The organism is Kitasatospora sp. NPDC042419 (genome assembly GCF_056437345.1).
Genome location: NZ_JBWKAW010000006.1, coordinates 114887 through 227608, shown reverse-complemented (window position 1 = coordinate 227608; position 112722 = coordinate 114887). Strand labels below are relative to the sequence as shown.

The 112722-nt window shown below is 74.6% G+C and carries 102 protein-coding genes, 1 pseudogene and 1 riboswitch (2 of these 104 only partly in view); of the genes and pseudogenes, 52 read left to right on the top strand and 51 right to left on the bottom strand.

Going from position 1 to position 112722, the window contains the following annotated elements:
• Together AC067J_RS15395 and AC067J_RS15390 are read right to left on the bottom strand one after the other, a co-directional pair.
• Positions 1–388, bottom strand: the 5' portion of a protein-coding gene (locus AC067J_RS15395; protein ID WP_478299316.1) for an MFS transporter. It extends 998 nt beyond the left edge of the window; only the first 388 of its 1386 coding nucleotides appear in the window; the start codon lies at positions 386–388; its stop codon lies off the left edge, out of view.
• On the bottom strand, positions 385–993 hold the full coding sequence (locus tag AC067J_RS15390) for an ArsR/SmtB family transcription factor (protein ID WP_478299315.1): 609 nt from the start codon (positions 991–993) through the stop codon (positions 385–387). The genes AC067J_RS15395 and AC067J_RS15390 overlap by 4 nt, the downstream gene beginning before the upstream one ends.
• Before the next feature lie 179 nt (positions 994–1172).
• Between AC067J_RS15390 and AC067J_RS15385 the strand changes: the two genes are divergently transcribed.
• The 5 genes from AC067J_RS15385 to AC067J_RS15365 all read left to right on the top strand — a co-directional run bounded on the left by AC067J_RS15385 (position 1173) and on the right by AC067J_RS15365 (position 7507).
• Positions 1173–1454 (top strand): DUF6158 family protein, encoded by a 282-nt coding sequence (locus AC067J_RS15385; RefSeq protein WP_327674876.1) that lies wholly within the window; start codon positions 1173–1175, stop codon positions 1452–1454.
• Positions 1455–1605: 151 nt separating this feature from the next.
• Positions 1606–2994 carry an NADP-dependent succinic semialdehyde dehydrogenase gene (locus tag AC067J_RS15380; protein ID WP_478299313.1) on the top strand — a complete coding sequence of 463 codons (1389 nt, stop codon included), beginning with the start codon at positions 1606–1608 and terminating at the stop codon, positions 2992–2994.
• Positions 2995–3455: 461 nt separating this feature from the next.
• Positions 3456–3914, top strand: coding sequence for an RICIN domain-containing protein (locus AC067J_RS15375; RefSeq protein ID WP_478299312.1), 459 nt, complete (start codon positions 3456–3458; stop codon positions 3912–3914).
• Between the two features lie 360 nt (positions 3915–4274).
• A complete protein-coding gene (locus tag AC067J_RS15370) occupies positions 4275–5627 on the top strand; it encodes a DUF2079 domain-containing protein (RefSeq protein WP_478299311.1) in 1353 nt (450 codons plus the stop codon).
• A 134-nt stretch (positions 5628–5761) separates the two neighbouring features.
• Entirely contained in the window at positions 5762–7507 is a 1746-nt protein-coding gene (locus AC067J_RS15365) for a DUF2079 domain-containing protein (protein WP_478299309.1), read from the top strand.
• 202 nt (positions 7508–7709) lie between these two features.
• Here AC067J_RS15365 and AC067J_RS15360 read toward each other — a convergent pair whose 3' ends face one another.
• Both AC067J_RS15360 and ku read right to left on the bottom strand, forming a co-directional pair.
• The gene (locus AC067J_RS15360) at positions 7710–7991 is read right to left on the bottom strand and encodes a hypothetical protein (RefSeq protein ID WP_478299308.1); all 282 of its coding nucleotides are present in this window, start codon (positions 7989–7991) and stop codon (positions 7710–7712) included.
• A gap of 28 nt (positions 7992–8019) precedes the next feature.
• On the bottom strand, positions 8020–9072 hold the full coding sequence (gene ku, locus AC067J_RS15355; RefSeq protein WP_478299306.1) for a non-homologous end joining protein Ku: 1053 nt from the start codon (positions 9070–9072) through the stop codon (positions 8020–8022).
• Positions 9073–9263: 191 nt separating this feature from the next.
• On the opposite strand from ku, the gene AC067J_RS15350 reads away from it, so the two are divergent.
• Entirely contained in the window at positions 9264–9476 is a 213-nt protein-coding gene (locus AC067J_RS15350; RefSeq protein WP_478299304.1) for a hypothetical protein, read from the top strand.
• Positions 9477–9624: 148 nt separating this feature from the next.
• On the top strand, positions 9625–11859 hold the full coding sequence (locus AC067J_RS15345; RefSeq protein WP_478299302.1) for an MMPL family transporter: 2235 nt from the start codon (positions 9625–9627) through the stop codon (positions 11857–11859).
• 83 nt (positions 11860–11942) lie between these two features.
• Here AC067J_RS15345 and AC067J_RS15340 read toward each other — a convergent pair whose 3' ends face one another.
• Positions 11943–13292, bottom strand: a complete 1350-nt coding sequence (locus AC067J_RS15340) for a metallophosphoesterase (RefSeq protein WP_478299546.1) — start codon at positions 13290–13292, stop codon at positions 11943–11945.
• Between the two features lie 287 nt (positions 13293–13579).
• Here AC067J_RS15340 and AC067J_RS15335 point away from each other — a divergent pair, with 287 nt between their 5' ends.
• The 4 genes from AC067J_RS15335 to AC067J_RS15320 all read left to right on the top strand — a co-directional run bounded on the left by AC067J_RS15335 (position 13580) and on the right by AC067J_RS15320 (position 18104).
• The gene (locus AC067J_RS15335; protein ID WP_478299301.1) at positions 13580–15037 is read left to right on the top strand and encodes an amino acid permease; all 1458 of its coding nucleotides are present in this window, start codon (positions 13580–13582) and stop codon (positions 15035–15037) included.
• 281 nt (positions 15038–15318) lie between these two features.
• Complete coding sequence (locus AC067J_RS15330) at positions 15319–16218, top strand: EI24 domain-containing protein (protein WP_478299299.1); 900 nt, start codon at positions 15319–15321, stop codon at positions 16216–16218.
• 712 nt (positions 16219–16930) lie between these two features.
• The gene (locus AC067J_RS15325; protein WP_478299297.1) at positions 16931–17629 is read left to right on the top strand and encodes an aggregation-promoting factor C-terminal-like domain-containing protein; all 699 of its coding nucleotides are present in this window, start codon (positions 16931–16933) and stop codon (positions 17627–17629) included.
• 232 nt (positions 17630–17861) lie between these two features.
• Entirely contained in the window at positions 17862–18104 is a 243-nt protein-coding gene (locus AC067J_RS15320; RefSeq protein WP_478299295.1) for a GntR family transcriptional regulator, read from the top strand.
• A 170-nt stretch (positions 18105–18274) separates the two neighbouring features.
• Here AC067J_RS15320 and AC067J_RS15315 read toward each other — a convergent pair whose 3' ends face one another.
• Positions 18275–18913 carry a TetR/AcrR family transcriptional regulator gene (locus AC067J_RS15315; RefSeq protein WP_478299293.1) on the bottom strand — a complete coding sequence of 213 codons (639 nt, stop codon included), beginning with the start codon at positions 18911–18913 and terminating at the stop codon, positions 18275–18277.
• Between the two features lie 97 nt (positions 18914–19010).
• Here AC067J_RS15315 and AC067J_RS15310 point away from each other — a divergent pair, with 97 nt between their 5' ends.
• The 3 genes from AC067J_RS15310 (at position 19011) to AC067J_RS15300 (ending at position 22356) form a co-directional block, all read left to right on the top strand.
• On the top strand, positions 19011–20522 hold the full coding sequence (locus AC067J_RS15310; RefSeq protein ID WP_478299291.1) for an MFS transporter: 1512 nt from the start codon (positions 19011–19013) through the stop codon (positions 20520–20522).
• A gap of 131 nt (positions 20523–20653) precedes the next feature.
• Positions 20654–21184, top strand: a complete 531-nt coding sequence (locus AC067J_RS15305; protein WP_478299290.1) for a GNAT family N-acetyltransferase — start codon at positions 20654–20656, stop codon at positions 21182–21184.
• A 158-nt stretch (positions 21185–21342) separates the two neighbouring features.
• Positions 21343–22356, top strand: coding sequence for a glycosyltransferase family 2 protein (locus tag AC067J_RS15300; protein ID WP_478299288.1), 1014 nt, complete (start codon positions 21343–21345; stop codon positions 22354–22356).
• Between the two features lie 72 nt (positions 22357–22428).
• On the opposite strand, the gene AC067J_RS15295 is transcribed toward AC067J_RS15300, so the two are convergent.
• Positions 22429–22848 (bottom strand): type II toxin-antitoxin system VapC family toxin, encoded by a 420-nt coding sequence (locus AC067J_RS15295; RefSeq protein ID WP_478299286.1) that lies wholly within the window; start codon positions 22846–22848, stop codon positions 22429–22431.
• Positions 22845–23573, bottom strand: a complete 729-nt coding sequence (locus AC067J_RS15290; protein ID WP_478299284.1) for a hypothetical protein — start codon at positions 23571–23573, stop codon at positions 22845–22847. The genes AC067J_RS15295 and AC067J_RS15290 overlap by 4 nt, the downstream gene beginning before the upstream one ends.
• A gap of 257 nt (positions 23574–23830) precedes the next feature.
• On the opposite strand from AC067J_RS15290, the gene AC067J_RS15285 reads away from it, so the two are divergent.
• On the top strand, positions 23831–26719 hold the full coding sequence (locus AC067J_RS15285; RefSeq protein WP_478299283.1) for an FAD-binding and (Fe-S)-binding domain-containing protein: 2889 nt from the start codon (positions 23831–23833) through the stop codon (positions 26717–26719).
• Positions 26720–26970: 251 nt separating this feature from the next.
• Positions 26971–27381 carry a PaaI family thioesterase gene (locus AC067J_RS15280; RefSeq protein WP_478299281.1) on the top strand — a complete coding sequence of 137 codons (411 nt, stop codon included), beginning with the start codon at positions 26971–26973 and terminating at the stop codon, positions 27379–27381.
• A gap of 5 nt (positions 27382–27386) precedes the next feature.
• Here the strand turns inward: AC067J_RS15280 and AC067J_RS15275 are convergent, their stop codons facing one another.
• The 3 genes from AC067J_RS15275 to AC067J_RS15265 all read right to left on the bottom strand — a co-directional run bounded on the left by AC067J_RS15275 (position 27387) and on the right by AC067J_RS15265 (position 30052).
• The gene (locus AC067J_RS15275) at positions 27387–28388 is read right to left on the bottom strand and encodes an MBL fold metallo-hydrolase (RefSeq protein ID WP_478299279.1); all 1002 of its coding nucleotides are present in this window, start codon (positions 28386–28388) and stop codon (positions 27387–27389) included.
• 160 nt (positions 28389–28548) lie between these two features.
• On the bottom strand, positions 28549–29019 hold the full coding sequence (locus AC067J_RS15270; RefSeq protein WP_478299277.1) for a CBS domain-containing protein: 471 nt from the start codon (positions 29017–29019) through the stop codon (positions 28549–28551).
• Positions 29020–29119: 100 nt separating this feature from the next.
• A complete protein-coding gene (locus tag AC067J_RS15265; protein ID WP_478299275.1) occupies positions 29120–30052 on the bottom strand; it encodes a slipin family protein in 933 nt (310 codons plus the stop codon).
• A 349-nt stretch (positions 30053–30401) separates the two neighbouring features.
• On the opposite strand from AC067J_RS15265, the gene AC067J_RS15260 reads away from it, so the two are divergent.
• A complete protein-coding gene (locus tag AC067J_RS15260; RefSeq protein ID WP_478299544.1) occupies positions 30402–31109 on the top strand; it encodes a uracil-DNA glycosylase in 708 nt (235 codons plus the stop codon).
• A gap of 90 nt (positions 31110–31199) precedes the next feature.
• Here the strand turns inward: AC067J_RS15260 and AC067J_RS15255 are convergent, their stop codons facing one another.
• The 4 genes from AC067J_RS15255 to AC067J_RS15240 form a co-directional block, all read right to left on the bottom strand.
• Complete coding sequence (locus AC067J_RS15255) at positions 31200–32093, bottom strand: CHAD domain-containing protein (protein ID WP_478299273.1); 894 nt, start codon at positions 32091–32093, stop codon at positions 31200–31202.
• A 501-nt stretch (positions 32094–32594) separates the two neighbouring features.
• Positions 32595–33371 (bottom strand): MerR family transcriptional regulator, encoded by a 777-nt coding sequence (locus AC067J_RS15250; RefSeq protein WP_478299272.1) that lies wholly within the window; start codon positions 33369–33371, stop codon positions 32595–32597.
• A 163-nt stretch (positions 33372–33534) separates the two neighbouring features.
• Positions 33535–34656, bottom strand: a complete 1122-nt coding sequence (locus AC067J_RS15245; RefSeq protein WP_478299270.1) for a serine hydrolase domain-containing protein — start codon at positions 34654–34656, stop codon at positions 33535–33537.
• A gap of 321 nt (positions 34657–34977) precedes the next feature.
• Positions 34978–35364 (bottom strand): hypothetical protein, encoded by a 387-nt coding sequence (locus tag AC067J_RS15240; protein WP_478299268.1) that lies wholly within the window; start codon positions 35362–35364, stop codon positions 34978–34980.
• A 66-nt stretch (positions 35365–35430) separates the two neighbouring features.
• On the opposite strand from AC067J_RS15240, the gene AC067J_RS15235 reads away from it, so the two are divergent.
• The 6 genes from AC067J_RS15235 (at position 35431) to AC067J_RS15210 (ending at position 40424) form a co-directional block, all read left to right on the top strand.
• Positions 35431–36087: a hypothetical protein gene (locus tag AC067J_RS15235; protein ID WP_478299266.1), complete on the top strand. Its 657-nt coding sequence runs from the start codon at positions 35431–35433 to the stop codon at positions 36085–36087.
• A 213-nt stretch (positions 36088–36300) separates the two neighbouring features.
• Positions 36301–36978, top strand: a complete 678-nt coding sequence (locus tag AC067J_RS15230) for a hypothetical protein (protein ID WP_478299264.1) — start codon at positions 36301–36303, stop codon at positions 36976–36978.
• 291 nt (positions 36979–37269) lie between these two features.
• Complete coding sequence (locus tag AC067J_RS15225; RefSeq protein ID WP_478299262.1) at positions 37270–38112, top strand: DsbA family protein; 843 nt, start codon at positions 37270–37272, stop codon at positions 38110–38112.
• Between the two features lie 64 nt (positions 38113–38176).
• Positions 38177–38848 (top strand): vitamin K epoxide reductase family protein, encoded by a 672-nt coding sequence (locus tag AC067J_RS15220; protein ID WP_478299260.1) that lies wholly within the window; start codon positions 38177–38179, stop codon positions 38846–38848.
• 320 nt (positions 38849–39168) lie between these two features.
• Positions 39169–39372 carry a hypothetical protein gene (locus AC067J_RS15215; RefSeq protein WP_478299258.1) on the top strand — a complete coding sequence of 68 codons (204 nt, stop codon included), beginning with the start codon at positions 39169–39171 and terminating at the stop codon, positions 39370–39372.
• Positions 39369–40424: a radical SAM protein gene (locus tag AC067J_RS15210; protein ID WP_478299256.1), complete on the top strand. Its 1056-nt coding sequence runs from the start codon at positions 39369–39371 to the stop codon at positions 40422–40424. Before AC067J_RS15215 ends, AC067J_RS15210 begins: the two co-directional genes overlap by 4 nt.
• Before the next feature lie 66 nt (positions 40425–40490).
• Here the strand turns inward: AC067J_RS15210 and AC067J_RS15205 are convergent, their stop codons facing one another.
• The 3 genes from AC067J_RS15205 to AC067J_RS15195 all read right to left on the bottom strand — a co-directional run bounded on the left by AC067J_RS15205 (position 40491) and on the right by AC067J_RS15195 (position 42576).
• Positions 40491–41561 (bottom strand): serine hydrolase domain-containing protein, encoded by a 1071-nt coding sequence (locus tag AC067J_RS15205; protein WP_478299254.1) that lies wholly within the window; start codon positions 41559–41561, stop codon positions 40491–40493.
• 61 nt (positions 41562–41622) lie between these two features.
• Positions 41623–42159, bottom strand: coding sequence for a GNAT family N-acetyltransferase (locus AC067J_RS15200; RefSeq protein ID WP_478299252.1), 537 nt, complete (start codon positions 42157–42159; stop codon positions 41623–41625).
• A gap of 24 nt (positions 42160–42183) precedes the next feature.
• A complete protein-coding gene (locus tag AC067J_RS15195; RefSeq protein WP_478299250.1) occupies positions 42184–42576 on the bottom strand; it encodes an ankyrin repeat domain-containing protein in 393 nt (130 codons plus the stop codon).
• A gap of 400 nt (positions 42577–42976) precedes the next feature.
• Here AC067J_RS15195 and AC067J_RS15190 point away from each other — a divergent pair, with 400 nt between their 5' ends.
• The 3 genes from AC067J_RS15190 (at position 42977) to AC067J_RS15180 (ending at position 45607) form a co-directional block, all read left to right on the top strand.
• Positions 42977–43171, top strand: coding sequence for a hypothetical protein (locus AC067J_RS15190; protein ID WP_327674940.1), 195 nt, complete (start codon positions 42977–42979; stop codon positions 43169–43171).
• A 117-nt stretch (positions 43172–43288) separates the two neighbouring features.
• Positions 43289–44914, top strand: coding sequence for a hypothetical protein (locus AC067J_RS15185; RefSeq protein WP_478299248.1), 1626 nt, complete (start codon positions 43289–43291; stop codon positions 44912–44914).
• Positions 44915–45232: 318 nt separating this feature from the next.
• Complete coding sequence (locus AC067J_RS15180) at positions 45233–45607, top strand: RNA polymerase-binding protein RbpA (protein ID WP_030396357.1); 375 nt, start codon at positions 45233–45235, stop codon at positions 45605–45607.
• A 219-nt stretch (positions 45608–45826) separates the two neighbouring features.
• On the opposite strand, the gene fxsA is transcribed toward AC067J_RS15180, so the two are convergent.
• From fxsA to AC067J_RS15155, 5 genes are all read right to left on the bottom strand, one after another.
• Entirely contained in the window at positions 45827–46405 is a 579-nt protein-coding gene (gene fxsA, locus AC067J_RS15175) for an FxsA family membrane protein (protein ID WP_478299246.1), read from the bottom strand.
• A 79-nt stretch (positions 46406–46484) separates the two neighbouring features.
• Positions 46485–48134 (bottom strand): apolipoprotein N-acyltransferase, encoded by a 1650-nt coding sequence (gene lnt / locus AC067J_RS15170; RefSeq protein WP_478299244.1) that lies wholly within the window; start codon positions 48132–48134, stop codon positions 46485–46487.
• 126 nt (positions 48135–48260) lie between these two features.
• Complete coding sequence (locus AC067J_RS15165; RefSeq protein ID WP_478299242.1) at positions 48261–48734, bottom strand: N-acetyltransferase; 474 nt, start codon at positions 48732–48734, stop codon at positions 48261–48263.
• Positions 48735–48778: 44 nt separating this feature from the next.
• Positions 48779–50431, bottom strand: coding sequence for an amidohydrolase (locus AC067J_RS15160; protein WP_478299240.1), 1653 nt, complete (start codon positions 50429–50431; stop codon positions 48779–48781).
• Positions 50432–50462: 31 nt separating this feature from the next.
• On the bottom strand, positions 50463–50903 hold the full coding sequence (locus tag AC067J_RS15155; RefSeq protein ID WP_355365574.1) for an Lrp/AsnC family transcriptional regulator: 441 nt from the start codon (positions 50901–50903) through the stop codon (positions 50463–50465).
• A 229-nt stretch (positions 50904–51132) separates the two neighbouring features.
• Here AC067J_RS15155 and AC067J_RS15150 point away from each other — a divergent pair, with 229 nt between their 5' ends.
• Positions 51133–51585, top strand: coding sequence for a hypothetical protein (locus tag AC067J_RS15150; protein ID WP_478299238.1), 453 nt, complete (start codon positions 51133–51135; stop codon positions 51583–51585).
• Positions 51586–51773: 188 nt separating this feature from the next.
• On the opposite strand, the gene AC067J_RS15145 is transcribed toward AC067J_RS15150, so the two are convergent.
• On the bottom strand, positions 51774–52937 hold the full coding sequence (locus tag AC067J_RS15145) for an acyl-CoA dehydrogenase family protein (protein ID WP_478299236.1): 1164 nt from the start codon (positions 52935–52937) through the stop codon (positions 51774–51776).
• Between the two features lie 211 nt (positions 52938–53148).
• Here AC067J_RS15145 and AC067J_RS15140 point away from each other — a divergent pair, with 211 nt between their 5' ends.
• Both AC067J_RS15140 and AC067J_RS15135 read left to right on the top strand, forming a co-directional pair.
• Complete coding sequence (locus tag AC067J_RS15140) at positions 53149–53787, top strand: uridine kinase family protein (RefSeq protein WP_478299234.1); 639 nt, start codon at positions 53149–53151, stop codon at positions 53785–53787.
• Between the two features lie 320 nt (positions 53788–54107).
• Positions 54108–56372 (top strand): AAA family ATPase, encoded by a 2265-nt coding sequence (locus AC067J_RS15135; RefSeq protein WP_478299232.1) that lies wholly within the window; start codon positions 54108–54110, stop codon positions 56370–56372.
• Positions 56373–56480: 108 nt separating this feature from the next.
• On the opposite strand, the gene AC067J_RS15130 is transcribed toward AC067J_RS15135, so the two are convergent.
• The 10 genes from AC067J_RS15130 to AC067J_RS15085 all read right to left on the bottom strand — a co-directional run bounded on the left by AC067J_RS15130 (position 56481) and on the right by AC067J_RS15085 (position 65437).
• A complete protein-coding gene (locus AC067J_RS15130; RefSeq protein ID WP_478299231.1) occupies positions 56481–57470 on the bottom strand; it encodes an NAD-dependent epimerase/dehydratase family protein in 990 nt (329 codons plus the stop codon).
• Between the two features lie 162 nt (positions 57471–57632).
• Positions 57633–58679, bottom strand: a complete 1047-nt coding sequence (locus AC067J_RS15125) for a hemolysin family protein (RefSeq protein WP_478299230.1) — start codon at positions 58677–58679, stop codon at positions 57633–57635.
• Positions 58676–60019, bottom strand: a complete 1344-nt coding sequence (locus AC067J_RS15120; protein ID WP_478299228.1) for a hemolysin family protein — start codon at positions 60017–60019, stop codon at positions 58676–58678. The genes AC067J_RS15125 and AC067J_RS15120 overlap by 4 nt, the downstream gene beginning before the upstream one ends.
• A gap of 246 nt (positions 60020–60265) precedes the next feature.
• On the bottom strand, positions 60266–60700 hold the full coding sequence (locus tag AC067J_RS15115; protein ID WP_478299226.1) for a PH domain-containing protein: 435 nt from the start codon (positions 60698–60700) through the stop codon (positions 60266–60268).
• Positions 60701–60813: 113 nt separating this feature from the next.
• Positions 60814–61662, bottom strand: coding sequence for an ATP phosphoribosyltransferase (gene hisG / locus AC067J_RS15110; RefSeq protein WP_478299224.1), 849 nt, complete (start codon positions 61660–61662; stop codon positions 60814–60816).
• A gap of 57 nt (positions 61663–61719) precedes the next feature.
• Positions 61720–61992 (bottom strand): phosphoribosyl-ATP diphosphatase, encoded by a 273-nt coding sequence (locus AC067J_RS15105; RefSeq protein ID WP_030306151.1) that lies wholly within the window; start codon positions 61990–61992, stop codon positions 61720–61722.
• Between the two features lie 142 nt (positions 61993–62134).
• Positions 62135–62605 (bottom strand): 6,7-dimethyl-8-ribityllumazine synthase, encoded by a 471-nt coding sequence (gene ribH / locus AC067J_RS15100; protein WP_327674970.1) that lies wholly within the window; start codon positions 62603–62605, stop codon positions 62135–62137.
• A 131-nt stretch (positions 62606–62736) separates the two neighbouring features.
• Complete coding sequence (locus AC067J_RS15095) at positions 62737–64080, bottom strand: bifunctional 3,4-dihydroxy-2-butanone-4-phosphate synthase/GTP cyclohydrolase II (RefSeq protein WP_478299222.1); 1344 nt, start codon at positions 64078–64080, stop codon at positions 62737–62739.
• Positions 64077–64721, bottom strand: coding sequence for a nicotinamide mononucleotide transporter family protein (locus AC067J_RS15090; RefSeq protein WP_478299220.1), 645 nt, complete (start codon positions 64719–64721; stop codon positions 64077–64079). Before AC067J_RS15090 ends, AC067J_RS15095 begins: the two co-directional genes overlap by 4 nt.
• Positions 64718–65437, bottom strand: coding sequence for a riboflavin synthase (locus tag AC067J_RS15085; RefSeq protein ID WP_478299218.1), 720 nt, complete (start codon positions 65435–65437; stop codon positions 64718–64720). Before AC067J_RS15085 ends, AC067J_RS15090 begins: the two co-directional genes overlap by 4 nt.
• A gap of 208 nt (positions 65438–65645) precedes the next feature.
• A riboswitch (FMN riboswitch) is annotated at positions 65646–65773 on the bottom strand.
• Positions 65774–66027: 254 nt separating this feature from the next.
• Between AC067J_RS15085 and AC067J_RS15080 the strand changes: the two genes are divergently transcribed.
• Complete coding sequence (locus tag AC067J_RS15080) at positions 66028–66276, top strand: SCO4226 family nickel-binding protein (RefSeq protein WP_478299216.1); 249 nt, start codon at positions 66028–66030, stop codon at positions 66274–66276.
• 202 nt (positions 66277–66478) lie between these two features.
• Here the strand turns inward: AC067J_RS15080 and AC067J_RS15075 are convergent, their stop codons facing one another.
• Positions 66479–66784, bottom strand: a complete 306-nt coding sequence (locus tag AC067J_RS15075) for an antibiotic biosynthesis monooxygenase family protein (protein WP_478299214.1) — start codon at positions 66782–66784, stop codon at positions 66479–66481.
• A 128-nt stretch (positions 66785–66912) separates the two neighbouring features.
• On the opposite strand from AC067J_RS15075, the gene AC067J_RS15070 reads away from it, so the two are divergent.
• Positions 66913–67617 carry an MSMEG_1061 family FMN-dependent PPOX-type flavoprotein gene (locus tag AC067J_RS15070; RefSeq protein ID WP_478299212.1) on the top strand — a complete coding sequence of 235 codons (705 nt, stop codon included), beginning with the start codon at positions 66913–66915 and terminating at the stop codon, positions 67615–67617.
• A gap of 132 nt (positions 67618–67749) precedes the next feature.
• Here AC067J_RS15070 and AC067J_RS15065 read toward each other — a convergent pair whose 3' ends face one another.
• A complete protein-coding gene (locus AC067J_RS15065) occupies positions 67750–67941 on the bottom strand; it encodes a YegP family protein (protein ID WP_478299210.1) in 192 nt (63 codons plus the stop codon).
• A gap of 150 nt (positions 67942–68091) precedes the next feature.
• Between AC067J_RS15065 and AC067J_RS15060 the strand changes: the two are divergent.
• Positions 68092–68496, top strand: a pseudogene (locus AC067J_RS15060) (HIT family protein); the annotation flags it as partial.
• A 183-nt stretch (positions 68497–68679) separates the two neighbouring features.
• On the opposite strand, the gene AC067J_RS15055 reads toward AC067J_RS15060, so the two are convergent.
• Positions 68680–70272, bottom strand: a complete 1593-nt coding sequence (locus AC067J_RS15055) for an alkaline phosphatase family protein (RefSeq protein WP_478299208.1) — start codon at positions 70270–70272, stop codon at positions 68680–68682.
• 247 nt (positions 70273–70519) lie between these two features.
• Entirely contained in the window at positions 70520–71293 is a 774-nt protein-coding gene (locus AC067J_RS15050) for a GntR family transcriptional regulator (RefSeq protein WP_478299206.1), read from the bottom strand.
• A gap of 367 nt (positions 71294–71660) precedes the next feature.
• On the opposite strand from AC067J_RS15050, the gene AC067J_RS15045 reads away from it, so the two are divergent.
• From AC067J_RS15045 to AC067J_RS15020, 6 genes are all read left to right on the top strand, one after another.
• Positions 71661–72767: a glycoside hydrolase family 19 protein gene (locus tag AC067J_RS15045; RefSeq protein ID WP_478299204.1), complete on the top strand. Its 1107-nt coding sequence runs from the start codon at positions 71661–71663 to the stop codon at positions 72765–72767.
• Positions 72768–72980: 213 nt separating this feature from the next.
• A complete protein-coding gene (locus tag AC067J_RS15040) occupies positions 72981–74060 on the top strand; it encodes a serine hydrolase domain-containing protein (protein WP_478299202.1) in 1080 nt (359 codons plus the stop codon).
• Positions 74061–74237: 177 nt separating this feature from the next.
• Positions 74238–74708 carry a hypothetical protein gene (locus tag AC067J_RS15035; protein WP_478299201.1) on the top strand — a complete coding sequence of 157 codons (471 nt, stop codon included), beginning with the start codon at positions 74238–74240 and terminating at the stop codon, positions 74706–74708.
• Between the two features lie 275 nt (positions 74709–74983).
• The gene (locus tag AC067J_RS15030) at positions 74984–76168 is read left to right on the top strand and encodes a thiolase family protein (protein ID WP_478299200.1); all 1185 of its coding nucleotides are present in this window, start codon (positions 74984–74986) and stop codon (positions 76166–76168) included.
• 94 nt (positions 76169–76262) lie between these two features.
• Positions 76263–76916 (top strand): class I SAM-dependent methyltransferase, encoded by a 654-nt coding sequence (locus tag AC067J_RS15025; RefSeq protein ID WP_478299198.1) that lies wholly within the window; start codon positions 76263–76265, stop codon positions 76914–76916.
• Between the two features lie 141 nt (positions 76917–77057).
• Complete coding sequence (locus AC067J_RS15020; RefSeq protein ID WP_478299196.1) at positions 77058–80786, top strand: SpoIIE family protein phosphatase; 3729 nt, start codon at positions 77058–77060, stop codon at positions 80784–80786.
• 137 nt (positions 80787–80923) lie between these two features.
• On the opposite strand, the gene AC067J_RS15015 is transcribed toward AC067J_RS15020, so the two are convergent.
• The 4 genes from AC067J_RS15015 to AC067J_RS15000 all read right to left on the bottom strand — a co-directional run bounded on the left by AC067J_RS15015 (position 80924) and on the right by AC067J_RS15000 (position 84699).
• Positions 80924–82000, bottom strand: a complete 1077-nt coding sequence (locus AC067J_RS15015; protein WP_478299195.1) for an S-adenosylmethionine:tRNA ribosyltransferase-isomerase — start codon at positions 81998–82000, stop codon at positions 80924–80926.
• Positions 81997–82929 (bottom strand): SDR family NAD(P)-dependent oxidoreductase, encoded by a 933-nt coding sequence (locus tag AC067J_RS15010; RefSeq protein ID WP_478299193.1) that lies wholly within the window; start codon positions 82927–82929, stop codon positions 81997–81999. Before AC067J_RS15010 ends, AC067J_RS15015 begins: the two co-directional genes overlap by 4 nt.
• A 258-nt stretch (positions 82930–83187) precedes the next feature.
• Positions 83188–84144, bottom strand: a complete 957-nt coding sequence (locus AC067J_RS15005; protein WP_478299192.1) for a pseudouridine synthase — start codon at positions 84142–84144, stop codon at positions 83188–83190.
• A gap of 159 nt (positions 84145–84303) precedes the next feature.
• On the bottom strand, positions 84304–84699 hold the full coding sequence (locus AC067J_RS15000; protein WP_478299190.1) for a hypothetical protein: 396 nt from the start codon (positions 84697–84699) through the stop codon (positions 84304–84306).
• Positions 84700–84920: 221 nt separating this feature from the next.
• Here AC067J_RS15000 and AC067J_RS14995 point away from each other — a divergent pair, with 221 nt between their 5' ends.
• The 3 genes from AC067J_RS14995 to AC067J_RS14985 all read left to right on the top strand — a co-directional run bounded on the left by AC067J_RS14995 (position 84921) and on the right by AC067J_RS14985 (position 87509).
• Positions 84921–86021: a PP2C family protein-serine/threonine phosphatase gene (locus AC067J_RS14995; RefSeq protein WP_478299189.1), complete on the top strand. Its 1101-nt coding sequence runs from the start codon at positions 84921–84923 to the stop codon at positions 86019–86021.
• Positions 86022–86112: 91 nt separating this feature from the next.
• Positions 86113–86508, top strand: coding sequence for a DUF3224 domain-containing protein (locus tag AC067J_RS14990; RefSeq protein WP_478299187.1), 396 nt, complete (start codon positions 86113–86115; stop codon positions 86506–86508).
• Positions 86509–86711: 203 nt separating this feature from the next.
• Positions 86712–87509 (top strand): DUF5995 family protein, encoded by a 798-nt coding sequence (locus AC067J_RS14985; RefSeq protein WP_478299185.1) that lies wholly within the window; start codon positions 86712–86714, stop codon positions 87507–87509.
• Positions 87510–87594: 85 nt separating this feature from the next.
• On the opposite strand, the gene AC067J_RS14980 is transcribed toward AC067J_RS14985, so the two are convergent.
• Positions 87595–89034 (bottom strand): GuaB1 family IMP dehydrogenase-related protein, encoded by a 1440-nt coding sequence (locus AC067J_RS14980; RefSeq protein ID WP_478299183.1) that lies wholly within the window; start codon positions 89032–89034, stop codon positions 87595–87597.
• 301 nt (positions 89035–89335) lie between these two features.
• Here AC067J_RS14980 and AC067J_RS14975 point away from each other — a divergent pair, with 301 nt between their 5' ends.
• Both AC067J_RS14975 and AC067J_RS14970 read left to right on the top strand, forming a co-directional pair.
• Positions 89336–90841: an SDR family NAD(P)-dependent oxidoreductase gene (locus AC067J_RS14975; protein WP_478299181.1), complete on the top strand. Its 1506-nt coding sequence runs from the start codon at positions 89336–89338 to the stop codon at positions 90839–90841.
• A 65-nt stretch (positions 90842–90906) separates the two neighbouring features.
• Entirely contained in the window at positions 90907–91371 is a 465-nt protein-coding gene (locus AC067J_RS14970) for a nucleotide triphosphate diphosphatase NUDT15 (protein WP_478299179.1), read from the top strand.
• A gap of 126 nt (positions 91372–91497) precedes the next feature.
• Here AC067J_RS14970 and AC067J_RS14965 read toward each other — a convergent pair whose 3' ends face one another.
• The 3 genes from AC067J_RS14965 to AC067J_RS14955 are packed head-to-tail and all read right to left on the bottom strand — an operon-like array spanning position 91498 to position 94954.
• The gene (locus tag AC067J_RS14965; protein WP_478299177.1) at positions 91498–93729 is read right to left on the bottom strand and encodes an ABC transporter permease; all 2232 of its coding nucleotides are present in this window, start codon (positions 93727–93729) and stop codon (positions 91498–91500) included.
• A complete protein-coding gene (locus AC067J_RS14960) occupies positions 93726–94433 on the bottom strand; it encodes an ABC transporter ATP-binding protein (protein ID WP_478299176.1) in 708 nt (235 codons plus the stop codon). The genes AC067J_RS14965 and AC067J_RS14960 overlap by 4 nt, the downstream gene beginning before the upstream one ends.
• A complete protein-coding gene (locus tag AC067J_RS14955) occupies positions 94430–94954 on the bottom strand; it encodes a PadR family transcriptional regulator (protein ID WP_478299174.1) in 525 nt (174 codons plus the stop codon). Before AC067J_RS14955 ends, AC067J_RS14960 begins: the two co-directional genes overlap by 4 nt.
• A gap of 630 nt (positions 94955–95584) precedes the next feature.
• Between AC067J_RS14955 and AC067J_RS14950 the strand changes: the two genes are divergently transcribed.
• Genes AC067J_RS14950 through AC067J_RS14940 form a run of 3 tightly spaced genes read left to right on the top strand, consistent with a single transcriptional unit; the run spans position 95585 to position 97052 of the window.
• Positions 95585–96256 carry an Rv1733c family protein gene (locus AC067J_RS14950; RefSeq protein WP_478299173.1) on the top strand — a complete coding sequence of 224 codons (672 nt, stop codon included), beginning with the start codon at positions 95585–95587 and terminating at the stop codon, positions 96254–96256.
• Positions 96257–96264: 8 nt separating this feature from the next.
• Positions 96265–96789 carry a GNAT family N-acetyltransferase gene (locus tag AC067J_RS14945; protein WP_478299171.1) on the top strand — a complete coding sequence of 175 codons (525 nt, stop codon included), beginning with the start codon at positions 96265–96267 and terminating at the stop codon, positions 96787–96789.
• On the top strand, positions 96786–97052 hold the full coding sequence (locus tag AC067J_RS14940) for a hypothetical protein (protein ID WP_478299169.1): 267 nt from the start codon (positions 96786–96788) through the stop codon (positions 97050–97052). The genes AC067J_RS14945 and AC067J_RS14940 overlap by 4 nt, the downstream gene beginning before the upstream one ends.
• A gap of 7 nt (positions 97053–97059) precedes the next feature.
• Here AC067J_RS14940 and AC067J_RS14935 read toward each other — a convergent pair whose 3' ends face one another.
• The 3 genes from AC067J_RS14935 to AC067J_RS14925 all read right to left on the bottom strand — a co-directional run bounded on the left by AC067J_RS14935 (position 97060) and on the right by AC067J_RS14925 (position 100948).
• Positions 97060–97737: a YoaK family protein gene (locus AC067J_RS14935; RefSeq protein WP_478299167.1), complete on the bottom strand. Its 678-nt coding sequence runs from the start codon at positions 97735–97737 to the stop codon at positions 97060–97062.
• Between the two features lie 298 nt (positions 97738–98035).
• Positions 98036–99868, bottom strand: coding sequence for an asparagine synthase (glutamine-hydrolyzing) (asnB, locus tag AC067J_RS14930; protein ID WP_478299165.1), 1833 nt, complete (start codon positions 99866–99868; stop codon positions 98036–98038).
• Between the two features lie 282 nt (positions 99869–100150).
• Positions 100151–100948, bottom strand: coding sequence for a DUF2785 domain-containing protein (locus AC067J_RS14925; RefSeq protein WP_478299163.1), 798 nt, complete (start codon positions 100946–100948; stop codon positions 100151–100153).
• Between the two features lie 324 nt (positions 100949–101272).
• Between AC067J_RS14925 and AC067J_RS14920 the strand changes: the two genes are divergently transcribed.
• The gene (locus tag AC067J_RS14920; RefSeq protein WP_478299161.1) at positions 101273–102211 is read left to right on the top strand and encodes a TIGR01777 family oxidoreductase; all 939 of its coding nucleotides are present in this window, start codon (positions 101273–101275) and stop codon (positions 102209–102211) included.
• A gap of 89 nt (positions 102212–102300) precedes the next feature.
• On the opposite strand, the gene AC067J_RS14915 is transcribed toward AC067J_RS14920, so the two are convergent.
• Complete coding sequence (locus tag AC067J_RS14915) at positions 102301–102885, bottom strand: helix-turn-helix domain-containing protein (protein WP_327675044.1); 585 nt, start codon at positions 102883–102885, stop codon at positions 102301–102303.
• 212 nt (positions 102886–103097) lie between these two features.
• On the opposite strand from AC067J_RS14915, the gene AC067J_RS14910 reads away from it, so the two are divergent.
• The 4 genes from AC067J_RS14910 to meaB all read left to right on the top strand — a co-directional run bounded on the left by AC067J_RS14910 (position 103098) and on the right by meaB (position 110079).
• On the top strand, positions 103098–104579 hold the full coding sequence (locus AC067J_RS14910; RefSeq protein ID WP_478299159.1) for an MFS transporter: 1482 nt from the start codon (positions 103098–103100) through the stop codon (positions 104577–104579).
• 357 nt (positions 104580–104936) lie between these two features.
• A complete protein-coding gene (locus tag AC067J_RS14905) occupies positions 104937–106868 on the top strand; it encodes a methylmalonyl-CoA mutase subunit beta (RefSeq protein WP_478299157.1) in 1932 nt (643 codons plus the stop codon).
• Positions 106865–109069, top strand: a complete 2205-nt coding sequence (scpA, locus tag AC067J_RS14900) for a methylmalonyl-CoA mutase (RefSeq protein ID WP_478299155.1) — start codon at positions 106865–106867, stop codon at positions 109067–109069. The genes AC067J_RS14905 and scpA overlap by 4 nt, the downstream gene beginning before the upstream one ends.
• A gap of 11 nt (positions 109070–109080) precedes the next feature.
• Positions 109081–110079, top strand: coding sequence for a methylmalonyl Co-A mutase-associated GTPase MeaB (meaB, locus tag AC067J_RS14895; protein ID WP_478299153.1), 999 nt, complete (start codon positions 109081–109083; stop codon positions 110077–110079).
• A 217-nt stretch (positions 110080–110296) separates the two neighbouring features.
• On the opposite strand, the gene AC067J_RS14890 is transcribed toward meaB, so the two are convergent.
• Positions 110297–110899, bottom strand: a complete 603-nt coding sequence (locus tag AC067J_RS14890; protein ID WP_478299152.1) for a superoxide dismutase — start codon at positions 110897–110899, stop codon at positions 110297–110299.
• A gap of 434 nt (positions 110900–111333) precedes the next feature.
• Between AC067J_RS14890 and AC067J_RS14885 the strand changes: the two genes are divergently transcribed.
• Positions 111334–112722: the 5' portion of a M9 family metallopeptidase gene (locus tag AC067J_RS14885; RefSeq protein WP_478299150.1), read on the top strand. It continues 933 nt past the right edge of the window; only the first 1389 of its 2322 coding nucleotides appear in the window; its start codon is at positions 111334–111336; its stop codon lies beyond the right edge, outside the window.

Sequence of the window (112722 nt, the reverse complement as noted above, 5' to 3'; positions counted from 1 at the left end):
AGGCCAGGTCGCACCGGACCAGCACCGCCCGCCGGGACCACCGGCCGACCCAGACCCCGGCCGGCAGGCCGAACACCAGCCAGGGCAGCCAGACGGCCGCGCTCAGCAGGCCGGCGGCGAGCGGCCCGGCGTCCAGCGAGACCACCGCGACCAGCGGCAGCGCGACCGCGGTGACGCTGGAGCCGAGCCGGCTGACACTCTCCCCGGCCCAGAGCAGCCGGAAGTCGCGCCGTGCGAGCAGGCCCCACCGGGAGCCGGACGCGGCCCGCGGCCCGGCGGCCGGCGCCACGGCCGGCGCTGCCGTGGCCGCCGTGGCCGACGGAACCCCGTCGGCCGGTGCGGCCGCCTCCACGACGGCCTCCGCCGCCGTCCCCCCGGCGGCCGTCACGGCCGGGCCGGAACGCTGTGGGCGAAGGCGAAGACCGACTCCCGGGCCCGCCCGTCCTCCGGCACCGGCCGGGCGGCCCACTTCTCCAGGACCGCCACCAGGTCGGCCGCCAGCTCGCGGGCCTCCTCGGGGGTGAGCCGCAGCCAGGCGTCCGTGCCGACGGCGCAGCCCTCGCGCCACTCCGGCGGGTAGTCCGGCCGGGCGGTGAGCCAGCCGCGCACCAGCGCCGCCTGGCGCTCCAGCTGGAGCGAGCCGGCCGCGTCGGCGACCGCCGCGTCCACGGGGTCGGACTCGAAGTCGGCGCGGCTCCACCGCGGGGTGCCGGAGGTGGGCCGCCACCACCGCTCGCGGCGGTCGCGGGCCAGCTCGGGCACCTCCTCGACCAGGCCGGCACCGGCCAGCACCTTGAGGTGGTGGCTGATGCTGCCGACGGCCTGGCCGGTGCGTTCGGCCAGCAGGCCGACGGTGGCGGGGCCGTCCACCGCGAGGACGTCGAGCAGGCGGCGGCGGACGGGGTGGGTGAGGGCGGCGAGGACGCGGGAGTCGGAGATCTGCCGGACCTCGCCACGGGCGGCGCCGGTCGGGGTGTCCGGTTGCTCGGTCATGCGGCGAGCATATCCACAAGAACTCTTGTGCAATACCCTTTGTACGAGACTTCTTGTACATCTGCCGCGACCCCGCCGCCGCTGCGACCCCGCGACCACCCGCCGCCTCGAACGGGTGTACCGGTGCCGCCTGCGGGGCAACGGGTACTCGGGGGGCTTCCGTGGAGGAGGTAGACCACATGCAGCACCCCGACGCCCCGCACCCCAGGCCGGAGGGCATCTCTCCGCACGCCCTGGGCAACGACACGCTGCTGCACGAGCTGGAACAGCTGCACCGGACCCGCCACGAGACCTTCCTGTACGGCTCGGAGGACGCGCTGAAGCGGCACACGCTGCGGATGGGGCAGCTGGAGGCGGAGTACCTGCACCGCTTCCCGAACCGCCTGATCACCGCCGGCCGGACCAGGGCCGGCGCCCGCGCCCGGGAGGCGGCGGCCCGCGTGGAGTCGCTGCCGGACTGAGTGCGTCGACCGGCGCGGCGGCCACCGCGCACGACCGCCCGGCGGGACACGCCGGGCGGTCATGGCGTGCCCCGGAGCGGGGCGTCGGCCAGGGTGAGGGGCAGACCCCGGAACCACCCCACCCGCCCACGCACCCCTGGGAGCGCACCCCATGCCCATCGCAAGCGTGAACCCCGCGACCGGCGAGACCCTGGAGACCTTCGACGCCCTGGACGCCGACGGCATCGAGGTCCGGCTGGCCCGCGCCGACGCGGCGTTCCGCACCTACCGCACCACCTCCTTCCCGTACCGGGCCGGTCTGCTCCGACGCGCCGCCGACCTGCTGGACGGGGAGCTCGAAGCGGTGGCCCGGACCATGACGGAGGAGATGGGCAAGCCGCTGACCGCCGCCCGCGCCGAGGCCGCCAAGTGCGCCAAGGCGATGCGCTGGTACGCCGAGCACGCCGAGGCCCTGCTCGCCGACGAGCACCCGGACCCGTCCGACGTGGCCGACTCGGGTGCCGCCCGCGCCTACGTCCGGTACCGGCCGATGGGCGCGGTCCTGGCGGTGATGCCGTGGAACTTCCCGTTCTGGCAGGTGGTCCGGTTCGCCGCCCCGGCCCTGATGGCGGGCAACGTCGGACTGCTCAAGCACGCGTCCAACGTGCCGCGCACGGCGGTCGCCCTGGAGGAGCTGTTCCTCAGGGCCGGGTTCCCGGAGGGCTGCTTCCAGACCCTGCTGATCGGCTCGGGCGCGGTGGAGGGCGTGGTCCGCGACCCCCGGGTGGCGGCGGTGACGCTCACCGGCAGCGAGCCGGCCGGGCGGGCGGTCGCGGCCGCCGCGGCCGACGAGGTGAAGAAGGCGGTGCTGGAACTGGGCGGCAGCGACCCGTTCGTGGTGTTGCCGAGCGCCGACGTGGCGGCGGCCGCCGCCACCGCCGTCCGGGCCCGGGCCCAGAACAACGGCCAGTCCTGCATCGCCGCCAAGCGCTTCATCGTGCACGCCGACGCCTACGAGCGGTTCACCACCGCGTTCACCGAGGGCATGCGGGCCCTGCGGGTCGGCGACCCGATGGACGAGGCGACCGAGGTCGGACCGCTGGCCAGCCGGCAGGGCCGCGACGAGCTCGCCGAACTCGTCGAGGACGCGCGGGCGCACGGTGCCCGGGTGGAGTGCGGCGGGCGCCGGCCCGAGGGCCTGGACGCGGGCTGGTTCTACGAGCCGACGGTGCTGACCGGCATCACCCCGGCGATGCGGATCCACCAGGAGGAGACCTTCGGCCCGGTCGCCACCGTCTACCGGGCCGCCGACCTGGACGAGGCGGTGGCACTGGCCAACGACACGCCGTTCGGGCTGAGCTCCAACGTCTGGACCGAGGACCCGGCCGAGCAGGAGCGGTTCGTCCGGGACATCCAGGCCGGCGGGGTGTTCTTCAACGGGATGACGGCCTCGCACCCCGCGCTGCCGTTCGGCGGGGTGAAGCGCTCGGGCTTCGGCCGGGAGCTGTCCGGCCACGGCATCCGGGAGTTCTGCAACATCACGACGGTCTGGGTCGCCTGACAGTCCGGGTCGCCCGACGGCCCGAGACACCTGACGGCCCGGGTCGCCCGACGGTCTGGGTCGCCTGACGGCCCGGGTCGCCCGACGGCCTCGGTCACCTGACGGTCCGGCGCGTCCGGCCGGGCCCGCCCTGGTCCGACGCGCCGGATCCGGCCAAGTTCCCCGGCGGCGGCCCGGGCCACCCGGGTGCCGGATTCACGGCTTTCCTCCCATTTGCTTGACATCGCCATGACATTGCCCTTTGGCGCACTCCGTCCAGCACGTTCGCGCCGAATACCGGGCTCCGCTCGGACACAAACCGGCCGGAATTGTTCCGTTCACATCCAGGAAATCCGGACCACCCAATTCCAGGTGGCCGAACCCGGGCATATCAGGAGATCCGGAAAACCGTCATCGGGAAATCTTTGGATAAGTTCGGTGACGACCGGCCGGGGGGTCGGTCACCACCGGAAGGAAATGCGATGAAGCTCATCAAGCGCACCGCTGCCCTGGTCGCCTCGACGGCGGTTCTCGCCGGCGGGATGACGGTCCTGGTCGCGGGCGAGGCAAGCGCCGCCTCCGGCTACGTCACGCTCACGAACCTCGCCACCAGCCGCGTCCTGGACAGCAACGGCAACGGCAACGTCTACACCCTGGCCGCCAACGGCGGTTCCTACCAGGTCTGGTACGCCAACGACCTGGGCGGCTCGACCTACACCCTGCGGAACCTGGCCACCGGCCTCTGCCTCGACAGCAACGGCGCCGGCAACGCCTACACCCTCGGCTGCAACGGCGGCAACTACCAGAAGTGGGTCAAGAGCTGGGCCGGCAACGGCTACGCCTACCAGAACGTCGCCACCGGGCTGTACCTGGACAGCAACGTCAACGGGAACGTCTACACCCTGGGTGGCAACGGCGGCTCGTTCCAGAAGTGGAACTGACCACCGTTCAGCCGCCATACCGGCTGACCAGCAGGGCGGTCTGACGACCGGTCACCGATGAAACGCCCTCCCCGGCGTCTCAATCGCCGGGGAGGGCTCGTCCATGTTACGGTGCCCGCCCGGGGGCCGACACGCCCGGCGGCGTTCGCTCACGGCTGAAGCCGCCCGCCACCTCGAACAGCTGGCAAGAATCGGCTGCACAGACCACTCGACCCGGAACGACGGGGATGTTCAGTGACAATCAGTACACTCACATCGGCACTTCACCGCAGGACGGAGGGTGACGAACCGTCCGTCGCGTCATCCCCCGCCGATCGGCGGGTGCGATTCATCCCTTGGGCGGTCGCCCTCACACTATTCGTGGTCTATTCATTCTTCACCATCCGCCGTCACGAACTGCTCCTCACCAGTGGATACGACCTGGGCATCTTCGAACAGGGCGTCCGCGGCTACGCCGAGGGACGCGGGCCGATCGTCGAACTGAAGGGCCCCGGGTTCAACCTGCTCGGTGACCACTTCTCGCCGGTCCTCGCCGCCCTCGCCCCGTTCTACTGGCTCTGGCCCTCCGCCAAGGTGCTGCTGCTCGGCCAGTCCGCGCTGCTCGCGGTCGCCGCCGTGCCGATCAGCCGCTGGGCGCTGCGCAGCATCGGGCCCGCCGCCGCACTGATCACCGGCTTCGGCTACGGCCTCTCCTGGGGACTGGCCTCCGCGCTCGGCTTCGACTTCCACGAGATCAGCTTCGCCGTACCGCTGGTCGCCTTCTCGGTGGCGGCGCTCGGCGAGCGGCGGTGGGCGGCGGCGTTCGCCTGGGCCGCACCGCTGGTCCTGGTCAAGGAGGACCTCGGCGTCACCGTCGCCGCCGTCGGCGCCTACATCCTCTGGCGCGGCAACCGCCGGATCGGTGCGGCCGCCGTCGCCTTCGGCGTGGCCGCCTCACTGCTCGAACTGCTGGTGCTGCTCCCGGCCATGAGCCCGGGCGGCAGCTTCGCCTACTGGGACAACCTGAGCGGCGGCTCGGGCGGCCGCAACCTGCTCACCCTGCCGCTCGACCTCGTCACCCCGGGCGAGAAGGTCCGCACCGTCCTGCTGCTGCTCGCCCCGACCATGCTGCTGGCCGTCCGCTCCCCGCTGATGCTGGTCGCACTGCCCACCCTCGGCTGGCGGCTGCTCTCCAACAACCCCGCCTACTGGGGCACCAACTACCACTACAGCGCGGTCCTGATGCCGATCGTGTTCGCCGCCTTCGTGGACGTCCTGGTGAGGGCCCGGGCCAAACCCGGCGTCCTGCACCGGCGCGCCGCCCGGGCCGCGCTGCCGGTCAGCCTCGCCGTCACGGTCGCGCTGCTGCCCGGTTTCGCGTTCAGCCAGCTGTTCACCCCCGACCTCTGGCGGACCCCGGCCCGAGTCGAGGCCGCCCGGTCGGTCCTCGCCGCCGTCCCGGACGACGCCCGGGTCTCCGCCTCCAACCGGCTGGTGCCCCAACTCACCAACCGCTGCGAGGTGATCGTGTTCGGCTGGCCGCAGGCCTGGTCGACCGCCGAGTGGATCGTGGTGGACGAGGGCCAACCGATGGGCTGGCCGCTGACGCCCGACCGCGAGCGCCAGGAACTCGCCGTCGCCAAACAGAGCGGCTACCGCGTGGTCCGCAGCGACCACGGCATCACCCTGCTCCAGCGGGCCGCCCCCGCCGAGCACGCCGGGACCACCGGCTGACCGGCCGTCGGACCGGGCCGCCGCCCGCGCCCCGGTCCGACGCCGCAGGCCGGCCCGGCCCCGGGCCGGTCCCACCGGGCAGGCCCGGCCGGACCAGGCCGCCCGCCTCCGACTCCGACCAGTTCAGGGATCACGTGCCAGTCGAAACCGGGCTCGACCCGTCCACCCGTACCATCCGGCCGCTGCTGGCGCGCTCCGCCCGCCCGGGCACGCCCGGGAGCACCGCGCTCTCCGGGCGGCGGACCGCCGTCCTGACGCTGCTCTGCTTCGCCGTCACGGCGGCCTGCGGACTGCAGCAGTGGTCGGCGGTCCAACTGGGCGGCTTCGACCTCGGGATCTTCCACCAGGGCGTCGCGGGTTACGCGCACTTCGGCCTGCCCGTCTCCCCGGTCAAGAGCTACCACCACGAGTTCCCACCCGAGTTCTCGCTGCTGGGTGACCACTTCTCGCCGATCCTGGCGGCGCTCGCCCCGCTCTACTGGATCTGGGAGGACCCGCGCACCCTGATCCTCGGTCAGGCGCTCCTCCTCGCCGCCGGCGTCCCGCTGATCCGCCGCATCGCCGTGCACTGCTTCCGGCTCCCGGCCTCCGCACCGGCTTCCGTACCCACCCCCGCACGGGCCGCCGACGCCGGGGGCCCGGCCGGGACGCCCGGGGGCGCGGACCCCGACCCCGGCCGGACCCGCGCCGTCCGGGTGGCCGCCGACCTGGCCGGCCTGGTGTACGGACTGGGCTGGCCGCTGCTGGCCGCCGGCCGGGGCGGCTTCCACGAGGTCGCCTTCGCCGTCCCGCTCACCCTGCTGATGTTCGAGCGCGGCCTCGCCCGCCGCTACGGCACCGCCGCCCTCGCCGCCGCGCTGCTCTGCGCCACCAAGGAGGACCTCGGCCTGCTGGTCGGCGTCTACGGCCTGGTCCTGCTCTGGCGCCACCGGCCGCGCGGCGACCGGCAGGGCGAGCGGGCCGGCGACCGGCGCGGCCTGGCCTACGGCGCCGGCCTGCTGGTCGGCGGCCCGCTGGCCTCGGCGCTCGCCATCGTGTGGCTGATCCCCGGGATGGGCGGACAGCCCGACTACTACTGGGTCTACGGCCCGATCGGCCCGGACGCCAAGAGCGCGCTGACCAACGTGCTCGGCGATCCGCTGCTCCTCCTCCGGGTCGCCACCAACGCCGACCTCAAGCCGCTGCTGGTGCTCTGGCTGTTCGGCACCCTGCTGCTGCTCCCGCTCCGCTCCGCGACCACGCTCTGCCTGCTGCCGCTGCTCGCCGAACGGGTCCTCTCCGACAACGCCAACCACTGGTCGATCGCCCACCACTACGACGCCTTCCTCTGGCCGGTGCTGCTCACCGCCACCCTGGAGGCGCTCGGCCGGCTGCACGCCAGGGGCGGCCCGCACCGGCGCGCCGGGTACGGCCTGGGCGCCGCGGTGGTGGCGGTCTCGCTGGCGAGCACCGTCGTGCTCGGCGGGATCAGCCTGCTGACACCGGCCGGCTGGCGGCCCTCGGCGAGCAGCGCGGCGCTGGTCCGGGGAGCCGCGCAGATCCCCGACGGCGCCCGGGTGGAGGCCGACAACCAGGTGGTGCCCCGGCTGGTCGGCCGGACCGACACCGTCCTGGTCGACGGCGTGCCGCGCGGCCGCGAGTACGTGCTGATCCGCTCCGACACCCGGACCTTCCCGTTCCAGTCGGACAAGGAGCAGGCCGAGCGGATCGAGCTGCTGCTCGCGCACGGCTACCGGCAGGTCTGGGCCGAGCAGGGCGTGGTGCTGCTGCACCGCGAGAGCGACGAGCCCGTCCCCGGCGCCCGGGTGCCCGACGGGAGCAGTACGCCGGTGAAGGAGATCGTCCCCTCGGACGTCGGCCACAACCTGTTCAAGGGATGACCCGCGGACTGACCCGCGCTCCCCGGCGGCCGACCGGCCCGCCCGCTCGCGCGCGCCGGTCCCCCCTCCCGTGGGCGGGGGACCGGCGCGGCGGACGGCCGTCCGGTCAGGTGGCCGTCCCGTCGGGTGGCTGTACGTTCGGGCGGCTGTACGTTCGGGTGACTGTCCGGTCAGGTGACTGTCCGGTGAGGCGACCGCCCGTTCAGGTGGCCATCCGGTGCCGGCCCCGTCCGGGCGTCCTCCACCGGGCCACCACGCCGATCAGGGCGATCACGGTCACGCCCCAGATGACGCTGAAGACGATCAGCCACGGCAGTGACGTCAACTGGGAGCCGACGGCGCCGAGGCCGAGGGAGAGGCCGACCAGGAAGACCACGGCCGTCGGGCTGAGGCCGAGCAGGCCGTGCCAGGCACGGTGCGCGAGGCTCGGGTGGGCCGGCGCGTCGGGGCCGGTGTCGAGTGCCTTGTAGGTGAGCAGGTCCATCGGGGATCACCTCCGGGGTGGCGGGAGGTCACGAGGCCTTCCGAGGGGTGGCGGACTTCCGGGTCGCGGTGTTCTTCGCGGCGGTCTTCTTCGCGGTGCTCTTCTTCGCCGCGGCGGCGCTCTTCTTCGGCGCCGCGGCGGTGGACTTCGGGGGAGCCGCCTTCCCCGTACCGGCGGCGGCGCGCTTGCGCGGGGCCGGCTTCCCCGCACCGGACCCGGCGGACCCGGCGGACCCGTCGGACCCGCCCGGCTCGCCGGACCCGTCGGACTCCGCCGGTTCCTCCCCCGCCGGGCGGCCCGGATGGGCCCCCTTGGCCTGCCGGAGACTGCTCCGCAGCGCCTCCATCAGGTCGATCACGTTGTCCGGCGCCTCCCCCGGCTCCTCCTCGTGCGGCACCTCGACACCCTGCAGCCTGGCCTCGATGACCTGCTGGAGCGCCTGCTGGTAGTCGTCGTGGAGCTGGGCGAGGTCGAAGTCCTCGGAGAGGGTCTCCATCAGCGAGCGCGCCATCTTCAGTTCCTGCGGCCGGACGGAGACGTCCTCCTCCGGCGCGATGCCCGCGGCCGGGCGGACCTCGTCCGGCCAGATGCAGGTCTGGAGCACCAGCGTGCCGTCGTGCACCCGCAGCACGGCCGGGGACTCCCTGGTGCGCAGCGCGATCTTGGTGACGGCGATCTGCCCGGACTCGACCAGCGCGTCGCGGAGCAGCGCGTACGGCTTGGCGGCGGCCTTGTCGGCGACGCCGACGTAGTACGCCTTGGAGAACATCAGCGGGTCGATCTCGGCCGCGTCCACGAAGGCCAGCACGTCGATGATCTTCTTGCTGGGCAGCGGGAGGTCCGCGAGGTCCTCGTCCGTGAGGGTGACGGTCCGGCCGTCCGGGGACTCGTAGCCCTTGGCGATCTCCGCGTACGGGACCTCCTTGGCCTCCTGCTCGCAGTACCGCTTCATCCGCACCCGGCCGCCGTCCTTGGCGTGCACCTGGTGCAGCGGGACGTCGTGCTCCTGGGTCGCGGAGTACAGGTGGACGGGGATGGAGACCAGGCCGAAGCTGATCGTCCCCTTCCAGGTGGTCTGCATGGGGTCGCTCCTTCCCGGAGCCGTCCCGGCGGGGTTCCCGCTGCCCGGAGCGTCCCGCCCCGGAACCTCCACTCTGCCCGGGTTCGCCCCGATCGGCCACAGGATCCCGTCCGGCCCGCCCGGCGCGCGGTCCGGGCGGCCCGCACCGCCGGTCCGGGCGGACAATGGCGGCGGGACGGAGGTGGTGCCCGATGCGGAGCACCGGAGCGGCCCCGCCGCCCGCCGCGACCACGTACCGGGTGGCCTACGCGGTGGCCGGCACGGACGGCGTACGGCGGGCGGAGGTCACCGTCGTGCCCGGGTACTCCCAGGAGAGCGACATCCCGGCGCTCCTCGCCGTCCGCCTCACCGGGGACCGGGCCGACGCCCGGCTGATCACCGTACTCGCGCTGTCGGCCGACTGACCCGTACCGCCGAAGGGAGCAGCGGCGCGCCTCCCCACCGGGCAGGCGGGGTTCCGACGACGGACCCTGAGGTTTGTCGCATCCGGCGCGCCCCGCTGCCGCTCCCCCGCGGCCGCCCCGCGCGGCGGACCCATCCCCGGGAGAGCCCATGACGCCGCCCCACCGGGCCGCCGCCCCCAGCGCACCCGCCGAGGCCCACCGCGGCCTGCTCCGCCGGACCGGCGAGTGGTGCGCCCGGCACGCCGTCCTCGTGATCGTCCTCTGGCTGGCGGTCCTCGCCTGCGTCCAGATCGCCAACCGGACCGTCGGGGGCACCTACTCCGACGACTTCACGCTGCCCGGCAGCCAGTCCCAGCAGGGCCGGGACGTCCTCCAGGCGCACGAGCCCGCGGTCGGCGGCACCGCCGCCCAGATCGTCCTGAACGACGCCCAGCCGCTGACCGGCTTCGAGCCGCAGCTCACCCAGTCGATCACCGCGCTGCAGCAGCTGCCGCACGTGCTGTCCGTGCAGAGCCCGCTTCCGCCGGCCGGACAGCCCGCGCCGCCGGGCGGGCCGCTGTCGGCGAACGGCCTCACGGGGTACATCACCGTCCGTTTCGACGCCAACCCCACGACGCTCGGCGACTCCTACCTGGACGAGGTGGACGCCGCCGTCGCGCCGCTGCGGGCCGCCGGGGTGGACGTGGAGTACGGCGGTCCGCTCGGCGAGCTGGCCCGGCCGGCCCCGGACGACCGGACCAGCGAGGCGATCGGCTTCGCGGTCGCGGTCGTGGTGCTGCTGATCGGCTTCGGCAGCGTCATCGCGGCCGGGGTCCCGCTCGTCACCGCGCTGATCGGCGCGGTGGTGGGCCTGGGCCTGCTCGGTCTGCTGGCGGCCCTGTCCACCTTCGCGACCGTCGCGCCGACGCTGGCCACGATGATCGGGCTGGGCGTCGGCATCGACTACGCGCTGTTCCTGCTCACCCGGCACCGGCAGAACCTGATGGACGGTCACGACCCGGTGGCCTCCGCCGGGCAGGCGGTCGCCACCAGCGGGCGCGCGGTCCTGGTCTCCGGCTGCACGGTGGTCATCGCCCTGACCGGTCTGTCGGTCTCCGGGATCACCTTCATCGCCAAGCTGGGCGTCGCGGCGGCGGTGACCGTGGTCTCGGCCGTGCTGGGCGCCCTCACCCTGCTGCCCGCCCTGATGGGGCTGATCGGGCGGCGGATGGACCGCTACCACGTGCGGCGGCCGATCGCGGAGACCGGGTCCGCGCCGGGCGAGGAGGTCACCGGGAGCTGGCACCGCTACGCCCAGCGGGTGGAACGGCGGCCGTGGTGGTTCCTGGCCGGCGGCCTGGTCGCGATCGCCGTCCTGGCGATCCCGGTGTTCTCGATCCGGCTGGGGCACATCGACGACGGCGCCGACCCGACCACGTTCACCGACCGGCGGGCCTTCGACCTGATGTCGGCGGCCTTCGGGCCCGGCTCCAACGGCCCGCTCACCGTGGTGGTGGACCAGAGCCCGGTGCCGACCGGGGACCGGCCCGGGTTGCAGAGCGCCGTCCAGCAGGCGCTGACCGGGCTGCCGGGAGCGGCCAGCGTCAGCCCGCTCCAGCCCAGCCAGGACGGCGCGATCCTGGTGTCCACCGTGATCCCGGCGCAGCGGCCGCAGGACGAGAGCACCACCGACCTGGTCAACCGGCTCACCGAAACCGTGCTCCCGCAGTCCGTGGCGGGGACGGGCGCCAAGACGTACGTCACCGGGAACACCGCCGCGCAGGTGGACTTCCTGGACATCGTGTCCAGCCGGCTGCCGTGGATCATCGCGGTGGTGGTGGGGCTCGCCTTCCTGATCATCCTGGTGGTGTTCCGGGGCCTGCTGGTCGCGGTGAAGGCCGCCGTCCTCAACCTGATCTCGATCGCCGCGTCCTACGGCGTCCTGGTGGCGGTCTTCCAGTGGGGCTGGGGCGGTCCGGCGCTCGGTGTCTCGGGCACCGTGCCGATCGAGAGCTACGTGCCGATGATGATGTTCGCGATCGTCTTCGGGCTGAGCATGGACTACGAGATCTTCCTGCTCTCCCGGGTGCACGAGGCCTGGCTGCGCACCGGCGACAGCCGGGCGGGCGTGGCGCACGCGCTGGAGATCACGGCGCGGGTGATCAGCTGCGCGGCGCTGATCATGGTCAGCGTGTTCGCCGCGTTCATCGTCAGCGACAACATCGTGATCAAGATGATGGGCCTGGGCCTCGCGGTGAGCGTCCTGGTCGACGCCACCATCGTCCGGCTGCTGCTGGTGCCGGCGGTCATGACGCTGCTCGGCCCGGCCGCGTGGTGGACGCCCCGGTTCCTCGACCGGATCCTCCCGCACATCGACACCGAGGGTGAGGGCGAGCAGGTCTGACCCGGCCCGGTCTCCCGGATGCCCGGGCGTCCGCGTGGCCGTCCGGGCATCCGTCCGTCCGGGGGGTCCGTCCGGGGGCGGGCTCAGGCCCGGAGCGAGGCGAGCGTGACGATGGTGATGTCGGACGGCGCGCCCACCCGGACCGGCGGCCCCCAGGCACCCGCGCCCCGCGTCACGTAGAGCTGGGTGTCGCCGTACCGCTCCAGCCCCGCGACGGTGGGGTTGGCCAGCTCGGCGATGAAGTTGCCCGGCCAGAGCTGGCCGCCGTGGGTGTGGCCGGAGAGCTGGAGGTCGACGCCGTGCCGGACGGCGTCGTGGATGGTGACCGGCTGGTGGGACAGCAGGACGGAGGCGCGGGCCCGGTCGCGGTCGCCGAGCGCCCTGCCGAAGTCCGGGCCGTCCCCGTCCTTGTCGCCGGCGATGTCGTTGACCCCGGCCAGGTCGAAGCCGCCCAGCTCGACCCGGGCGTTCTGCAGCGGGTGGACGCCCAGCTCGCGGACGAAGTCCACCCAGGGTGCGGCGCCGGAGAAGTACTCGTGGTTGCCGGTGACGAAGAACGCCCCGTCGCGGGCCCGCAGCTGCGCCAACGGCTCGGCGTCCCGTCCGAGTTCGGCCACGCTGCCGTCCACCAGGTCGCCGACGATCGCGATCAGGTCGGGCTGGGCGCCGTTGATGGTGTCGACGATCCGCTGGGTGTGGGCGCGGCCGAGGATCGGGCCGAGGTGGATGTCGCTGACCACGGCGATCCGGTAGCCGTGCGCCCGGGCGGGCAGCTTGGCGAGCGGCACGGTCACCTGCTTGAGCCGCGGTCCGCGCAGGACGCCGTAGGCGCCGGTGCCGACCACGGCGGCCGCCGCGCCCGAGGCGCCGAGCGCGACCGCCCGGGCCACGAAGAGCCGCCGCTCGGGCGAGGGCGCCGAGGGTGCCGAAGGTGTCGAGGGTGCCGAGGGCTTCGGCAGCACGTCGACCGCCGCCGCCGGAGCGTCCGGGGCCGATCCGGACCGGGGCACGGACCGGGGTTCGGACCGGGGTTCGGATCCGGACTCCGTCCCGGGTTCGGACCCGAGCTCCGGCTCGGACCCCGCCCCCGGTTCCGGGCCCGCCGCGGGCGCCTTCCGGCGCGTCGGCAGGCGGAGCAGCAGCGGCCGGACGGCCTCGCCGACGCCGAGCGCCAGCAGCAGGTACAGCAGCACCGCCAGCCAGAGGTACCCCGGCCAGGCCAGCCACCGTTGCACGGACATCGGGAACGCCCGCCCACCGACGAGCGCGCCGACGGCGAGCAGCGGCAGGACGACGGCGAGCACCGTACCGGTCCGGCGCCACCACCCTCCCGGCGCGGAGACGTCGCGCACCAGGCGGCGCCAGAGGTACCGGTGGGCGAGGGCCAGGACGGCCAGGGCGAAGAGGATGCCGAACACCACGAGCACGATCATCACGCGGCCAGTATGGACGGCCGCCCGACGCACCCGGCGGGCGGGCCGCCGGCTGCCCCCTCACACCCCCGGTGACCTGGTGCTGCGTCAGATTTGAGCTTTCAGCGCCACCTCTTCACCCACTCTGACCTGGCCTTTCATGTCCGCTGAGCGAACAGTTATCGGAGCGTTGTTCCGATACCCGGAGGTAGAAGTTAGGTTGCACCGCAATGCGCGGATCCGTCCCCCACCCTCAGGCGTACGAGCCGAGGGTCAGGCCGCGCTGGAAAGGCAAAGGGCACCCTCAGATGAGTGCGGAAACCACCACCTCGGCCGGATCGCCCCCGGTCGACGCCTCCGCGAACGGCAGCACCCCGCAGCAGCCCGGTCACGGTGGCGACGGCCACCTGAAGGCCGGTCTCAAGAACCGCCACCTGTCGATGATCGCCATCGGCGGCGTCATCGGCGCCGGCCTGTTCGTCGGCTCGGGCGCGGGCATCGCCTCGACCGGCCCCGGCATCCTGCTCTCCTACGCGCTGGCCGGCGTCCTGGTCGTGCTGGTCATGCGGATGCTCGGCGAGATGGCCGCGGCCGACCCGCAGAGCGGCTCCTTCTCGGCGTACGCGGACCGGGCGCTCGGCCGCTGGGCCGGGTTCTCGATCGGCTGGCTCTACTGGTTCTTCTGGGTCGTGGTGCTGGCCGTCGAGGCCACCGCCGGCGCGAAGATCCTCAACAGCTGGATGCCCGGCGTGCCCCAGTGGGCGTTCGCCCTGATCGTGATGGCCGTGCTCACCGCGACCAACCTGGGCTCGGTCGCCTCCTACGGCGAGTTCGAGTTCTGGTTCGCCGGGATCAAGGTGGTGGCGATCGCCGCCTTCCTGGTGATCGGCACGCTGGCCGTGTTCGGCCTGCTGCCCGGCACCCACGCCGTCGGCACTGAGAACCTGACCGGCCACGGAGGCTTCCTGCCACACGGCGTGGGCGCGGTCTTCACCGGCATGCTCACCGTCGTCTTCGCCTTCATGGGCAGCGAGATCGTCACCCTGGCCGCCGGCGAGTCCGAGGACCCGGAGAAGGCGGTCAGCAAGGCCACCAACAGCGTGATCTGGCGGATCGGCGTCTTCTACCTGGGCTCGATCCTGCTCGTCGTGACCCTGCTCCCGTGGGACTCCGCCGCGGTCAAGGGCAGCCCGTACGTCGCGGTGCTGGAGCACATCGGCATCCCGGGCGCCGGCCGGGTGATGGACGTGATCGTGCTGACCGCCGTGCTCTCCTGCCTGAACTCGGGCATGTACACCGCCTCCCGGATGGCCTTCTCGCTCGGACAGCGCGGCGACGCGCCGAAGGCCTTCGCCTCGGTGACCAAGCGCGGCGTACCGCGGGTGGCGATCCTGTCCTCGGTGGTGTTCGGCTTCGTCGCCGTCTTCTTCAACTACACCTCCCCCGACACGGTCTTCTCCTTCCTGCTCAACTCCTCCGGCGCGGTGGCGCTCTTCGTCTGGCTGGTGATCTGCTTCTCCCAGCTGCGGATGCGCCGGATCATCGAGCGCGAGATGCCGGAGCGGCTGACCGTCCGGATGTGGCTGTACCCGTACCTCACCTGGACCGCGATCGGCATGATCGGCTTCGTGATGGCGTACATGTTCACCGACGCCGACGGGCGGAAGCAGATGTACCTGTCGCTGGTCGCCGCGGCCATCGTGCTGACGGCGTCGGCCGTGGTGGGCCGCCGGCGGCGGGCCGCGGCGGTGTCCTCGGCCTCCTGAGCCGGGGCGCGCCGCCCGCGAACCACCGGGCCCGGGAGCCGTTGCGGAGGCTCCCGGGCCCGGTGCCGTTCTCCCGCACCCGGCTTCCCTCGCCCGGCTTCCCGCGCCCGCTCGCCGCACCGGCTTTCCGCACCCCGCTTCCCGCGGCCCCGCCGGCGGGGTCCGTCGACGAGCCCCTCCGCCCCCCCCGGCCCCGTCCGACCTCGTCCGACCTCGTTCCGTTCCGTTCCGTGACAGGACGGATATGACCCGCTGACGCACCACCGCCTACCCTTCCCCTCATGCGAGATCTTGCAGCGGGGATGGGGTACCTGGCCAAGGGCCAGAAGTGGGTGGGGCGGCACGGCCGCTGGTGGGCGTTCGGGATGATCCCGGCGCTGATCACCCTGGTCGGTTACGCGGTGGCGCTGTTCTTCCTGAGCGGCTGGGCGGGCGACATCGCGGACTGGGCGACCCCGTTCGCCGACGACTGGGGCTCGCCGTGGCAGGGCCTGCTCCGCACCGCGCTGGCCGCGATCGTCTTCGTCGGCGGCCTGATGATCTCCGTCCTCACCTTCACGGCGGTCACGCTGCTGGTCGGCCAGCCCTTCTACGAGGAGCTCTGCGAGAAGGTCGACGAGACCGAGGGCGGCGCGCCGACCCCGCCGGACACGCCGCTCTGGCGCGAGCTGCTGGTCTCGGCCCGGGACAGCCTCTACGTACTGGTCCGCGCGGCCGGGTTCGGCGTCCTGTTGTTCGCCGGCGGGTTCATCCCGGTGATCGGGCAGACGGTGGTCCCCGTGCTGGGCTTCCTGGTCTCCGGCTTCTTCCTCACGGTCGAGCTGACGTCGGTCGCCCTGCAGCGGCGCGGGGTGCCGCAGCCCGAGCGGATCCGACTGCTGCGCTCCCGGCTCGGCCTGGCGTTCGGCTTCGGGGTGCCGCTGGTGCTGGCCTTCCTGGTCCCGCTCGTCACGGTGGTCGCCATGCCGGGCGCGGTCGCCGGGGCCACGCTGCTGGCCCGCGACCTGGTGCCGGTCGAGGAGCAGCCGGACGGTGAGGACGGCGACGAGGACGACACCGCCTCCGCCGCCGAATCCGTCCCCGACCTGCCCGGGTACGACGCGCAGGGGCCCGTGCCGGGCAACCCGTACGCGAGTGCCCCGCCGCGGCCCGCCGAGCAGAACCCGTACCGGAGCTCCTGACCCGGCGGCCTGCGGGATCCGCCCGGCCCGGGCCCGGCGGCCGGACGCTCGGCCGGGCGGACCGGCCGGGCACCCCGGCGGCCCCGGCGACCCGGGTGACCCCGGTGCCCCGGGTGAGCGTTCCGTCACCCTGCGTCCAACACCGCCCCGTCCGGGTGTGAGGCCGCCCACAGGGGTTTACGGATCTACTGCCGCCGATAGTGGACGACCCCCGGGCGGCCGGGTCCGCCGACCGTTCGGCACGCCGCCCCGACCGGACCGGCGGACACCGACCAACCACGCCCGGCCGGAAGAACACAGGCGGCAGGCGCGTTCGAGCCTTTCGTTCGTCGACGATCCGGTCGATCCGCCCCGGCAATTCACCAAAACGGACAAATCACCATGAAGCGCCCGCCATCGGCCGGGCGCTTCGCCGTTTCGCGCCCCGCGCCCACTACCGCCCGTAGTACCCCGCGCCTTTGCCGCCCGTGCCGGGCTCTGCCAAGAATGGCCCGTCGCCAGGCAGCGCGGATCGGTCCCCCGCCGCGCATCCCGCCCGCCCCGCACCGCCACCGGGGCATCAGGCCCTCCGGTACTCCACCGCGGGCCGCTCACCCGAGCAGGCCCCGTGCGACGCCCGGCAACCGTGCCACCGCCCGACCGGCGAACCGGCACGCCCCGACGGCCACCGACGGCCCTGACGGCTCCCCGACGGAAAAGGATTGTCCGCTCCATGCAGCTCAGCCATGCCCGCCGCAACTCGCTGATCACCGGCATCGCCACCCTCGTGGTGGCGAGCGCGGCCACCGCCGCCCTCGCCATCCCGGAGAGCGGCACCGCCGTCGCCGAGGCCGTCGCCCCGGTGGCCGCCGTCTCGGCGGACGGTCAGCCGGTCGCCGACCAGGCGCAGGCCGACGCTGCCGCCGCCCAGGCCGCGGCGGACGCCCAGGCGCAGGCCCAGGCCCAGGCGCAGGCGCAGGCACAGGCGCAGGCGCAGGCACAGGCCGAGGCCGACGCCGCTGCTGCCGCCGCTCAGGCGCAGGCTCAGGCCGAGGCGAAGGCCCAGGCGGATGCCAAGGCCAAGGCCGACGCCGCCGCCTCCCGCTCGCAGGAGCGCTCGGCGCTGAACAGCAAGCCGGTCTACTCCGGCAGCCCGCGTGAGATCGCCGCCCAGATCGTCCCGGCCGGCCAGCTCCAGTGCTTCAGCAACATCGTGTCCCGCGAGAGCAGCTGGAACGTCACCGCCACCAACGCGTCCTCCGGCGCGTACGGCCTGGTCCAGGCCCTGCCCGCCTCCAAGATGGCCTCGGCCGGCTCAGACTGGCGCACCAACCCGGCCACCCAGATCAAGTGGGGCCTCAACTACATGAACTCCCGCTACGGCAGCCCGTGCGGCGCCTGGGCCTTCTGGCAGTCGCACCACTGGTACTGAGCCGGCCCCGGTACCCCCGGCCCCGGCGCCCCCGGTACGCCCCGAGCCCGCAGGCACCCGCCTGCGGGCTCGGCCGCGTCTCCCGTCCCCCGGCACCGCCCCCGGGCGTACGCCCCGTCCGGGCTCCGGGGCGACGGAGCGGCGCCCCCGCCCGCGCGGCCGCGGCGTGTGCGGCACCGGCCCCGCGCCCGGGGTCTGTGCCGCGGCCGCTGTCGGGCCTACGCTGGTCGCCATGCCCTCCTACGGTGAGCAACTCTCGGAGCAGGTGGCAGCCGAACTGCGCGAGCGGATCCACTCCGGCGCGTACCCTCCCGGAATGCGGCTACCGGGCCGCGGCCTCCTGGCCCGCCACTTCGACGTCGCCGACGAGGTCGTGGAGGACGGGCTCCGGATCCTGCGGGAGGAAGGACTCGTCGCCGACCGCGCGACCAGCCAGTTCGTGACCGGTCGCGGAGCGCCGCCGCCGGCGGCATGACCCGCAACCCGCGGCGGCGCCCCCGTCCGCGGCAGACCCCACGGCACTGTCACCCGGGCACGGCGGGCGCAGGCGGCCGGTAGCCACCTCGGGGCCGCCGCCCACCGCCGCCCGCCGTCCCCGCCGCACCGTCCCCTTCCGGCCGGTGGCGACCCGGCGGCCCCGCGGGCTCAGCCCCGACCGCCGCCGCCCCGGCCCGCCACCGGCCGCCCCCACAGGGCATGGCGCAGCAGCGGCAGATGCGTGCGCGCGATTTCATCGGCGGACAGGGAGGCGAGCGGCTGGAGGCTCAGGACGTACCGGGCCATGATCAGTCCCGCCAGCTGGGTGCCGAAGACACAGGCGCGCCGCCGGGCGTCCGCACCGCCGATCCGGGCCGCGATCCGGTCCACCATCTCGCGCTGGAGCACCTCGGTGACCAGCAGCGCGACCTGCGGGTCCTGCGCGGCGCCGCCGATCATGGCCCGCAGCGGTCCGGCGCTCTCGGGTGCGTCCCAGACCCCGAGCAGCAGCCGCAGCGCCCGCTCGGGGAAGGTCTCCAGCTCCCCCTCCAGCGCCTCCGCGAGCAGCACCGCCGGGTTGCCGGCCAGCGCGAGCGCGTCCCCGAACAGGCCCTTCTTGGAGCCGAAGTAGTAGCTGACCAGGGCGAGGTCCACGCCCGCCTCGGCGGCGACCGACCGGAGGGTGACGGCGTGGTACCCCTCCGCCAGGAACCGCCGGCGGGCGACGGCCAGGATCTGCGCGCGGGTGTCGGGGCTGCCGGTCCGCCGGCCCCGCCTCGCAGGCTGGTCCACCGCTTTATTCATCATGGTTGAAATGCTAGCCGCGGCGAGCCCACGCTGGCCCCCGGTACGCACCCGCGTGCCAGGGCCAGACGGGCCCAGGGCCACAGGAAGAAGAAGCGCCATGACCACCGCCGCGCCCCCGGACCGGGCCGCCGCCACCGGACCGGCCGTCCGCCACCGCGCCGTCCTGCTCGTCACCTGCCTCGCGCTGGCCACCGTGGTCGCCGCCATGGCCTCGCTCAACGTGGCACTGCCGGACATCGCGCGGGCGACCCACGGCAGCCAGACCCAGCTGTCCTGGATCATCGACGCCTACAGCCTGGTGTTCGCCGCCCTGCTGCTGCCGGCCGGCGCGTTCGGGGACCGCTTCGGCCGTCGGCGGGCGCTGCTGGTCGGCCTGACGCTGTTCGGCGGCGCCTCCGGACTCGCCGCGCTGAGCACCGACCCGAACGCGCTGATCGTGCTGCGCGGCGTCCTCGGCGTCGGAGCGGCGCTGGTCATGCCGGCCACCCTGTCGACCATCACCGGTACCTTCCCGCCCGCCGAGCGGGCCCGGGGCGTCGCCGCCTGGGCGGCCGTCGCCGGTGCGGCGGCGGTGCTCGGGCTGTTCGCCTCCGGGACGCTGCTGGAGCTGTGGCCCTGGCCGTCGGTGTTCGTGCTCAACGTGGTGCTGGCGGTGCTCGCCCTCGCGGGCACCCTGCTGTTCGTCCCGGAGTCCGCCGACCCGGACGCGCCCCGGCTGGACGCGGGCGGGGCGCTGCTGGCCGTGACCGGTCTGGGCACCCTGGTGTACGCGGTGATCGAGGCCCCGACCCGGGGCTGGGGGGACCCGCTGACCCTCGGCGGGGTGGCCGCCGGGCTGGCGGTGCTGGGCGGGTTCGTGCGCTGGGAGCTGCGCCGGCGCCACCCGCTGCTGGATCCCAGGCTGTTCCGCGAGCGCCGGTTCGCGGCCGGCACGCTGTCGATCACCTGCCAGTTCTTCGCCTTCTTCGGCTTCCTCTTCGTGATCATGCAGTACTTCCAGCTGGTCCGGGGCCGGAGCGCCCTGATGGCGGCCGTCGGCCTGGTGCCGATGGCGCTGGGGATGATGCCGGCGGCCCGGCTCAGCCCGCGGCTGACCGTCCGGTTCGGCGCCCGTGGTCCGTGGGTGGCGGGTCTGCTGCTGATCTCCGCGTCGTTGGCGGCGCTCGGGCTGCTGGGCACCGGCAGCCCGGCGTGGCAGCTCGCGGCGGTCCTGTTCCCGCTCGGCCTGGGCGCCGGTCTGGCCATGACGCCCGCGACCACGGCCATCACCGACGCCCTCCCGCCGTCCCTGCAGAACGTCGGCTCGGCGATGAACGACCTGTCCCGCGAGCTGGGCGGCGCGCTCGGCATCGCCGTCCTCGGCAGCGTGCTCGGCGCCGCGTACCGGAGCCGGGTGGACGTCACCGGGCTGCCCCCGCAGCTCGCCGACGCGGCCCGGTCCTCGCTGGCCGCCGCCTCCCGGCTCGGCGGCCCGGTCGCCGACCAGGCGCGCACGGCGTTCGTCGAGGCCATGCGGCTCACCCTGCTGACCGGGGCGGGCGTGGTCGCCCTGGCCGCCGTCGCGGTGGCACTGCTGCTGCGCCGGCGGCCGGCCGGCCCCGCGTCCTGACGCCGGTTCCGCCCCCGCCGGGGCGCGCTCCACGGCAGGGCGCGCTCCCGGGCGGGGCCGGGTGCGCCGCCCGCCCAGGACTGTCCGAAATTCGCTGGCCGAGCGCGGCCGGAGCCCGGAAGAGTGGCCGCATGGACCATGTGACGCTCTCGGACGGCGTCGTCACCCTGTCGCCCTTCCGGGCGGACGACATCGACGCGCATCTCGCCGGGGAGGACGAGCAGCTGGTGCGCTGGCTCAGCGGCGCACCGAGCACCCGGGCCGCCACCGAGGCCTACGTGCGGCGGTGCGACGTGCAGTGGGCGACCGGCGGGCCGGCCCGGGTCTTCGGGATCCGCACCGGCCCCGGGCCGTCCCTCGCCGGCACGATCGACCTGCGCTTCGCGCTCCCCGGCCTCGGCCCCGGACAGGTCAACATCGCCTACGGCCTCTATCCGGACTGGCGCGGCCGCGGCCTGGCGACCCGCGCCGTCCACCTGGTCTGCGCGTACGCGTCGGGCGAGGGGGCGGCGCAGGGCGTGATCCGGGTGGCACCTGGGAACCGCGCCTCGGCCGCCGTCGCCCGGCGGGCGGGGTTCCGGTTCACGGAGCCGGTGGCCGAACCCGACGGCAGCCTCCTGGACCGGTACCTCCGTGACCTGGTGCCCGCCGCCGTGCGCTGACTCCGCCCTGCGCTGACCCCGCCGCGTCCTGACGTGGACGCGCCCGGAGCAGCCGGTGAAGATATGGCGCACGCCCGTACGATTTGACGGGTAATGGTCAGAATTACGGGCCGTCAGGGCTTTGCCACCGTTCGCAGACGCTCCTACGCTCCGGCCTCATGCCCTCACCCCTGATCAGCGTCGTGCTCCCCGCCCACGACCAGCAGAAACAGTTGGCGGACTGTCTGGACTCACTGCTCGCCCAGTCCTTCCGCGACTTCGAGGTCGTGGTGGTCGCGGACCGCTCCCCCGAGTCCCCCGCCGCGCTCGCCGACACCTACGCGGCCCGGTACCCCCAGGTCTCCGTGCTCCACCTCGACGCCGCGGTCGGCGTCGGGGTCGCCCGCAACGCCGGCGCCGCCCGCGCCCACGGCGAGTACCTGCTCTTCCTGGACGCCGACCACCTGCTCCCCCCGGACTCCTTCCGGTCCCTGGCCGACCGCCTCGACCGGACCGGACCGGTGGACGTGCTGCTGTTCGGGCACACCCGGCGGCACGCGGGCCGGGACTGGCCGGGCGGCGCCGAGGCACTGCTGACCGGCGCCGGCCCCGAGGCCCTCGGCCCGCTGGACCGCCCGGAGCTGCTGGGCGCACCCGCCCTGGCCTGGGACCGGCTGCTGCGCCGCGGGCACTGGCGGGAGCAGGACCTCGCCTTCCCCGACGGCATGTACGAGGAGATCCCGCTGGTCCACCGGGCGATGCTGACCGCCGCGCGGATCGCGGTGCTGCCGCAGGTCTGCGTGCAGCTGCGCCGCCGGGAGACCGTCCACCCGGCCGGCTCGCCGGGCAGCAGCCGGTTCGACCTCTTCGACCAGTACGAGCGCTCCTTCGCCGAGCTGGACGAGCTGCCGGCCGGGCCCGGGGCGGACGCCGTCCGGGACGCCGTGTTCACCAGGATGGTCCGGCACTACCTGTTCGTCTTCGACCTGGCCGGCTGCGTCTCCCGGGCCGAGCGGCCGCAGTTCTTCCACCGGGCGGCCGAGCACCACCGCCGGTTCCAGCCGCCCGGCCACCGGCGGCCCGCGGGCCGGGAGGGCGTCAAGTTCTCCCTGCTGGCCGGCGGCGCCTACCCGGCGTTCGAGATGGCCAAGCTGTCGCACATCGCCCGCGGCACCCTCACCGGCCGGCGGTAGCCGGAACCCCCGGAGCCCCGTGCGGGCCGCACCCCCCGGGGGCCGCGGCCCGCACCCTCGCGGGGCGCGCCGTCAGATCGGCTGGACCTCCACGCCGTGCGGCTTCGCCAGGTCACCGAGGATCATCACCAGGTCCTCCGGATCGGAGGTCAGGATCCGCACCGGCCCGGGGAGTGAGAGGGCCGTGGCGGCCACGATCGCGTCGATGGCGTACTTGTGCCCGTGCGCGTCGGAGAGCTCGGCGAGCAGGTCCGAGGCCCTGACCGAGATGTCCTTGGTGACGGGCTCGACGACCACCGTACTGACCGCGTGATCGAACCGCGCCCTGTGCTTCGTCCTCGGATTGCGCGCCTCGACCAGGGTCACCGCACTGACCACCACCTGGGTGCCCTGGTCCGCCGCCACCTTGATCATTGCGGCCGTCGCGCGGTCCTGGACGATCAGCTTGTGGAAGCCCTGGCAGTCCAGGAGAAGGGTCCGCGTCCGGGTCACTCGCCCGGCTCCCTGGCGGGCACGGTCCGGACAGGACCGTTCAGCAGGGCTTCGGCGGCGGCCAGTTCCCCTTCGGTGAAGTCACCGAACTCCTGCTCGTGGGCCGCGGCGTAGGCGAGCAGGTTCTCGCGCTCGATCTCACGCTGCACGGCGCGTTCGAGGAAGGAGGAGAAGCCCCGCTTGCCCACCCTCGCGCGGACCGCGTCGATGGTCCCCTGGTGCAGGGAGGCACTGACCGTCGCCGTCGGGCCGGCGCCCGGGTCCAGCGCCGGCAGATGCGCCTGCCCGACCCTGAGGTTCCGGAAGACCCGGGTGGGGTCCGGGTGCGGAGTGCCCGGGCCCGTCGGAAGGGACAGTCCTGCCAACGCTCTGGAGAGGTCCCCGGCAGACGCCCTGGACAGGTCGTCGAGCCGGGAACGAGCCTCCGCACTCATCCCGGCCAGCCGATCGGCGATGAGCGCCCGGAGGGCGTCCAGGACCTCCGGGTTCCGGGCCGGAGCGGCTACCGGCACCGCTCGGCACACCATCGCGACCATCCGGTCCACCTCCGCGTCACCGGAGGTGAACCGTGGCGGGTGGGAGTCCCGCAGCCGGTCGGCACTCTCGATCAGGCCCTCGGCGTCGCCGGCGGCGGCGAGGGCCAGGTACTGGGACTCGGCGAGGAACGCGTACACCGCGGCGGTGTCCAGGACGATCCCGCCCGCGGGTTCAGCCGTCTCTGTCATGGAACCGACTCTAATAGAACTTCTATGAGTGGGGGCGTGAAGCCCCGGTTCCGGGGGCGTACGGGTCGGACGTGCGCCGTGCCGCCGTCGGCGGCGAAGGCGGCACCACCGCCCCGGCCGTTCCACCGGCCGTTCCATCGGCCGTCACATCGGCCGGTCCACCGGCATGGGCGGTACCGCGCGGCCGGGCCCTGCTGCGATGATCGGCGGGTAGCCCCCGTCGCCGCCGTCGCCCCCGTCACCGCCCGGGAGGACCCGTGAGCCGCCCCTCCACCGCACCCGGTGCCGACCTCGCCCGCGAACTGGCCGCCGTCCTGCGCGGCGAGGTCCGCTTCGGTGCCGCCGAGCGGACCGTCTACAGCCACGACGCCTCCAACTACCGCCACCTGCCGCTCGGCGTGGTCAAACCGGCCGACCTCGACGACGTGCGCACGGCGCTCGCGCTCTGCCGCGCGTACGGGGTGCCGGTCGTGCCGCGCGGGGCGGGCACGAGCATCGGCGGACAGGCGATCGGCCCGGGCGCGGTGGTGTTCGACTTCCGCCGCCACCTCGGCGCCGTCCACGCCGTGGACCCGGAGCGCCGCACCGCCCGGGTGGAGCCGGGGGCGGTGCTGGACGACCTCCAGCGCGCCGCCCGCCCGTACGGGCTGCGGTTCGGGCCGGACCCGTCCACGCACAGCCGGTGCACGCTCGGCGGCATGATCGGCAACGACTCCTGCGGCGCGCACTCGGTGGTCTGGGGCCGGACCTCCGACAACGTCGAGTCACTGGACGTCCTGCTCGCCGACGGCACCGAACTCACCGTCGGCGGCGGCCTCGGCGCCGCCGAACGCGCCGCGCTCCGCGCCCTTCCCGGCCCGGTCGGCCGTCTCCACACCCGGCTCCAGGAGTTCACCGAACGCCACCTGGCCACCATCCGCCAGGGCATGCCCGACCTGCCGCGCCGCACCTCCGGCTACCCGTTGGACGCCCTGCTGCCCGAGCGCGGCCACCACCTCGCCCGCGCGCTGACCGGCACCGAGGGCACCTGCGCGCTGCTGCTCGGAGCCACCGTCAAGCTGGTCGAGGAGCCGAGGGCCCGCGCCCTGGTGGTGGCCGGCTACCCCGACGAGACCGCCGCCGCCGACGCCGTCCCGGCCCTGCTGCCGCTCGGCCCGCTCACCGTCGAGGGCATGGCCGCCGACCTGATCGCCGCGCTGCTCGCGGCCGGCCCCCGCCCGCCGGCCCTCGACCGGCTGCCGGACGGCGCCTGCTGGCTCTTCCTGGAGACCGGCGGCGCGACGCCCGCCGAGGCACTGGACGCCGCCCGCCGGCTCGCCGACGCGGTGCGGCGCGAACGCACCGCGGCCGTCTCCGTGGTCACCGACCCGGCCGAACAGAAGCAGCTGTGGGGCGTGCGCGAGGCGGGCGCCGGCATCGTCACCCGGCTGCCCGGAGGGGGTGAGGCCTGGCCCGGCTGGGAGGACTCGGCCGTCCCGCCGGAGCGGCTCGGCGACTACCTGCGCGACCTGCGCGCGCTGCTGCGCCGGCACAGCCTGCGCGGCGTCCCGTACGGTCACTTCGGCGAGGGCTGCGTCCACCTGCGGATCGACTTCCCGCTCACCGAGCCCCAAGGGGTGCTGGTCTTCCGGGAGTTCATGGAGCAGGCGGCCGATCTCGCGGTCTCGTACGGCGGTTCGCTGTCCGGCGAGCACGGCGACGGGCAGGCCCGCTCCGAGCTGCTGCCCCGGATGTACCCGCCCGGGATCATCGCCCTGTTCGGGGAGTTCAAGCGGATCTGGGACCCGGAGAACCTGCTCAACCCGGGCGCCCTGGTCGACCCGCGCCCGCTCGACGCCGACCTCCGGTTCGGCGGCCCGCTGCGCGAACTGCCGCTCGCCCTCCCGTACGAGCAGGACGACGGCAGCCTGGCCAAGGCGGTGCACCGGTGCGTCGGCGTCGCCAAGTGCGTGGACCCGACCACCGGGGTGATGTGCCCGAGCTACATGGCCACCGGCGAGGAACGGCACTCGACCCGCGGCCGGGCCCGGCTGCTCGCCGAGATGCTGCGCGGCGAGGCCGTCCCGGACGGCTGGCGGTCGGCGGAGGTACGCGAGGCGCTGGACCTCTGCCTGGGCTGCAAGGGCTGCGCCAGCGACTGCCCGGTGCACGTCGACATGGCCACCTACCGGACGGAGTTCCTCCACCAGCACTACCGGAACCGGCTGCGGCCCGCCTCGCACTACGCGATGGGCCGGCTGCCGCTCTGGCTGCGCGCCGCCTCCTCGGCCCCCGGCCTGGCCAACCTGGTCGCCCGCTCCCCCGCCGCCGGCCTGCTCAAGCGGCTCGGCGGCATCGACCGGCGCCGGGTGCTCCCCGTCCTCCCGCCGGAGACCTTCACCCGCTGGTACCGCCGGCACCGGGCCGAACACCCCGCCCGGGCCGGCGCACGACCCGTCCTGCTCTGGCCGGACACCTTCTCCGACCACCTCCAGCCGAACGTGCTTCGCGCCGCCGTCGAGGTGCTGGAGCACCTGGGCTTCGACGTCCGACTGCCGGCCGGTCCGGTCTGCTGCGGCCTGACCTGGTACTCCACCGGCCAACTCCCCGCCGCCCGGCGGGTGATGAGGCGCAGCCTGGCCGCGCTGGACGCCACCGGACTGCCCGCCGGCACCCCCGTGGTCGGGATGGACCCGAGCTGCACCGCGACACTGCGCGAGGACGTGCCGCGCCTGCTCGGCGCCGACGGCCGCCCGCTGGCCGAACGGACCCGCACCTTCGCCGAGTTCGTCGACGAGTACGCCCCGGACGCGCCGCTGCCGCAGCTGCCGGTGGCGGCCGTCACGCAGACCCACTGCCACCAGCACGCGGTGCTCGGCAGCGCGGCGGACCGCCGGGTCGAGGCCCGGATGGGCGTCGCCAACCGGGTGCTGGACTCGGGCTGCTGCGGGCTGGCGGGCAACTTCGGCTTCGAGCGCGGCCACTTCGAGATCTCGGTGGCGATCGCCGAACGGGTGCTGCTGCCGGAGGTGCGGGCGGCCTCGCCGGAGACGGTGGTGCTGGCCGACGGCTTCAGCTGCCGCACCCAGATCTCCCAACTCGCCCAGGGGCGCCGGGCCCTGCACCTGGCGGAGCTGATGCAGCGGGCCCTGCGCGAACAGGGCTGACCCCTGCCCCGGCCGGGCGCTCCCCGCCCGGCCGTCCGGGGACGCGCCGCTCGGGCGCGCACGGCGGGCCGGTGAGCCGCCCGCGCGCGCCGGCCACCCCGGCCTCAGCGGGGAAGCCCGCGCCGGTGGGGAAGCCCGCGCCGGCGGGGAGCCGGACCGGCCGCGCCCCGGGGAGCGCGCCGGCGGAGCACGCTCCGCACCACCGCGCACAGCCCGCTGACAGCGCGGCCGGCGCCCGCGACAATGGCGGGATGACGATCACCACCGCCGAGGCGGACGGCATCCTCGCCGACAACTTCGCGCCCTGGGTGCAGGACCTCGGCCTCTCGGTGGCCGCCGCCGGCGAACGCCACGCCGTGCTCCGGCTGCCCTGGTCCGACCGGCTCGCCCGGGAGGGCGGCGCGCTGTCCGGCCAGGCACTGATGGCCGCCGCCGACACCGCCTGCGTGATCGCGGTGTCGGCGGCCCGGGGCGGCTTCGCTCCGGTGACGACCGTCCAGCAGTCCACCAGCTTCCAGCGCGCGGTGATCGGGCGGGACGTCCTGGTGCACGCCCGGATCACCAAGCTGGGCCGCCGGATCGCCTTCCTCGACATCACCCTGACAGCCGACGGCGAGGAGGAGCCGGCCGCCCACGCCACCGCCGTGTACGCGCTGGGCTGACCGCGTCAGCGGAAGGTGCGCGGCGTGAGGTAGTCCGGCACCACCACCCGGCTGCGGGGCGAGGCCTTCCGGACCTCGGCGAGGAACGCGCCCAGATCGGCGTCCGGCTGGACGGGGTTGACCAGCTCGGTCTCGAACCGGTCCCAGTGCACCGGCACCACCGTGCGCGGCTGCCCCAGCGCCTCCAGCAGCCGGGGCACGTACCGGTGGGTGGAGGCGCTGCTCGGCACCGCCACCATCGCGATGTCCGGACGCAGCCCCGCCACCTCCCGCTCGGCGAAGTCGCTGGCCCCCATCAGGAAGGCCGACGGTCCGCCGGCGAAGGAGAGCCGGAAGGCCAGCGTGTCGCCCTCCACCAGGTCTCCGATGGTGGCGGGCGGCCGGTCCGGCACGGAGTGCAGCGTGCCCGGCGCGAAGTACTGCCTCCGGCCGTTGCGGCTGTGCCGGCTGGAGACCGCCTCCACCACCAGGCCGTCGCCGAAGTCCAGCACCTCGCCGCCCCGCACCACCACCAGCTGCCCGGCCGGTACGCCCCAGGCGCGCAGCAGGTGGTAGGTGGTCTCGGTGCCGACCACCGTCGCGCCGGTGGTGCGGGCGATGTGCGGGACGTCGTTGATGTGGTCCCAGTGGCTGTGGCTGACCAGCACCAGCTCCGGCCGCCCGGCGTGCTCGTCCACCAGCCGGGTGTTCACCGTGAGCGCGGTCCGTTCGCTGAACGTCCCGTCGTACAGGCCGGTGTGGAAGCGGGTCAGGTACGGGTCGAAGAGCACGGTGCGGCGGCCGTGGTCGATCCGCCAGCCGGCCGTGCCGAGCCACCGGTACACGGTGTCGGTGGCGGTGGCGGCGTCCGCCGGGGAGGCCGGGGAGGCCGGGGAAACCGGCGAGGCCGGGAACGGCCGGCCGTCGGAGGCGGCGGCCGGTCCGGCGGCGGCCACGGTGGCCAGACCGGCACCGGCCGCGGCGGCCGTGCCCAGGAACGTGCGCCGGTCGAGTCCGGGGTGCTGCATGCGGGGGGAGTCCTCTCCACGGGTACCGCGCGGCCTCGGGCCACGGGTACGGACGGCGAACCGGGCGGCACGCGTACGCCGCGTGCCACCCGTACGATCACCACGCCCCGGACCGGGGGTTCCGGACCGCCGTCGTGAGGATTCCTCGAAGCGCCTCTCCTCAGACGCCCTGCGGCGTCTCCAGCACCTCCTTCGAGTGTGCCGAGTCGTCGTCGGCGCAGACCGCCGTCACGAACTCGGCCACCCTCGCCTGCGGCATCCCGCGCGCGATGTCCGCCTCGCTGATCATCCCGACCAGCTCGTGCTCCGGGTGGTTGATCACCGGCAGCCGGCGCACCCGGTACTGCTCCATCACCCGCAGCACCTGTTCGACGTCCTCGTCCGCCTCCACGGTCATCGGCCGCCCCTCGGCCAGCTCTCCCGCCGTCACCGCCGCCGGGTCGAGGCCCTCCGCGACGCACTTGAGCACGATGTCCCGGTCGGTCACGATGCCCAGCAGCTTCTGCCGCTCCCCGCAGATGGGCAGCGCCCCGACGCCGCGTTCCTTCATGATCCGGGCCGCGGTGGCGAGGGTCTCGTGCTCGCGCACACACTCGGCCCCCTGGTGCATGATGTCGCCCGCGCTGGTCATGATCGGCCTCCTGACGTGCCTGGCACTCCCACCACTCCATCGTGGTCCGGCCCCGGTGCCCCCGCCACCGGACCCGCACCGGACCCCGTCACCGGACCCGCTACCGCGTCCCGGCCGCGCCGTTCCGGTGCTCCGGCGGATCCAGCGGCGAGTGCTCCAGCAGCTCCTCCAGCGGCGGCAGTTCGAGCTGCTCCACACCGCGCACCTGCTCCGGCGCCGCCACACCGTCCGTGACGGGCTCCGGTCCCGGTGCCTCGGCCCGGGCGGCCGCCCGGTGCGTCTCGGTCGCGCTGTCCAGGAACCGCAGCAGCTCCACCGGGAACGGCAGCACCAGCGTCGAGTTCTTCTCCGCCGCGACCTCCACCACCGTCTGCAGCAGACGGAGTTGCAGCGCCGCCGGGGTCGCGCTCATCACCGCCGCGGCCTCCGAGAGCCGCGCCGACGCCTGGAACTCGCCGTCCGCCGTGATGATCCGCGCCCGCCGCTCCCGTTCGGCCTCCGCCTGCCGGGACATCGAGCGCTTCATCGACTCGGGCAGGGCGACGTCCTTGATCTCCACCCGGTCGATCTCGATGCCCCAGCCGAGCGCCGGACTGTCGATCATCAACTCCAAGCCCTGGTTGATCGGTTCACGGTTGGCCAGCAGGTCGTCCAGCTCGCTCTTGCCGATGATCGACCGCAGCGAGGTCTGCGCCACCTGGGAGATCGCGAAGTTGTAGTCCTGCACGTTCACGGTCGCCTTCACCGGGTCCTCCACCCGGAAGTAGACGACCGCGTCGACCCGGACGGTCACGTTGTCCCGGGTGATGCCCTCCTGCGCCGGGATCGGCAGGGTCACGATCTGGACGTTCACCTTCCGCAGCCGGTCCGCCACCGGCAGCAGCGCCACCAGGCCCGGCTGCCGGACCTCGTCGCGCACCCGGCCGAAGCGGAACACCACGCCCCGCTGGAACTGCTGCACGACCCGGACGCTCAGGGCCGCCCAGAGACCCAGCAGCACGACGACCGCCACCACCGCTTCGACTACCAGCATCGCGGCCTCCTCGCGCGCACCAGCGCGTCCCGGCGGTCGCCGGCCCCGGCCGGGCCGGGGCACCGCCGGAGCGGCTGACTCCCACGCTACGCCTGCCGGACGACCGCCGGAACGCCCCGCCCGGCGCCCTACGATCGTCCCCATGCCCCAGTCCCCCGGCGCCGACCCGGCCGCCACCGGCTCGGCCCCCGCACCGGCCCGCACACCGGCCACGGCCGCCGCAGCCACCCCGGCCGCCGGCCGGGACACCCGTCCGGAGACCTGGCCGGAGACCCGTCCGGCCACCGACCCGGCCACCGACCCGGACCACCCGCGCCATCCCGCCGAGGCCGCCGCCCGCGCCGACGGGCTGACCGCCCTCGACCTCGTCGTCACGAGCTGCCGGGCCTGCCCCCGCCTGGTCGAGTGGCGCGAGGAGACCGCCCGCACCAAGCGCCGCGCCTACCAGGACTGGGACTACTGGGCCCGCCCGATCCCCGGCTTCGGCCCGCCCGACGCCCCGCTCCTGCTGGTCGGCCTCGCCCCCGCCGCGCACGGCGCCAACCGCACCGGCCGCATCTTCACCGGCGACCCCTCCGGCGACCTCCTCTACGCCGCCCTCCACCGCCTCGGCCTCGCCAACCGCGCCGAATCCGTCCGCCACGGCGACGGCCTCCACCTGCGCGGCGTCCGGATCACCGATCCGGTCCGCTGCGCACCGCCCGACAACAAGCCCACCACCGCCGAACGCGACACCTGCCGCCCCTGGATCACCCGCGAACTGGAACTCCTCCGGCCCACGGTGCGCACCGTCGTCGCACTCGGCGGCTTCGCCTGGCAGGCCCTGCTGCCCGCCCTCACCGCCGCCGGCTGGAACGTCCCGCGCCCGCGGCCGGCCTTCGGCCACGGCGCCCACGTGACCCTCCCGGCCCGCGACGGCGGCCCGCCGCTGGAGCTGTACGGGTGCTACCACGTCAGCCCGCGCAACACGAACACCGGCCGACTCACCACCCCCATGCTCCGCGAGCTGCTCCGCACCGCCGCCCGCACGGCCGGACTCCACCCCGCCGAGGAGTGATCACGGCGGCCCGGGCCACCACCGCCCGCGCCGAACAGACGGCCGGGGCCGGGGCAGGCGACCGGGGCCGGGGGCTGGGGGCCAGCACCCTCAGACGAAGCGGGCCAGCTTCGGCCGCGCCGCCCGCGCCCACACCTCCGGCAGCTCACGCCGGGCCCGCTCCTCCGCCGCCAGCTGCTGCCCGTACAGCACGCCGCAGCCGAACGGCTCGCCCGACTCGCCCGCGTGCCCGTGCAGCGCGGCCGCCGCCACCACCGCGTCCTGGTGCTCCCCCAGCACCTCCTGGACGGCCTTCATCCGCTTGACGTACCGCTCCGCCCGCTTCCCGACCGCCGGCACCGCCGTCTCGCCCGCGTACCGGGCCCGCTTGGCCGCCTTCCGCGCCTCGTGCAGCGCCCGGTCCCGGTCCTCCGCCGCGTCCGGCCCGTCGCCGTGGGCCAGCGCCGACCGCACCCGCTCCGCCGTCCGGCGCTGCTCCCGCGCGGCGACCCGGGCCAGCTCCGGCCCGGCCGCCCGGCCGGCCCGCCCACGCAGCGGCGGATCGGCGAGCAGCGCCGCCAGGCCGTCCGCCAGGGCCCTGCGCCGCGGACTGTCCAGCGCGGCGACCACCTCGGGCCGGACCCGCCGGTACTCGGCCAGCCCCCACCGTTCCAGCTCCGCCGCGACCCGCTCCGGCCCGCACTCGGGCGGCAGCTCGCGCGCCAGCGCGGCCAGTCGCTCGCTCAGCACCTCGCGGTCCCGGGCCCGGCCCAGCGCCGCCGCCAGCCAGCGCAGCTCGGCGACCAGCTCGTCGGTGGCACCCGGCGCGAGCAGTCCGCGGTACGTCCGGAACGCGCTGCGCAGCCGCCGGCACGCGACCCTCATCCGGTGCACCGCGTCCGGCTCGTCCGCCCGGACGGCCTCGTCCAACCCGGCCAGGACGGCGGCCTGCGCCCCGATCCGCCCGAGCAGTACCTCTCCCACGGTGGCCTCGGCATCGGCCATCCGCCCTCACCCCCTCCTGGGGCGCGTCTGACGGCTCCCGCCGGGCGCTCGAACGCCGGACCACACCCTCGGGGCCTCCGGAACGCCTTCCAGGCTAGCCCGACCACCCCGCCCCCGGCAGACCGCGATCCCGCCGTCCCGGCCGGGGCCCGGGGCCGCTTTCCCACCCGGCAAAGGGGTCGGAGGTCAGGGCGTGCCGTTCCCCCGCCCCGTACCTCCGTCCGCAGCCGCAGCCGCAGCCGCGACACGCGAGGAGTACGTGTCGGAGCCGGCCTGCTCACGCCCGGCGACAGCGGGCGCCGAAGGCTTCGCCGCGGGCCGGCGCGCGGTTTCGGCGCGGCTCGACAGGCCGCCGGGTGCCGACGCCCGTCTGGTGGCCGTCGCGCCCGTGCCCGTGCCCGCGCCCGTGCCCGGCCGGCAGCGTGCAGTACCGGGGGCGTTGACGGAGCAGCGGGCGCCGCGGATCCGCACCGGCGGCACCGACGTGCCGCCGGGCTTCCGTCATTGGCGCGGGATGGGTACGCCTGCGGAGCGGAGTCTGGCCTCGGTGAGCGCGGTCAGGCGGGCTGAGACCGGGGCCTGGTCCCCCCGGTGGTTGTTGATCAGCCGGTACTGGGTGGAGGCCTTGTTCCAGGCCCGCTGGCTGGTGGGGCTTCCCAGCAGCGCGGGGTTGGCGAGGTAGTGGTCGGCCATGGCGGTCGCGAGTTCCTCGATCCTCGGGTCGTCCGGTTCCCAGGTCCCGGCCTCCTGGCCGCGCTTGGCCAGGTCGACGTACTCGGGGTCCTCCAGCCGGTGTTCGAGCTGGGACAGGAGGCCGTCGAAGCCCTCCGGCACCAGCACCCTGGCCAGCACCAGGGCCTCGCGCTGCGCGGCCACGTAGTCGGGGCCGAATCCGAGGCCGGGCATCCGGTCCAGGACCGCGCAGGCGCGCTCGGGCAGCAGGGCCCGGTCGCCTTCGGCGAGCCGGTGCAGCATGCCGAGGCGCGCGGTCAGGTCCGCGATCCGTTCGGTGAGCTGTTGCGCGACGTCGGTGAGGGCGTCGGCGAACCGGACGGCGTCGGCGTCGAGCAGCGGCCCGACCTCGGCCAGCGGCACCCCGGCGGCGGCCAGGGTCCGGACCTGCACCAGCCGCAGCAGCTCCTGCGACCCGTACCGCCGGTAGCCGGAGGCGTCGCGCTGCGGCTCGTCGACCAGCCCGTTCCGGTGGTAGTGCCGCACCGTCTTCACCGTGACGCCGACGAACGCCGCCGCCTGTCCGATCGTGACCCCGCTCGTCATCCGCTCAGCCTGCCTCGTGCTCGGGCTCGGCCACGACGGACAGCGTGGCCGAGCAGGGGAAGGGGCCGCGCCGGGCCCGGCGGGCCCGGCGCGGCCCCGGTTCGCGTGCTGTCTGACGCACGACCGGAAAGGGCCGGCCCTCGAAGCCTACGGGCCCGGGCGTTCAGCCCGTCGGCCGCGCCGGATCGGCCTGTCCGCCGCCGAACACCTCGCCGACGAGCCGCTGTTGGGCGGTCTGGAAGGCCGGTGCCACGGACATGTCGGCGTCGTCCACGTAGGTCAGCCCGGCGGTCATGGTCGTACGGCCGTCGGGCGAGCTGTACATCAGCGCCGCCGAGCCGATGGTGGCGCCGTTGTGGTGGAAGACGGTGCCGCCGTCCGACCCCAGGTCCTGGGCGAACACCCCCAGGCCGTAGCCGATCGTGGCCTCCGGGGTACGCATCTCGGCCAGCAGTCCGGCCGGCAGGAGCCTGCCGCCCATCAGCGCGGAGAAGTACGTGTGCAGGTCCTCGGTGGTCGAGATCATGTCGCCGCCGGCCGCGACCCAGGACGGGTTGTGGCGCGTGACGTCGACCGTCCGCTGCTGCCCGGCGTCCTCGTAGCGGTAGTAGCCGTGGTTGTGCGGCTCGGGGATCTCCGGCGATGCGCCCGGCGCCACGGTGCCGGTCATCCCCAGCGGCCCCAGGATCAGCCGCTGCAGCTCCTCGGCGAACGACCGGCCGGTGACGCTCTCGATCACCAGCCGGGCCAGCACGTAGTTGGTGTTGGAGTAGCTCCAGCCCGACCCCGGCGCGAACCGCGCCGGCTTGGACAGCGACAGCCGCACCAGCTCCTCGGGCAGGTAGGTGTGGAATCGCCTGTCCACCCACTCCTTGCCCCGCCAGGGCACCCCGAGCACGACGGTTCCGTCCTCGTAGAGCTCGCCGGTGTGGCTGAAGATCCCGCTGGTGTGCTGCAGCAGCATCCGCACCGTGATCCGCCGGTCCAGCCCGAACCCGGGCAGATGGTCACCGGCCGGGGCGTCCAGGTCGATCCTGCCCTCGGCCACCAGCAGGAGCACCGAGGCCGCGACGAAGTTCTTGGTGCTGCTGCCGATGCGGAAGTGCCCGTCGGTCAGCGCCTGGGCGCTCCGGCCGAGTTCGCGCGCCCCGGCACTGCCGACCCACTCGCCCTGCTCGTCGTTCACCCGCAGCTGCACCCCGAGAACGCCGGACTCGACGATCTCTTCGATCGCCTTCCGCAGCTCCGGGCGATCCTGCTCCTGACCGGCAAGGGTGATGGACATGTTGCTCCTTCGGATCCGCTGTGCCCGCTTCGGCGGCGGGCCGTTGCGACGAGCTTCCGGCCTGACCCAGGGTCAACCTCAACCGTGTTCCAGCTCACAGCGTGACGACGGCCGCGAAGGTGCCTCCCCCTTTGCTCTGCGGTGTCCGGATCGCGCAGCCCCGTCCCGCCCACGGAGCCGGGGAGCCACGGAGCCACGGAGCCGGGGAGCCGGGGAGCCGGGGAGCCGCCCGGGAACGGATCCCCGCCGGCACCCTCCCGGCGGGACGGCCCGGAGCCGCCGTGCACCCATCCGCGCCGTGCACCCATCCGGCCCCGCGTCCTACGGCCGGAGCTGGATCGCCAGCGACGTCGTGTAGCCGACCAGGGCCGCGAAGAAGCAGACCGCCGTGGTGTAGCGCGCGGTGAAGGGGAGGCCGGCCAGGGCCGGGAAGAGGAGCACGGCAGTGCCGGCGGCCACGTCCGCGACGTAGAGGCCGAGCGGCGGCAGGACGCCGGTGCTGTGGGCCGCCCAGCCGGTGGCGACCAGGAAGCCGGTGATCAGGAGGAATCCGGACAGCAGCCCGGAGCCGATGCTGTAGAGGACGGGGTGGGGCTCGGGCGGGTCCTCGCCCTCGGGGACGGCCGGGCGCAGCCGGTGGGCCACGGCGAGGGAGGTGACGGCGAGGGTCACGGCCGCGGCGGCGCTGAGCATCGGGACGGGGTTCATCGGCGGCTCCGGAAGGTCGCGTGGTGGTGGCCGAGGGCCGCGGCGAGCGCGGCCGGGAGGAGGACGGTGAGCACCAGGACGGCGGTCCAGACGGCGGGGTCGAGGCCGGGTGCCGGGGCCGCGCCGTCCGGCGGCGGTGGCGGCGCGGCGACGAGCGCGACGGTCGCCGCCGGGCTGGGCGCGGGTGGTGGCGCGGTGGGCGGGGCGGGTGGTGGCGGCAGCAGTGGCCGGACGGGTGCCGGTGAGGCCGCCGCCGCGGGGCGCGGCTCGCCCGCCGGGGGTGCCTGCGCCGTCCGCACGGCCGACGGCGCGGGCGCCGTGCTCCGGACCGATGAGGGCGGCGGTGGCGGCGGGACCGTCGTCGGGACGGCCTGCACCGGCGCCACCGGCACCGCCGCCACCGGCGTGGGCGCGGGCGGCAGCGCGACCGGTGAGGGCGACGCGGGCACCGGCGTCGGCGTCGGTACCGGTGTCGGCGAGGCAGCCGGGGTCGGCGCAGTCGTCGGTGTCGGCGCAGTCGTCGGCGAAGCCGAGGCCGTAGGCGACGGCGACGGCGACGGCGACGGGCAGTGCGACGCGGGCCACGACGGATGCGGGGGCCACGACGGATGCGGCCACGCCGGCCACACCGGCCAATCCGGCCACAAGGGCGGCACCGGCACCGGAGGTGTCGCGGGAACCGGGGACCCCACGGGCACCACGGCCCCCGGGCCGCTGGCATAGTCCATCGCCCGATTGTCGGACCGCCCCGGCGCCGCCGTCAGCAGCCGACGGACGGTCACCCACCCGGACGGCCGCCAAACCCATCCCCCCGGTGAACTCCCCGCCCCCGCACCGCGAACGAACGACCGATGCGGGACAATCTGTGCGCCGATTCCGGCCCCACCCCTGACGCACCCTCGTGCCCGGTGTAAGCGTCGTGGCATACTCCGGGGCGTGACGACTTCCACCCACGCGACGAGGGCCCTGCGGGCCGCGGTGTTCACCGCGCTCGCCGTGCCGCTGTCCGCGTTGGGCCAGGTGGTCATCACCGGTCGCCCGCTGCCGATCGTCCTGGTGGTGGCCGCGACCGTCGTCGTCTTCCTGCTCGCGGCCGCGCTGGCCGGCGGGGAGCGGCGGCTGCTGCACATCTCGGCCGTGATGGTCCCGGTCGAGCTGCTCCTCAACACCACCTTCAACCTGGGCCAGGCCGGCTGTGGCCCGGCCGTCGCCGCCGACCACCTGCCCGCCCGCGGCATGAACCTCCTGGTCTGTGGCGGCGGTTCGGTGGACGGTTCGCTGTTCTCCGGGCAGTTGGGGCACGCCGGGCCGCTGGCGCCCGCCGCCACCCAGCTGTTGCTCCTGCTGGTCCACCTGCTGATCGCGCTGGCGGCCGCCGCCTGGCTGCGGCTCGGCGACGCCGCCCTGTCGGGCCTCGCGCGCGCCCTGCGCGCGCTGCGACAGTCGCTCGCGGGCCCGCTGCGGGTGCTCGCGCTGCTGCTGGCCCCGGTGCCGGCCAGGCCGGTGCTGCGGGTTCCGCTGCCGGTCTCGGACCGCCGCCGCCCGCGCCGCGAGGACGTGGTGCTGAGCCCGGCGCCGCGCCGCGGACCGCCGGTCCTCGCGCCTGCCTGCTGACGGCCCGTACCCGGCGCCCCGAGCACCGAGTCACCCCGGCCTTCCGGCCACCGCGGCCCTCCCGGCCCCGGCCCCCCGCGTTCCGAGCCCGACGGCTCCGGGCCGCTGGGCCCGGTCCCGGCGGCCCCGGCGCCGCACGGCGCCGGTTCCCGGGGTGTCCGTCCAGGCAGCGCGACTCCGCCGTTCCACCGACCCGGCCCCCTCCCGGCCCGCCGGCGCCCCGCGCCCGCGCCGTGCCGAGGGAGCATCCCGTGCGCCTCCCGGCGCGCCCCACCACGGAGTTGACCCGTCATGGCCCAGTCCGACCAGAAGCCCCAGAACAAGCAGCCGTCCCGCAAGCAGGCGCAGAAGATCAGCGCCCGCGAGCGGATCCAGGAGGCCCAGCGCCAGGAGAAGCAGGCCGCCAAGCGTCGCCAGCGGATCGTCGTCGGCGTCTCGATCGTCGTCGTGCTCGCCCTGGCCGGCGGCACCGCGCTGGCGATCAGCGCGGCCGGCGACGACAAGTCCTCGTCGGGCTCGGCCGCCGCCGAGCCGACCGAGCTGGTCGTCCCGGCCAACACCTCCGGCCCGGACGGGACGGTGATCACCTACGGCAAGGCGGACGCCGCGCACACCCTGCAGGTGTTCGAGGACTTCCGCTGCCCGGTCTGCAAGAACTTCGAGGCCGCCAACGGCGAGGCCGTCAAGAAGCTGGCGGACGACGGCACGGTCAAGGTCGAGTACCACCTGGCCGCGTTCCTGGACAAGAACCTCGGCGGCAAGGGGTCGCGCACCGCGCTGGCCGCGATCGGCGCCGCGGTGAACGAGGGCGTGGACAAGTTCAAGGCGTACCACGACGTGCTCTACGCCAACCAGCCGGACGAGCGCGAGGACGGCTTCGGCGACGTCAACCACCTGCTCGAACTGGCCGACAAGGTGCCGGGGCTGAAGACCGACGCCTTCGTGAAGGCGGTCACCGACCGGACGTACGCGCCGTGGGCGAAGAAGGTCGCGGACGCCTTCAACGACAGCGGGGTGACCGGCACGCCGACGGCGAAGGTCGACGGCAAGCCGCTGACGCTGTTCAGCGGGAACCGCGCGGTGACGCCGGAGCAGTTCACCGCCCAGGTGAAGCAGGCCGCGGGCTTGCAGTGAGCACCACCGGCCCGGCCGATTCGCGGCCGGGCCGGCCCCCTCCCAGCCACCGGAGTGCTCTGCCATGACCGCCCCGACCGCCGTGCCCCGCTCCTCCGTCCCCGCGTCCGCCGACTCCGCCGACTCCGCCCCACCGGGCCCGGCGACGATCGGCGCGGGCCGGGCGTTCTCGCTGCTCGTCTTCCTCGGCGGACTGGTCGGGCTGGCCGCGTCGGCCGTCCTGACCTTCGACAAGCTCCGCATCCTTGAGGATCCGTCCTACATCCCCAGTTGCAACATCAACCCGGTGATCAGCTGCGGTTCGGTGATGCGCACCGAGCAGGCCGAGGTGTTCGGCTTCCCGAACCCGCTGCTCGGGCTGGCCGCGTTCGGCGCCCTGGCGGCGATCGGCGCCGGGCTGCTGGCCGGGGCCGCGTACCGGCGCTGGTTCTGGCTCGGCCTGCAGGCCGGCACGGTGTTCGGGCTGGGCTTCGTGCACTGGCTGATCGACCAGGCGCTGTACGACATCGGCGCGCTCTGCCCGTACTGCATGGTGGTCTGGGCGACGGTGGTGCCGCTGTTCTGGTACACGACGCTGCACAACCTGCGGTCCGGCGTGATACCGGTCGGGCCGAGGTTCCGGGTGGTCGTGCGGGAGGCCGCCCGCTACCACTGGGCACTCCCGGTGCTCTGGGCCGCGGTGATCGGCCTGCTGATCCTCAACCGGTTCTGGTACTACTGGTCCACCCTGATCTGACCGCGCCCGGACGGGCCTGACGCTCCGTCAACCTCCCTGCCGGAGCGGCCGGCACCGCGCCCGGCGGGGAGGCTCCGGCGCCGCCCCGGCCCCCGTCGGTCCTCCCGGGTCGTCCCCGTCCCGGCCGTCACCTGCACGGGCGAACATCCCGCGCGGCCCGCGGGGACGGCCCGGACGATGGAGAGCGACCCCTCGCCCGAGGCGTCGCCCTCGCCCGAGGCGTCGTCCTCCCGAGGCGGGGTCGTCCGGTTCCGGCCGGACACCGGACCCCGTACGTTCCGGTGGCCCGGCCGTCCCCAGCCTCCCCAGGAGAGAAGACCATGGCCAGTCAGGGACCCACCTTCGCCATCAGCACCTCGGACCTCACCCTCGACGAGGAGGGCCGGGTGCACATCCAGAACCCCCAGCTCGCCGAGTCGGTCGCGGCCGCGATGGCCTCGGCGCCGAGCGTCGCGGCCCGCCCGAGCACCAACAACTGCCACGGCGGCAACTGCGCCAAGGGCTGCGGCTCGGTGCAGATGTGACCGGCTCCACCGGCGGACCGTCGCCGTTCGACCAGGAGTTCACCGAATCCGTCCGCAGCGACCGGCTCCAGCTGATCCTGCTGCCGACCGAGCAGTGCAACTTCCGCTGCACGTACTGCTACGAGGACTTCGAGATCGGCCGGATGGCGCCGGACGTGGTCGCCGGGGTGAAGAACCTCATCGACCGGCGCGCCGCCGGACTGCGGCACCTCCAGGTGTCGTGGTTCGGCGGGGAGCCGATGCTGGCCCGCCCGGTCATCGAGGAGATCACCGCGCACGCCCGGGCGGCGCAGCAGCGGCACCCGGACCTCGGCTACGAGAGCGACATGACGACCAACGGCTACCTGGTGGACGGCCGGACGGCCGACCACCTGGCGGGCCTCGGCGTCCGGGCCTACCAGGTGTCGCTGGACGGTCCCGCCGAGTTCCACGACCTCACCCGGGTCCGGGCCGACGGCCGGGGCACGTTCGAGCAGGTCTGGCGCAACCTGGAGGAGGTCCGGGCCGGCTCCGCCGACGTGCGGATGCTGCTGCGGGTCCACCTCACCCCGGAGAACCTCCCGGTGATGCCGGAGTTCCTCACCCGGATCCGGGACACCTTCCTCGACGACCCGCGGTTCTCCGTCTTCCTGAAGCGCGTGGTGCGCCTGGGCGGTCCCAACGACGACACGATGGACGTGCTCGACTCCGACGACGGGAAGATCGCCGAACTGCGCGCGCTGCTCACCGAGGGCGGCGGCGACGAGCGGCTGTTCGCGCCGGAGGAGGTCTGCTACGCGGCCCGCGCCAACTCGCTGCTGGTCCGCGCGGACGGCCGGCTGGGCAAGTGCACGGTCGCGCTGTCCGATCCGGCGAACGACATCGGGCGGCTGCGGCCGGACGGCTCGGTGGAGATCGACAATCCGCGGCTGCGCCCGTGGCTCCAGGGCTGGGCCGCGCGCGACCCGGAGCTCAACGCCTGCCCGTACTCGGCGTTCACCCGCGGGCAGCCGCCGGCGCCGAAGCCGCTGCTCCAGATCTCGACGCGGCCGCTGGCGGCGGCCTCCGTCTGACCGGGCCCGGGGCCCGGCACCCCGTACGCACGCACCGCGCCCCCGGCACCGGCCGGGGGCGCGGTGTCAGCCGAAGACGGCCCGCCGGTAGGCGTTGCGCAGGTCGGTGAGCGGCTGGAAGTCCCGGTCGTAGTGGACCTTGTTGGTGAGCAGCAGTGCCCAGCGGCCGAGCCGCCGGGAGACCCAGATCCCGGTGCCGGTGAAGCCGTAGTGGACGAAGGTGCCCAAGGCCGGGTCGGTGCCGGCGGCGCAGAGCCAGGAGAGGCCGCGGGCCGGCTCCAGGCCGCCGGTCTGCTCGCGCAGCGACTCGGCGAGCCACGCCCCGCCCCAGGGCAGGCCGGCCGGCGGGTCGAGCAGCGCGGTGAGGAAGCGTTCCAGGTCGCGGGCGGTGGAGAAGGCGCCGGCGTTGCCGGAGACGCCGCCGAGCAGCCGGGCCGACGGGTCGTGCACGACCCCGCACAGCTCGGTGCCGGCCGCCCGCTCGTACTCGGTGGGCGCGGTGCGGGCGGTGAGGTCCGGGCCGAGCGGGCCGTACCGGGTGTCGGCCATGCCGAGCGGCCGCCAGACCTGGCGGGCGGCGAGTTCGTCGAGCGGGGCGCCGGCGAGCGCTCCGACCAGGTGGCCGAGCAGGACGGCGGCCCGGTCGGTGTACTCGACCGCGGTGCCGGGCGGGCGGTACAGCGGGGTGTCGAGCACGCCGGCCAGGATCGCCGCCGGTTCCCGCCCGTACAGTTCGGCGAACCGGGTGCGCAGTGGCATCCCGGCGGTGTGGGTGAGTAGTTGACGGGCGGTCACCTCGCCCGCGGGCCGGCCGGCGGCCTCCTGCCAGTACCGGCCGATGGGCCGGTCGAGCGGAAGTCGGCCGTCCTGCCACAGCGCCCCGGCGCAGGGCCAGAGCGCGACGATCTTGGTGATGCTGGCGAGGTCGAAGACCGTGTCGTGGTCCATCTCCCGCGCGCCGTAAGACCCTTGGCCCAGCACCCCGGACCGGCCCCGGCCGCGGACGCCGCCCGCGTCGCCGACCGACCAGACGCCGCCGGCTCCGACGGCGGCCAGCCCGGCCGTCACCAGCCCGTCCAACCTGCCTGCGGGTGCCGCGAGTTCGGCCAGGGGCGCGGGACGCGCCGGTCCGCTCATCCGCCCCGCCCCCGTCCGCCGGCCGTCGGCTCCCGGGGGAGCCTACCCGCGCGGGCGCCGGTCAGACCGCCGCCGCACCGAACTCCTTGCCCATGCAGACCGACTGCGGGTGCTCGCGGTAGAGGCCGAACTTCTCGATCGCCGCGTACCCCTCGGAGGCGTACAGCGCGATGGCCTCGGGCTGCTCGGTGCCGGTCTCCAGGATGAACCTGGTCCGCCCGGCCTCGACGGCGGTCAGCTCCAGCCGGTGCAGCACCGCGCGGGCCAGGCCGCGGCCGCGCGCCGCGGGGCGGACGAACAGCCGCTTCAGCTCGGCGTCACCCGCCCGCAGCCCGTGCGGACCGGCCTCCTTGGCGCGCCAGCCGCCGCAGGCGACCGGCACGCCGTCGAGGTAGGCGATCAGGAAGAGTCCCGCGGGCGACTCGAAGTGGTCGGGGTGCAGCTCGGTGAGGTCGCCCTCGCCGTAGCGGCGGACGTACTCCTCCTGCACCTCCGCCGCGAGGAGCTGGGCGTCGGCGTGGCCGAAGCCGGTGACGCGGATCTCGATGCTGTCGCCCTTGGCGTCCCGCAGGACGCCGTTGCCGGTGGTGCTCTCCATGGTCGGCAAGCCTACGGCCCCGGCTCAGCGGGCCTCGAACCGGGCGACGAGCTCCTCCTTGCCGAACATCCGGGCCGTGTCGACGGCGGACGGGGTCCCGGCGGAGGGGTCGGCGCCACCGCCGAGGAGGACGGCGAGGACGTCGTCGGCCCCCTTGAAGACGGCGCCGGCCAGCGGGGTCTGGCCCCGGTCGTTGGCCCGGTTCGGGTCGGCGCCGCGCTCCAGCAGGACGGTGACGGCGGCGGCGTGGCCGTGGTAGGCGGCGAGCATCAGCAGCGTGTCGCCGCGGTCGTTGGTGAGGTCGGCCGGGGCTCCGGCGTCGACGTAGGCGGCGAGGGTGGCGGCGTCGCCGGCCCGGGCCGCGTCGAACAGCTTGCCGGCCAGGGCGATCACGTCGGCGTCGGGGGTGTCGGTCATCTCTCGGGCCTCTCTCGGGGTCTCGTCTCGTCCTGCGGTTCGGCGGTCGCGCCCGTCGCACCGTAGCGGCCGGACCGTACGCGATCCAGCACGCGTCCGGATCCCGGATGCCGCGGTCGCGCGGCGCACGACGCGCGGGCGGGAAGGTTGCGCGCCCATTCGAGCGAACTTCCCGGCACCCCCGGAAACTTCCCGGTCCGCCGACGGGAATGTGTCGGCACCCCGGAACGGCACGGCGCTCGGGCCCCCGAAGGTCGGTTCGCATACCGCCGCCCGGGTCACGAACCGGCACCGGCCGGGAGAACCACCCATTTGCACCGTTCCATCATCTATTACTTTTTGTCACGATTAAGGCACTTTCCGTAACACTGCCCCTGTCCCCCTCCCCGAGGAGCAGAACGTGATCCTCTCGATTTCCGGCATCGTCCTGTTCGGCACCATCGCCTTTCTCTTCTTCCGCAGGGACGGACTAAAGGTCTCCCACGCCATCGTCTGCGCCCTCCTCGGCTTCTACATCGCCGGCTCCTCGATCGCGCCGAGCATCACCGCGGGCGGCGCCAGCCTCGCCAGCCTGCTCGGCGGCCTCAAGTTCTAGGGCCGCCCAGCCGTCACTCCCCCGTACGGGCCCGGGCGCGGATCCCACCGCCCCGGGCCCCGTCGTTGAAGCAAGCCCTGTTCCGCCCGACCGTCCCATCCGCCCGGGGAGCCAGGAATGCCGCTCAACCGCCTACAACTCAACAAGGGCCGCGACCTCGTCCGCACGGCCGGCGACCACGCCTCCGACATGTTCGCGCCGCTCACCGTCATCGGGCGCGGCATGCGCCACCACGTCGCCTGGGCCAGGGAACGCTGGCAGGCCACCCCGAAGGAGCGCCGCGGCCCGACGCTCTTCCTGGTCGCCGCCATGCTGCTCGGGATCTACCTGCTGCCGCACGGACTGCTGTTCGCGCTGGTGGCCCTGATGGCCAGCGCCGCCTGGGCCGGACGGGCCCCGAAGGCGCCGGCCGCCCCGCCCGAGCCGGACGTCGCCGACGTCAAGCTCGGCGCGCTCTACGCCGCCCTCACCCCGTACCTGGCCGGGCCGGACGACCTCAACCCGCTCTACCGCCACGAGGGCGGCTACCAGGGCGTCTTCAGCGACTGGGAGTTCGACGGCGAGGGTCGGCTCTCCCGGCTGGAACTCGCCTACCCCGCCTACTTCACCGACACCGAGCCGGCCGCCCGGGCCCGGATCGAGCAGGTCGTCCAGGGCAAGGCCGGCCGCGCCCGGGAGTACCGCTTCGACTGGGACGAGGAGTCCAACAAGCTGCGGATCGCCGCACTCGCCCCGCTCCCCACCGACATCGCCGCCCAGCGCTTCGTGACCGCGCCCGGCGAGATCGTGCTCGGCTTCACCGACGAGGACGGCAGCGCCCGGACCATCCCGGTGCACCAGGGCGGCGCCGTCGCCCAGCAGCCACCGGTGATCTGGCGCACCGGCCCGCGGTCGGCCGAGCCGCACCTGCTGGCCCTCGGCGTGACCGGTTACGGCACGTCCAGCCTGATCCGCTCGGTCGCGCTCCAGGCGCTGCCCTTCGCCGACCTGGTGGTGATCGACGGCGCCGGCACCGGCGAGCACGCCTGCCTGGTCAACCGGCCCGGCGTGCACACCGTGGAGACCAGCCTGCACGGCGCCCTGGCCGCGCTGCAGTGGGCGGCCCAGGAGACCGAGCGGCGCCTCGGCGCCCTGAACGCGGCCCGGCACGCCGGCGTCGCCCCGCCGGAGGACGTCACCCGGCCGCTCTGGCTGCTGCTCGACCACCCGACCGAGCTGAGCGAGCTCGCCCACGCCGAGGGCCGGCCCGACCCGCAGGATCTGCTGGAGCTGCCGCTGCGGCACGGCCGGGCCGCGAGGGTCACCGTGGTCGTCGCCGACGACATCGAGGCCCGGGACCGGATCACCCCGAGCATCCGGTCCACCACCCGGGCCCGCGTGGTGCTCGGCCCGACCGGCCCCGCCGAGGGGTACGCCGCGCTCGGCACCCCGCTGGACATCGTGCCCGCCGCGCACGCCCCCGCCGGGCGCGGCTACGCCCGGATCGGCACCGGCGCCCCGGTCCGCCTCCAGGTGCCGGCCACCGTCGACCCGCTGGACGAGGAGGCGCCCGCCCCGTTGCGGGAGGCGGTGATCGCCCTGCTTCCGCACCGCGACACCCGGACCGAGGCGGCGGCCCCGGCCGAGGTGCCGCCCCGCCCGGAGGGTCCGCCGACCGTGCCGGTGGAGCTCGACCCGGACCCGCGCGCCGGGGTGGACCTCGGCAAGGGCCCGTCCGCGCTACGCTTCCGCCCGCTCGCCTGACCCCCGGCGGACGCGTTCCGCTCGGCCGGGCGGGCGGAACACGGCGGGTTCGGGAGGGGCGGCGGAGGCCGTCGATTCCCGTCCCGGTACGCTCGTGCGGGAAAGGCCGACCGATCACCAGATGTGAAATAGGTGACACCTGGGGTGATATCACCGGCCAGATGTGACAAATCGGGCGCCGGTGGGTACAAACAGGGGCGGCACGACAGACGACGCATGTCCCGGGACGGGAATCTTCGTCGGAAGCCGAGCGTTGACCGAACGACGAAGAACAGCGACCACTAGTCCTGTGGGCCATAAGCCCGGGAGGCACGATTCATGAGCGAGCGAGCTCTCCGCGGCACGCGACTCGGGGCCACTAGCTACGAGACCGACCGCGGTATCGATCTGGCTCCCCGCCAGACCGTCGAGTATGCATGTCAGAACGGACACCGATTCGAGGTTCCTTTCTCGGTCGAGGCGGAGATCCCCTCGGCCTGGGAATGCCGCTTCTGCGGACAGGAAGCGGTACTCCTCGACGGTGACGAGCCTGAGGAGAAGAAGACCAAGCCGACGCGTACCCATTGGGACATGCTGATGGAGCGCCGGACGCGTGAGGAGTTGGAGGAGGTGCTGGCCGAGCGGCTGGCCGTGCTCCGCTCCGGCGGGATGAACCTCGCGGTGCACCCGCGGGACACCCGCAAGAGCGCCTGACCCCGCTCCCGCCGCCCGGCGGGAGCACGCGAAAAGGGACCCTGGCCACCAGGGTCCCTTTCGCGTTGCCCGGAACAGGTCCGGCAGGGCCGGACCGGTGAACCCGGACTGCGGCGCCGGGCCGCGGCCCCGGGCGGGACCGTACGCACCCGTACGCACCCGGACGGACGCAGCGCGGCCGCCGGGGCCCGGGCGGGCCCCGGCGGCCGTGGGCCGGCCTCAGCCGTTGATCGGCGGGCGGTAGGCGGTGTCCGGGCCCTGCGGGTCGCCCGGGCCGCTGCCCGGCTCGACCACCTCGCCCTGGATCACCCTGCCGTCCGGGCGGTGGATGCGCAGCTGTTCCTGGAGCCGCATCGCGTCCGCGAACGGATCGGCGCCGACCGCGGAGGTGGAACGCAGCGCCTTGTCCGCGAGCCGGCGGCCGGCCGCCCGCCAGAGCACCCGGGTCGGCGGGAACAGCAGGGTGAGGGCCAGGGCGTCGGAGAGGAAGCCCGGCACGATGAGCAGCAGGCCGGCCAGCACCGTGAGGCTGGTGCCGGTCTGGGCCTGCTGCGACTGCGGGTCGCGGCTCTGCTCGATCGCCGCCGACAGGGCCTTGAGGCCGGCCCGCTTGATCAGCGAGCCGCCGATCACCGCCCCGGCGATCAGCAGGAGGACCACGGTCAGGCCGCCCAGCCACGAGCCCACCTGGACCAGCAGCCAGATCTCCAGGACCAGCCAGGCGGTGATCAGCAGCGGCAGCACCCGCCGGAGCTTCGAGCGCGGCGCCGGACGGGCGGGGGTAGCTTGCTGGGTCACGGTACGAATCCACTCCAAGCGGTGCTCTGCGCGCCGCACGGGAGGTCCGGGCCGGCTACGGCACCACCTGGTCCAACGGTCAGCCCCCGGCCGGTGTTCCGTCGGCCTGCGCACCGCTCTGCGGGTCGCCCGACGGGCGCCGGCGGCGGGTGAGCAGCACCGCGCCTCCGCAGGCCAGCAGGCCGGCCACGGCCAGCGTCCACTCGGGCACGGCGCCCAGGTGGTCGGCCACGGTGGTGCCGTCGCGCAGCGGGACGGTGGCGGACAGCTCGGCGGCGGTCAGCTCCTCGGTCTGCTGGACGACCGTGCCGTCCGGCGCGATCACCGCGCTGATGCCGCTGGTGGCGGCGATCAGCACCGCCCGGCCGTGCTCCACGGCGCGCAGCCGGCTCATCGCCAGCTGCTGCTCGGGCTGGCCGGTCTTGGCGTAGGTGGCGTTGTTGGTCTGCACGACGAGGACCCGGGCGCCCTGCTCGACGGTGTCGCGGACGATCTCGTCGTAGGCGACCTCGAAGCAGATGACGTCGCCGATCCGGGCCGGGCCGAGCTGCATGACGCCGTTGTGGTCGCCGGGGTAGAAGTCGCGGGCGACCCGCTGGAGCCGGGTGATCACCTTGGACAGCTGGTCGCGGAACGGCACGTACTCGCCGAACGGCACCGGGTGCTGCTTGGTGTAGGAGGCTCCGGGCCCGGTCTTCGGGTCCCAGACGATGCCCTCGTTCTGGACGTGCTGCTCGTCGGGGCCGTCGACCAGGGTGCCGACCAGGGTGGGCACCCCGATCGCCTTCACCGCCTCGTCGATCCGCCGGTAGGCGAGCGGGTCGCTGAAGGGGTCGAGGTCGGAGGAGTTCTCCGGCCAGATCACGATGTCGGGCTTCTCCGCGCGGCCGGCCCTGATGTCGTCGGCGAGCTTCTCGGTGGCGGCGGCGTGGTTGTTGAGGACCATCATCGGGCGGCCGAGGAAGTCCATGCCGGGGTTGGGCACGTTGCCCTGGATGACGGCGACCTTGACGGTGTCGGCGGGTGCGGTCGGCACCGGCACGAGGAACCCGGCGAGCATCACGGCGACGGCGCCGAGACCGGCGGCCGCGGCCGGGGCCGGGCGCGCGGCGCGGCCGCGGCCGGGCAGCCGCAGCACGGCCCAGGCGAGCAGGGTGCCGGAGAGCGCGACCGCGAAGGTGACCAGCGGGGCGCCGCCGAGCGCCGCCAGCGGGGTGTAGGGGGTGGCGGTGTTCGCGAAGGCGAGCCGGCCCCACGGGAAGCCCCCGAGCGGCAGCCGGTCGCGGGCCCACTCCTGGGTGATCCAGAGGCAGGCGCCCCAGAGCGCCCAGCCGGGCAGCCGGGAGGTGACGGCGAGGCCGGCGCCGAGGGCCGCCATGAAGAGCGCCTCGACGACGGAGAGGCCGACGGTGGCGTCCCAGCCGACCACCCGCAGCCAGCTGAGCAGCATCAGGAAGAACGGCAGCCCGAAGGCGAAGCCGGTCCAGGCGCCCTGCCGGGCGGTTCGGCCCAGGGTGAGCAGGGAGAGCGCGGCGACGCCGAGCAGCGAGAGCGGCCAGAGGTCGTACGGCGGGAAGGCCAGGGCGAGCAGCAGCCCGGCGAGCGCGGCCAGCGCGGTGCGCGGCAGACCGGCCCGGACCTTGGCGAGCGCGCGGGCGGCCCGGCCCTGACGGGGGGTCCCGCCTGGGGTCTCGGATGCGGCCCCGGGCCGCTCCTGGGTGACGGGCATGGCCACCGTCGCACCATCTCTCTCGGCGCCGCCCCGCGGGGTACGCGGACGGCTGTTCGGACGCTGTCCGAAGAAGGTACCCCGTCAGGACACCCGACCGTGAGGTGAGGGTCGCTTCGGTCCGCTTCAGCGCGGGCTGTAGCGGACCTCGCGGAGCGGCCAGTCGGCGGCGAGCCAGGCGGAGACGGCGCGGTACAGCGGGGCGTCCAGTTCGGCGCGGTCGGCGCGGACCCAGGAACTGACCTTGGCCGCGGTGGGCTCCTCGCGGTCCGGGTAGACGTAGACGCAGCCGATCACGGCGTCGCCGGGGACCTCCCGGACGCTGTAGGTGAAGCCCTTGCGGGCGGTGAAGTCGGCGGCGTGGCGGCGCAGGTCGGCGAGGTTGCGGTCGAGCGGCATGCCCTCGACCGGGGGCCAGTGGCCGTGCTCGAAGCCGGGGGTGGCGCGGATGTGGTCGATGCTGCCGCTCCAGGCGGCGTGGTCGGCCTCGTTGTGCTGCTCGCCGAGCGGTTCCAGGCGGAACCCCTCGGCGAGCAGTTCGCGCGGCACGGTGAAGTCGGCGGGGACGAGGGCGGGTGCGGCGGCGCCGTGATCGGTCATGCCGGTCACGGTACGGGCCGCCCCCGCCCGGGATCATCCGCTTTTCACCCGGCGGCCCGGTGGACCGTGCGGCCGCGGACCACGGTGCGCAGGCAGACCGGCAGCGGCCGGCCGGGGGTGAGGTCGGGCAGGCCGGGGGTGCCGGAGCGCGGGTCGGTGGACCAGCCGGCGACCCGGGAGTCGGGGGCCTGGACGACGAGGTCGTCCGCGGCCCAGACCGCGTAGCTGGCGACGGCGCCGGGGACGAGCACGCCGTCGTGGTCGCGGCCGAGCGCGCGCCAGCCGCCCCGGGTGTGGGCGGTGAAGGCCGCGCGGGCCGAGATCCGGTGCTCCGGGGTCAGGTGGAACGCGGCGGCCCGGACCGTCCCCCAGGGGTCGAGCGGGGTGACCGGCGCGTCCGAGCCGAAGGCGAGCGGCACACCGGCCCGCAGCAGGGCCGCGAAGGGGTTGAGCGCGGCGGCGCGCTCGGCGCCCAGCCGCCGGACGTACATGCCCTCCGGACCGCCCCAGGTGGCGTCGAAGGCCGGCTGGACGGAGGCGGTGAGGCCCAGCTCGGCGAAGGCGGCGATGCTCTTGTCGTCCAGCGCCTCGGCGTGCTCGACCCGGTGGCGCAGCGCCCGGACCCGCCCGGCGCCGACCCGCTCGCCGGCCGCCCGGACGCCCTCGATCACCGCGGCGACGGCGGCGTCGCCGATGGCGTGGAACCCGGCCTGCAGCCCGGCCTCGGTGCAGGCGGCGACGTGGTCGGCGACCTGCCCGGCGGTCAGGTAGGAGGTGCCGGTGTGGTCCGCGTCCGCGTAGTCGGAGTGCAGGCAGGCGGTGCGCGAGCCGATCGCGCCGTCGACGAAGAGGTCGCCGCCGGCGCCGACCGCGCCGAGTCGGCGGGCCGTCTCCACGCCGCGCTCGCCCAGCTCGCCCCAGTAGCCGAAGACCTCGGGGCCCTCGCCCTCGGCGGCGAGCGCGAGGAGGGCCGCGAGGTCCTCCTCCGAGGAGATCTCCGGGCCGGCGCACTCGTGCAGCGCTCCGATGCCGAGTTCGGCGGCGCGGGCCAGGGCGGCGCGCTGGGCGCGGGTGCGCTGCTCGGCGGTGAGGCGGGCCAGCGCGGTCCGCCGGACGGCGTGGTGGGCGTCGCGGGTGAGCGGGCCGTCGGGGTGGTGGCCGGGGCGGTCGGCGAGGCCCTCGGTGAGCGCGCGCAGCGCACTGGTGGCGAGGGCGGAGTGCACGTCGGTGCGGGAGAGGTAGACGGCGGCGCCCCCGGCGGCCGCGTCCAGCTCGGCGAGCGTGGGCGGGCGGCCCTCGGGCCAGCGGGTCTCGTCCCAGCCGTGGCCGATGAGCACGCCGCCGGGCGCGTCCTGGGCGGCGACGAAGGCGGTGAGGGCGTCGAGGGCGGCGGCCAGCGAGGGGCTGCCGGTGAGGTCGAGCCCGGTGAGTGCCAGCCCGGTGGAGGTGGCGTGCACGTGGGCGTCGACGAAGGCGGGGGTGACCAGGGCGCCGTCCAGCTCGACGATCTCGTCGGCGGTCTGCGCGTAAGCCTCGGCGGCGCCGTCACTGCCGACCCAGGCGACGTGCTCGCCCTCGACGAGCATGGCGGTGGCGAAGGGGTCGGCGGGGCTGTAGACGGCGCCGCCGCGCAGCAGGACGGTTCGTGGGCCCCTCCTGCCCGAGGACGGGCGAGGAGGGAGGGTGCGTTCGGTCATGCGGCCTAGTCTGCACCTCCGCGGTGCCCGCTCAGAGCTTCGGGGGGCGCGCCTCGTAGGGGGTGGAGAGCACGACGGTGGTACGGGTGGAGACGCCGGCGGCGCTGCGGATCCGGGCCAGCAGGTCCTCCAGGTCGCCGGGGGCGCCGACGCGGACCTTGAGGATGTAGTTCTCGTCGCCGGCGACGCTGTGGCAGGCCTCGATCTCGGGCAGGCCGGCCAGCCGTTCGGGTGTGTCGTCCGGGGCGCTGGGGTCGAACGGCTTGACCGAGATGAACGCGGTCAGCGCCAGGTCGACGGCGTCCGGGTCGACGATGGCGGTGTAACCGCGGATCACGCCGCGCTGCTCCAGCCGGCGCACCCGCTGGTGCACCGCCGAGGTGGACAGGCCGGTGGCCTTGCCCAGGTCCGTGTAGCTCATCCGGCCGTCCTGGAGGAGCAGCTGGACGATGCGTTGGTCGAGATCCTCCACAAGGCGCAAACCTACCCCCTCGGGGGCGCACGCGGTGCCGGTGCGGGCGCACGCGGAGTCACCCGGGGCTTCAGGGGGTGCCATACGGGCACATGCCGGGCGAATGTGGCGGAGGACACACCCGGTGCATCACAGTGCGGCGGGCTGCAGGGTTATGAGTCCGCATCGGAGGGAAGTGCTGGTTGTGGCCCCGGGCGACCACGCCGGGCCCGATCCGAGGGGGATCACCATGCGCGTAGCCGACCAGCGCCCGACGGGCGCGGACGACTCCCACGATACGACCGACCGCGAGGACCTCGCGGTCCCCTACGACGCCGCGCCCGGGGTGGACCCGGGCGAGGCCGACACCTGGGAGATCTTCCGGGTGCACTGCCCGGCGTGCCGGCGTCCGATCGCCCTGGTGGGCGACGAGGAGCGGCTGCCGCAGCACGCCGTGCTGCCGACCGCCTGGCACCCCTTCTCCCCCGCGCTCTGCCCGGGTTCGGGCGCGCCGACGGACGACCTGGCCGAGGTGGAGACCGCCGAGGACGCCGAGCCGACCGGCCTGGAGGCGCTGCTCGCGCTGCCGGCCGAACTCGACTGGCGCACCCAGCCGTTCTCGCACGCGATGGTGCACCGCCCGGTCCGGGTGGAGCCCGCCCCGGCCATCCCGGAGCAGCGCAGCCGACTGTCGAGGCGCTGAACGACCTGACTTCGCACACATGTTGACGAACCGTCCGGTCGGTGCGCCTTCCGCGCGGCCGATCTGACGAACCCTCAGCCAAGCCCTCAGACACGCCCTCAGAAGACCACTGCCCCCGGGCGTCACTCCGCACCCTGGAGTGACACCCGGGGGCCGTTCGCGGGCACCCGGAGGCGAGCGGGCCGGTGTCAGCCCTTGGTGAGGTGGCGGCCGATCACGAGGCGCTGGATCTGGTTGGTGCCCTCGACGATCTGCAGCACCTTGGCCTCGCGCATGTACCGCTCGGCCGGGAAGTCCTGCGTGTAGCCGTAGCCGCCGAGCACCTGGACGGCGTCCGTGGTCACCTTCATCGCCGCGTCGGTGCAGAACAGCTTGGCCATCGCCGCCTCCTTGGAGAACGGCAGGCCCGCGTCGCGCAGGCGGGCGGCGGCCAGGTAGAGCGCGCGGCCGGCCTCGATCTGGGTCGCCATGTCGGCGAGCAGGAACGACAGGCCCTGGAAGTCGGCGATCGGACGGCCGAACTGGCGGCGGGTGCGCGCGTAGTCGACGGCCAGGTCGAGTGCGGCCTGGGCCACGCCGACGGCGCAGGCCGCGATGCCGAGGCGGCCGGAGTCCAGTGCGGCGAGCGCGATCTGGAAGCCCTGCCCCTCGCTGCCGATCAGCCGCTCCCGGGGGACCCGGGCGCCGTCGAAGTGGAGCTGGGCGGTCGGCGAGGACTTCATGCCCATCTTGTGCTCCGGCGGGGCGGCCGAGAGGCCGGCCTGGGTGCCGGGGACCAGCAGGCAGCTGATCCCGCGCGCGCCCTCCTCGCCGGTGCGGACCAGGGCGCTGTAGAAGTCGGCGTGTCCGCCGTGGGTGATCCACGCCTTGGTACCGCTGACCACGTACTCGTCGCCGTCCACGTCGGCGCGGGTGCGCAGGGCGGCGGCGTCGGAGCCGGACTGCGGCTCGGAGAGGCAGTAGGCGCCGAGCTGTTCGCCGGAGAGCATGCCGGGCAGCCAGCGGTCGCGCTGCTCGTCGGTGCCGAACGTGGCGAGGGCGTGGCAGGAGAGGGTGTGGACGCTGACGCCGAGGCCGACGGCCAGCCAGCCGGCCGCGAGCTCCTCCAGCACCTGCAGGTAGACCTCGTAGGGCTGCTCGCCGCCGCCGTGCTTCTCGTCGTACGGCAGGGAGAGCAGGCCGGCCTCGCCGAGCGTGCGGAAGACCTCGCGGGGGAAGCGGCCGACGGCCTCGTCCTCCGCGGCGCGCGGCTGCAGCTCACGCTGGACGAGGTCCCGGGTCAGGCTCAGGAGCTCGCGGGCCTCCTCGCTCGGCAGCTGGCGGTCCACGGCTTTCGCAGGGGAGGTGGTCATAGCGGCTGGTCGCCTCCTCGGTCTGGCGCCGGGCCCCGGGAGTGGTGGGCCCCGCGCGGGGTGTGGCAGGTCGGCCCGACCGGCACCGGATTGCGGTGAACGGCCGTTCACATACGTGGCGAAGTGAGTATGCCTGATCAAGGCGCTGCCGTCACGACCTGCCCTTCGGCACTGTCCGGATCGGTGCGCGAGCCCGCGTAGGGTTGCCGATGTGGCTTGTTCCGACACCTCCGACGACCCTGTAACGGGCACCCCCGCACCCGCTCCGGATCTGGCCGGCCTCGCCGCCGGGCTGCGGGCGCTGCCGCCCTCCTGCGGGCCGGTGCGGCTGGTCGCGGTGGACGGGCACGCCGGGTCGGGCAAGACCACCTTCACGGACCGGCTGGCGGCGGCGCTGGGCGGGGCGCCGGTGGTCCACCTGGACGACCTGGCCACCCACGCCGAGCCGTTCGGCTGGACCGGGCGGCTGCGCTCGCAGGTGCTGGAGCCGCTGGCGGCCGGGCGGGACGCCGCCTACGAGGTGTACGACTGGACGTCCCGCCGGTTCGCCGGCACCGCGGCGGTGCCGGCCGCACCGGTGGTCCTGGTCGAGGGGGTCGGCGCCGGGCGGCGCGCGGTGCGTCCGTGGCTGAGCCGGCTGATCTGGATGGAGCTGGACGCCGCGGCGGCCCGCCGGCGGGGCGAGGAGCGGGACGGTCCGGGACTGGCGGAGTTCTGGCGGGGCTGGGCGTCGGCCGAAACCGCGCATTTCGCCGCCGACCCGAGCCGGCCGTTCGCCGGGACCCTGGTCGACGGAGTGACCGGGCGGATCGCGCCGAGCACCGTCGGTGAACCTTCAACAAGCCCTTGACCTGCGACGTCGCCAGGAATTAGGTTCTCCCACGTTGGCGGGTTCGTTGAAGCCGCAACCTCGGACCCGGCATCCCCGGCTTGTTCCCCCGTGAGCCGGGGGTGCCGTCCGACACCCCTCCCCCGGTCCCGGCCACCGTCCAACGGCCGCACCCCCGATCGCATTTGACATCGCGCGGCACCCTTCCGGATCAGCGTCACGCCGGTACGATTCCTGGCAGGCGCATATGCGCCCCGGGGGCAGACGACCACCGGCCGGCTCCGCACACCGCCCCGCCGGCCGAGCCCCGAGCCACACCGCGGGGGGCGTGAGTGACGACGGTGGAGAGTTCCGACAGCAACAACGCGGGCGGCGCGGCGCCGAACCGGCTCGCCGACCGCGCCTGGCTGCGCGCCATGGACGCCTACACGGCCGGCGCGTACTCGCGCGCCGAGGAGGAGTTCCGCGTCGCCGTGCGGCTGGACCCCGGCATGGCCGACGCCTGGCTCGGCCTGCACGCGCTGCGCAGCGACACCTCCGGCGCCTTGCTCGCCATGTACCGGCACCAGAAACGTTTCGGTGAGCAGCGTCGCCGGCACGGCCGGCCGCTCAGCTCCTGGTACTGGCTCGGCTGGTGGGTGCAGCCGGTGCTGGAGGACACCCGCGACCTCGCGCTCGCGCACGCGTCGCACTGGCTCGACGGACGCCATCTCACCGAGCTGGACCAGGCGTTGGAACAGTGCCCGGCCCCCGACGACGACCCGTCCGCACGTTTCCTGCACGCCTGCCGGTCCTACCTGCTGAAGGACTGGGAACAGCTGATCCGGGACACCGACCGGCTGCTGGACGACCCGCTGCTCGGCATCGAGGCGGGGCTCTTCGCGGGCATGGCGAGGGTCCGGCTGGACATGTGCGCGCAGGCCCAGGCGCCGCTCGCCGCCTCGCTCGCCCGCTGCCGCTCGGAGCAGCCGCAGCGCAAGGAGCTGCGGTACTGGCTGGCCCGCTCGTACGAGGGCGCCGGGCGCAGCGCGGCCGCGCTGCCGCTCTACCGGGCCGTCCACCGGGCCGACCCGGCGTTCATGGACACCGCGGCCCGGCTCGCGGCCATCTCGGCGGAGGACGGCGTCGCCGACGCGCTGCTGGACGCGGGCGGCGGGGTGGGCGCGGGCGGCCGCGAGACGGGCCGGGCCGGGGGTGCGGAGGACGCGCTGGACTCCCTGGACGCACTGGACGCTCTGGACGCGCTGGACCCGGCGGGGCTCGACGCGGCGGGCTACGGGGCCTTCGGGCCGGACCCGGCGGGCCCGGACGGCCCGGACGGGCTCGGGGCGGACGGACTCGGGGCGGACGGGCTCGGGGCGGAGGCGTTCGGAGCCGACGCCTTCGGCGCGGACGTGCAGGACCCGGACACGGCGAACACGGCCGACCCGGCGGACCCGGACGGGCAGCGGCTGGACCAGCCCCTGGCCGACGCGCCCGGCGGTTCGGGTGCGGATGCTCCCGGCCCGGACGCCGAGCCCTACCCGGCCGCTCCGGCCACCGCCGGGACCGGCACCGACAACAGACCCGCCGGCGGGCCCGGGTCCACGGCGGGCGGCGAGGCGGGCACCCCGCCGCTGGCCGCCGGCGAGCGCTCCGGTTCGACCGCGCCGCTGCCGGCTCCCGCCGCGCCCGCGTCCCCGGCACCGGCCCGAGGCGAGGTGCTCCCCCGCACCGCCAACACCTACGCCACGCTCGAACGCGAGGGCGACCAGGCCGAGTTGGACGCGGCGCTGGCCGAGCTCTCGCGAATGGTCGGCCTGGAGCCGGTCAAGCGGCAGGTCCGGGCGCTCTCCGCGCAGCTGCGGATGGCCCGGCTCCGCGCCGAACAGGGCCTGCCGGTCCAACCGCCCAAGCGCCACTTCGTGTTCTCCGGCCCCTCCGGCACCGGGAAGACCACCGTCGCCCGGATCCTCGGCCGGGTCTTCCACGCCCTCGGCCTGCTCTCCGGCGACCACCTGGTCGAGGCCCAGCGAGCGGACCTGGTGGGCGAGTTCCTCGGACAGACGGCGGTCAAGGCGAACGAGCTGATCGACTCCGCCCTGGACGGTGTGCTCTTCATCGACGAGGCGTACAGCCTCTCCAACTCCGGTTACAGCAAGGGCGACGCCTACGGCGACGAGGCGCTCCAGGTCCTGCTCAAGCGCGCCGAGGACAACCGCGACCGGCTGGTGGTGATCCTGGCCGGCTACCCCGAGGGCATGAACCGGCTGCTCGCCACCAACCCGGGCCTCAACTCCCGCTTCACCACCCGCGTCGACTTCCCCAGCTACCGCCCCGGCGAGCTGACCGCGATCGGTGCCGCGCTCGCCGGGCTGGACGGCGACGGCTGGGACGAGGACGCCGCCGAGGAGCTGGCCTCGATCTGCACCCACGTGGTCCGCGAGGGCTGGATCGACGACCTGGGCAACGGGCGGTTCATCCGCACCCTGTACGAGAAGTCCTGCGCCTACCGGGACCTGCGGCTCACCATGCTGCGCGAGCCGCCCGGCCGTGAGGACCTCGCCACCCTGCGGCTGCCGGACCTGGTCCAGGCGTACGGCGAACTGATCGACGGCCGGGGCTGAGCCGGGCCCTGCCGCCGGGCCCTGGCCGGTCCGGGGCCCGTGGGCAGGGCCTGCCCCGGCCCCGGACCGGTGGGCAGGGCCCTGGCGGCCCTGCCGTCGGCGGGCCGCTCAGCCGCCCAGCACCTTGGCCTCCAGCTCCGGGTCCAGGCCGACCCGCGGCCGGTCCGGGCGCTGCGGAGCGGTGCCGCCGATCTCCGTCAGCCAGGCCCAGGTGTCGGCGACCGTCTCCGCCACCGGACGGCAGCGCAGCCCGGCGGCCACCGCCTTGGCGACGTCGGAGCCGTGCATGGTGTCGTACAGCTCGCCCGGCGGGATCCAGACCGGCAGGTGGCTCCACGGCTCGACACCGGCCGCCAGGATCGGTCCGGGCTCCGTCCAGCGCAGCTCGACGTCCGAGCCCGTGGCCGCCACGCAGGCCTCCAGCAGCCCGCCCATGGTGGCGTGCCCCGACGGGCTGACCAGGTCGTACGCGCCGCCGCGCCCGCCCGCCAAGGCGTCCAGCGTCCAAGCCGCGAGGTCCCGGCCGTCGATGAACTGCACGGAGAGCCCGCGCGGCCCGGGGGCCAGCACCGGGCCGCCGCGGGCGATCCGGCCCAGCCACCAGGGCAGCCGGCCGATGTTCTCGTACGGGCCGAGGATCAGCCCCGCCCGGACCAGCAGCGCCCGGTCGCCGAAGGCGTCCAGCACGGCCAGCTCGCCGCCCCGCTTGGCCTGCGGGTACGCCACCTCGCCGCCGTCGTCGGGCGAGCCGTCCACCACCGGCGCGGACTCGTCCGCGCCGGCCGGGGCCGGGTAGGCGTACACCGAGCGGCTCGACACGTACGCGTACCGGCCGACCCGGCCGGCCAGCAGGCGGGCGCTGTCACGCACCGCCGACGGGGCGCCGGACCAGGTGTCCACGACGGCGTCCCACTCCCCCTCGGCGAGCGCCGCGAGCCCGTCCGCGGCCGTCCGGTCCCCGTGCAGGACGGCGGCCACCCCCTCCGGCGGGGCGTGCGTCCCCCGGTGGAAGACCGTCACCTCCCAACCCCTCGCCACCGCGTCCTCGGCGACCGCGCGACCGACGAACTCCGTCCCACCCAGCAGTAGAAGCCTCATGCCGACCACCCTGCACAGAAGGTGGCCGACAGGGGAACGGCCGCACGCTCAGAGCGGTATCGCCCAGAGCGAAAGGGCCCGGCGGAGGCCCCGGGGCGGGGCCGGAGGCCGGGGGCGGGGGCGGGGCCGGAGGCCGGAGGCCGGGGGCTGGGGGCCCGGGGGCTACGCCGCCGAGCGGTGGTCCGGGTCGTGGACCTCGCCGACCAGCTCCTCCAGCACGTCCTCCAGCATCACGACACCGAGCGTCCGCCCGTCCTGGTCGAGGACGGCCGCCAGGTGGCAGGCGGCCCTGCGCATCGCGCCGAGCGCGTCGTCCAGCGGGAGGGTGCCGCGCAGCACCGTGATCGGCCGCCAGAGGCGGGCCGGGACCGGTGCGGTGGGGTCGTCGACGTCCAGGATGTCCTTGAGGTGCAGGTACCCCAGGTAGCCGTGACCGGCCGGGTCCCCGTCGGTGACCGGGAAGCGCGAGAAGCCGGTGCGCAGCGCCAGCTCCTCGATCTGCGCGGCGGTCACCTTGGTGTCCACGGTGACCAGCTGCTCGGGGGTGAGCAGCACCTCGGTGACCGGGCGGCGGCCCATCTCCAGGGCGTCCTCCAGGCGTTCCTGGCGGTCCTCGTCGAGCAGTCCGGCGTCCCGGGAGTCGGCGAGCAGGTACATCAGCTGCTCGGTGGTGAAGACCGACTCCACCTCGTCCTTGCCCTCGACCTTGAACAGCTTGAGCACGCCGTTGGCGAAGGCGTTCAGGAACGCGATCACCGGGGTGAGCCAGCGGGCCAGGCGGTCGAGCGGCGGGCCGAGCCAGAGCGCGGCCTTCTCGGGGCCGGCCAGCGCCATGTTCTTGGGCACCATCTCGCCCATCACCATGTGCAGGTAGACCACGACGGCCAGCGAGATGCCGTACGACAGCGGGTGCATCAGGCCGGTCGGGACGCCGACCGCGTGGAACGGCCCCTCCAGCAGGTGGGCGATGGTCGGCTCGGCGAGCGCACCGAGGCCCAGCGAGCAGACGGTGATGCCGAGCTGGGCCGCGGCGAGCATCGCGGAGACGTTGGAGAGCGCGTGCAGGACGGTGCGGGCGCGCTTGTTGCCCGCCTCGGCGAGCGGCTCGATCTGGCTGCGCCGGACCGAGACGACGGCGAACTCGGCGCCGACGAAGAAGGCGTTGCCGAGCAGCAGCAGGACGGCGACGGCCAGTTGGAGCGCGGTCATCGGGTCACGTCCTCGTCGTCGCCGAAGAAGTACCGCTCGTCGGTGCGTTCCACCCGGACCCGGCTGGTCCGGTGGCGGTCCACGGCCTCGACGGTGAACCGCCAGCCGGGCAGCTCGGCCTGCTCGCCCGGGACGGGCAGCTTGCCGAGCAGGTCGGTGACCAGGCCGGCCAGGGTCTCGTACGGGCCGTCCGGGGCGTGCAGGCCGATGTCCTCCAGCTGGTCGAGCCGGGCGCGGCCGTCGGCGGCCCAGACGGGCTGCCCGTCGACCGGTGGCAGCGGCAGCAGTTCGGGGGTGTCCGCCGGGTCGTGCTCGTCCTGCACCTCGCCGACGATCTCCTCGACGATGTCCTCGACGGTCACCACGCCGGCCGTGCCGCCGTACTCGTCGACCACGATGGCCATCGGCTGGAGCCGGCGCAGCTGGTCGAGCAGTCGTTCGGCCGGGAGCGTCGCGGGCACCAGCAGCGGCGGGACGACCAGGTCGGAGACCCGGACGCGGGCGCGCCGGTCGACGGGGACGGCGAGCGCGTCCTTGAGGGTGACGGTGCCGGTGACCTCGTCGAGGCTGTCGCTGTACACCGGGAAGCGCGAGAGGCCGGTGGCACGGGTGAGGTTGAGGACGTCGGCGGCGCTGGCGTCGTGCTGGAGCGCGGCCACGTCGACCCGCGGGGTCATCACGGACTCGGCGGTGAGGTCGCCGAGGCCCAGGGTCCGCACGAACAGGGTGGCGGACTCCTCGTCTATGGCCCCCGCCCTGGCCGAGTGGCGGGCGAGCGAGACCAGTTCGGCGGGGGTCCGGGCGTGGCCCAGCTCCTCCTGCGGCTCGATCCCGAAGGCGCGCACCATCCGGTCGGCCGAGCCGTTCAGGACGCTGATCAGCGGGCGGCAGACGCGCGAGAACGTCATGTGCGGTGCGGCGACCGCGCGGGCCACCTGGAGCGGCCGGGAGATCGCCCAGTTCTTCGGGACCAGTTCGCCGATCACCATCTGGACCACGGTGGCGAGCACCATGCCGATGATCACGCCGGCGCCGCGGGCGGCGCCGTCGGGCAGCCCGATCCCGGTGAGCACGGGCTTCAGGAGGACGGAGAGCGCCGGCTCGGCGAGCATGCCGACCACCAGCGAGGTGACGGTGATCCCGAGCTGGGCGCCGGAGAGCTCGAAGGAGAGGTGCCGCAGGGCCCGGGAGACCCGGCGGGACTTGGCGTCGCCCGCCTCGGCGGAGCGCTCGACGGCACCGCGCTCGACGGTCACGAAGGCGAACTCGGCTGCCACGAACAGGCCGTTGGCGAGGATGAGCAGAACGGCTGCGAGCAACAGCAGCCAGGCGGTGATCACAGTGCCGCCTGCCTTCCGGCGGTCGGAAGTCGGGCGGCGCAGGTACTACCGGACGGATCGTCCATGGACGGGGGGTGTCACTCCTCAGGTCGTTTTCGGGCAGGACAATGCCTTTGCCCCGCTTTAATCAGCGTAGACGATACCCGTACGGCCGTCGGATCAGTGTTCGGACCCGCCAACGGCCGCGGCGCCCGGCGGCCTCGGCGCCCCGCGGCCTCGGTGCTCGGTGCTCGGTCGCCGCTGCGCTCAGCGGCCGCGGCGCTCGACCAGGTCGCGCAGCGCGCGGGCGTCCGCGATGGCCTGGGCCTTGCCGACACCGGACTGGATGCCGACGGCGGCCAGCGAGGTGCCGTCCGCGAGGTCGAGGGTGGCCCACGGGTCGCCCTGGCGGAAGTTGACCCGGACGATCTCGGCCCAGGCCAGGCGACGGCGGCGGACGAAGTTGACGACGGTGACGCCCTCGGCGTCGGCACTGACCCGGGGGCGGGCCAGCATCAGGCCCACCGAGGCGAAGAGCACGCCGCTGAGCGCCATCATCGCCCGGTCGTTGAACTGCCAGTTCGCCGGAAGTGCGACCGCCATCACGGCGAACAGCACCACCAGCAGCGCGCAGACCGGCAGCAGGACGGCCCGGGTGCGACGCGGCGCCCAGGTGACGGGGAACTCGGCGGGGGTGGACACGAGGGACTCCGGGTGGTTCGACGGCTGGGGCAGGGGAAAGGGCGGGGACGCCGCACGGCGTCCCCGCCCCATTCAACCGGTGCTTACCTGCGCGGCCGCAGGCGGCAGGCCGATCAGAGTCGGCAAGCGTGGATGTTGGTGACCAGGATCGCCCGGGCGCCGATGCCCCACAGGTCGTCCATGATCCGCTGGGCCTCCTTGCGGAGCACCATGGCGCGGACGGCCACCCAGCCCTCGGTGTGCAGCGGGGAGACGGTCGGCGACTCCAGGCCCGGGGTGAGCCCGACGGCGGCGGTGACGTTCTCGGCGCGGATGTCGTAGTCCATGAGCACGTAGCGGCGGGCCACCAGCACGCCCTGCAGGCGGCGCAGGAACTGGTCGACGGCCGCGTCCTCGCCGGCGCCCTTCGGGCGGATCACCACGGCGTCGGAGACCAGGATCGGCTCGCCGAACACCTCCAGACCCGCGTTCCGCAGGCTGGTGCCGGTCTCCACCACGTCGGCGATCACGTCGGCGACGCCCAGCTGCACGGCGGTCTCCACCGCACCGTCCAGCTTGGTGACGGTGGCCTTGACCCCGTGGTCGGCGAGGTGCTGCTCGACCAGGCCCGTGTAGGAGGTGGCGATCCGCAGACCCTCCAGCCCCTGCACGTCCTGGACGTCCACGCCCTCCGGGCGGGCGAAGCGGAAGGTGGAGCCGCCGAAGCCGAGGGCGAGCACCTCCTCCGCGTTGGAGTGCGAGTCCAGCAGCAGGTCGCGGCCGGTGATGCCGACGTCGAGGCGGCCGGAGCCGACGTAGACGGCGATGTCGCGCGGGCGGAGGAAGAAGAACTCGACCTGGTTGCCCGGGTCGACCAGCACCAGTTCCTTGGCGTCCTTGCGCTGGCGGTAGCCGGCCTCATGGAGCATCTCCGCCGCGGGACCCGAGAGCGAACCCTTGTTGGGTACGGCGATGCGCAGCATGGAGGTCAGTTCCTTACCTGTTGGGTGTGGCGGGGGGGGTTCTTGCCGGGCCGGGTTCTAGAGGTACTTGTAGACGTCGTCGAGCGTCAGCCCGCGGGCGACCATCATCACCTGAAGGTGGTAGAGGAGCTGCGAGATCTCCTCGGCGGTCTGCTCGTCCGACTGGAACTCGGCGGCCATCCATACCTCGGCGGCCTCCTCGACGACCTTCTTGCCGATCGCATGGACGCCCTGCTGGACGAGCTGCGCGGTACGGGAGGACGAGGGGTCGCCGGTGGCGGCCTTCTGCTGGAGCTCGGTGAAGAGCTCCTCGAATGTCTTCGAAGCCATGATGCACTCACCTTACGGCGTGCGGGCTTACGGGCGGTAAACGGTCCCGGACCGTGGACAGTCCGGTGGACGTCCACGGTCCGGGAGCGCGGAGGGGGCGGCCTGGCGCCGGCGGGCGTGCCGCCGGGGTCCGCCCCGCGGCTCAGAGCGCGCGCAGCGTGACGGCGGTGGCGACGGCGGCGGTGACGGCCTCGTGGCCCTTGTCCTCGGCGGAGCCCGGCAGGCCCGCCCGGTCCAGCGCCTGCTGCTCGTTGTCGCAGGTCAGCACGCCGAAGCCGACCGGCACGCCGGTGTCCACGCTGACCTGGGTGAGCCCGGCGGTGGCGGCCTGGCAGACGTAGTCGAAGTGCGGGGTGCCCCCGCGGATGACGACGCCGAGGGCGATCACGGCGTCGTAACCGCGGTCGGCGAGCCGCTTGGCCGCCACCGGCAGCTCGAAGGTGCCGGGGACGCGCAGGACGGTCGGCTCGGCGACGCCCAGCTCCTTCAGGGCGCGGTGGGCGCCGTCGAGGAGGCCGTTCATTACCTGCTCGTGCCACTGGGCGGCGATCACGGCGACCTTGAGGCCGGCGGCGTTGTCGATGGTCAGCTCGGGGGCTCCGTGGCCGCTCATGTGCTGGTGCCTTTCGGTGATTCGGCGGTGCGGTGGGGTGGGGCGGGTACGCGGGTGGTGCCGGGTGGTGCCGGGTGGTGCGTGGGCGGTACCGGGTGGTGCGTGGGCGGTGGTGGCGCGGGCCTCGCCGGTCAGGAACCGAGGCCGGGCAGGTCGTGGCCCATCCGGTCGCGCTTGGTCCGCAGGTAGCGGGCGTTGTGCTCACCGGCCGGGATCTCCACCGCCTCGCGACCCTTGACCTTCAGCCCGTGCTCGGTGAGCGCGGTCAGCTTCTCCGGGTTGTTGGTCAGCAGGGTGAGCGAGCGGACCCCGAGGTCGCAGAGCATCTGCGCGCCGATGCTGTAGTCGCGGGCGTCCGCGGGCAGGCCCAGGTCGAGGTTGGCGTCGACGGTGTCCCGTCCCTGCTCCTGGAGCTCGTAGGCGCGCAGCTTGTGCGCCAGCCCGATGCCCCGGCCCTCGTGGCCGCGCAGGTAGAGCACCACGCCGCGGCCGGCCTCGGCGACCCGCCGCAGCGAGGACTGCAGCTGCGGACCGCAGTCGCAGCGCAGCGAGCCGAAGACGTCGCCGGTCAGGCACTCCGAGTGGACCCGCACCAGGACGTCCTCGCCGTCCGGGAGCCGGCCGTCCGCGTCCAGCCCGCCGGCGACCAGGGCGATGTGCTCGACCCCGTCGATGGTGCCCTGGTAGCCGACGGCGGTGAACTCGCCGAACTCGGTGGGCAGGGAGGTGACGGCGGCCCGGCCGACGTGCAGCTCGGTCCGGCGGCGGTAGGCGATCAGGTCCTCGATCGAGATGATCGCCAGGCCGTGCTCACGGGCGAAGGCGACCAGCTCGGGCAGCCGCGCCATGCTGCCGTCGTCGTTGACCACCTCGGCGATCGCGCCGGCCGGCGCCAGCCCGGCGAGCCGGGCCAGGTCGACGGCGGCCTCGGTGTGGCCGGGCCGGACCAGCACGCCGCCGTCGACGGCGCGCAGCGGGAACACGTGCCCGGGGCGGGCCAGGTCGCCGGCCCCGGTGCCGGGCGAGGCGAGCAGTCGGACGGTGCGGGCCCGGTCGGCCGCCGAGATGCCGGTGGAGACCCCCTCGCGGGCGTCGACCGAGACGGCGTACGCGGTGCCCTTGCGGTCCTCGTTGACCTGGGTCATCGGCGGGAGCTTGAGCCGGTCCAGTTCGCCGCCGGTCATCGGGGCGCAGATCACGCCGGAGCTGTAGCGGATGGTGAACGCCATCAGCTCGGGGGTGGCGGCGGAGGCTGCGAAGACGATGTCGCCCTCGTTCTCGCGGTCCTCGTCGTCGACCACGATCACGGCGCGGCCGAGCGCGATGTCGGAGATGGCCCGCTCGACCGGGTCGAGGACGAGGTCGGGACCACCCGCGTGGTCTCCCGTCGGCTCACCGGTGTACTCGCCGAGGTGTCCACCGACGTGCTCACCGGTGTGGTGCGCGGACTGCTTCTCGGGCTGGTTCTCGGTCATGCGGAGGCTCCCTGGAGAACGCGGTCGGTCGAGGGACGGCTGGTGCGGCCGCGCAGCCACCAGGCGCGCAGGCCGAGCAGCACCAGGACGAAGTAGATGGAGTAGGTGAAGCCGGAGAAGACCAGCCCGTTGTTGAAGGCGAGCGGGACGCCGACCAGGTCGACGGCGACCCACGCGAACCAGAACTCGACCCAGCCGCGGGCCTGGGCCACCATCGCGGCCAGCGTGCCGACGAAGATGTAGGCGTCCGGCCAGGCGTCCCAGGACAGTTGCGGGTAGACGGTGAACAGCGTGCCGACGGCCAGGGTGCCGAGCGCGGTGCCGGCGATCAGCACGGCGCGTTCGCGGCCGGTGGCGAAGCGGACCTCGACGTCGCCGTCGCCGTGCTTGCCGCGCTGCCACCGGGTCCAGCCCCAGACGGCGGCGAGGATGACCACGACCTGCTTGCCGACGCCCCCGCTGAGGTGGGCGGACCAGTAGGCGCCGACCAGGATGACGCCGGAGAGCAGCTGGACCGGCCAGGTCAGCCGGGACCGGCGCCAGCCGAGCGCGAGCGCGGTGAGACCGAGCAGGTTGCCGATGATGTCCGACCGGTAGACGTCCTGGCCGAAGAGGTGGACGGTGCCGTTGAGCCAGTTCACTTGTTCTCTCCGGCGTTCGTCTCGGGGAGGGCGGGAGTCGCCTCGGGGAAGGCGGGAAGGGTGGGGAGAGCGGGCAGCGCGGGGAGGGCGCGGGACTCCAGCAGCCGCTCCACGTACTTGGCGAGGACGTCGACCTCCAGGTTGACGCTCTCGCCGACGGCCTTGGTGCCGAGCGTGGTCAGCGCGAGGGTGGCCGGGATGAGGCTGACGGTGAAGCTGTCACGGGCCGCATCGACCACGGTGAGGCTGACGCCGTCGACGGTGATCGAGCCCTTCTCCACCAGGTAGCGGGAGACCGACTCGGGCAGCGAGAAGCGCAGCACCTCCCAGCGGAGGTCGCCTGCCGCGTCGCGCTCGCCCGGCTCACGGCTCAACAGCCGCCCGGTGGCGTCGACATGGCCCTGCACCAGGTGGCCGCCGAGCCGGGCGCCGAGCGCCATGGCGCGTTCGAGGTTGACCCGCGAACCGGGCTTCAACTCGCCGAGACTGGAACGGTGGAGCGTCTCCGCCATCACATCGGCGCTGAACTCACCGGTACCGGCGGCCAGTTCGTCGGGGCTGTCGACGACGGTCAGGCAGACGCCGTTCACCGCGATCGAGTCGCCGTGGCGCGCGTCCTGACAGACCACCGGACCACGCAGGCGGATTCGCGAGGAGTCGCCGATCTCCTCGATCGACACGACCTCGCCGAGCTCTTCGATGATGCCGGTGAACACCCGGGTTCTCCTCGCGCTTGGGGCGCGGACTCCGGGGCGGTGGCATGGGAGATGACCACGGACGGGGGCACGGGTGCGCGGGTCGCCGACCGACGGCACCACCCGTCGCCGGGTCGCCGCCAACCAGCGGACGGCAGAGGAGACCTCCTCCGTCGCGCACACCTCCCGAGGCCCACCGGGGGACCACGGGTACCGCTCTCTCGTCCGTCGCGCACGCCTCCCATCCGGACTTTAACCGTCGGTCCAGGAATTTCACCTGGTCAACCGGCCGCTGGCTGCGGACGGGTCGCGGACTGTAACCGCCGGTTCGGATTTTCACCGACCCCGGAGTGCGCTGAACGTCACTGCTACTACTGCCGTCATTGTGCCATGATCCGCGCGGCCCCAGGGAGAGGGCCCGGCTGTGGCCTGTTTCACGCGACGGGCGGGAATGCCCGCGGACGGAAGCGCACGGCGGGCACGGCACGCGCCGGGCTCCCGGTGGCGGTCCGGGGTGCGCCGGGCGCACGCTGGTGGTAGGCGGACGCGGTCCCGCGGGTGCGGCTCGCGGACGGCGGTGGTCCGCCGCAGGCTCCAGGAGGTGCAGCGCGATGGCGAAGTTCATGGACGTCCACCACGGGATGGCCGGCATCACGCAGGACGAGTTGCGGATGGCGCACGAGGCCGACCTGGCGATCCAGGCCGAGGAGGGCGTGCGGTTCCAACAGGCTTGGGCGGACCCGGAGTCGGGCATCGTCTACTGCCTCTCCGAGGGGCCGTCGAAGGAGGCCGTGCAGCGGGTCCACGAGCGTTCCGGACACCCGGCGGACGAGGTGCACCCGGTGCCGCTGGTCGTCTGATCCCCGCTGGTCGTCCGATCCCCTGAGCCCCTGAGCCCGCGGGCGGTGCCCGGCCCCGGGGGTGGCCCGGGGTGAGCCCGGTGTCCGGCGTGAGCCCGGTGCCCGCTGGCCGGGGCTGCCCGGCCGGGGTGTTCGGCCGGGGTGTTCGGCCGGGGGTGTTCGGCCGGGGGCGTCCCGGGCTGCCCGGCCGCGCGGACGGTGCTCAGAGCGTGGGGACCTGGGTGAAGTGGGTGACCTCGGGCGGGTGGGCCAGGTAGCGCGGCTCGCCCTCCGACCAGACCGGCCGGATCCGCCACATCGGCCCCGCGTACCCGCGCAGCGCCTCCTCGTCTCGCCAGCGGCTCACCACGAGCACGCGGTGGCCGCCGTCGGTGACGGAGCGCAGCAGTTCGCCGCCCAGACAGCCGTCGGCCTTCCCGAGCTGCGGGACCACCTCGGCGGCCAGCAGCCTGCAGAACTCGTCGACATGCCCGGCCATGACCTGGCCGGCCCAGATCCTGACGATCACGGCAACCGCCTCCCTCAGGAGCGCCCTGGCCCCATTATCGGCGCAAAGCCGCTGGTGGCGAGGGTTCCGGCGGTCTTTTTCCGGCGCCTCCGGGCGGCCGCCGAAGGGGCCTCCGCTAGATTTCCGGTATGACCAGCACATCGGAGACTGTCGTTCCGTCAACCACCGGGCAGGGTGCGCCGAGCGGGCCCGGCGGCCTGTTCGAGGCGCTCAGCGCGGACGCCGTACGCGACGCGGCGGGTCTGCGGGAGGTCTACGAGCAGCCCAACGACCACGCGCGGCGCAAGCAGGTGGACCACATCCACGCGGTGGCCCGCCGGCTGATCGCCTGCTCGTCGCTGGTCTTCGTGGCCAGCGCGGACGCGGAGGGCCGGTGCGACGTCTCCCCGCGCGGCGGACCGGCCGGACTGGTGTCGGTCCTGGACGACCACACCCTGGCCATCCCGGACGCGACCGGCAACAAGCGGCTCGACACCCTGCACAACGTCGTCGAGACCGGTCAGGTCGGGCTGCTCTTCGTGGTCCCGGGCCGGGACACCACGCTCCGGGTCAACGGCCGGGCCTGCGTGTCCACCGATCCCCGGCTGCTGGAGCAGCTGACGGCGGTCGGCAAGCCGCCGCGCAGCGCGATCGTGGTGGCGGTCGAGGAGGTCTACGCGCACTGCCCGAAGGCGTTCCTGCGCTCCTCGGCGTGGAAGCCGGAGAACTGGCTCGCCAAGGACGCCCAGCCGACGTCGGCCGAGGTCACCCTCTCCCACCTCGGGGACCCGTCGCTCACCATCGCGGCCATCGAGCAGAGCGAGCGGGAGTCGCTGCTCTACCGGTACGAGTAGCGGCCCACGGGTACGAGCACCGGCCTGCCGCCCGAGTGGCGAGCTGCCGGTACGGATCACGGCGCGCGAGAGCCGGTCCGGACGTGCTTCCCCGTCCGGGCCGGCTCTTCCGCGCGCGACGCGGGCCGGGCGTCAGGCCGCGGCCCTGGCCACGTCCACCACGGCCGCGCCCGCGGCCGCCCGCTGGACAGCCTCGACGCCCTTGTGGGCCGCGTCCTTGCTCACGTAGCCCTGGCCGGTCGCGACTATCTCGCCGTTGCCCGCCTTGAGCCGGAACCGGAACTTTCCGCCGGCGTCCTCGTACACCTCGAACTTGCCCGCCATCCGGGCCACCTCCTCGTCGACGGGGCGCGCCGCGCGCCCCCTCCTGCACGGTGCGCCCGGGGCCGGGCGGGCCGCACCCGGTCGGGGTCCGGACGGGTGACGCCGCCCCACCGGCGCGCCGGGACGGCGGGAGGCCGTTTGAATGGACGGATGGACTGCGTCTTCTGTGCGGTGGTGGCCGGCACGGAGCCCGCGCACCGGGTGCTGGACGACGAGGCGGCCGTGGCCTTCCTCGACCGCCGGCCGCTCTTCCCCGGCCACGTGCTGGTCGTGCCGCGCGCCCACCACCGCACCCTGGCCGACCTGCCGGAGTCGGAGGTGGGCCCGTTCTTCCTGCGGGTGCGGCGGGTGGCGGCGGCGGTGGAGCACGGGATGGGGGCGGCGGGCAGCTTCGTCGCGGCGAACAACCGGATCAGCCAGTCGGTGCCGCACCTCCACGTCCACGTGGTGCCGCGCAACCCGAAGGACGGGCTGCGCGGCTTCTTCTGGCCGCGCGGGAAGTACCCCGACGAGGCGGAAGCGGCCGAGGTCGCCGCACGGCTGCGGGCCGCGCTCGCCCCGCCGGGGGACGCCGGTGACCGAGCAGACGACCAGGCCGGCGATCAGGCAGGCGACCAGGCAGACGACCAGGCCGGCAGCCGGGTGGACGACCGGGCCGGTCTCCGGTCGGGTGACCGGTCGCGCGACCGGCCCTACTAGCCGAACCGACCGCCGGGCGACCGGGCCGACCCGGCCGAACTAGCCGACCCGGACGTTGTCGAGCACCCAGTACCAGTTGTTGCTGCCGGTGTACCGGAACCGCAGCCGCAACCGGCTCGCACCGGCCGGGACGGCCAGGTCCAGGGTCTGCGTGCCGTTGGTCTCGGCGGTGTAACTCTTCACCTGGACCGGCGTGCCACCGTCCCAGACCGCGAGCACCTGGGCGGTCTGGACGCCCTCCGGCCGGTAGTAGGTGGTGAAGGAGACCGGCACGGTGGCCCGCCCGGCGACCGGGTACTCGGGGGTGACCAGGGTGGAGTCGTAGCTGCCCTTGAACGTCTTGTCGGCCCACTCGTCGGAGTCCGCGACGGCGAACACGTTGCGGGAGCGGACGTTCAGCTCGCGGGACTGGTCGCGCTGGGCCTTGGTCCAGAACTCGTCGGTGGTGAACGACCAGCCGCGCCACTCGGTGACGCCGCCGGTGCCCATCGCGGAGTCGTCCACCGACCAGCCGCTCGGCGGGGTGTGGGTGAAGCCGAGGACCCCGGCCGCGATGCCGGTCTCGTCGACCCGGCCGGTCAGCTGCGGGCGCAGCGTGTCGAAGGCGTCCGGGAGGAGGCTCGGGATCGGGCTGCCGTCGAGGCCCCAGGCCGGGTCGACGGCGATGCCGAGGTGGGCGAGCGCGGTGGGCGCGATGTCCACCATGCGCACGTCGTACCGGACCGAGCCGGCCGGGAACGCCGAGCCGTTGGCGATGACGAAGGTCTGCCGCTCCTCCCAGGTGGAGCCGCCGTGGCCGCCGGTGGGGGTGTGCCCGTGGTCGGCGGTGACCATGACCAGCCAGTCCTCCTGCGCGTAGGAGGCGCGCCCGCGGACGGCCGCGAGGATCTGGCCGACCTGGGCGTCCACGCCGCGGATCGCGGCCAGGTAGGCCGCGCTGGCGGAGCCGCTGCTGTGGCCGGCGTGGTCGACGTTGTCGAGCTGGACGAAGACCGCGTCCGGGTCGGTGTCGCGGAGCCGCGCGACGGCGCGGGAGGTGGTGCCGGCGTCGTACTCGGCGGACGGGGTGGCCACGCGGGTGTCGACCCGGCCGGAGTAGATGGTGTCGGCGATCGGCGCCCAGGAGGCGACCACGTAGGTGTTGAGCGCGGGCTTCGCGGCCTCGGCGCGGGTGAGGAAGTCCGGGTAGGCGGCGAAGGCGGGGGCGGTGAAGTCGTTGTCGCGGACGTTGTGCTTGTCCGGCCAGACGCCGGTGGCGACGGTGGACCAGCCGGGGCCGGAGGAGGTGCCGGCCATGGGGTTGGCGTAGAGGCTGCCGGCGGCGGTGAGGCCGCCGGCCATCAGCGCGTCGAGGCTGCCGGCGCCGGCCTCCTTGATGCGGTTGAGCATGGTGCCGTCGAGGCCGATGACCAGCACCTTGGGGGTGCGGCCGGCCACTGCGGCGGTGGCCGCGGTCGCGGCGCGGGCGGCGGTGGCGGTCAGCGGGCCGGCGGCGAGTACGGCTGCGGCGGCGCCGAGGAGCAGGCCGCGGCGGGAGGGGCCGGGGGTGGCGGGGGTGCCGGGGCCGGCGGGGGCGGGCTCGGGGGTGGCGGGGCGCTGCGGGGTCACGTCGTCCTCCTGATGCTGCGTCATGGCGAGGAAGGGGCGGTGACTACGGTCGGAGCGACGGGTGGACGGCGGTGGCCCGGCTCCCGACCCGGGCGTGAACAGCGCTCGAAATTCGGTCCAGACCCGTTATGCTTTCGTGATTAAGATGGCGCGGAGCCGCGGAGCCGCGGAGCTACAGATCGGCAAGGCGACAGGACGACAGGGCGACTAGGCGACAGGGGGCAGCGGGCAGGGCGGCACTCGGCCCGCGCCGGCGGCACCGCCCACGGCGTCAGCCGGCCTCCAGCCGGGTGGTGAAGCTGAACCGGTCACCCCGGTAGAGCGAGCGCACCCGCTCCACGGGGACGCCGGACGGATCCCTGGTCAGCCGGTGCAGCAGCAGCATCGGCAGCGCGGGCGGGGTGCCGATCAGCAGGGCCTCGCGCGGAGTGGCCAGCACCGTCTCGATCCGCTCGTCGGCCGCACCGAAGGTGATGCCCGCCTTCTCCGCCAGGAACGCGTACAGCGAGGACCCGGGGTCGAACTCCACGTCCAGTGCCGGAACCCGCCCCACCGCCAGGTAGGTGCTCTCCAGCCCGACCCGCTCGCCGTCCGCGAGCAGGACCCGCTCCAGGTGCCAGACCGGCTCGCCCGGCGCGATCCGCAGCTGGCCGGCCAACTGCGCTTCGGCGCCGAGCCGTTCCAGCCCGATCAGGGTGCGGCCGGGGATCCGGCCCTGGCGGCGGACCCCCTCGGTGTAGCTGGCCAGCGAGAGCGGCTGCTCCAGCTTGGGCCCGGCCACCACCGTGCTGCGCCCGCGCCGGCGGACCCTGCCCTGGATCAGCAGGTCGCGCAGGGCCTGGCGGAGCGTCTCGCGGGCCACCTCGAAGCGGGCGGCCAGCTCGCGTTCGGTCGGCAGCACGCCGCCCTCGCCGAGCTCGTCGAGCAGTTCCTCCAGCCGCCCCTTGACGGCGTAGTACTTGGGCACCCGGCCGTGCTCCGGGATGCCCGACCTGATCGGTGCGCCGGGGCCCGACCGGGCGGCGGGGTCAGGGGTTTCGTCCACCCGCCCATCCTTCCAGATGGCGAGACGCGGTCGGCGCAGCTGCGGCGGGCACCGCGGTCCCGGCTCCTGCGGGCGGAGTGGGCGCGGGTGCGGCGCACAGGGGCCGCGCACCTGCGGCGGGGCCCCACCGCGGGTGCGCGTGACGTGCGTGACGTGCGGGTCGCAGGAGCCGGCTCCGGCCCGGACCCTCGCCGGGCACTCTTGACAGGTTTAGACCATTCCGCTTGAGTCTGGGCCAGCCCCGCACCGGCCCGCACCCCGGTCGGCCCGTCCCCCACGACGAGCCCCCACGCCGCGGGGCCCACTCCCTGCCCCGACCTTCCCGCCTCCACGACCGTGCGGCCCCCACCGCACAAGGGGTGATCAAGTGTCAACGAAACGCCTGCTCGCACTGCTCTCCGCCGTCGTCACGGCACTGGCAGTCGTCCTGCTGCTGCCCGCCGCCAACGCCAGCGCCGCCGTCTGCGCCACGCCCTGGAGCTCGACGGCCGTCTACACCGGCGGCTCCGGAGCCTCGTACAACGGCCACAACTGGTCCGCGAAGTGGTGGACCCAGGGCGAGGCCCCGAGCACCGCCGGCTCGGGCGTCTGGGCCGACCAAGGTGCCTGCGGCACCGGTCCGACGCCGACCCCGACCCCGACCCCGACGTCCGGGACCTGCGCCTACCCGGACTGGGTCGCCGGCCGCACCTACACCACCGGCACGATCGTCAAGTACACCAACGGCGGCCTCTACCGGGCCACCCACGACAACCCGGGCTACGACCCGGTGATCAGCACCTGGTACTGGGAGCCCTACACCTGCGGCCCCAACCCGACCCCGACGCCGACCACCACCGTGACCCCCAACCCGGGCGGATTCCCGGTCAGCCAGGCGCAGTTCAACCAGATGTTCCCGAACCGGAACTCCTTCTACACCTACCAGGGCCTGCTCGACGCCCTCACCGCCTACCCCGCCTTCGCGGGCACCGGCACCGACACCGTGCGCAAGCAGGAGGCGGCGGCCTTCCTCGCCAACGTCAACCACGAGACCGGCGGCCTGGTCTACGTGGTCGAGCAGAACACCGCCAACTACCCGCACTACTGCGACACTTCGCAGTCCTACGGCTGCCCGGCCGGCCAGGCCGCGTACTACGGCCGCGGCCCGATCCAGCTGAGCTGGAACTTCAACTACAAGGCGGCCGGCGACGCCCTGGGCATCGACCTGCTGCGCAACCCCAACCTCGTGCAGACCGACCCGGCCGTCGCCTGGAAGACCGCGCTCTGGTACTGGAACACCCAGACCGGCCCCGGCACCATGACGCCGCACAACGCCATCGTCAACGGGTACGGATTCGGCGAGACCATCCGCAGCATCAACGGCAGCCTGGAGTGCAACGGCGGGAACCCCGCGCAGGTGCAGAGCCGGATCAACGCCTACCAGAGCTTCACCCAGCTGCTCGGCACCGTTCCGGGCTCCAACCTGAGCTGCTGACCGTCCGGCGGCCGACCCGCCACGCGCCTCCCTGACCCGGCGCGCCCCGGCCGCCGTCCGCCACTGCCGAGCCGCACCGCCGCCCGCACCGCCGCCCGCCGCCACGCACGCGGGCGGCGGTGCGGACGTACCTCCGGCGGACGAGCGGCGGGGGCCCGAAATCGTCGCCACGGTGGACGTCGTGACGGGCCGGGGGCTCCTAGGCTCGGGGTCATGAACGACCTTGGCAGCCTCGTCCAGCAGACCGCCGACCGCCTCGCCGGCCAGCACGTCGGCGCGGTGGTCGCCGGCCTGGCCGGCGGCACGGTGGAGATCCGCGGCGCAGGCCGCACCGGGCCCGGCAGCACCGGCGGCACACCCGGCCCGGACACCCTGTTCGAAATCGGCTCGGTGACCAAGGTGTTCACCTCGCTCGCGCTCGCCCGGCTGACCCTCGCCGGCACCGTCGCACTCGACGAACCGCTCGCCGACGTCCTGTCCGACGCGCTCCCGGCGGGCGTCACCGTCCCCGGCAGGAAGAACACCCCGCTCACCCTGCAGCACCTCGCCACCCACACCGCCGGCCTGCCCCGGCTCCCCGCCGGAATGCTGCTGCCGGCCCTGCTCACCCCGAACAAGCCCGACCCGTACGCCCACTGCACCGCCGAGTTCCTGCTCGCCGGGCTCGCCCGCACCCGGCTGCGCGCCGCACCCGGGCGCAGCTTCCGCTACTCCAACCTCGGCGCCGGGCTGCTCGGCCTCGCCCTCGCCCACCGCTCCGGCCTCTCCTACCAGGAGCTGGTGACGCGGGAGGTCTGCGCCCCGCTCGGCCTCGCCGACACGGTGGTCGCGGTCGACGGCGAGCGGTCCGCCCGGCTCGCCTCCGGGCACACCGCCGGCGGCCGCCCCGTCCCCGGCTGGAACCTCGCCGACCTCGTCGGCGCCGGCGGCCTCCACTCGACCGTCGCCGACCTCGCGATACTCGTGCGGGCCCAGCTGGCGTCCGGAACGGACGACGACAGCTCGCCGCTGGCGCCCGCGATCACGCTCACCCGGGAGGTCCGGCACCGGGTCAACCCGTTCGCCTGGATGCACCTCGGCTGGCTCGGCCACCGCCTGCACGCCCGCCAGGGCGGCCACCTCCAGATCTGGCACAACGGCGGGACGGGCGGCTTCCGGTCGTTCGTCGCGTTCGACCCGGAGAAGCGGGTGGGCGTGATCGCCGTGGTCAACACCCGCCGCGCCGTCGACCCGGCCGGCGTCGCACTGCTGCGCACGCTCCAGAAGTCCCACGCCTCGGTCGGCGCGGCCTGAAGCCGGCGGCGGCAGGCCGTCGCGCCTGCCGCCGCCGGACCTGATCCCGCCGGCGGCCGTGCACCACCGGACCGACCGCACGATGCGGCGGCTCGCGGCGCTGTTCGGGATCTCCACGGCGCCGGCAACCGGGGCATGTCCAAGTGGCCGAAGACGACGGTCCAGGTCGTAGCGGTCGTGGCCGAGGTCGCCTCCTGCATCCCTGGTCCTGTCGGTGCCGTGGCGGCGGCCATTCCCTCGGTTTCCTACGCTGCCACCGACAATTGGGGTAAGGCCTTCGAGACGACCCTCATGGCAGTCGCCCAATCGATCGGCGCCGATCGCAGCTGCGGCTCCGACCGGCTCCGCCGGCCGACCCTCCAACCAGTCCAAGGAACGTACGTGCCCCAGATCGAACGTCAATTCTCCTGGTTCTCAGGTCCTGTCGAGGCGCTCCAGATCCTCCGACGCGCGGCGATCGAGTCCTCTGTCGAATTGAGGAAGGACGTATCGCCGTCCCCGGAAGAGGCGGACGCCCTGACGGACGCTCTCGGCAGCATGCTCATGGAGGGCGGATTCGATGCGGACCACAACCCGACTCGAAGGGGGCTGGTGATCGAGGACATGATTGACAGTCTGAGTCAGTACCTTGAAAACGAGGATGATTGATCGGGCTCGGCTTCGATCTCACATGAGGGTCCACCAGCTTGCCTGCAGATCGCATCACGGATCACCAACCGAACAGGCAGGTCCGGTCAGCCGCTCGGCCCGTCGGGGAGGCGCTGCATCGGTTGGGCCGCGGCCTGGCGGGAGTGGCGCAGCGGGCCGCGGCCCGGTGGGTGGGGATTCCAAACTTGGCGACTCTTCGGTAAGTTTGGATTTCCAACCAGCCAGCGCGCCCGGGCGGTCGCCGTCCCGCGCCGCCCCGGAGGAAGGCGGACACCATGCGTGACGCCGTCATCGTCGAAGCCGTCCGCACCCCCATCGGCAAGGGCAAGCCCGGCGGCGCCCTCTCGGCCGTCCACCCCGTGCACCTGCTCGCCGGGGCCCTCCAGGCCCTGGTCGACCGCAGCGGCATCGACCCGGTGCTGGTCGACGACGTGATCGGCGGCTGCGTCGACCAGGTCGGCGAGCAGGCCATGAACACCACCCGCTACGCCTGGCTCTCCGCCGGACTGCCCGAGTCCGTCCCCGCGACCACCGTCGACCGCCAGTGCGGCTCCTCCCAGCAGGCCGTCCACTTCGCCGCCCAGGGCGTCATCGCCGGCGCCTACGACCTGGTCGTGGCCTGCGGGATCGAGTCGATGAGCCGGGTGCCGATGTGGTCCAACGTGCCGCCGGGCACCGACCCGTTCGGCGCGGCGATCGCCGCCCGCTACCCCGGCGGCCCGGTCCCCCAGGGCATCAGCGCCGAGCTGATCGCCGCCCGCTGGTCCCTCTCCCGCGAGGAGATGGACGCCTTCGCCGCCGACTCCCACGCCAAGGCCGCCCGGGCCCACGCCGACGGGCTGTTCGACGCCGAACTCGTCCCGGTGGCCACCCCTGGCGGGACCGTCACCGCCGACGAGTCCGTCCGCCCCGGCACCACCCCCGAGGTCCTCGCCGGCCTCCGCCCCTCCTTCGCCGACCCCGGCTTCGCCGAACGCTTCCCCCAGATCGACTGGTCGGTGACGGCCGGGAACAGCAGCCCGATCAACGACGGCGCCTCCGCCGTCCTGATCGCCGGCGCCGACACCGCCGCCCGCCTCGGCCTGCGCCCGCTCGCCCGCCTGCACTCCTTCGCGGTGACCGGCTCCGACCCCCTGCTGATGCTCACCGGCGTGCTCCCCGCCACCGAGAAGGTCCTGCGGCGCGCCGGCCTCACCCTCGCGGACATCGACCTGTTCGAGGTCAACGAGGCCTTCGCCGCCGTCCCCCTGACCTGGCTCCGCGAGACCGGCGCCGACCCGGCACGGCTCAACGTCAACGGCGGGGCCATCGCCCTCGGCCACCCCCTCGGCGCCAGCGGCACCCGCCTGATGACCACCCTCGTCCACACCATGCGCCGGCGCGGCAGCCGGTACGCCCTCCAGACCATGTGCGAGGCCGGCGGCCTCGCCAACGCCACCGTCCTGGAGTCGCTCACCTGAGCCGGCCCGGTCCTCCGAACCGGCCCGGTCCTCCGAACCGGCCCGGTCGTCCGAACCGCTCCGGTCGGCGGCGGCGGGTGCGACGATGTCGAGCGTGACCGATCAGTCCGCCATCGCCGGCTACTGGGACGCCGCCGCGCCCACCTTCGACGACGAGCCCGACCACGGGCTCAGGGCCGAGCACACCCGCGCCGCGTGGGCCCGGGTGGTGGAGTCCTGGATGCCGCCCGCCCCGGCCGACGTGCTCGACGTCGGGTGCGGAACCGGTTCGCTCTCCCTGCTGCTCGCGCGGGCCGGCCACCGCGTCACGGGCGTGGACCTGGCACCGGGGATGGTCGCGCTGGCCGGGCGGAAGCTGGCCGCGGCCGGACTGCCCGGCCGCTTCCTGCCCGGCGACGCTGCCGCGCCGCCGACCGGCGACGACGTGTTCGACGCCGTGCTGTCGCGGCACCTGTTGTGGACGCTGCCCGATCCCGGGGCCGCGCTGCGCGAGTGGGTGGCGCGGCTGCGGCCCGGCGGCGTGCTGGTGCTGGTCGAGGGCCGGTGGCGCGAGTCCGGCCGGCCCGGCGTGCCGTACGTGCCCGGGGCGGAGCTGCTGCCCTGGAACGGCGGGGTCGGCGCCGACGACCTGGCGGCCGCGGTGCGTCCGCTGGTCGCCGGACTGCGGATCGAACCGCTCAGCGCGAACGCGGACCTGTGGGGCCGCCCGGTGGACGACGAGCGGTACGCCCTGATCGCCCAAGCCTGACGGGTGCCGGGCGCCCGCACCTGACCCGCCCCGGGCGGCCGGGCCCGGACGCGTGCCGCGCGGGCGGGGCGGGGCGCGTGGGAAGATGGCAGGGCTGGTGCAAACGATCTCCGGGCGGTTCTCTGGCCATGGTGAACGAGCATGGTGAACGAGCGGCGTGACGCCGGCGGGCCCGGACGGGCGCGTGGCGGTGAACCGGGCGGCGAACCCGGCGGGGGGTCCTACCAGGACGCCCTCCTGATGGTGCCGATCGCCACCGCGCTGATCGAGTCCGACGGTCGCATCCTGCACTGGAGCAACGACGCCGAGGCACTGCTCGGCTACTCCCCGGAGGAGGCGATCGGCGCCCGGGCCGCCCAGCTGCTGGCCACGGACGACCAGCGGCCGGACGTGCTGGAGCTGTTCCAGGAGATCCTGGACGGCCGCGGCTGGTCCGGCGTGTTCGCCGTCCGGCACCGGGACGGCCACCACGTCAACCTGGAGTTCCGCACCCACCCGATCTCCGGGCCCGGCGGCAGCCCGCTGGTGCTGGCCGTGGCCTCGGACGTGACGACGCTGCGCCGGATCCAGGCGGACCTGGCCGTGCTGGACGGCTTCTTCACCCAGTCCCCGGTCGGCATGAGCGTCTACGACACCCGGCTGGCGTTCGTCCGGCTGAACGAGGCGCTGGCCCGGGTGAACGGACTGCCGGTGGAGCGGCACCTCGGCCACCGGCTGACCGAGCTGCTGCCCGGCATCAACGGCGCGGAGAGCGAGGCGGTGATGCGCCGGGTGCTGGAGACCGGCGAGCCGGTCGTGGACGCCCGTTCGCACGGCCGGACCCCCGGCGACCCGACGCACGAGCACGCCTGGTCGGCCTCCTACTTCCGGCTGGAGGACCCGAGCGGCCGGGTGCTCGGCGTCAGCTCCACCGTCATCGACATCACCGAGCGGTTCCGTGCCGACGCGCGCGCCGCCCGGGCGCAGGAGCGGCTGTCGCTGCTGGTCGACGCGACCGCCTCGATCGGCACCACCCTGGACCTGCGGCAGACCGCCCGCGAGCTGGCCGACGCCATGGTGCCCCGGGTGGCCGACATCAGCGGCGTCTTCGCGCTGGAGGCGCTGGCCGCCGGCCGGAACGTCGAACCGCTGGACCCGACCGCGCCGCAGCAGGTGCGCCGGCTGGCGCTGGCCACCACCGACCCGCTCTACCCGGCGGAGGCGCTGCCGGTGGACGCGGTGTACGAGGTCACGCCGGACACCCCCTACGCCCGGGCGCTGGCCACCGGCCGGACGGTGGTGGTGCCGTCGTGGGAGCTGCCGCCGCTGAGCGACGGGATCAGCGAGAGCCGCCGCCAGGCCTTCCTGGGCGACCGCCCGCGGTCGGTGCGGATCACCCCGCTGGTGGCGCGCGGCACCACCCTCGGCATGATCGTGTACTCGCGGCGCGGCGAGCGGGAGTCCTTCGCCGAGGCGGACATCACGCTCGGCGACGAGCTGGCGTCCCGGGCCGCCGTCGCGATCGACAACGCCCGGCTCTACCTGCGCCAGCACCAGACCGTGCTGGCCCGGCAGCAGGCCCTGCGCGAGGCGAAGGCCGCGCAGGAGCGGCTGGCGCTGGTGAACGTGGCGTCCACCCGGATCGGCACCACGCTCGATCTCGCCCAGACCGCCATGGAGTTGGCCGAGGTGGCGACTCCCCGGCTGGCCGACACCGTGGTGGTGGAGGTCCTGGACGACCTGGTGCGCGGGGAGCGGGAGGCCCAGCCGTCGGCGGACGGCTCGGCGGTGCTGCGGCGGATGGCCTTCCACTCGGTGCACGGCTCGACGCTGGCGCCGATCGACCGGACCGGCGGGGTGCAGCGGTTCGTGCCCGGTTCCCCCTACGCCTGGGCGCTCACGAACCGCCGTCCGGTCCTGGTGCCGAGGATGGACGCGGCCGGGATGGCCTGGTTCGCCGACGACCCGGTGCGCACCGCGGCGGTGTACGAGCAGAACGTCCGCTCGTTCATGGTGGTGCCGCTGATCGCCCGGGGCTCGCCGGTCGGCGTCGCCGCCTTCTACCGGACGGTGGTCGACCACCCGTACGAGGACGACGACCTGGCCCTGGCCGGGGAGTTGGCCGTCCGGGCGGCCGTGTCGATCGACAACGCGCTGCTGTTCACCCGGGAGCGGGACGCGGCGGCCGCCCGCCAGCGCGCGCTCGACGAGGCGTGGGCCGCGCAGCAGCGGCTGTCCCTGCTCAACGAGGCCTCCAACCGGATCGGCACCACGCTCGACCTGAACCGCACCGCCGAGGAGTTGGTGGAGGTGGTGATCCCCCGGTTCGCCGACTTCGTCACGGTCGACCTGCGGGACGCGGTGCTCGGCGGCGAGGATCCGGCCCCCGTCCCGGCCGACGGCTCGGTGCTGATGCGGGCGGTCGCCGTCGGCGAGGCGGCCGCCGACGGCACCATGTCCCGGGCGGCCGACCAGGTCGGCGCGACCTCGCAGTCCGCCAAGGTGTACGCGGAGAGCCTGCGCACCGGGCGCTCGATCCTCGTCTCCGAGGTGGACGAGGCGGCGCTGAGCCGGATCGTGGCCTCGCCCGACCGGGTGCAGCCGGGCCTGGACGCCGGGGTGCACTCGTACCTGATGGTGCCGCTGCTGGCGCGCGGAGTGGTGCTCGGCGGCGCGGAGTTCATCCGCACCCGCAATCCGCTGCCGTTCGGCGCGGCGGACCGGTCGCTGGCCGAGGAGCTGGCCGCCCGCACCGCGCTGGCCATCGACAACGGCCGGCTCTACCGGCGCGAGCGGGACACCGCGCTCACCCTGCAGCGGAGCCTGCTGCCCCAGGAGATCCACCGCACGCTGGGCCTGGAGATCGCCTACCGGTACCTGCCCAGCAGCGTGGTGAGCGAGGTCGGCGGCGACTGGTTCGACGTCGTGCCGCTCTCCTCCGGGCGGGTCGCCCTGGTGGTCGGCGACGTCATGGGCCACGGCATCCGGGCCGCCGCCACGATGGGCCAGCTCCGCACGGTGGCACGCACGTTGATCACCCTGGAGCTGTCGCCGGACCGGGTCATGCACCGCCTGGACGAGGCCACCACGGCGATCGGCGAGGGGCAGTTCGCCACCTGCGTCTGCGTGGTCTACGACCCGGTCGGCCGGCACTGCACCGCCTCCTGCGCGGGTCACCTGCCGCCGGTGGTGGCCGAGACCGCGGGCGACGCACGGCTGGTCGACCTGCCGCCCGGAGCCCCGCTCGGTGTGGGCGGAGTCCCGTTCGAGAGCGTCGAGTTCACCCTCCCCGAGGAGGGCGTGCTCACCCTCTACACCGACGGCCTGGTGGAGCGGCGCGGCCGCGACATCGACGAGGGCCTGCGCCTGCTCTGCCGCACCATCGCCGCCGGCCGGCACCGGACGCCTGAGCAGCTCTGCGACGCGGTGCTGGCCGAACTCACCGGCCGCACCAGCGAGGACGACATCGCCGTCATCATCGCGCAGGCCCGGCCGGCCGGTTCCGACCGGATCGCCACCCTCGCGCTCGACGACGACCACGCGATGGTCTCCCACTCGCGCCGCTTCACCCGGGAGACGCTCGCCGAGTGGGGGCTGGGCTCGCTCGCCGAGTGGGCCGAGCTGCTCACCAGCGAACTGATCACCAACGCCCTGGTGCACGCCGGATCCCCCACCCAGCTGAGGCTGTTGTGCAACCGTACGCTCACCGTGGAGGTCGCCGACCGGGACGCCGAGTCGCCCCGGATGCGCCGCGCACAGGAGGAGGACGAGGGCGGGCGCGGCATGCACCTGGTCAACGAGCTGGCCCACCGCTGGGGCAGCAGGAGGACGCCGGACGGGAAGGTGGTCTGGTTCGAACTGGAGCTGCCGCCGGGGCTGTTGAACAGGTAGTGCGGCCCGGGGCGGGTCGGGTCGGCGTAGGTCGGCCGGGGTCGGCCGGGGTCGGCCGGGGTCGGCCGGGGTCGGCCGGGGCGTGCCCGGTGGGGTGTTCCGCTCGGGGCGGTCGGTGGCCGCCCCGGGCCCGCCGGTCAGTCCGGGAGCAGCAGGTTGACGTCACCGAACTCGTGCCAGAGGTACCGGTGCCGGACCGCCTCCCGGTAGCAGTGCTCCAGCAGCGGCCGGCCCGCGACGGCGGCCAGCAGCAGCAGGTGCGAGGCGCGCGGCTCGTGCCAGCCCGTGAGCAGGCCGTCCACCGCGCGCACACCGCGCTCGGGCGTGACCACCAGTTCCGTCCAGCCCTCGGCCTCCCCGACCGTGCCGTCCGGTCCGGCGGCCGACTCCAGGGCGCGGACCGCCGTCGTACCCACCGCGATCACCCGCCCGCCCCCGGCCCGGACGTGGCCGACCAGTCGGGCGGTGGCGGCCGGCACCCGGAACCACTCCGCGTACGGCGGCTCGTGCGCCTCCGGCGAGGCCACCCCGGTGTGCAGCGTGATCGGCGCCACCAGTACGCCCCGCCCGGCGAGCCGGGCCACCACCTCGGCGCTGAACGGCCTGGCCGCGCTGGGCATCTCGCTGCTGCCGGGGACGGTCGCGAAGACCGTCTGGTAGGCCTCGACCGGCCAGTCCCGGTCGACGTAGCCGTAGCGGATCGCCCGGCCGTGCCGCGCCAGGTACTCGGGCAGCGGGCCGGGGTGGGTGAGCCGGGCGTGCCAGAGGCGGGGCGTGAACGGTGCGGTCAGCTCGGCCGCGCCGCCCGCCGGCAGCGACACCCGCAGTCCCGGGCGGGCCGGCGACTCGGCCGGCGGGTAGTAGGCGGGTGCCTCCCCCGGGACGGCGCGGCGCAGTTCGACCAGGTGCGTGCCCTGCCGGTCCGGGCGGCTGGAGGAGAGGTGGACGGCGACCGGGCTGCCGTCGGACAGTCGGCCGGGCAGTGCGGCGGGCAGGGTGGCCGAGTTGTTGACCACCAGGAGGTCGCCGGGCCGCAGCACCTCCGGCAGTTCGGTGAAGCGGTGGTGCCCGACGGCGGTGGCGCCGGAGGCACCACGGCGTCCGACCAGCATCCGGACGTCGTCCCGGGCCGTGCCCCGGGCCTCCGCCGGCTCCCGGGCGGAGAGTTCGGGCGGGACGGTGACGTCGAGGGCGGGCTCGGCGACCGCGGTCACCGGTCCTCCCTTGCGGTCACGGCGACTGCGGCGGTCACGGCAGGCATTGCGGTCACGGCGACTGCGGCGGTCACGGCAGCCGCCGCAGGCATGGCGGTCACGGCGGTCACGGCGGACGCCACGGGCTCGAAGGTCCCGGCGGTGGCGGGCCCGGTGGCCCCGGACTCGCCGGCCGCCGTCCCGGCCCGGTCGGCGAGCAGTTCGGGAGCGCGGTACCGCCCGGAGGCGGCGCGGTCGCGGACGAGGGCGAGCAGCGCGGGCGCCACCTCCTCGGGCAGCGGCTCGCCGGAGATGTCCTCGCCCGGGCTGGCGTCCTGGAGCATCCTGGTCCGCATGCTGCCGGGGTCCACCGCCCAGACCCGCAACCCGGGCTCCTCCACGGCCAGGACGGCCGAGGCGAGGTCCAGCGCCGCCTTGCTCGCGCCGTAGCCGCCCCAGCCCTCGTACGCCACCACGGCCGCGTCCGAGCTGATGTTGAGGACGTCCCCGGCGTTGGCGCGCAGCTGCGGCAGGACGAGCTGGGTCAGCGCGATCGGGGCGAGCGCGTTGACCTCGAAGGTCTCCAGCAGCTCGGGCAGCGGGAAGTCGGCCAGCCGGGGCAGGGGTTCGCACCCGCCGTCGGCACCGGCGGCGTCGGCGCCGTTGAGCGTCCCGGCGTTGTTCACCAGGAGTCGCGCGCCGCCGAGGGAGGCGGCGGCCGCGGCGAGCCGGGCCCGGTGGTCGTCGTCGACGATCGAGCCGGCCAGCGCCACCACCGTGGTGAGTTCCGCCAGTTCGGCCTCCGCGGCGGCGAGTTCGGCCGCACCCCGGGAGGTGATCACGAGCTGCCAGCCGTCGGCGGCGAGGGCGCGGGCGAGGGCCCGGCCGAGGCCCCGCGAGGCTCCGGTGACCAGGGCGACGGGGCGGTTGCTGATCTGCTGTGCGTTCATGGCACCACGATCGCCCCGGACCGGTCCCGGCCGGATCGGCCGCCGGGCCCTCCCCCGCCTCAGCCCTTCGTCCTCATCCGCTCGTCCTCGTCCGTTCGTCCTCATCCGCTCGGCCCGGGCGGGTCGGCCTCGGCGGGTCGGCCCGGGCGGATCAGTCTGGGCGGGTCGGCCCGGGCAGGGCGGCCCGAGTGGGCCGGTCGGCCGAGGACGGACGTGCGCGCGGTCCCGCCACGGCGGCCCGGGTCCTCCGGGGGCGGATCAGTCCGCCTCGGCGTCCCACCCGGCCGGGTCGGCCCAGGCGGACAGCGACCGGCGGCTCTCGAAGCGGCACGGACGGCCGGTCAGCGGATCGGTGAACTCGACCACGGCGGAGAGCAGTTGGAGCGGACGGCGGAAGTCGTCCGGTGCCGGCTCGGGCAGCACCACCGGGTACACCGGGTCGCCGAGGATCGGCACGCCCAGACCGCTCATGTGCAGCCGCAGCTGGTGCGTCCGCCCGGTCGACGGCCGGAGCCGGTAGCGGCCCAGCCCGCCCCGACGCTCGACCAGGTCGATCCGGCTCTCGCTGTTCGGCGGCGCGTCCAGCTCGCGGGCCGCGATCTCGCCGCGCTCCTTGACGATGTGGCTGCGCACGGTGCGCGGCAGTTCCAGCGCCGGGTCGTACGGCGCCACCGCCTGGTACTCCTTGCGGACCAGCCGGTCCCGGAACAGCGTCTGGTAGGCACCGCGGTCCTCCGGGCGGACCACGAACATCGCCAGCCCCGCCGTCAGCCGGTCCAGCCGGTGCGCCGGGCTCAGCGCCGGAAGGGCGAGCGCGTGGCGCAGCCGGGAGAGCGCCGTCTCCACGACATGCCGGCCGCGCGGGGTGGTGGCCAGGAAGTGCGGCTTGTCGACCACCACGAGGTGCTCGTCCCGGTGCAGCACGTCCAGTTCGAACGGGACCGCCACCTCCTCCGGCAGTTCCCGGTAGAACCAGAGGTGCGCCCCGGCGCGGAACGGCTCGTCCGGCTCGATCGGCCGCCCGCCCTCGGCGACGATCCCCCGCCCGTCGAGCAGTTCGTCGACCCGCGCGGCCGCCGCGGCGGGCAGCCGCTCGGCCAGGTACGCGCGCACCGTCGGCCAGGGCCCGCCGACGACCGGCAGCCGCAGGTGCACCGGGTCCACCCCGAGGCGCTGCGGAAGGGGGGCGGGCGGCGCCGTGCTCTTGCGTCTCATCTCGCCGGCCAGCCTAGTTCGTCGGCCTCGGACCGGTGGCGCCAGGGCGCCGAGGCCGACCGGCTCGCGCGAGGAGGGGCCGGGGACGGGCCGGGGACGGGCCGGGCCGGGCCGGGGCGGGGCGGGGCACGGTGGCCGCACGGCTGCCCGGGCCGCTGATCACGCCTCCGGCGGACGCACCCACGGGGCCAGCCGCTCCCCGGCCGCCAGGCTCCCGCGCCAGTACCTGAACACGGTCCCGTGGACGACTTCGAGCCCCCCGGCCGCGATCAGCCCGGTGGCGGGCTCGGAGCCACCCGCGTCGGCCTCGAACGCGACCAGCACCGCAGGTTCCTCACCGACCTGCCCGGCCACGGTCCGGACCTCGTCCGGTGTCGGCTCACGGAACGCCGGATCGTGGAAGACCGCCGGACACATGACGAAGACCGGGTCGCTGAAGACCAGTTCCAGATCGTGGTGGTACGACAGGTCACTGCCCGCGCCCAGCCGCAACCGGCCGGCGTCGCAGGCGACGATGTCCCAGTCCCACCATGACCCCTCGGGAAGTCTGATCACGAGCCTGTCCCCCTCGGATTCGGACGATCAGGCAGGCTACCCCGCCGGCCCCGGCTTCGGCCCCGGCCCGATCGCCCAAGGCGGAGCCGGACGCACCGGGGGCACCGGGGGCACCGGGCCGGGGGCGCCGGGATGCCGTCGGTGGTGGGCCCGGTGGAGAGTGGAAGTGGACAGCGGAGCCGCCCGTCCGGCGCCTCCGCCGACCCCCTGGAGGCGAGTGCGTGACCGTGACCGCCGACGGCCCGCAGGACGGGGCACCGCCGCCGCGCCTGCCGCGGCGGACCCGGCTGCTGCTGTACTGCGCCTTCCTGCTGCTGGTCGCGGCCGTGGTGGCCGACCTGCTCACCGGCCCGGGGACGACCCTCTCCCCCGTCCTCGCGGTGGCGCCGGTGCTGGTCGGCGCGACCACCCGCCGGGCCCGGGTGCCGCTGGCCACCGGTGTGGTCGCGGCGGTCGCGGCCGGGCTGCTCGAACGGGGCAACACCGCCGTTTCGGGCTCCGTCCACATCACCGCCCTGGTCACCATCCTCGCCGCGACCCTCGCCAGCACCGCCAACGTCGTCCTGATCGCCGCCCGGGAGCGCGAGCTGCTGCAGGTCCGGACGGTCGCCGAGGCGGCGCAGCGGGCGCTGCTGCGCCCGCCCCCGGAGCGGCTCGGGCCGCTGCGGATCGCCGTCCGGTACGTCGCGGCGGCCGCCGAGGCCCGGATCGGCGGCGACCTGTACGAGGTGGCGGACACCCCGTTCGGGATCCGGGTGCTGCTCGGTGACGTCCAAGGGCACGGCCTGTCGGCCGTCGAGACGGCGGCCGACGTCCTCGGCACCTTCCGGGAGGCGGCGCGCACCGAACCGGACCTCGCCCTGCTCGCCGAGCGCCTGGACGCCGCGCTGGCCGCCCGACCGGACAACGAACGGTTCGCGACGGCCGTGCTGCTCGGCGTCGACGGGGAGGGCGGCGGCGCCCGCCTGGTCAACTGCGGCCACCCGCACGCCCTGCTCCGCCGCGACGGCCGCGTGACCGAACTCGTGCCCGCCCGGCACGCCCCGCCGCTCGGCCTGCTGGACCTCCTCGGCGGCGGCCACTACCGGGCCGATCCGTTCGATCCCTGCGCGGGCGACCTCCTGCTGCTGCACACCGACGGCTTCTCCGAGGCCCGCGACCGGGCGGGCCGCTTCTACCCGCTCACCGACCGTCTCGCCGCCCTGCACGCCACCGCGCCCGACGACCTCCTCGACGCCCTCCTCGACGACCTGGCGGCCTGGGTCTCCCCCGCCGGGCTGGACGACGACGCGGCCGCGCTGGCCCTCCGCTGGGAGCGGTGACGTCCGGGGGCGGTTGTCAGTGGCGCGTGCAAGGGTGGGCCTGCGGTCGGCGACGGGCCGGCGGCGGGGTTCTGGTCGAGGGGACGGTGCCATGGGGAGCAGGGCGAGCGGGGCGTTCGAGCTGACGGCTTTCGAGCCGGAGGAGACGGACGAGCAGCCGGGGGCGACGCTCGGCCGGGTGCGGATCACCAAGGAGTTCACGGGCGGGCTGACGGGGTCGAGCGTCGTTCGGATGCTGTCGGTGATGGACGCCGGGGGCGGGCCCGCCGCCTACGTGGCGGTGGAGCGGTTCACGGGCTCGCTGGACGGGCGGCAGGGGTCGTTCGTGCTGCAGCACGCCGCGCCGGGGAGCCACGGCGAGCGCCTGTCGATCCGAGTGGTGGCGGGGACGGGCGCGGGTGAGCTGGTGGGGATCACCGGTGTGTTCGAGCTGGAGGTCGACGAGCAGGGGGCCCACACCTACGTGCTGGAGTACGAACTGGGCTGAGCGGAGGAGCTGAGCGGAACGGCTGGGTCGAGGAGCCGGGCGGGAGGAACCGAGCCGAGCAGCCGGGCGGAGGAGCGCCGAGCAGCCGGGCGGAGGGCGGGTGCGGGAAGCCGGCCGGGGTGTCCGCGCGGCATCGGCGGGACCTGGGCGGGCTGCTGTCACGATGATGCGATCAGTGCACGATCGACATCGGAGGGTGACGGATGGCCGGCACGCACACACGGATGGCGAGCGGCGTCGACGGGGTGATCCGGCGACTGCGGACGATCGGGGCCGCCCTGCCGCCCGGTGACGGGGTCGCGGTGTTCAACCGGATGTACCTGACCGTGACGGAGACGGTCCGGGCCGGGCTCGGGGACTTCGCCGATCCGCGGGCCGTGGCCGAGTTGGACGTGCTGTTCGCCGGGCGCTACCTGCTGGCCGTGGACGCCGTCGCGGGCGGGCGGCGGCCGCCGGCCTGCTGGCGGCCGCTGTTCGAGCTGCGGGCCCGCCCGGAGGTGCACCCGGTGCAGTTCGCGCTGGCCGGGATGAACGCGCACATCCAGCACGACCTGCCGCTCGCCGTCGTCGACACCTGTCGCCGGCTGGGCCGGGAGCCCGGGCAGCTGGCCGCCGACTACCACCGGATCAACGGGCTGCTGGCCGGGGTGGAGGCGGTGGTCCGGGAGCAGCTGATGCCCGGGCCGGACCTGCTGGAACGGGTCGAGCCGCTGACCCACCGGATCGGCGCCTGGTCGGTCGACGCGACCCGGGACGCGGCCTGGTCGTCCGTCCGGGTGCTCTGGGAGCTGCGCGGACTGCCGGGTGCGACAGCGGCTTTCACGGCGATGCTGGACGGCGCGGTCGGGCTGCTGGGGCGTGCGCTGCTCGCCCCGCTGGGCCTGCCCCCGGCCGCGGCGGCGGAGGACGGAGCAACGTGCGAGGCGGCGGGCGGAGCGGCGCCGGCCGGGCGGCTCCCCCTCGCGAGGAGCCGCCCGGCCGGCAGCGGGCGGTGGCGGTAGGCCCTGAGCGTCAGGCGCCCCCGAACGCCAGGCCCCGAGCATCAGGCCCCGAGCATCAAGCCCCTGAGCGCCAGGCCCCTGAGCGTCAGGCCCAGCTGCTGTGGAGCGGCTTGCCCTCGGCGTAGCCGGCGGCGCTCTGGATGCCGACCACGGCCTTGTCGTGGAACTCCTCCAGCGAGGCGGCGCCCGCGTAGGTGCAGGAGCTGCGCACGCCGGCCACGATCGAGTCGATGAGGTCCTCGACGCCCGGGCGGGCCGGGTCGAGGAACATCCGGGAGTGCGAGATGCCCTCCTCGAACAGGGCCTTGCGGGCCCGGTCGTACGAGGAGTCCTGGGAGGTGCGGTTGCTCACGGCCCGCTTCGAGGCCATGCCGAAGGACTCCTTGTACTGGCGGCCGTCGGCGGCGGCGTGGAGGTCGCCCGGCGACTCGTAGGTGCCGGCGAACCAGGAGCCGATCATCACGTTGGAGGCGCCGGCGGCGAGCGCCATGGCGACGTCGCGCGGGTGGCGCACGCCGCCGTCGGCCCACACGTGCCGGCCGAGCCGGCGCGCCTCGGCGGCGCACTCCAGGACGGCGGAGAACTGCGGGCGGCCGACACCGGTCATCATCCGGGTCGTGCACATCGCGCCCGGGCCGACCCCGACCTTCAGGATGTCGGCGCCCGCCTCGACCAGGTCGCGGACACCGGCCGCCGAGACGACGTTGCCGGCCACGATCGGGACCTGCGGGTCCAGGCCGCGGACGGCGCGCAGCGCGCTGATCATCGACTCCTGGTGGCCGTGCGCGGTGTCGACGACCAGGGTGTCGGCGCCGGCCTCCAGCAGGGCCTTGGCCTTGCCGGCGACGTCGCCGTTGATGCCGACGGTGGCGGCGACGCGCAGCTTGCCGGCGGCGTCGACGGCCGGGGTGTAGAGGGTGGCGCGCAGCGCGTTCTTGCGGGTCAGGATGCCGACCAGGCGGCCCTCGCCGTCGACGACGGGGGCGAGCCTGCGGTGGCCCTCGCTGAGCTTGTCGAAGGCGGCGCGCGGGTCGATGCCCTCCTCCAGGAGGAGCAGCTCGCGGGACATCACGTCGGCGAGCGAGGTGAAGCGGTCGACGCCCTGGCAGTCGGAGTCGGTGACGACGCCGACCGGCCGGCCGTCCTCGACGACGACCAGCGCGCCGTGGGCGCGCTTGGGCAGCAGCGAGAGCGCCTCGGCGACGGTGGCGCCGGGGCCGAGCGTGATGGCGGTGTCGTGCACCAGGTGGCGCTGCTTGACCCAGCCGATGACGTCGGCGATGACCTCGGTCGGGATGTCCTGCGGGATGGCGACCAGGCCGCCGCGGCGGGCGACGGTCTCGGCCATCCGGCGGCCGGCGATGGCGGTCATGTTGGCGACCACCAGCGGGATGGTCGTGCCCGTGCCGTCGTTCGAGGAGAGGTCGACACCCTGTCGGGAGCCCACTGCGGAGCGGCTGGGGACCATGAAGACGTCGTCGTACGTCAAGTCGTACGAGGGCGTGAGGTCGTTCAGGAAGCGCATGAAACGGGGCTCTCTGGCTGGGAGAAATTACACCTCGGGTGCGGGTGCGGCACGGCCGCAGGGCGCACTCGGGCGCCCCTGCACCCAACATTCGATTCTCCGGCACCCCGCAGCCAAAAGCCAGTTCGAGGCCGTTTGCTGGTGCACCGCACAAGCCGTGATCACCGAACCGGGGGAAGGCTTGGAGGTTCCTCCAAGTTTCCGCTTTTCGCCCCGGCCAGGCCCGCTCCCGTAGCATTCACGCGGTAACGGCGGTGGCGAACAGCAACGGCGAACAGCGAACAGGGAAGCGGCAACAGGCATGACGGCGGGCGTGGGCATCGAGCAGGACAACGGCACCGAGACCGCCGAGGAGATCGACTACGGCCCCGGCCTCGACCCGGAGCGGCTGAAGCTCTGTCTGGACGTGCTGGCCGAACTGGACGAGCTGCACGTCGACCACCCGGACGCGATCACCGTCCGCCAGGCCGTCGGCGGCATATTCCGCACCCTCAAGCAGCGCCGCCGCCAGGAGACCCGGGCCCGGAAGACCGCCAACGACCGCGAGGTCACCGCGAAGACCGCGACCGGCGCGCCGTCCCGGATCGACGACGAGACGGCCGGCGCCTTCGGCCTGACCACCGTCACCACCACCGAGATCGCCGGCATCCTGGAGCGCCCCCGCTCCTGCTACATCTGCAAGCAGCGGTACGTGGAGGTCGACGCCTTCTACCACAACCTCTGCCAGAACTGCGCGGTCAAGAACCGGGCCCGCCGGGACGCCCGCGCCGACCTCACGGGCAAGCGCGCGCTGCTCACCGGCGGCCGGGCCAAGATCGGCATGTACATCGCGCTGATGCTGCTGCGCGACGGCGCCCACACCACCATCACCACGCGCTTCCCGAACGACGCCATCCGCCGGTTCACCGCGATGCCGGACAGCGCCGACTGGCTGCACCGGCTCAAGATCGTCGGCATCGACCTGCGCGACCCGGCCCAGGTCATGGCGCTGGCCGACGAGGTCGCCGCGGACGGCCCGCTGGACATCCTGATCAACAACGCCGCGCAGACCGTCCGCCGCCCGCCGGAGTCCTACCGCGAGCTGATCGCCGCCGAGTCGGCGCCGCTGCCGGCCGGCATGCTGCCGCAGTCGACCACGATCGGCCGGTTCGGCAGCGGCAGCGTCGACCTGCCGGCCCTGCCGCAGCAGGCCGGCGGCGAGGGCGAGCGGATCTCCGCCGAGGACGTCACCTCGCTCGCCCTGGTCACCGGCTCGGCGACGCCCGCGCGGATCCAGGCCGGCACCGCGATCGACGCCGGCGGCCTGGTGCCCGACCTCGCGGACACCAACAGCTGGGTGCAGACCGTCAGCGAGGTCGGCCCGGTCGAGCTGCTGGAGGTGCAGCTCTGCAACTCCACCGCGCCGTTCATCCTGATCAGCCGGCTCCGCCCGGCGATGGCCGCGTCCGCGTCCCGGCGCAAGTACGTGGTCAACGTCTCGGCGATGGAGGGCGTGTTCCAGCGCGGCTACAAGGGCGCCGGCCACCCGCACACCAACATGGCCAAGGCCGCGCTGAACATGCTCACCCGCACCAGCGCGCACGAGATGTTCGAGAACGACGGCATCCTGATGACCGCCGTCGACACCGGCTGGATCACCGACGAGCGCCCGCACCCGGACAAGATGCGGCTCGCCGAGGAGGGCTTCCACGCCCCGCTCGACCTCGTCGACGGCGCGGCCCGGGTCTACGACCCGATCGTCCGCGGCGAGCAGGGCGAGGACCTGTACGGCTGCTTCCTGAAGGACTTCGACCGCTCCGCCTGGTGACGCCCGCGGGCGGATCGGCGGACACCACCCACATCGGCGGACACCATCCGCGGGGAGGAACAGCGTTGACGACGTCGACGACCGCGCCGATGCTCGGCGCCGGCGTGATCGTGCCCACCGGGGACGGCCGGGTGCTGCTCGGCCGGCGGACCACCGCCGGCGAGCCGCCGACCTGGAGCCTGCCCGGCGGCAAGGTCGACGCCGGCGAGTCCTTCGAGCAGACCGCCGCGCGCGAACTGGCCGAGGAGACCGGGATCGTGCTGCCCGCCGAGGAGATGCGGGTGCTCGCCGTGCTGCTCGACCACGAGCTGGGCCGCCCGCGGGTGACCGCGGCGGTGCTCGCCCCGCCGAGCCTGGCCACCGCCGTGGTCACCGAGCCGCACGCCTGCGGCGGCTGGGAGCGCTTCGCGCTGGACGCGCTGCCGGGCCCGATGTTCTACCCGTCCGCGCTCGTCCTCGGCAGCTGGCGCCCGGAGCTGGGCGACGTGCGGCGCGCCGGGACGCACGCGTACCCCGTCCCCGGCCGGTAGCCGGGGACGGGGGCGGGGGCGGGGGCGAGGAGCGGGGGCGGGGAGCGGGTACGGGGGCGAGGAGCGGGGGCGGGGAGCGGGTACGGGGGCGAGGCCGGGGGCCGGCCGCCCCCGGGCGGTCCCCGGTCAGCCGTTGCGGGCCGCCTCCGGGCCGGTGATCCGCTTCAGCAGGGGCAGCGTCGAGGCGATGATCCCGAGCGAGACCACGAGCCCCAGCACGACGAGGACGAAGTACACCGCGCCCGGGGACACCAGGTCGTAGTGCATCTGCGACTTGAGGAACATCGCCGCCGCACCGAAGCCCGTCCCCGTGGAGACCACGGCGACCACCAGCAGCGGCAGCGCGCTCTCCAGACCGACCACCCGCTGCAGCAGTCGCAGCGGCGCGCCGGTGAGTCGCAGCATCGCGAACGGCCGGCGCCGGTCGGAGAGCCCCGCCACCACGCTGACCGCCAGGCTGCACCCGGCGATCGGCAGGGTGGTGAGCAGCACCACGTCGGCGAGCTGGCGCCAGCCGGCCAGTTCCTGCTGCTGGGTGGAGCCCCAGTCGGTGACCATCCGCGAGACCTGGTCCGGGAACGCCCGGGACAGCAGGGTCCGGATCTGCTCCATGGCCGCCTCCGAGCCGTCCGTCGTCACGTAGAGCGCGTTGACGGGCAGCTTCTCGACCTCCTCGGCGGTGACCGGCGCGGTCGGCCACTCCTTGGCCGCCTGGGACCGCAGGCTGAGGAAGCCGTGGCGCGCGACGGCGGCCACATCCGCGCCGGCCGCGCAGTGGCCCACCACCGGAGTGGTGGCGAGTTCCGAGCAGACGGCCAGGATGGGCACCGCGCCGCGCGGGTCCTCCGGATTCCGGGCGACGCCTGCGGGGTTGGCGTGCCCCACGACGAGCGCCTTGAAGCCCGGCACGGCGCGCAGTCCGGCCAGTACCCCGTCCGGGACGGCGTCGGCCATCGGCGGCCCGTCGCCCATCACGCCGTGCTCCACCGCGACCCTGGTCTCCTGGTCACCGCTGAGCGCGCCGCGGTTGGCGTCGATGGTCCCGATGATGGCGACGGTCGCCGTGGTGACGAACAGGGCCAGGACCAGTCCGGCGACCGAGCGGAACCCGGCCTTCGGGTCGTCCGCGAGCCGGCGCACCGCGATCAGGGTGGCCGGGCGGCTCGTCCGGGCGGCGACCAGGCGGGCGGCGGCCATGGTCAGCCAGGGGCCGGCGACCACCAGGCCGAGCATGATCACCAGGAAGCCGGTCAGGTAGGCGGCGGTCTGCCCGTCGGTGGACTGCGGCCGGCGGCCGACGAACCAGCCGAGCTCGGCGAGGCCGACCAGCAGCGGCACCACCCGCCAGGCCGTGGGCGGCTTCGGGGTGACCCGGCGGGAGACGCCGAGCGGGGAGACCGTGACCCGGCGCAGCGCCAGCCGGGCGGCGGCGGCCGCCACCAGCGGGACGCCCAGCAGGACGGCCACCACCTGGAGCGGGGTGAGCGTGAGGTCGTCGACGAAGAAGCGCTTCCCGGTGAACGGGACGGTCGCCACCAGCGGGCGCAGCAGCAGGTGGGCGGCGAAGCCGAGGACCGTTCCGGCCGTCGAGGCGACGGTGGCCTCGACGGTCGAGATCACCGTGATCTGGCGCGGGGTCGCGCCGACCAGCCGCATCGCGGCGTAGCGCTGCTCCCGAGTGGCCGCGGAGAGCCGGGTCGCGGTGCCGATGAAGATCAGCACGGGGAAGAGCAGCGCCCCCGCGACGACGGAGAGGATCAGCGTCATCGCGTCACCTCGCACGCCCATGCCCGGGCAGGCGGCGCCGTCGCAGCCGGCCGGCACCGCGGTGGCGATGGCGGTGACCTGCCGGGCGCCGGGGCGGGCGGCGAGCTCCTCGGGACTCCGGCCGGCCAGGACGAGCAACGTGTCCGGGGAGGACAGGGCCGCGTCGCCGATCTCCCCGGCGAGCCGGCCGGGGAAGCGGTCGCCGAGTCGGACGGCCGGGGTCTCGCGGATCAGCTTCGCGAGGGCCGGCGAGGCGTAGTACTCGCCGGCCCTGGGCAGGGTGGGCACCCCCGGCGGGACGGGCGAGGTCGGGCCGGTGGCGGCGACCTGGACCTGGAGCAGTTCCTTGCCGTCGTAGTACTCGGCGCTGTGGCGCCACCAGAGCGGGTCGACGGGCGCCGTCCCGGTCCGGCTCGCGGCCCCGGAGTTGAGCCAGAGCACCCGGTCGTTGGACTTCTCGACGGCGTTGATGCTCGCCAGCGTCGAGAGCAGCAGGCCGACGCCGATCACGACGGCGGCGGTGATGGTCAGCAGCCGGACGACGGCGGCGCGGCCGCCGCTGACGGCGAGGCGCAGGGCGAAGGCGATCACGAGGCGACCCGGTCCGCGGCGGCCGGCGCGTAGCCGGAGGCGAGCGTCCTGGCCTTGCCGTCCCGGACGACCGCCTCGCGGTCGGCGTAGGCGGCGACCCTGGGCTCGTGGGTGACCAGCACGACGGTGGTGCCCTGGGAGCGGGCGGCGTCGACCATCAGGTCCATCACCTGCTCGCCGGTGAGCGAGTCCAGCGCGCCGGTCGGCTCGTCGGCGAAGAGCACCTGGGGGCGGGTCACCAGGCCGCGGGCGAGGGCCACCCGCTGGGCCTGACCGCCCGACAGCTCGCCGGAGCGGCGGTTCTCCATGCCGTCCAGGCCGAGGCGGGCGAACCAGGGCCGCGCATCGGCGAGCGCTGCGGCCCGGCGGACGCCGTTGAGCAGCAGCGGCAGGGCGACGTTCTCCTCGGCGGTCAGTTCGGGGACGAGCTGGCCGAACTGGAAGACGAAGCCGAAGCGGTCCCGCCGTAAGGCGCTGCGCTGGGCCTCGTTCATGGTGTCGATCCGCCGCCCGTCGAAGTGCACCTCACCCGCGTCGGGGACGAGGATGCCCGCCAGGCAGTGCAGCAGGGTGGACTTGCCGGAGCCGCTCGGGCCCATCACGGCCAGCACCTCGCCGGCCTCGGCGGCCAGGCTGGCGCCGCGCAGGGCCGGGGTCTCGCCGAAGGCGAGTTCGACGGAGCGGGCTTCGATCAGCGGGCTCATGCGCGTACCTCCGCGGCGAGGGCGTCCAGGCGGGCCGTGGTCAGGTCGATCCACCGGAGGTCCGCCTCCAGGTGGAAGATGCCGTGGTCGGCGAGCAGTGCGTCGACCAGCGGGCCGGTGCGGCGCAGCTCGGTGAGTTCGCGCATCCGGCGGAGGTGGGCGGCGCGCTGGGTGTCGAGGTACTCCTCGGCGTCGCGGCCGAGCATCAGGGCGAGGACGACCTTGGTGAACAGCAGCGACTGGAGGTTCGGTTCGGGGGCGACGGGCTCGGTGAGCCAGTGCTCGAACTCCGTCACCCCGGCGTCGGTGATGACGTAGCGCTTGCGCTCGGGCCCGTCGCCGGGCTCGGCCTCGCCCGCGGCGACCTTGCCGTCCCGCGCCAGCCGGCCGAGCGTGGCATAGACCTGACCGTACGGCAGGGGCTTGCCGCGCCCGAAGAAGGCGTCGTAGTCGCGCTTGAGGTCGTAGCCGTGGCTCGGCTCCCGCTCAAGCAACCCGAGAAGGGTCAAAGGAACACTCATGGGAAGGACCATACACCAGACGTATACTCCGAGTGTATAGCTGCCGAGAATACGGCGCCGAGCTGCGAAAGCGCCTGAGCGGTACTACTTCTGAGCGGCAGTCCGGGCAGCCCCGGGGAAACGTGAGCGGGGGGCGGCCCCACACCGCCCCCCGCTCCGCACGGCGGCCCGGCGAGCCCCCACAGCGGGCCGGGCCTCCGCGTCCCGGCACAAGGAGGACGCGGTCACCGCCAGCCTGCCCCGTCGCCACCGCCCCCGCCGAGGGCCGAACGTCCCTGTCCGCCCCCTTTTCCGGACATCCGCCCGGTACGGCGGTGCGGAGCACCGAGCGGGGACGGAGCGGGGACGGAGCGGTGACCGGGGTGACCGGCGCGCGAAGGCGGCGCAGGCGGCCCCGGGGGGCGCGTGCGGTCCAGCGTGCTCCCAGGCGCACGGCACAGGCGGACGCGGGCCGGGCGCGGGCGGACGCGGGCCGGGCGTACGAGGCGGGCGCGGACAGGCGGGCGTGGACGAGCGGGCAGGTCCCGGGCGGTGCGGGGCCGCACGGCTCTTGTGCGCAGGGGCCGCAGCGGGAGAGATTGGGTTCCGACGGGGGCCGAACAGCGCCAACAGCCGTGAGGAGCACGCATCGTGTCCAGCACACCCCGCCCGGACCGGCCCGCGTCGCTGCCCCGGCGGGCGGGCCGTCAGCTGCGCCGGGCCCTCGGCCGCCGCCACTCCGTGGGCCTGCGCGAACCGCTCGCCCGGCCGGTGGACCGGGCCCGCAGCCGGGCCTGGCTCGCCGCCGCCGTCGCCCTCGCCATCGGGCTGGCCGGTGTCGTGACCGCCGCCCTGCTCGGCTACCGCACCGCCGCCGGCACCGCCGAGACCGAGCGCGGCCGGCTGCACCGGGTCGAGGCCGCGGTGCTCGGCCGGGTCCAGCCGGATCAGCCCGTGAACAGCCGCTGGACCGGCGGCTACGAGAACCGGGTCGAGGTCTCGACCGTCTGGACCGCCCCGGACGGCCACCCGCACACCGGCACCGTCGAACTGCCGCGCACCACCCTCACCCGGCCCACCGTCACCCTCTGGGTCGACGACGCCGGCGAGCCCGCCAGGGCCCCGGAAACCCGGATCGGCCTCACCGTCGGCGCCGTCTGCACCGGCCTGGCCGGCGGCGCCACCCTGGCCACCCTGATCGGCGTCGCACTCGCCCTGCGGCTGCGCGCCCTCGACCGACGGGCCGACCGCGACTGGCAGCGGTCCTGGTCCCGCTGGGAACCCCGATGGAGCGGCCGGACCAACCAGCCGCAGGAAGACTGAGGAGCACCGTGTTCACCACCGACCGGCTCACCGCCCGACTCTGGACCGGGACCGACGCCGACCGCGCCTACGACCTGTACTCCCGCTGGGAGGTGGCCCGCTGGCTCGGCGCCACCCCGCGGGCGCTGGAGTCCCCCGCCGAGGCACCCGCCCTGATCGACCGGTTGCGGGCCTACTCGTCCGACCCCCGCTACGGCGCGTGGGCCCTGGAACGACGGGACTCCGGCCTGGTTGTGGGCACGGTCCTGCTCGCCCCGCTGCCCGACGGGGACGGCGAGGTCGAGGTCGGCTGGCACCTCCACCCCGACTCCTGGGGCCACGGCTACGCCACCGAGGCCGCCCGCGCCGCCCTGGCCAAGGGCTTCGCCGGGGGTCTGACCGAGGTGCACGCCCTCGTCCGGCCCGGCAACGAGCCCTCGGCCGCCGTCTGCCGCCGTCTCGGCATGACGCCCCAGGGCCGCACCAGCCGCTGGTACGGCGCGGAGCTGGACTCCTTCCTCGCCGTCCCGGACCCGGCCGAGCCGCCCCGGTGAGCGCACCTCGGCCGGCCGGCACCCGGCGGCTGACCGTCGACCTGGACGCCGGGCTCGTGGACTGGGTCCGCGCGTTCGCCGAACTGTCGCACCGCACGGTCGAGGACGTGGTCGGCCCGCCGCTGACGGCCGAGCGCGCCCGCGTCGAGGCGTGCTGGACGGGCCGAGCGGACGACGCGGGCGACGCGGGTGGTGGTGCGGACGGCGGAGGTGGTGCGGACGACGGCGGTCCAGCGCAGGACGGCGGCACCGCGGCGGGGTGACCGCCGGTCAGCGGGTGCCCTCGGGGCGGGTCCAGGGCGGCGCCGGCCGACCGGCGCGGTGGGTGACGGCGGCGACCCCGAGGAGGAGGGCGAGGGCCGCCGCCAGGGCCGTCGGGACGTCGGCGTGCAGGACCAGCGCGGCGCCGACGAGCGCCCCGGCGAACATCCAGCCGGCCGAGGCGAAGCGCCGCACACCGGCGCGGTCGGCGGCCAGGGCGGTGAGCGTCATGGTCAGCACGGTGGTGGTCAGGTCGGGGACCTTCAGCGCCCGGACGACCGCGTTCTGCAGGCCCATCGCGAAGCCCAGCACGCCGATCAGGGTGTAGCGGACCGGGTCGTCGGTGTGGCCGAGCACCGCCGCCAGCACGGTGCAGCCGGCCAGCAGCACCACCTGGGCGGTGACGGTGGCGACCAGCAGCCGTCCGCGGTGGGCCGGCCGGCGCTCGGCGAGGTGCCCGCCCGTCAGCGCGCCGGCCAGGAAGGCGGCGAGCGCGGTGAGCGACGCCGACGCGGAGAGCCCCGGCGCGCCGGCCAGGGCGAAGCCCAGGAAGACCACGTTGCCGGTCATGTTGGCGACGAAGACGTGGCCGAGGGCGAGGTAGCTCACCGCGTCGACCAGTCCGGTGACCACGGTGAGCACCAGCAGCATCGGCACCAGCGGACCGTGGCGGGGGTCGTTGCGCATCCACGTCCTCCTCGGCGGGCAGGGCATCGGACGGCCCCGGGTGCCGCCCGGTTCGGCCTCCGGGCCCGCGGCGTCCCGTCCGTTCTACGCCCGGGCGGCCTCCGGAGCGGCCCGACCGGGCCGGGACCGTCCGATCCACCCATCCCCGCAGAGGTCCGGTCCGGGCGAGGGCCGGGAGGGGGAGGACGGGGTAGGCAGGGGCGGGGGGCGGCAAGGAGCCGGGACGACGGGGGCGGGGAACGCGGAGCGCCCGCCCCCTGGTGCGGCGGGGACGGGCGCTCGGCTCTCCGGCGGACGCTCAGACGGTGAGCGCCGGGCGGTGGTGGTCCAGCCAGAGGGCGAGGTCCACGACCCGCTCCAGGCGGAGCCGGTGGCCCCACTCCAGTTGGTCGGCCGGGGTGTCCAGGCTGCTCTTGATGACCGTCTCGTCCGCGATGTCCCGCACGTGCGGCGCGTCCAGCGCCTCGCGGGCGAGCCGCTGCAGGCCGGCGTTGTAGTCGGAGTGGTGGGTGGCCGGGTAGTGGTTCTTCGGCCGCCAGAGCACCGAGTCCGGGGCGATGCCCTGGCCGGTGGCGCGCAGCAGGCTCTTCTCGCGGCCGTCGTAGCTCTTCATCACCCAGGGGGTGTTGAAGGCGTACTCGACCAGCCGGTGGTCGCAGTAGGGGACGCGGACCTCCAGGCCCTGGGCCATCGAGAGGCGGTCCTTGCGGTGCAGCAGCTGGCGCAGCCAGCGGGTCAGCGAGAGGTGCTGCATCTCGCGCTGGCGGTGCTCGGTCGGGCTCTCGCCGTCCACGTGCGGGACGGCGGCGAGCGAGGAGCTGTAGGTGTCGTCGCGGAACTCGGCGATGCGCAGGTGGGCGGCGAGGTCCGGGTTGATCGGCATGGCGGCCTCGTCACCGGTGACGAGCAGCCAGGGGAAGGTCTGCGCGGCGAGCGCCTTGGGGTTGTGGAACCACGGGTAGCCGCCGAACACCTCGTCGGCCGCCTCGCCGGAGAGGGCGACCGTCGAGTGCTTGCGGATCTCGCCGAACAGCAGGAACAGCGAGGTGTCCATGTCGCCGACGCCGATCGGCGAGTCCCGGGAGACGACCACGGCGCGGCGGTTCTCCAGGTCGAGCAGCGTCCGCGGGTCGAGCACCACGGTGGAGTGGTCGCTGCCTATGAACGCGCCCGCCTCGGCGGCGAACGGGGTGTCGTGGCCGGTGCGCAGGACGTCACCGGTGAACTGCTCGGCCTGGTCGCTGTAGTCGACCGCGTAGGACCGGAGCTTGGCCTGCGGGCCCTCCTGGAGCCGGAGTTCGTCGGCGACCAGGGCGGTCACGATGGTGGAGTCGAGTCCGCCGGAGAGCAGGCTGCAGAGCGGGACGTCGGCCTCCAGCTGGGCCCGGGCGGCACGGTTGACCAGGGACCCGACCTGCTCCAGGGTGGCGTCGAGGTCGTCGGTGTGCGGGCGGGCGGTCAGCTCCCAGTAGCGGCGCTCGCGGACGCCGCCGCGGTCGAGGACGAGCAGGCCGCCGGGGTGGACCTCGCGGACGCCGGCCCAGACCGTGGGACCGGTGTTGAAGAGCAGGCTGTAGGCCTCGCGCAGACCGTCGGCGTCCACCGTGGGCGTGACGTCGGGGTGGGCGAAGAGCGCCTTGGGCTCGGAGCCGAAGACCACGCCGCCGTCGACCTCGGCCCAGAACAGCGGCTTCACGCCGAGCCGGTCGCGGACCAGCAGCAGGCGCTGGTTGCGCTCGTCCCAGATGCCGAAGGCGTACATGCCCTCCAGGCGGTCGACCAGGGCGTCGCCCCACTCCTGGTAGGCGCGGAGCACCACCTCGGTGTCGCTGCGGGTCTCGAAGCGGTGGCCCTTGGCGGTGAGCTCGGTGCGCAGCTGGTGGTGGTTGTAGACCTCGCCGCTGTAGGTGAGGACGACACCCGGCTCGTCACGGCGGTCGGCCATGGGCTGCGCACCGCCCTGGATGTCGATCACGGCCAGGCGGCGGTGGCCGAGGGCGGCGTGGCGGCCGAGCCAGACGCCGCCGGCGTCGGGGCCGCGCAGAGCCATGGTGGCGGTCATCGCCTCGATGACGGGGGCACTGTGGCGGACGTCCTGATGGAAGGACACCCAGCCGGTGATTCCGCACATGCGCGAGCACTCCTTGGACGGGCAGAACGAACGGACGGCAGACGAACGGACAGGCAGGACCGGCAGGGGCGGCCGCGCCGAGGTCCGGTCCACCAGTCGGGCGGAGTGCGGCCGCAGTTCCACGAAATCGGACACATTTCCGGCCATTGGCGCGGGGGCGGGGTCCGGACGCCCGCTCCGGGGGCGGAGTGCGGACCCCCGGAGCGGGCGGAAGGAACGGCGGAAGGGACGGCGGGAGAAGCGGACAGGACGGACAGGAGAGGCGGGCGGGGCCGCCGGTGCTCAGGCCGGGCCGAGGGCCCGCAGCAGCGCGGCCGTGACGGCGGGGCCGTGGGCGAGCGGGAGCAGCGGGGTGCCGGGGCCCGCGGCGCGCACGCCGGTCTGGGCGAGCACGAGCAGCGCGCGCAGGGTCCGCGCGCAGTTGGACACCCAGGCCGGGGCCGGGCCGCGCCGGTGCTCCGCGAGGGCGTCGGCCGACTGCCCGACCCAGGCGACGCACTCCTCCTCGGTCAGCTCCGGCCTGGTGAGGGTGCGTGCGATGCCGGTGGCCAGCCGCTCGTCCTCGCGCTCGCCGAACAGGTGGTCGGTGCGGGCCAGCAGCCGCGCCGTGGCGAGACCGAGCACCGGCCCGGGGGCGACGGCGGGGTGGCGTCCGAACGTGCCGAGCAGGTCGGCCCCGTGCGCGGCCGCGTGCAGCCAGCCGAGTTCGGGGTGGTGGCCGCGCAGATCGGCCTCGGCCGGGTACCAGCGGGCGAAGGCCTCGAACCAGGCCGGGTCGTAGTCGCCCCGGCAGACGATCATGTCGAGGACGAGTGCGGCGAAGGTCCGCGCCTCGACGGCCGGGTCGCCGAACCGCTCGGCCATCCGGTGACCGAGGGAGGTCCGCAGTGCGCCGGCGATGACGTCGCGCTCGATCCAGGTGTCGAGGACGGCATAGGGCTCGCCGTCGCGGACCCGGGGGTCGGGGTCGGCCAGGGCCCGGGCGAGTTCGTCGACCAGGGCCTCCAGGGGGCGGTCGGTCGGGACGGCGAAGTCCTGGTCGCAGATCTGCGACCAGTCGGTGGCGGTGGGAGCGGACATCGGCGGCGTGGTCTCTTCTCGGTCGGTACGGGCCGGCGCGGGGTCGAGCGGCGCGGGCGGGACGGTGGCGCGGGCGGGACGGGTCGCGCAGGTGGCGCGGGCGGTGCCGATCGGTACGGATCCGTGCGGATCGGCGCAGAACCGTACGGGTCGGCACAGGTCGGCACAGGCCGGCGCGGCTCGGTGTGCGCGTCATCCGTATCACCGCGCCGGGCCCGCCGACCAGCGATTTTCGACCGCCCGCGGCGCGCGACCGACGTCATTTTGAACGCGTTCACTTGGATCGCTAGGGTGACCGCAGAGCACACCGAGGGGGGACACTCGATGAGAATCGTCATACCCGGGGGAACCGGGCAGATCGGCCGCATCCTGGACCGGGCGCTGACCGCCGAAGGCCACGAGGTCGTCATCCTGACCAGGCGGCCCGGCCGTGACCAGGAGATCTACTGGGACGGCCGCACCCTGGGCCGCTGGACCGACGCGATCGACGGCGCCGACGCCGTCGTCAACCTCGCCGGGCGCAGCGTCAACTGCCGCTACACCGAACAGAACCAGCGCGACATGCTGGACTCGCGGGTGCACTCCACCCGGGCCGTCGGCCGGGCCGTCGCCGGGGCCAGGCGGCCGCCCCGGGTCTGGCTCCAGATGAGCACCGCGACCATCTACACCCACAACCACGGCGCCCCGCACGACGAGGCGGGCGGGGTGCTCGGCGGCGGCGAACCCGGCGTCCCCCGGTACTGGGACCGCAGCGTGCAGATCGCCCGCGCCTGGGAGCGCGAGCAGACCGACGCCGCGACGCCCGCGACCCGCCGGGTCGCGCTGCGCTGCGCCATGGTGATGAGCCCCGACCGCGGCGGCGCCTTCGACCAGCTGGTCCGGCTGGCCCGTACCGGCTTCGGCGGGCCGATCGACGGCGGCACGCAGTACATGTCCTGGATCCACGACCGGGACCTCACCCGCGCCGTCCGCTTCCTGATCGACCGCGACGACCTCGAAGGCCCGGTCAACATCGCCGCGCCCGCCCCGCTGCCGCAGCGCGACTTCATGCAGACCATCCGGCGCGCCAAGGGCATCCCGGTGGGCCTGCCCGCGACCCGCTGGATGGCCGAGATCGGCGCGTTCGCGCTCCGCTCGGACACCGAACTGCTGCTCAAGAGCCGCTCGGTGAAGCCCGGGCGGCTCCTCGACGCGGGATTCGGCTTCGAGCACCCGCACTGGTCGGCGGCGGCCGCCGACCTGGTCCGGCGGATGCGCCGCTGAGCCCGGCGCCCGGCCACCGGACGGCGAGCGGCGAGCGGCGGGCGTACGGGACGCGGGGGGCGGGCAGTCGGCGTCGCCCCGGCCTGACGTCAGGCCTTGGGCCTCGCCCGGACGTGCATCCGCTCGCCCTGCCGTCCGAACAGGCTGAGCAGCTCCACCGGGCGCCCGTCCGCGCTGGTGAACCAGTGCGGCACCCGGGTGTCGAACTCGGCCGCCTCGCCCGGACCGAGGACCACGTCGTGCTCCCCGATCAGCAGCCGCAGCCGGCCGTCCAGCACGTACAGCCACTCGTAGCCCTCGTGAGTCCGCAGGTCCGGCTCGGCGCCCCGGTCGGTGATCACCAGCTTGTACGCCTGGAGCGGGCCCGGGCTGCGGGTCAGCGGCACGACCGTCCCGCCGTTCGGCAGTGCACGCGGCGTCAGGCGGACCCGGGGGTCGCCCACCTCGGGGGCGCCGACCAGCTCGTCCAGCGGCACCCGGTAGGCGCCGGCCAGCGGCAGCAGCAGCTCCAGGCTGGGCCGCCGCTGGCCGGACTCCAGCCGGGAGAGCGTGCTCTTGGAGATGCCGGTCGTCTCCGAGAGGGCGGCGAGCGTGATACCGCGCTTCTCCCGCAGCCGGCGGAGCCTCGGCGCCACCTCGTCCAGCACCGCCCGGTAGGCCTCCGGTTCGTCCATCCGCGCTTCCCGTCTCCGTCGTCCCGGGTCCACTCGACCCCGGTGGCCCCGTCCTGCGGAGCCGTCGTCCCGGCCCCGTCGTCCCGGCCCCGTCGTCCCGGAACCGGCAACAAAGTTTGCCACTCGAACGGGCCGGGAGCACGCTCCCCCACGTGCGCCGCGCGGCGGCCACGGGACGGCCCCACCCCGGGCCGCGGAGAACGGAGTTCGGGTTGACGACCACAGACACGGGACCGGGCACGGCGGCGACCGGAGGAGCGGACCGGGCGGGGCGGACGGACCGGGCGGCGCGGACGGGCTCCGTCCGCTGGGCGCTCGCCGCCCTCTCCCTCTCCATGCTGCTGTCCTCACTCGGCACCGGCATCGCCAACGTCGGCCTCCCGACGCTGGCCCAGACGTTCGGCGCCTCGTTCCAGGCCGTGCAGTGGGTGGTCCTCGCCTACCTGCTCGCCGTCACCACGCTGGTCGTCACCGTCGGCCGCCTCGGCGACCTGGTCGGCCGGCGGCGGCTGCTGCTGGCCGGCCTGCTGCTGTTCACCACCGCCTCCGTCCTCTGCGGCCTGGCGCCCTCGCTCGGACCGCTGGTCGCCGCACGGGCGGCGCAGGGCCTCGGAGCGGCCGTCATGATGGCGCTCACCATGGCGTTCGTCGGCGAGACGGTCCCGAAGGAGCGGACCGGCAGCGCGATGGGCCTGCTGGGCACGATGTCCGCGGTCGGCACCGCGCTCGGCCCCACCCTGGGCGGCGTGCTGCTCGCCGGGCCCGGCTGGCGCGCGCTCTTCCTGGTCAACGCACCGCTGGGGGTGGCGGCCCTGCTGCTCGCCCGCCGCCACCTGCCGGCCGACCGGCCGGCGCCCGCCGGCCCCCGCGCCCGGTTCGACCACCTCGGCACGCTGCTGCTCGCGCTGACGCTCGGGGCCTACGCACTGGCCATGACCCTCGGGCGCGGGCACTTCGGCGCGGCCAACCTGGTCCTGCTGGCGGCGGCGGGCCTCGGCGTCGTGCTCTTCGCGCTCGCCCAGCGCAGGGCGGCGGCGCCGCTGGTCCGCCCGGCCGTGCTCCGCGACCGGCGGCTGAGCGCGAGCCTGCTGATGAGCGCGCTCGTCTCCACGGTGATGATGGCGACCCTGGTGGTCGGCCCGTTCTACCTCGCCCGGACGCTCGGGCTGAAGGCGGCCCTGGTCGGCCTCGCGCTCTCGGTCGGCCCGCTGGTCGCCGCGCTGACCGGGATCCCGGCCGGGCGGATCACCGACCGGTTCGGCGCCCCGCGCACCACGGCCACCGGCCTGGCGGCCGCGTCCGCCGGCGCGCTCGCCGTCGCCCTGCTGCCGGACTCGCTGGGCGTGGCGGGCTACCTCGCGCCGATCGCGCTCGTCACGGCCGGCTACTCGCTCTTCCAGACCGCGAACAACACCGCGGTCATGGCGGACGTGCCCGCCGACCGCCGGGGCGTCGTCTCCGGCCTGCTCAACCTGTCGCGCAACCTCGGCCTGGTCACCGGCGCCTCCGTGATGGGCGCCGTGTTCACCCTCGCCTCGGCCACCACCGACGTCGCGACCGCGGCGGCAGGCCCGGTCGCCACCGGCATGCGGGTCACCTTCGCGGTCGCGGCGGGCCTGCTCCTCGCCGCCCTCGGCCTGGCGCTCGCCGTGGGGTCCGCCGGCGGCCGCGGACGGGAGCCCCGGAAGGGCTGAGGCCAGCGGTGCCCGGCCGCACCCGGCCAGGGCCGCGGCCGGAGGACCGCCGGCCCCGACCCGGCCTGGCCCCGACTCCCCCTACCTGGCCCGGCCCGACCTGACCCGACCCCGCCTGACCTGGCCTTACCGAGGGCGCGGCGGCGGCAGGGAGGCGGGCGGGGTGGTCCGGGGCGCACCCCCGCGCGCCGTCCGCCGGGCAACTCCGCGGACGCCGGGCGGGGTTCCGCGGGCAGGTCGCCGGCGACGCCCGTGGTGACACCGGTGGCACCGGTAGTGCAACAGAGTGCAAAGCGAGGGCAAGGTCACACCGTCCGCCTCTGCTGCGCCCCCGCCACAGGGCGCTAACCTGCGGGCATGACGGTCCCGCCCGAAGGGCTCCCCCTGGCCGCCGAGTTCCCGGCCGCACACCGAGAGCAGTGGCAGACCCTCGTCGAGGGTGTGCTGCGCAAGTCCGGTGCGCAGCCCGCGGACGGCGCAGCGGCCGAGCAGGCGCTCACCACCGCACTCCAGGACGGGCTGCGCGCCCGCCCGCTGTACACCGCCGAGGACGGCCCGGCCGACCCCGGCCTCCCCGGCTTCCCGCCGTTCGTCCGCGGCAGCCGGCCGCAGGGCTGTTCGGTCACGGGCTGGGACATCCGTCAGCGGCACGCCGACCCGGAACCGCGCCGCGCCAACGAGGCCGTCCTGGCCGACCTGGAGAACGGCGGCGGCTCGCTCTGGCTGGAGCTCGGCGGGAACGGGCTGCCGGTCACCGCGCTGCCGCAGGCGCTCGCCGGCGTCTACCTCGACCTGGCCGGTGTGGTGCTCGACGCGGGGCCCGAATTCCCCGACGCCGCAGCGCAGTTGTTCGCGCTGTACCAGGAGCGCGAGGTCTCCCCCAGTGCCGCCGCCGGCAACCTCGGGGCCGACCCGCTGGGCCTGCAGGCCCGTACCGGCGAGGCCGGGCGGACCGACGCGCTGCTCGCCGAGGCCGCCACCCTCGCAGCCCGCTGCGCCGAGGGGTACCCCGGCGTGCGCGCGCTCACCGTGGACGCCCTGCCGTACCACGAGGCCGGTGCCTCGCCCGCGCAGGAACTCGGCGCCTCGCTGGCCGCCGGCGTCGCCTACCTGCGCGCGCTGACCGCCGCCGGGCTGTCGGTGGACGCGGCCCTCGGCCAGCTGGAGTTCCGCTACGCGGCCGACGCCGACCAGTTCCTGACGATCGCCAAGTTCCGTGCCGCGCGCCGGCTCTGGGCCCGGGTGGCCGAGGTGTCCGGCGGCTCGCCAGAGGCCTCGGCGCAGCGTCAGCACGCCGTCACCTCCGCGGTGATGATGACCGCCCGCGACCCGTGGGTGAACATGCTCCGCACCACGATCGCCTGCCTGGCGGCCGGGGTCGGCGGGGCGGACGCGGTGAGCGTCCAGCCGTTCGACAGCGCGCTCGGTCTGCCGGACGCCTTCGCCCGCCGGATCGCCCGCAACACCCAGTCGATCCTGCTGGAGGAGTCGCACCTGGCCCGGGTGGTCGACCCGGCCGGCGGCTCCTGGTACGTGGAGCGGCTGACCGACGAGCTGGCGCACGCCGCCTGGGCCTGGTTCCAGGAGGTCGAGCGGGCCGGCGGGCTGCGCGCCGCGCTGGAGTCCGGGCTGGTCGGCGAGCGGATCGCGGCCACCTGGGCCGAGCGCTCCGTCCGGCTGGCCAAGCGGCGCGAACCGGTCACCGGCGTCAGCGAGTTCCCGAACCTGGGCGAGCAGTCGCCGGTCCGCGAGCCGGCTCCGGCCGGGCCGGGCGGCGGACTGCCGCGGGTGCGGCGCGCGGAGGCGTACGAGGCGCTGCGGGACCGCTCGGACGCGCACCTCGCGGCCACCGGCGCGCGGCCCGGGCTCTTCCTGGCCTCGATCGGCACGGCCGCCGCGCACACCGCGCGGACGACCTTCGCCGCCAACCTGTTCCAGGCCGGCGGCATCGCCACCACCTCGGTGGAGGGCACCGAACCCGCCGCGTTCGCCGAGGCGTTCGCCGCGTCCGGGGCGCGGGTGGCCTGCCTCTGCTCCAGCGACGCCCTGTACGGCGAGCACGCCGGGGCCGTCGCCGCGGCGCTCAAGGCGGCCGGGGCCCGGCGGGTGCTGCTGGCCGGGCGGCCCGGCGAGCAGCGCGAGGCGTACCAGGCGGCCGGGGTGGACGAGTTCGTCTTCGCGGGCGGCGACGCCGTCGCGACCCTGACCTCCCTGCTGGACGAGATCACCGACGGGACGACCGGCGGGACCACCGAGGAAAGCCTCGACGAAAGCGGAGTGGCGCGATGATCCCCGACTTCACCGGAATCGGGCTGGACGGGGACGCCGGCGCGGGCGTCACCGACGGCCAGTGGCGCTCCGCCTGGCGGCAGGCCACCGGCAAGGACGTCGACGAGCTGCTCTGGGACACCCCCGAGGGCATCGGCGTCAAGCCGCTGTACACCTCCGCCGACCTGGCCGGACTGGACTTCCTGGGCACCTACCCGGGCATCGCCCCGTACCTGCGCGGCCCGTACCCGACGATGTACGTCAACCAGCCGTGGACGGTCCGGCAGTACGCGGGCTTCTCCACCGCCGAGGAGTCCAACGCCTTCTACCGCCGCAACCTGGCGGCCGGCCAGAAGGGCCTCTCGGTCGCCTTCGACCTGCCGACCCACCGCGGCTACGACAGCGACCACCCGCGCGTCACCGGCGACGTCGGCATGGCGGGCGTGGCGATCGACTCCATCTACGACATGCGCCAGCTCTTCGACGGCATCCCGCTGGACCGGATGTCGGTGTCGATGACCATGAACGGCGCGGTGCTGCCCGTGCTGGCGCTGTACATCGTCGCGGCCGAGGAGCAGGGGGTGCCGCCGGAGAAACTGGCGGGGACCATCCAGAACGACATCCTCAAGGAGTTCATGGTCCGCAACACCTACATCTACCCGCCGCAGCCGTCGATGCGGATCATCTCGGACATCTTCGCGTACACCTCGCAGAAGATGCCCCGGTACAACTCGATCTCCATCTCCGGCTACCACATCCAGGAGGCCGGGGCCACCGCCGACCTGGAACTGGCCTACACCCTGGCCGACGGCGTGGAGTACCTGCGGGCCGGGCTCGACGTCGGGCTGGACGTGGACGCGTTCGCGCCGCGCCTCTCGTTCTTCTGGGCGATCGGCATGAACTTCTTCATGGAGGTCGCCAAGCTGCGCGCGGCCCGGCTGCTCTGGGCCAAGCTGGTCAAGCAGTTCGACCCGAAGAACGCCAAGTCGCTGTCGCTGCGCACCCATTCGCAGACCTCCGGCTGGTCGCTCACCGCCCAGGACGTGTTCAACAACGTCGCCCGCACCTGCGTCGAGGCGATGGCCGCCACCCAGGGCCACACCCAGTCGCTGCACACCAACGCGCTGGACGAGGCGCTCGCGCTGCCGACCGACTTCTCGGCCAGGATCGCCCGCAACACCCAGCTGCTTCTCCAGCAGGAGTCCGGCACCTGCCGGGTGATCGACCCGTGGGGCGGCTCGGCGTACGTCGAGAAGCTGACCCACGACCTCGCCACCCGCGCCTGGCAGCACATCCAGGAGGTCGAGGCGGCCGGCGGCATGGCCAAGGCGATCGACGCGGGCATCCCCAAGCTGCGCGTCGAGGAGGCCGCCGCCCGCACCCAGGCGCGGATCGACTCCGGCCGTCAGCCGGTGATCGGCGTCAACAAGTACCGGGTGGAGAGCGACGAGCAGATCGAGGTGCTCAAGGTCGACAACTCCTCGGTGCGCGCCCGGCAGATCGAGAAGCTGCGCCGCCTGCGCGACGAGCGCGACGAGGCCGCCACCCAGGACGCCCTGCACGCGCTGACCCGCGCCGCCGAGGCCGGCCCGCAGCGCGGCGGCTCGCTGGACGGCAACCTGCTCCACCTGGCGGTGAACGCGGCCCGCGCCAAGGCCACCGTCGGCGAGATCTCGGACGCCCTGGAGAAGGTGTACGGCCGGCACTCGGGCCAGATCCGTACGATCTCCGGTGTGTACCGAGACGAAGCGGGCCAGTCGGCGCCCCTCCAGCGCACCCGGGACCTGGTCGAGCGGTTCGAGCGGGCCGAGGGCCGGCGGCCGCGCATCCTGGTCGCCAAGATGGGCCAGGACGGCCACGACCGCGGCCAGAAGGTGATCGCCACCGCGTTCGCCGACCTGGGCTTCACGGTGGACGTCGGCCCGCTGTTCCAGACCCCGGGCGAGGTGGCCCGCCAGGCCGTCGAGGCGGACGTCCACATCGTCGGCGTCTCCTCGCTGGCCGCGGGGCACCTCACCCTCGTCCCGGCGCTGCGCGCGGAGCTGGCCGAGGCCGGCCGGGAGGACATCACCATCGTGGTCGGCGGGGTGATCCCCCCGCAGGACTTCGAGGCGCTGTACGAGGCGGGTGCCGCGGCGGTCTTCCCGCCCGGCACGGTGATCCCGGACGCCGCCTACGACCTGCTGAAGGCGCTCGCCGCCGACCTCGGCCACGAGCTCTGAGGCGCTGAGCGATGGCGCCCCGGACGATCGACCTCGACAGCTACGCGACGGGCGTGCGGGAGGGCTCGCGCGCCTACGTCGCGCGGGCCATCACGCTCGTCGAGTCCACCCGTCCCGACCACCGCGCGCTGGCGCAGCAGCTGCTGACGATGCTGCTGCCGCACGCGGGCGGGGCGGTCCGGGTGGGCATCACCGGCGTACCGGGTGTCGGCAAGTCGACTTTCATCGACGCCTTCGGCACCATGCTCACCGGGCTCGGCCACCGGGTCGCGGTGCTCGCCGTCGACCCGACGTCCAGCCGGACCGGCGGCTCCATCCTGGGTGACAAGACCCGGATGGAGCGCCTGGCCGTCGACCCGGACGCGTTCGTCCGCCCCTCCCCCACCTCCGGCACGCTCGGCGGGGTGGCCCGGGCCACCCGGGAGTCGATGGTGGTGATGGAGGCCGCCGGCTACGACGTCGTGCTGATCGAGACGGTCGGCGTCGGCCAGTCCGAGACGGCGGTGGCCGGCATGGTGGACTCCTTCCTGCTGCTCTCGCTGGCCCGCACCGGCGACCAGTTGCAGGGCATCAAGAAGGGCGTGCTGGAGCTCGCCGACGTGATCGCGGTCAACAAGGCGGACGGCCCGCACGAGACCGACGCCCGCGCCGCCGCCCGCGAACTCGCGGGCGCGCTGCGGCTGCTGCAGGCCCCGGACGCGCCGTGGACGCCGCCGGTGCTGACCTGCAGCGGGCGGGACGGAGCCGGGCTGGACGTGCTGTGGGAGCGGCTCCAGCAGCACCGCAAGGTGCTGGACGCGACCGGCGCGCTGGCCGCCAAGCGGCGCGACCAGCAGGTGGAGTGGACGTGGGCGATGGTGCACGACCAGCTCCTCGCCCGGCTGCACGCCCACCCGGAGGTCCGCCGCCTCTCCCCCGGACTGGAGCAGGAGGTCCGCGCGGGCACCCTCCCCGCCGGGCTCGCGGCCGAACGGATCCTGGCCGCCTTCCGCACGCCCGACGGGGACTGACGGCCGGCCCGACGGCAGCTCACGGCTCGTCACGGCTCGTCACGGAGCACCGTGGACGGCAGCGGAGGGCAGTGGAGAGGACGTGGCGAGCCGCTGGATCCCCTGGTGAGCCCCGCCGGACGACACGGAAGGCCCCCGACCGGTGTGCACCGGTCGGGGGCCTTCCGTCACCCGCCCTGCCCCGGGTCAGGTGTCCACGGGCGCCTCACCCGGAGGGTCAGGCGCTCTTGACCGCCGCGAAGCGGGTCGAGACGTCCTGCCAGTTGACGACGTCCCACAGGCGGGTGACGTAGTCCGGGCGGACGTTGCGGTACTGCAGGTAGTAGGCGTGCTCCCAGGCGTCGAAGGCCAGCAGCGGGGTGGTGCCCTGGCCGACGTTGCCGTGGTGGTCGTAGACCTGCTCGACGATCAGGCGCTGACCCAGCGGCTCCCAGGAGAGGATGCCCCAGCCGGAGCCCTGGACGCCGACCGTCGCGGTGGTCAGCTGCTTCTGGAAGGCCTCGAACGAGCCGAAGTGCTCGGTGATGGCGTCCGCGAGGGCGCCCTCGGGGCGGTCGCCGCCCTCCGGGGAGAGGTTCTCCCAGAACAGCGAGTGCAGCACGTGGCCGGACAGGTGGAAGGCGAAGGTCTTCTGCAGGCCGACCAGGCCGCCGAACGCCTCCTTGTCGCGGGCCTCGGCGAGCTGCTCAAGGGTGTCGTTGGCGCCCTTGACGTACGCCGCGTGGTGCTTGGAGTGGTGCAGCTCCAGGATCTCGGCGGACATCGCGCGCTCAAGGGCGGAGTAGTCGTACGGCAGGTCGGGAAGCGAGTAGGTGCCCATCAGGACATGGCCTCTTTCGGCGAGTTCAACGGTGACGATCGTGCCGGGACAACACTATTGCGTATCGCTTGCAGGAACGAAGCATGGGCTCCTGCGTATTCCCGATGTTCCATCGTGCACAATGCGCACCCGCGTGCCATGAGTGGCGAGGGTGGCGGGGGCGAACGGCTGTGACCTGCCGCGCTGCCCGGTCCGGCCGGGTCCGGCCGGGTCCCGCCTGGTCCGGCCCGGTCCGGCCGGTCGACCCGGCGGCGGCGCCCACCACCCGTCACCCGCTTGAGTTGACGGCCGCCTGACAACGTTTCGGTTGCGACGGTGGACAATCCGCTCCGAGGCCTTCCCGACACGATACGACATGTGCCATTTTACATGTCACACATCGAGTGGCCGCTCCCCCAACACGCGGCCCCGAACGGCCTCGGAGGCCCCCACAGATGCGCCCCTTCCGCATATCCAAGGCCACCGCGCGCAGGCTCCCTGCGCTCGGTGCCGCCTTCTTCATCGCCCTCGGCCTGTTCGCGCCGCAGAGCCAGGCCGCCCCGGCCGGCACCGCCGCCCCCACGGCCAAGGCCGCCTCCGGAGTCGCCGCGGCACCCGCGCCGAAGGCGATCCCGGTGCCCAAGTCCCCCGACGCCGGCACCGGCGGCCGCCCGCTCGCTGCCGAGAGCACCGGGAAGGACACCGGCACGAAGGCGGTCACCCCGACCCCGTCGGCCGGCGCCAAGAGCGCCAAGCAGTTCTCGGCAGCCGCGGCGGCCGTCAACTGCGACCTCTCCGGAGTGATGGGCGCCTCGGGCAGCGCGCTGGTCCAGCAGCTCAAGGCGCTCCCCGACGTCACCTGCACCTACCCGCTGTTCAACCTCACCGGCACCGATGCCGGGAAGGTCTTCCGCGAGGCCCAGATGGTCACCGTCGCGGACGCCCTGCGCACCGCCTCGGCCACCTACCCGGGCGACAACAGCACGGGCATCGGCCAGCTGGTGATGTTCCTGCGCGCCGGCTACTACGTGCAGGGGAACAACGAGGCCTCCGTCGGCAGCTACGGCGCCGCGCTGCAGACCGCGATCCGCGGTGCGCTGGACGCCTTCTTCGCAGCCCCGCGCAGCCAGGACGTCACCGAGGCCAACGGCGCCACCCTCAACGAGGCCGTCACCCTCATCGACAGCGCCGACGAGAACGGTCGGTACGCCGGCGTCGTCAAGCGGCTGCTCGCCGGCTACGGCAGCAACTGGCCGGCCTCGATGAAGCTCGCCGTGGACCACGTCGAGTGGGTCATCGAGGGCGGCTTCGACCTGAAGTACGGCGACACCGGCTTCATCGCGGCCCTCCAGGCCGACCCGTCCATCGCCACCGCCTGGGCCGGGTTCGTCACCCGCAACGCCGCCCAGCTGGACGGCGGCGACGTGGTCACCCGGATCGGCATGCAGCTCGGCAACCTGGTCTCCGTGGAGAGCCTCCGCACCCAGGGCCGCCCGCTGGTCAAGGACCTGATCAACCGGTACCCGCTGGTCGGCGCCTCCGCCGCGCTCACGATGAACCTGGTCTGGTTCGCCGAGAAGCAGGACAAGGGCAACTGCTCGTACTACGGCACCTGTGACCTGCCGACCCGGCTCGTCCCGCTGGTCCTCGTCAACACCCAGACCTGCAACGCCAACCTGCGGGTCCGCGCCCAGCAGATGAGCGCCACCGAGCTGGCGAACACCTGCACCAGCCTGATCAACCAGGACGCCTTCTTCCACAAGGTCATCAAGGACAACGGGGCGGTCCCCGGCGACCTGAACACCAACCTGGAGGTCGTCGCCTTCGACGACTACTACAACTAC

What these genes read in the sequence shown, in the direction of transcription:
- AC067J_RS15245 (WP_478299270.1), bottom strand. Translation starts at nt 34,656, where the DNA reads ATGTCCATCACCCTTGCCGGTCAGGAGCAGGATCGCCCGGAGCTGCGG.
- AC067J_RS15270 (WP_478299277.1), bottom strand. Translation starts at nt 29,019, where the DNA reads ATGACCAGCGCGGGCGACATCATGCACCAGGGGGCCGAGTGTGTGCGC.
- lnt (WP_478299244.1), bottom strand. Translation starts at nt 48,134, where the DNA reads ATGCCCGTCACCCAGGAGCGGCCCGGGGCCGCATCCGAGACCCCAGGC.
- AC067J_RS15280 (WP_478299281.1), top strand. Translation starts at nt 26,971, where the DNA reads ATGACGATCACCACCGCCGAGGCGGACGGCATCCTCGCCGACAACTTC.
- AC067J_RS14990 (WP_478299187.1), top strand. Translation starts at nt 86,113, where the DNA reads ATGGGGAGCAGGGCGAGCGGGGCGTTCGAGCTGACGGCTTTCGAGCCG.
- AC067J_RS15385 (WP_327674876.1), top strand. Translation starts at nt 1,173, where the DNA reads ATGCAGCACCCCGACGCCCCGCACCCCAGGCCGGAGGGCATCTCTCCG.
- AC067J_RS15205 (WP_478299254.1), bottom strand. Translation starts at nt 41,561, where the DNA reads ATGAGCGGACCGGCGCGTCCCGCGCCCCTGGCCGAACTCGCGGCACCC.
- AC067J_RS15020 (WP_478299196.1), top strand. Translation starts at nt 77,058, where the DNA reads ATGGTGAACGAGCGGCGTGACGCCGGCGGGCCCGGACGGGCGCGTGGC.
- AC067J_RS15125 (WP_478299230.1), bottom strand. Translation starts at nt 58,679, where the DNA reads ATGACCGCGCTCCAACTGGCCGTCGCCGTCCTGCTGCTGCTCGGCAAC.
- AC067J_RS14975 (WP_478299181.1), top strand. Translation starts at nt 89,336, where the DNA reads ATGACGGCGGGCGTGGGCATCGAGCAGGACAACGGCACCGAGACCGCC.
- AC067J_RS14905 (WP_478299157.1), top strand. Translation starts at nt 104,937, where the DNA reads ATGACGGTCCCGCCCGAAGGGCTCCCCCTGGCCGCCGAGTTCCCGGCC.
- AC067J_RS15255 (WP_478299273.1), bottom strand. Translation starts at nt 32,093, where the DNA reads ATGGCCGATGCCGAGGCCACCGTGGGAGAGGTACTGCTCGGGCGGATC.
- AC067J_RS14980 (WP_478299183.1), bottom strand. Translation starts at nt 89,034, where the DNA reads ATGCGCTTCCTGAACGACCTCACGCCCTCGTACGACTTGACGTACGAC.
- AC067J_RS14955 (WP_478299174.1), bottom strand. Translation starts at nt 94,954, where the DNA reads ATGAGTGTTCCTTTGACCCTTCTCGGGTTGCTTGAGCGGGAGCCGAGC.
- AC067J_RS15375 (WP_478299312.1), top strand. Translation starts at nt 3,456, where the DNA reads ATGAAGCTCATCAAGCGCACCGCTGCCCTGGTCGCCTCGACGGCGGTT.
- AC067J_RS15005 (WP_478299192.1), bottom strand. Translation starts at nt 84,144, where the DNA reads ATGAGACGCAAGAGCACGGCGCCGCCCGCCCCCCTTCCGCAGCGCCTC.
- AC067J_RS15305 (WP_478299290.1), top strand. Translation starts at nt 20,654, where the DNA reads ATGGACCATGTGACGCTCTCGGACGGCGTCGTCACCCTGTCGCCCTTC.
- AC067J_RS15080 (WP_478299216.1), top strand. Translation starts at nt 66,028, where the DNA reads ATGGCGAAGTTCATGGACGTCCACCACGGGATGGCCGGCATCACGCAG.
- AC067J_RS15300 (WP_478299288.1), top strand. Translation starts at nt 21,343, where the DNA reads ATGCCCTCACCCCTGATCAGCGTCGTGCTCCCCGCCCACGACCAGCAG.
- AC067J_RS15265 (WP_478299275.1), bottom strand. Translation starts at nt 30,052, where the DNA reads ATGCTGGTAGTCGAAGCGGTGGTGGCGGTCGTCGTGCTGCTGGGTCTC.
- AC067J_RS15095 (WP_478299222.1), bottom strand. Translation starts at nt 64,080, where the DNA reads ATGACCGAGAACCAGCCCGAGAAGCAGTCCGCGCACCACACCGGTGAG.
- scpA (WP_478299155.1), top strand. Translation starts at nt 106,865, where the DNA reads ATGATCCCCGACTTCACCGGAATCGGGCTGGACGGGGACGCCGGCGCG.
- AC067J_RS15150 (WP_478299238.1), top strand. Translation starts at nt 51,133, where the DNA reads ATGCGCGTAGCCGACCAGCGCCCGACGGGCGCGGACGACTCCCACGAT.
- AC067J_RS15350 (WP_478299304.1), top strand. Translation starts at nt 9,264, where the DNA reads ATGCGGAGCACCGGAGCGGCCCCGCCGCCCGCCGCGACCACGTACCGG.
- AC067J_RS15310 (WP_478299291.1), top strand. Translation starts at nt 19,011, where the DNA reads ATGACCACCGCCGCGCCCCCGGACCGGGCCGCCGCCACCGGACCGGCC.
- AC067J_RS15290 (WP_478299284.1), bottom strand. Translation starts at nt 23,573, where the DNA reads ATGACAGAGACGGCTGAACCCGCGGGCGGGATCGTCCTGGACACCGCC.
- AC067J_RS15315 (WP_478299293.1), bottom strand. Translation starts at nt 18,913, where the DNA reads ATGATGAATAAAGCGGTGGACCAGCCTGCGAGGCGGGGCCGGCGGACC.
- AC067J_RS15180 (WP_030396357.1), top strand. Translation starts at nt 45,233, where the DNA reads ATGAGCGAGCGAGCTCTCCGCGGCACGCGACTCGGGGCCACTAGCTAC.
- AC067J_RS15225 (WP_478299262.1), top strand. Translation starts at nt 37,270, where the DNA reads ATGGCCCAGTCCGACCAGAAGCCCCAGAACAAGCAGCCGTCCCGCAAG.
- AC067J_RS15335 (WP_478299301.1), top strand. Translation starts at nt 13,580, where the DNA reads ATGAGTGCGGAAACCACCACCTCGGCCGGATCGCCCCCGGTCGACGCC.
- AC067J_RS15145 (WP_478299236.1), bottom strand. Translation starts at nt 52,937, where the DNA reads ATGACCACCTCCCCTGCGAAAGCCGTGGACCGCCAGCTGCCGAGCGAG.
- AC067J_RS15275 (WP_478299279.1), bottom strand. Translation starts at nt 28,388, where the DNA reads ATGCAGCACCCCGGACTCGACCGGCGCACGTTCCTGGGCACGGCCGCC.
- ku (WP_478299306.1), bottom strand. Translation starts at nt 9,072, where the DNA reads ATGCAGACCACCTGGAAGGGGACGATCAGCTTCGGCCTGGTCTCCATC.
- AC067J_RS15195 (WP_478299250.1), bottom strand. Translation starts at nt 42,576, where the DNA reads ATGACCGACACCCCCGACGCCGACGTGATCGCCCTGGCCGGCAAGCTG.
- asnB (WP_478299165.1), bottom strand. Translation starts at nt 99,868, where the DNA reads ATGTGCGGAATCACCGGCTGGGTGTCCTTCCATCAGGACGTCCGCCAC.
- AC067J_RS15250 (WP_478299272.1), bottom strand. Translation starts at nt 33,371, where the DNA reads ATGACGAGCGGGGTCACGATCGGACAGGCGGCGGCGTTCGTCGGCGTC.
- AC067J_RS15340 (WP_478299546.1), bottom strand. Translation starts at nt 13,292, where the DNA reads ATGATCGTGCTCGTGGTGTTCGGCATCCTCTTCGCCCTGGCCGTCCTG.
- AC067J_RS14960 (WP_478299176.1), bottom strand. Translation starts at nt 94,433, where the DNA reads ATGAGCCCGCTGATCGAAGCCCGCTCCGTCGAACTCGCCTTCGGCGAG.
- meaB (WP_478299153.1), top strand. Translation starts at nt 109,081, where the DNA reads ATGGCGCCCCGGACGATCGACCTCGACAGCTACGCGACGGGCGTGCGG.
- AC067J_RS15070 (WP_478299212.1), top strand. Translation starts at nt 66,913, where the DNA reads ATGACCAGCACATCGGAGACTGTCGTTCCGTCAACCACCGGGCAGGGT.
- hisG (WP_478299224.1), bottom strand. Translation starts at nt 61,662, where the DNA reads ATGCTGCGCATCGCCGTACCCAACAAGGGTTCGCTCTCGGGTCCCGCG.
- AC067J_RS14915 (WP_327675044.1), bottom strand. Translation starts at nt 102,885, where the DNA reads ATGGACGAACCGGAGGCCTACCGGGCGGTGCTGGACGAGGTGGCGCCG.
- AC067J_RS15215 (WP_478299258.1), top strand. Translation starts at nt 39,169, where the DNA reads ATGGCCAGTCAGGGACCCACCTTCGCCATCAGCACCTCGGACCTCACC.
- AC067J_RS15200 (WP_478299252.1), bottom strand. Translation starts at nt 42,159, where the DNA reads ATGGAGAGCACCACCGGCAACGGCGTCCTGCGGGACGCCAAGGGCGAC.
- AC067J_RS14935 (WP_478299167.1), bottom strand. Translation starts at nt 97,737, where the DNA reads ATGCGCAACGACCCCCGCCACGGTCCGCTGGTGCCGATGCTGCTGGTG.
- AC067J_RS15320 (WP_478299295.1), top strand. Translation starts at nt 17,862, where the DNA reads ATGCCCTCCTACGGTGAGCAACTCTCGGAGCAGGTGGCAGCCGAACTG.
- AC067J_RS15105 (WP_030306151.1), bottom strand. Translation starts at nt 61,992, where the DNA reads ATGGCTTCGAAGACATTCGAGGAGCTCTTCACCGAGCTCCAGCAGAAG.
- AC067J_RS15380 (WP_478299313.1), top strand. Translation starts at nt 1,606, where the DNA reads ATGCCCATCGCAAGCGTGAACCCCGCGACCGGCGAGACCCTGGAGACC.
- AC067J_RS15360 (WP_478299308.1), bottom strand. Translation starts at nt 7,991, where the DNA reads ATGGACCTGCTCACCTACAAGGCACTCGACACCGGCCCCGACGCGCCG.
- AC067J_RS15030 (WP_478299200.1), top strand. Translation starts at nt 74,984, where the DNA reads ATGCGTGACGCCGTCATCGTCGAAGCCGTCCGCACCCCCATCGGCAAG.
- AC067J_RS15040 (WP_478299202.1), top strand. Translation starts at nt 72,981, where the DNA reads ATGAACGACCTTGGCAGCCTCGTCCAGCAGACCGCCGACCGCCTCGCC.
- AC067J_RS14920 (WP_478299161.1), top strand. Translation starts at nt 101,273, where the DNA reads ATGAGAATCGTCATACCCGGGGGAACCGGGCAGATCGGCCGCATCCTG.
- AC067J_RS15325 (WP_478299297.1), top strand. Translation starts at nt 16,931, where the DNA reads ATGCAGCTCAGCCATGCCCGCCGCAACTCGCTGATCACCGGCATCGCC.
- AC067J_RS15330 (WP_478299299.1), top strand. Translation starts at nt 15,319, where the DNA reads ATGCGAGATCTTGCAGCGGGGATGGGGTACCTGGCCAAGGGCCAGAAG.
- ribH (WP_327674970.1), bottom strand. Translation starts at nt 62,605, where the DNA reads ATGAGCGGCCACGGAGCCCCCGAGCTGACCATCGACAACGCCGCCGGC.
- AC067J_RS14890 (WP_478299152.1), bottom strand. Translation starts at nt 110,899, where the DNA reads ATGGGCACCTACTCGCTTCCCGACCTGCCGTACGACTACTCCGCCCTT.
- AC067J_RS15390 (WP_478299315.1), bottom strand. Translation starts at nt 993, where the DNA reads ATGACCGAGCAACCGGACACCCCGACCGGCGCCGCCCGTGGCGAGGTC.
- AC067J_RS15165 (WP_478299242.1), bottom strand. Translation starts at nt 48,734, where the DNA reads ATGACCGATCACGGCGCCGCCGCACCCGCCCTCGTCCCCGCCGACTTC.
- AC067J_RS15010 (WP_478299193.1), bottom strand. Translation starts at nt 82,929, where the DNA reads ATGAACGCACAGCAGATCAGCAACCGCCCCGTCGCCCTGGTCACCGGA.
- AC067J_RS15065 (WP_478299210.1), bottom strand. Translation starts at nt 67,941, where the DNA reads ATGGCGGGCAAGTTCGAGGTGTACGAGGACGCCGGCGGAAAGTTCCGG.
- AC067J_RS15130 (WP_478299231.1), bottom strand. Translation starts at nt 57,470, where the DNA reads ATGAGGCTTCTACTGCTGGGTGGGACGGAGTTCGTCGGTCGCGCGGTC.
- AC067J_RS15055 (WP_478299208.1), bottom strand. Translation starts at nt 70,272, where the DNA reads ATGACGCAGCATCAGGAGGACGACGTGACCCCGCAGCGCCCCGCCACC.
- AC067J_RS14985 (WP_478299185.1), top strand. Translation starts at nt 86,712, where the DNA reads ATGGCCGGCACGCACACACGGATGGCGAGCGGCGTCGACGGGGTGATC.
- AC067J_RS15185 (WP_478299248.1), top strand. Translation starts at nt 43,289, where the DNA reads ATGCCGCTCAACCGCCTACAACTCAACAAGGGCCGCGACCTCGTCCGC.
- AC067J_RS14925 (WP_478299163.1), bottom strand. Translation starts at nt 100,948, where the DNA reads ATGTCCGCTCCCACCGCCACCGACTGGTCGCAGATCTGCGACCAGGAC.
- AC067J_RS15240 (WP_478299268.1), bottom strand. Translation starts at nt 35,364, where the DNA reads ATGAACCCCGTCCCGATGCTCAGCGCCGCCGCGGCCGTGACCCTCGCC.
- AC067J_RS15160 (WP_478299240.1), bottom strand. Translation starts at nt 50,431, where the DNA reads ATGACCGAACGCACCCTCCCTCCTCGCCCGTCCTCGGGCAGGAGGGGC.
- AC067J_RS15345 (WP_478299302.1), top strand. Translation starts at nt 9,625, where the DNA reads ATGACGCCGCCCCACCGGGCCGCCGCCCCCAGCGCACCCGCCGAGGCC.
- AC067J_RS15220 (WP_478299260.1), top strand. Translation starts at nt 38,177, where the DNA reads ATGACCGCCCCGACCGCCGTGCCCCGCTCCTCCGTCCCCGCGTCCGCC.